General features: G+C 70.3%; 112 protein-coding genes, 1 tRNA gene and 3 pseudogenes (1 of these 116 cut by a window edge). 51 read left to right on the top strand and 65 right to left on the bottom strand.

All coding sequences use genetic code 11. From position 1 onward, the window contains the following. The 6 genes from H4N64_RS18780 to H4N64_RS18755 form a co-directional block, all read left to right on the top strand. Positions 1–1622, top strand: partial view of a polyamine aminopropyltransferase gene (locus H4N64_RS18780; protein WP_186283505.1) — the 3' portion only. The gene continues 16 nt to the left of window position 1, outside the view; the window shows 1622 of its 1638 coding nt (coding positions 17–1638); the start codon falls outside the window, past its left edge; the stop codon is at positions 1620–1622. Between the two features lie 51 nt (positions 1623–1673). Then, complete coding sequence (locus tag H4N64_RS18775; RefSeq protein WP_186283504.1) at positions 1674–2465, top strand: SRPBCC domain-containing protein; 792 nt, start codon at positions 1674–1676, stop codon at positions 2463–2465. A 49-nt stretch (positions 2466–2514) separates the two neighbouring features. Continuing rightward, positions 2515–3303 carry an aldose epimerase family protein gene (locus H4N64_RS18770; RefSeq protein WP_186283503.1) on the top strand — a complete coding sequence of 263 codons (789 nt, stop codon included), beginning with the start codon at positions 2515–2517 and terminating at the stop codon, positions 3301–3303. A 10-nt stretch (positions 3304–3313) separates the two neighbouring features. Further along, entirely contained in the window at positions 3314–3862 is a 549-nt protein-coding gene (pyrE, locus tag H4N64_RS18765; RefSeq protein WP_186283502.1) for an orotate phosphoribosyltransferase, read from the top strand. A gap of 139 nt (positions 3863–4001) precedes the next feature. Continuing rightward, the gene (gene fbaA / locus H4N64_RS18760; protein ID WP_186283501.1) at positions 4002–5024 is read left to right on the top strand and encodes a class II fructose-bisphosphate aldolase; all 1023 of its coding nucleotides are present in this window, start codon (positions 4002–4004) and stop codon (positions 5022–5024) included. 59 nt (positions 5025–5083) lie between these two features. After that, entirely contained in the window at positions 5084–6532 is a 1449-nt protein-coding gene (locus tag H4N64_RS18755) for an MFS transporter (protein ID WP_186283500.1), read from the top strand. A 6-nt stretch (positions 6533–6538) separates the two neighbouring features. Here the strand turns inward: H4N64_RS18755 and H4N64_RS18750 are convergent, their stop codons facing one another. From H4N64_RS18750 to H4N64_RS18725, 6 genes are all read right to left on the bottom strand, one after another. After that, positions 6539–6958, bottom strand: a complete 420-nt coding sequence (locus H4N64_RS18750) for a DUF3151 domain-containing protein (RefSeq protein WP_186283499.1) — start codon at positions 6956–6958, stop codon at positions 6539–6541. 40 nt (positions 6959–6998) lie between these two features. Continuing rightward, positions 6999–8597, bottom strand: a complete 1599-nt coding sequence (locus H4N64_RS18745; protein ID WP_186283498.1) for a glycosyltransferase — start codon at positions 8595–8597, stop codon at positions 6999–7001. A gap of 83 nt (positions 8598–8680) precedes the next feature. Next, complete coding sequence (locus H4N64_RS18740; RefSeq protein WP_186283497.1) at positions 8681–9544, bottom strand: hypothetical protein; 864 nt, start codon at positions 9542–9544, stop codon at positions 8681–8683. 11 nt (positions 9545–9555) lie between these two features. Continuing rightward, a complete protein-coding gene (locus H4N64_RS18735) occupies positions 9556–10524 on the bottom strand; it encodes a hypothetical protein (protein ID WP_186283496.1) in 969 nt (322 codons plus the stop codon). Further along, on the bottom strand, positions 10521–11276 hold the full coding sequence (locus H4N64_RS18730; RefSeq protein ID WP_186283495.1) for an ABC transporter ATP-binding protein: 756 nt from the start codon (positions 11274–11276) through the stop codon (positions 10521–10523). The genes H4N64_RS18735 and H4N64_RS18730 overlap by 4 nt, the downstream gene beginning before the upstream one ends. A 15-nt stretch (positions 11277–11291) precedes the next feature. After that, positions 11292–11714: a hypothetical protein gene (locus H4N64_RS18725; protein ID WP_186283494.1), complete on the bottom strand. Its 423-nt coding sequence runs from the start codon at positions 11712–11714 to the stop codon at positions 11292–11294. 267 nt (positions 11715–11981) lie between these two features. Here H4N64_RS18725 and H4N64_RS18720 point away from each other — a divergent pair, with 267 nt between their 5' ends. Next, entirely contained in the window at positions 11982–12821 is an 840-nt protein-coding gene (locus H4N64_RS18720; RefSeq protein WP_186283493.1) for a tryptophan 2,3-dioxygenase family protein, read from the top strand. After that, on the top strand, positions 12814–14004 hold the full coding sequence (gene kynU / locus H4N64_RS18715; RefSeq protein ID WP_186283492.1) for a kynureninase: 1191 nt from the start codon (positions 12814–12816) through the stop codon (positions 14002–14004). The genes H4N64_RS18720 and kynU overlap by 8 nt, the downstream gene beginning before the upstream one ends. 47 nt (positions 14005–14051) lie before the next feature. Here the strand turns inward: kynU and H4N64_RS18710 are convergent, their stop codons facing one another. The 4 genes from H4N64_RS18710 to H4N64_RS18695 form a co-directional block, all read right to left on the bottom strand. Beyond that, positions 14052–14354: a hypothetical protein gene (locus tag H4N64_RS18710; protein ID WP_186283542.1), complete on the bottom strand. Its 303-nt coding sequence runs from the start codon at positions 14352–14354 to the stop codon at positions 14052–14054. 674 nt (positions 14355–15028) lie between these two features. Continuing rightward, the gene (locus H4N64_RS18705; RefSeq protein WP_186283491.1) at positions 15029–15694 is read right to left on the bottom strand and encodes a response regulator; all 666 of its coding nucleotides are present in this window, start codon (positions 15692–15694) and stop codon (positions 15029–15031) included. After that, on the bottom strand, positions 15691–17007 hold the full coding sequence (locus H4N64_RS18700; protein WP_186283490.1) for a histidine kinase: 1317 nt from the start codon (positions 17005–17007) through the stop codon (positions 15691–15693). The genes H4N64_RS18705 and H4N64_RS18700 overlap by 4 nt, the downstream gene beginning before the upstream one ends. Positions 17008–17092: 85 nt before the next feature. After that, positions 17093–17944 carry an alpha/beta hydrolase gene (locus tag H4N64_RS18695; RefSeq protein ID WP_186283489.1) on the bottom strand — a complete coding sequence of 284 codons (852 nt, stop codon included), beginning with the start codon at positions 17942–17944 and terminating at the stop codon, positions 17093–17095. A 245-nt stretch (positions 17945–18189) separates the two neighbouring features. On the opposite strand from H4N64_RS18695, the gene H4N64_RS18690 reads away from it, so the two are divergent. Both H4N64_RS18690 and H4N64_RS18685 read left to right on the top strand, forming a co-directional pair. Continuing rightward, positions 18190–19395 (top strand): cytochrome P450, encoded by a 1206-nt coding sequence (locus H4N64_RS18690; protein WP_186283488.1) that lies wholly within the window; start codon positions 18190–18192, stop codon positions 19393–19395. Between the two features lie 88 nt (positions 19396–19483). Further along, positions 19484–20077 (top strand): Uma2 family endonuclease, encoded by a 594-nt coding sequence (locus tag H4N64_RS18685; protein WP_186283487.1) that lies wholly within the window; start codon positions 19484–19486, stop codon positions 20075–20077. 5 nt (positions 20078–20082) lie between these two features. Here H4N64_RS18685 and H4N64_RS18680 read toward each other — a convergent pair. Both H4N64_RS18680 and H4N64_RS18675 read right to left on the bottom strand, forming a co-directional pair. Continuing rightward, positions 20083–21662: pseudogene (locus H4N64_RS18680) on the bottom strand (ABC transporter permease). Next, complete coding sequence (locus H4N64_RS18675) at positions 21659–22549, bottom strand: ABC transporter ATP-binding protein (protein ID WP_186283486.1); 891 nt, start codon at positions 22547–22549, stop codon at positions 21659–21661. The pseudogene H4N64_RS18680 and the gene H4N64_RS18675 overlap by 4 nt, the downstream one beginning before the upstream one ends. 73 nt (positions 22550–22622) lie before the next feature. Between H4N64_RS18675 and H4N64_RS18670 the strand changes: the two genes are divergently transcribed. Then, entirely contained in the window at positions 22623–23123 is a 501-nt protein-coding gene (locus H4N64_RS18670) for a GbsR/MarR family transcriptional regulator (protein WP_186283485.1), read from the top strand. Between the two features lie 17 nt (positions 23124–23140). Here H4N64_RS18670 and H4N64_RS18665 read toward each other — a convergent pair whose 3' ends face one another. After that, positions 23141–23980 (bottom strand): diacylglycerol kinase family protein, encoded by an 840-nt coding sequence (locus H4N64_RS18665; protein ID WP_186283484.1) that lies wholly within the window; start codon positions 23978–23980, stop codon positions 23141–23143. Positions 23981–24155: 175 nt separating this feature from the next. Between H4N64_RS18665 and H4N64_RS18660 the strand changes: the two genes are divergently transcribed. Then, positions 24156–25439 (top strand): adenylosuccinate synthase, encoded by a 1284-nt coding sequence (locus H4N64_RS18660; protein ID WP_186283483.1) that lies wholly within the window; start codon positions 24156–24158, stop codon positions 25437–25439. A gap of 64 nt (positions 25440–25503) precedes the next feature. On the opposite strand, the gene H4N64_RS45135 is transcribed toward H4N64_RS18660, so the two are convergent. Together H4N64_RS45135 and H4N64_RS18650 are read right to left on the bottom strand one after the other, a co-directional pair. Beyond that, a complete protein-coding gene (locus H4N64_RS45135) occupies positions 25504–28263 on the bottom strand; it encodes an FtsX-like permease family protein (protein WP_336246728.1) in 2760 nt (919 codons plus the stop codon). Positions 28264–28301: 38 nt separating this feature from the next. Further along, positions 28302–28991 carry an ABC transporter ATP-binding protein gene (locus H4N64_RS18650; protein ID WP_186283482.1) on the bottom strand — a complete coding sequence of 230 codons (690 nt, stop codon included), beginning with the start codon at positions 28989–28991 and terminating at the stop codon, positions 28302–28304. A 203-nt stretch (positions 28992–29194) separates the two neighbouring features. Between H4N64_RS18650 and H4N64_RS18645 the strand changes: the two genes are divergently transcribed. From H4N64_RS18645 to H4N64_RS18635, 3 genes are all read left to right on the top strand, one after another. Continuing rightward, positions 29195–30469, top strand: a complete 1275-nt coding sequence (locus tag H4N64_RS18645) for a sensor histidine kinase (protein ID WP_186283481.1) — start codon at positions 29195–29197, stop codon at positions 30467–30469. Further along, positions 30466–31146 carry a response regulator gene (locus H4N64_RS18640; RefSeq protein WP_186283480.1) on the top strand — a complete coding sequence of 227 codons (681 nt, stop codon included), beginning with the start codon at positions 30466–30468 and terminating at the stop codon, positions 31144–31146. Before H4N64_RS18645 ends, H4N64_RS18640 begins: the two co-directional genes overlap by 4 nt. Positions 31147–31210: 64 nt before the next feature. Then, a complete protein-coding gene (locus H4N64_RS18635; protein ID WP_186283479.1) occupies positions 31211–31507 on the top strand; it encodes a DUF3303 family protein in 297 nt (98 codons plus the stop codon). Between the two features lie 14 nt (positions 31508–31521). Here the strand turns inward: H4N64_RS18635 and H4N64_RS18630 are convergent, their stop codons facing one another. The 3 genes from H4N64_RS18630 to H4N64_RS18620 form a co-directional block, all read right to left on the bottom strand. Further along, a complete protein-coding gene (locus tag H4N64_RS18630; RefSeq protein WP_186283478.1) occupies positions 31522–32172 on the bottom strand; it encodes a hypothetical protein in 651 nt (216 codons plus the stop codon). A 123-nt stretch (positions 32173–32295) separates the two neighbouring features. Further along, on the bottom strand, positions 32296–32994 hold the full coding sequence (locus H4N64_RS18625) for a GntR family transcriptional regulator (protein ID WP_186283477.1): 699 nt from the start codon (positions 32992–32994) through the stop codon (positions 32296–32298). A 126-nt stretch (positions 32995–33120) separates the two neighbouring features. Continuing rightward, positions 33121–34476 (bottom strand): aspartate aminotransferase family protein, encoded by a 1356-nt coding sequence (locus H4N64_RS18620; protein WP_186283476.1) that lies wholly within the window; start codon positions 34474–34476, stop codon positions 33121–33123. 165 nt (positions 34477–34641) lie between these two features. Between H4N64_RS18620 and H4N64_RS18615 the strand changes: the two genes are divergently transcribed. The 4 genes from H4N64_RS18615 (at position 34642) to H4N64_RS18600 (ending at position 39327) form a co-directional block, all read left to right on the top strand. Beyond that, positions 34642–35265, top strand: coding sequence for a type 1 glutamine amidotransferase family protein (locus H4N64_RS18615; protein WP_186283475.1), 624 nt, complete (start codon positions 34642–34644; stop codon positions 35263–35265). Next, a complete protein-coding gene (locus tag H4N64_RS18610) occupies positions 35262–35720 on the top strand; it encodes a MarR family transcriptional regulator (protein ID WP_186283474.1) in 459 nt (152 codons plus the stop codon). The genes H4N64_RS18615 and H4N64_RS18610 overlap by 4 nt, the downstream gene beginning before the upstream one ends. A gap of 78 nt (positions 35721–35798) precedes the next feature. Next, a complete protein-coding gene (locus H4N64_RS18605; protein WP_186283473.1) occupies positions 35799–37652 on the top strand; it encodes a serine/threonine-protein kinase in 1854 nt (617 codons plus the stop codon). Positions 37653–37779: 127 nt separating this feature from the next. Next, a complete protein-coding gene (locus H4N64_RS18600; RefSeq protein ID WP_186283537.1) occupies positions 37780–39327 on the top strand; it encodes a PstS family phosphate ABC transporter substrate-binding protein in 1548 nt (515 codons plus the stop codon). A 6-nt stretch (positions 39328–39333) separates the two neighbouring features. Here the strand turns inward: H4N64_RS18600 and H4N64_RS18595 are convergent, their stop codons facing one another. Further along, the gene (locus H4N64_RS18595) at positions 39334–40044 is read right to left on the bottom strand and encodes an SLATT domain-containing protein (protein WP_186283472.1); all 711 of its coding nucleotides are present in this window, start codon (positions 40042–40044) and stop codon (positions 39334–39336) included. A gap of 268 nt (positions 40045–40312) precedes the next feature. Between H4N64_RS18595 and H4N64_RS18590 the strand changes: the two genes are divergently transcribed. From H4N64_RS18590 to H4N64_RS18575, 4 genes are all read left to right on the top strand, one after another. Beyond that, positions 40313–40651: a YbaB/EbfC family nucleoid-associated protein gene (locus tag H4N64_RS18590; RefSeq protein ID WP_186283471.1), complete on the top strand. Its 339-nt coding sequence runs from the start codon at positions 40313–40315 to the stop codon at positions 40649–40651. A 60-nt stretch (positions 40652–40711) separates the two neighbouring features. Beyond that, the gene (gene recR, locus H4N64_RS18585; protein ID WP_186283470.1) at positions 40712–41311 is read left to right on the top strand and encodes a recombination mediator RecR; all 600 of its coding nucleotides are present in this window, start codon (positions 40712–40714) and stop codon (positions 41309–41311) included. Next, positions 41304–41963, top strand: a complete 660-nt coding sequence (locus H4N64_RS18580) for a DUF5063 domain-containing protein (RefSeq protein WP_186283469.1) — start codon at positions 41304–41306, stop codon at positions 41961–41963. The genes recR and H4N64_RS18580 overlap by 8 nt, the downstream gene beginning before the upstream one ends. Positions 41964–42077: 114 nt before the next feature. After that, on the top strand, positions 42078–42530 hold the full coding sequence (locus tag H4N64_RS18575) for a hypothetical protein (RefSeq protein WP_186283468.1): 453 nt from the start codon (positions 42078–42080) through the stop codon (positions 42528–42530). Here H4N64_RS18575 and H4N64_RS18570 read toward each other — a convergent pair. Then, the gene (locus H4N64_RS18570) at positions 42515–42922 is read right to left on the bottom strand and encodes a hypothetical protein (protein WP_186283467.1); all 408 of its coding nucleotides are present in this window, start codon (positions 42920–42922) and stop codon (positions 42515–42517) included. The genes H4N64_RS18575 and H4N64_RS18570 overlap by 16 nt on opposite strands. Before the next feature lie 114 nt (positions 42923–43036). Between H4N64_RS18570 and H4N64_RS18565 the strand changes: the two genes are divergently transcribed. The 4 genes from H4N64_RS18565 to H4N64_RS18550 all read left to right on the top strand — a co-directional run bounded on the left by H4N64_RS18565 (position 43037) and on the right by H4N64_RS18550 (position 45655). Then, entirely contained in the window at positions 43037–43816 is a 780-nt protein-coding gene (locus tag H4N64_RS18565; protein ID WP_186283536.1) for a DUF5753 domain-containing protein, read from the top strand. Beyond that, entirely contained in the window at positions 43813–43995 is a 183-nt protein-coding gene (locus H4N64_RS18560) for a DUF397 domain-containing protein (protein WP_186283466.1), read from the top strand. The genes H4N64_RS18565 and H4N64_RS18560 overlap by 4 nt, the downstream gene beginning before the upstream one ends. 246 nt (positions 43996–44241) lie before the next feature. Beyond that, on the top strand, positions 44242–45249 hold the full coding sequence (locus H4N64_RS18555) for a hypothetical protein (protein ID WP_336246727.1): 1008 nt from the start codon (positions 44242–44244) through the stop codon (positions 45247–45249). A gap of 103 nt (positions 45250–45352) precedes the next feature. Next, entirely contained in the window at positions 45353–45655 is a 303-nt protein-coding gene (locus tag H4N64_RS18550) for a Uma2 family endonuclease (RefSeq protein WP_260859788.1), read from the top strand. 3 nt (positions 45656–45658) lie between these two features. Here H4N64_RS18550 and H4N64_RS18545 read toward each other — a convergent pair whose 3' ends face one another. After that, a complete protein-coding gene (locus tag H4N64_RS18545) occupies positions 45659–46315 on the bottom strand; it encodes a TSUP family transporter (RefSeq protein WP_418896275.1) in 657 nt (218 codons plus the stop codon). A gap of 393 nt (positions 46316–46708) precedes the next feature. On the opposite strand from H4N64_RS18545, the gene H4N64_RS18540 reads away from it, so the two are divergent. Continuing rightward, positions 46709–47200, top strand: coding sequence for an SgcJ/EcaC family oxidoreductase (locus tag H4N64_RS18540; protein ID WP_186283464.1), 492 nt, complete (start codon positions 46709–46711; stop codon positions 47198–47200). Here H4N64_RS18540 and H4N64_RS18535 read toward each other — a convergent pair. Both H4N64_RS18535 and H4N64_RS18530 read right to left on the bottom strand, forming a co-directional pair. Then, positions 47166–48464 (bottom strand): HAMP domain-containing sensor histidine kinase, encoded by a 1299-nt coding sequence (locus tag H4N64_RS18535; protein WP_186283463.1) that lies wholly within the window; start codon positions 48462–48464, stop codon positions 47166–47168. The two genes, H4N64_RS18540 and H4N64_RS18535, sit on opposite strands and share 35 nt — an antisense overlap. Beyond that, the gene (locus H4N64_RS18530) at positions 48464–49135 is read right to left on the bottom strand and encodes a response regulator (RefSeq protein ID WP_186283462.1); all 672 of its coding nucleotides are present in this window, start codon (positions 49133–49135) and stop codon (positions 48464–48466) included. Before H4N64_RS18530 ends, H4N64_RS18535 begins: the two co-directional genes overlap by 1 nt. A 186-nt stretch (positions 49136–49321) precedes the next feature. On the opposite strand from H4N64_RS18530, the gene H4N64_RS18525 reads away from it, so the two are divergent. From H4N64_RS18525 to H4N64_RS18510, 4 genes are all read left to right on the top strand, one after another. Continuing rightward, positions 49322–50599, top strand: coding sequence for an aspartate kinase (locus H4N64_RS18525; protein WP_186283461.1), 1278 nt, complete (start codon positions 49322–49324; stop codon positions 50597–50599). Next, positions 50599–51657 (top strand): aspartate-semialdehyde dehydrogenase, encoded by a 1059-nt coding sequence (locus H4N64_RS18520; protein ID WP_186283460.1) that lies wholly within the window; start codon positions 50599–50601, stop codon positions 51655–51657. Before H4N64_RS18525 ends, H4N64_RS18520 begins: the two co-directional genes overlap by 1 nt. 370 nt (positions 51658–52027) lie before the next feature. After that, on the top strand, positions 52028–52699 hold the full coding sequence (locus tag H4N64_RS18515; protein ID WP_418896274.1) for a SigE family RNA polymerase sigma factor: 672 nt from the start codon (positions 52028–52030) through the stop codon (positions 52697–52699). 86 nt (positions 52700–52785) lie between these two features. Further along, positions 52786–53865 (top strand): hypothetical protein, encoded by a 1080-nt coding sequence (locus H4N64_RS18510; RefSeq protein ID WP_336246726.1) that lies wholly within the window; start codon positions 52786–52788, stop codon positions 53863–53865. 122 nt (positions 53866–53987) lie between these two features. Here H4N64_RS18510 and H4N64_RS18505 read toward each other — a convergent pair whose 3' ends face one another. After that, entirely contained in the window at positions 53988–54773 is a 786-nt protein-coding gene (locus H4N64_RS18505; protein ID WP_186283458.1) for an SURF1 family cytochrome oxidase biogenesis protein, read from the bottom strand. Between the two features lie 43 nt (positions 54774–54816). Further along, complete coding sequence (locus H4N64_RS18500) at positions 54817–55191, bottom strand: nuclear transport factor 2 family protein (RefSeq protein ID WP_186283457.1); 375 nt, start codon at positions 55189–55191, stop codon at positions 54817–54819. Between the two features lie 116 nt (positions 55192–55307). Here H4N64_RS18500 and H4N64_RS18495 point away from each other — a divergent pair, with 116 nt between their 5' ends. Further along, entirely contained in the window at positions 55308–57134 is a 1827-nt protein-coding gene (locus H4N64_RS18495) for a S9 family peptidase (RefSeq protein WP_186283456.1), read from the top strand. 512 nt (positions 57135–57646) lie between these two features. Here H4N64_RS18495 and H4N64_RS18490 read toward each other — a convergent pair. Next, the gene (locus H4N64_RS18490; protein ID WP_186283455.1) at positions 57647–59557 is read right to left on the bottom strand and encodes an NAD-binding protein; all 1911 of its coding nucleotides are present in this window, start codon (positions 59555–59557) and stop codon (positions 57647–57649) included. Positions 59558–59730: 173 nt separating this feature from the next. Here H4N64_RS18490 and H4N64_RS18485 point away from each other — a divergent pair, with 173 nt between their 5' ends. Then, positions 59731–60738: a permease gene (locus tag H4N64_RS18485; protein ID WP_186283454.1), complete on the top strand. Its 1008-nt coding sequence runs from the start codon at positions 59731–59733 to the stop codon at positions 60736–60738. Continuing rightward, positions 60735–61436 carry a TIGR03943 family putative permease subunit gene (locus tag H4N64_RS18480; protein WP_186283453.1) on the top strand — a complete coding sequence of 234 codons (702 nt, stop codon included), beginning with the start codon at positions 60735–60737 and terminating at the stop codon, positions 61434–61436. The genes H4N64_RS18485 and H4N64_RS18480 overlap by 4 nt, the downstream gene beginning before the upstream one ends. Positions 61437–61494: 58 nt before the next feature. On the opposite strand, the gene H4N64_RS18475 is transcribed toward H4N64_RS18480, so the two are convergent. The 4 genes from H4N64_RS18475 to H4N64_RS18460 all read right to left on the bottom strand — a co-directional run bounded on the left by H4N64_RS18475 (position 61495) and on the right by H4N64_RS18460 (position 64647). Beyond that, positions 61495–62388, bottom strand: a complete 894-nt coding sequence (locus H4N64_RS18475) for a phosphorothioated DNA-binding restriction endonuclease (RefSeq protein ID WP_186283452.1) — start codon at positions 62386–62388, stop codon at positions 61495–61497. 320 nt (positions 62389–62708) lie between these two features. Beyond that, a tRNA-Pro gene (locus H4N64_RS18470) sits at positions 62709–62782 on the bottom strand. A 33-nt stretch (positions 62783–62815) separates the two neighbouring features. Further along, entirely contained in the window at positions 62816–63601 is a 786-nt protein-coding gene (locus tag H4N64_RS18465; protein ID WP_186283451.1) for a Pr6Pr family membrane protein, read from the bottom strand. Positions 63602–63717: 116 nt separating this feature from the next. Next, the gene (locus tag H4N64_RS18460) at positions 63718–64647 is read right to left on the bottom strand and encodes a metallophosphoesterase (protein WP_186283450.1); all 930 of its coding nucleotides are present in this window, start codon (positions 64645–64647) and stop codon (positions 63718–63720) included. Between the two features lie 109 nt (positions 64648–64756). Here H4N64_RS18460 and H4N64_RS18455 point away from each other — a divergent pair, with 109 nt between their 5' ends. Beyond that, positions 64757–65221, top strand: a complete 465-nt coding sequence (locus H4N64_RS18455; RefSeq protein WP_186283449.1) for a GatB/YqeY domain-containing protein — start codon at positions 64757–64759, stop codon at positions 65219–65221. Positions 65222–65344: 123 nt separating this feature from the next. Here H4N64_RS18455 and H4N64_RS18450 read toward each other — a convergent pair whose 3' ends face one another. After that, positions 65345–67627, bottom strand: coding sequence for a transglycosylase domain-containing protein (locus tag H4N64_RS18450; protein WP_186283448.1), 2283 nt, complete (start codon positions 67625–67627; stop codon positions 65345–65347). Positions 67628–68034: 407 nt separating this feature from the next. On the opposite strand from H4N64_RS18450, the gene wblA reads away from it, so the two are divergent. Continuing rightward, on the top strand, positions 68035–68373 hold the full coding sequence (gene wblA / locus H4N64_RS18445) for a transcriptional regulator WblA (protein WP_067033339.1): 339 nt from the start codon (positions 68035–68037) through the stop codon (positions 68371–68373). 13 nt (positions 68374–68386) lie between these two features. Here wblA and bagB read toward each other — a convergent pair whose 3' ends face one another. Then, a complete protein-coding gene (bagB, locus tag H4N64_RS18440) occupies positions 68387–69778 on the bottom strand; it encodes an ATPase BagB (protein WP_186283447.1) in 1392 nt (463 codons plus the stop codon). Then, complete coding sequence (gene bagA, locus H4N64_RS18435) at positions 69775–70752, bottom strand: ATPase BagA (protein WP_186283446.1); 978 nt, start codon at positions 70750–70752, stop codon at positions 69775–69777. The genes bagB and bagA overlap by 4 nt, the downstream gene beginning before the upstream one ends. A 95-nt stretch (positions 70753–70847) precedes the next feature. Between bagA and H4N64_RS18430 the strand changes: the two genes are divergently transcribed. The 4 genes from H4N64_RS18430 to H4N64_RS18415 all read left to right on the top strand — a co-directional run bounded on the left by H4N64_RS18430 (position 70848) and on the right by H4N64_RS18415 (position 73282). Next, a complete protein-coding gene (locus H4N64_RS18430; protein ID WP_003975360.1) occupies positions 70848–71009 on the top strand; it encodes a DUF4177 domain-containing protein in 162 nt (53 codons plus the stop codon). Then, complete coding sequence (locus tag H4N64_RS18425) at positions 71006–71473, top strand: Atu1372/SO_1960 family protein (RefSeq protein WP_186283445.1); 468 nt, start codon at positions 71006–71008, stop codon at positions 71471–71473. Before H4N64_RS18430 ends, H4N64_RS18425 begins: the two co-directional genes overlap by 4 nt. A gap of 103 nt (positions 71474–71576) precedes the next feature. Further along, positions 71577–72455 (top strand): NUDIX hydrolase, encoded by an 879-nt coding sequence (locus H4N64_RS18420; RefSeq protein WP_186283444.1) that lies wholly within the window; start codon positions 71577–71579, stop codon positions 72453–72455. Beyond that, entirely contained in the window at positions 72452–73282 is an 831-nt protein-coding gene (locus H4N64_RS18415; protein WP_186283443.1) for an MBL fold metallo-hydrolase, read from the top strand. Before H4N64_RS18420 ends, H4N64_RS18415 begins: the two co-directional genes overlap by 4 nt. Here the strand turns inward: H4N64_RS18415 and H4N64_RS18410 are convergent. Beyond that, positions 73279–74097 (bottom strand): nucleotidyltransferase domain-containing protein, encoded by an 819-nt coding sequence (locus H4N64_RS18410; RefSeq protein WP_186283442.1) that lies wholly within the window; start codon positions 74095–74097, stop codon positions 73279–73281. The two genes, H4N64_RS18415 and H4N64_RS18410, sit on opposite strands and share 4 nt — an antisense overlap. A gap of 86 nt (positions 74098–74183) precedes the next feature. After that, positions 74184–74858 (bottom strand): Crp/Fnr family transcriptional regulator, encoded by a 675-nt coding sequence (locus tag H4N64_RS18405; RefSeq protein WP_015658871.1) that lies wholly within the window; start codon positions 74856–74858, stop codon positions 74184–74186. A 351-nt stretch (positions 74859–75209) separates the two neighbouring features. Here H4N64_RS18405 and nth point away from each other — a divergent pair, with 351 nt between their 5' ends. The 3 genes from nth to H4N64_RS18390 all read left to right on the top strand — a co-directional run bounded on the left by nth (position 75210) and on the right by H4N64_RS18390 (position 78128). After that, positions 75210–76043 (top strand): endonuclease III, encoded by an 834-nt coding sequence (gene nth, locus H4N64_RS18400; RefSeq protein ID WP_186283533.1) that lies wholly within the window; start codon positions 75210–75212, stop codon positions 76041–76043. A 127-nt stretch (positions 76044–76170) separates the two neighbouring features. Then, the gene (locus H4N64_RS18395; RefSeq protein ID WP_186283441.1) at positions 76171–76866 is read left to right on the top strand and encodes an NUDIX hydrolase; all 696 of its coding nucleotides are present in this window, start codon (positions 76171–76173) and stop codon (positions 76864–76866) included. A gap of 62 nt (positions 76867–76928) precedes the next feature. Next, positions 76929–78128: a MarP family serine protease gene (locus H4N64_RS18390; protein ID WP_186283440.1), complete on the top strand. Its 1200-nt coding sequence runs from the start codon at positions 76929–76931 to the stop codon at positions 78126–78128. 12 nt (positions 78129–78140) lie between these two features. Here the strand turns inward: H4N64_RS18390 and H4N64_RS45130 are convergent, their stop codons facing one another. The 6 genes from H4N64_RS45130 to H4N64_RS18365 form a co-directional block, all read right to left on the bottom strand. After that, a complete protein-coding gene (locus tag H4N64_RS45130; protein ID WP_260859787.1) occupies positions 78141–78323 on the bottom strand; it encodes a hypothetical protein in 183 nt (60 codons plus the stop codon). 127 nt (positions 78324–78450) lie between these two features. Then, positions 78451–79392, bottom strand: a complete 942-nt coding sequence (locus H4N64_RS18385) for an alpha/beta fold hydrolase (RefSeq protein WP_186283439.1) — start codon at positions 79390–79392, stop codon at positions 78451–78453. After that, entirely contained in the window at positions 79389–79880 is a 492-nt protein-coding gene (locus tag H4N64_RS18380) for a phage holin family protein (protein ID WP_186283438.1), read from the bottom strand. Before H4N64_RS18380 ends, H4N64_RS18385 begins: the two co-directional genes overlap by 4 nt. A gap of 60 nt (positions 79881–79940) precedes the next feature. Then, positions 79941–81371 carry a Na+/H+ antiporter NhaA gene (gene nhaA, locus H4N64_RS18375; protein WP_186283437.1) on the bottom strand — a complete coding sequence of 477 codons (1431 nt, stop codon included), beginning with the start codon at positions 81369–81371 and terminating at the stop codon, positions 79941–79943. Positions 81372–81548: 177 nt separating this feature from the next. Next, on the bottom strand, positions 81549–83504 hold the full coding sequence (gene acs / locus H4N64_RS18370) for an acetate--CoA ligase (RefSeq protein ID WP_186283436.1): 1956 nt from the start codon (positions 83502–83504) through the stop codon (positions 81549–81551). A 235-nt stretch (positions 83505–83739) separates the two neighbouring features. Further along, a complete protein-coding gene (locus H4N64_RS18365) occupies positions 83740–86190 on the bottom strand; it encodes a bifunctional SulP family inorganic anion transporter/carbonic anhydrase (RefSeq protein ID WP_186283435.1) in 2451 nt (816 codons plus the stop codon). Between the two features lie 343 nt (positions 86191–86533). On the opposite strand from H4N64_RS18365, the gene H4N64_RS18360 reads away from it, so the two are divergent. Beyond that, positions 86534–87808, top strand: coding sequence for a polysaccharide deacetylase family protein (locus H4N64_RS18360; protein WP_186283434.1), 1275 nt, complete (start codon positions 86534–86536; stop codon positions 87806–87808). Positions 87809–87815: 7 nt separating this feature from the next. On the opposite strand, the gene H4N64_RS18355 is transcribed toward H4N64_RS18360, so the two are convergent. Beyond that, positions 87816–88796 carry an ATP-binding protein gene (locus tag H4N64_RS18355; protein WP_186283433.1) on the bottom strand — a complete coding sequence of 327 codons (981 nt, stop codon included), beginning with the start codon at positions 88794–88796 and terminating at the stop codon, positions 87816–87818. A 98-nt stretch (positions 88797–88894) separates the two neighbouring features. Between H4N64_RS18355 and H4N64_RS18350 the strand changes: the two genes are divergently transcribed. Beyond that, positions 88895–89719, top strand: a complete 825-nt coding sequence (locus tag H4N64_RS18350; protein WP_186283432.1) for a Fic family protein — start codon at positions 88895–88897, stop codon at positions 89717–89719. Between the two features lie 369 nt (positions 89720–90088). Here the strand turns inward: H4N64_RS18350 and H4N64_RS18345 are convergent, their stop codons facing one another. Beyond that, complete coding sequence (locus H4N64_RS18345; RefSeq protein ID WP_186283431.1) at positions 90089–90922, bottom strand: HAD family hydrolase; 834 nt, start codon at positions 90920–90922, stop codon at positions 90089–90091. Between the two features lie 579 nt (positions 90923–91501). On the opposite strand from H4N64_RS18345, the gene ssd reads away from it, so the two are divergent. Both ssd and H4N64_RS18335 read left to right on the top strand, forming a co-directional pair. Then, a complete protein-coding gene (gene ssd, locus H4N64_RS18340; protein ID WP_186283430.1) occupies positions 91502–92605 on the top strand; it encodes a septum site-determining protein Ssd in 1104 nt (367 codons plus the stop codon). Beyond that, positions 92602–93237, top strand: a pseudogene (locus H4N64_RS18335) (ATPase, T2SS/T4P/T4SS family); the annotation flags it as partial. The gene ssd and the pseudogene H4N64_RS18335, both read left to right, overlap by 4 nt. A gap of 214 nt (positions 93238–93451) precedes the next feature. Here the strand turns inward: H4N64_RS18335 and H4N64_RS18330 are convergent. The 3 genes from H4N64_RS18330 to H4N64_RS18320 are packed head-to-tail and all read right to left on the bottom strand — an operon-like array spanning position 93452 to position 94277. Beyond that, positions 93452–93616 carry a hypothetical protein gene (locus H4N64_RS18330; protein WP_186283428.1) on the bottom strand — a complete coding sequence of 55 codons (165 nt, stop codon included), beginning with the start codon at positions 93614–93616 and terminating at the stop codon, positions 93452–93454. Then, positions 93613–93858 (bottom strand): hypothetical protein, encoded by a 246-nt coding sequence (locus H4N64_RS18325; RefSeq protein WP_186283427.1) that lies wholly within the window; start codon positions 93856–93858, stop codon positions 93613–93615. Before H4N64_RS18325 ends, H4N64_RS18330 begins: the two co-directional genes overlap by 4 nt. After that, complete coding sequence (locus tag H4N64_RS18320) at positions 93855–94277, bottom strand: hypothetical protein (protein ID WP_260859786.1); 423 nt, start codon at positions 94275–94277, stop codon at positions 93855–93857. The genes H4N64_RS18325 and H4N64_RS18320 overlap by 4 nt, the downstream gene beginning before the upstream one ends. Before the next feature lie 59 nt (positions 94278–94336). Here H4N64_RS18320 and H4N64_RS18315 point away from each other — a divergent pair, with 59 nt between their 5' ends. Then, positions 94337–95092 carry a GntR family transcriptional regulator gene (locus H4N64_RS18315; RefSeq protein ID WP_186283426.1) on the top strand — a complete coding sequence of 252 codons (756 nt, stop codon included), beginning with the start codon at positions 94337–94339 and terminating at the stop codon, positions 95090–95092. 77 nt (positions 95093–95169) lie between these two features. Here H4N64_RS18315 and H4N64_RS18310 read toward each other — a convergent pair whose 3' ends face one another. From H4N64_RS18310 to H4N64_RS18220, 19 genes and pseudogenes are all read right to left on the bottom strand, one after another. Further along, complete coding sequence (locus H4N64_RS18310) at positions 95170–95430, bottom strand: hypothetical protein (RefSeq protein WP_186283425.1); 261 nt, start codon at positions 95428–95430, stop codon at positions 95170–95172. Continuing rightward, positions 95430–95615 (bottom strand): hypothetical protein, encoded by a 186-nt coding sequence (locus tag H4N64_RS18305; RefSeq protein ID WP_186283424.1) that lies wholly within the window; start codon positions 95613–95615, stop codon positions 95430–95432. Before H4N64_RS18305 ends, H4N64_RS18310 begins: the two co-directional genes overlap by 1 nt. Next, a complete protein-coding gene (locus H4N64_RS18300; RefSeq protein WP_186283423.1) occupies positions 95612–96325 on the bottom strand; it encodes a peptidoglycan recognition protein family protein in 714 nt (237 codons plus the stop codon). The genes H4N64_RS18305 and H4N64_RS18300 overlap by 4 nt, the downstream gene beginning before the upstream one ends. 63 nt (positions 96326–96388) lie before the next feature. After that, positions 96389–96634 (bottom strand): hypothetical protein, encoded by a 246-nt coding sequence (locus H4N64_RS18295; protein WP_186283422.1) that lies wholly within the window; start codon positions 96632–96634, stop codon positions 96389–96391. A gap of 20 nt (positions 96635–96654) precedes the next feature. After that, the gene (locus tag H4N64_RS18290; protein WP_186283421.1) at positions 96655–97056 is read right to left on the bottom strand and encodes a hypothetical protein; all 402 of its coding nucleotides are present in this window, start codon (positions 97054–97056) and stop codon (positions 96655–96657) included. Positions 97057–97067: 11 nt separating this feature from the next. Next, complete coding sequence (locus H4N64_RS18285) at positions 97068–100892, bottom strand: carbohydrate binding domain-containing protein (RefSeq protein WP_186283420.1); 3825 nt, start codon at positions 100890–100892, stop codon at positions 97068–97070. 11 nt (positions 100893–100903) lie between these two features. Next, positions 100904–103834 carry a phage tail tape measure protein gene (locus tag H4N64_RS18280; protein WP_186283419.1) on the bottom strand — a complete coding sequence of 977 codons (2931 nt, stop codon included), beginning with the start codon at positions 103832–103834 and terminating at the stop codon, positions 100904–100906. A gap of 176 nt (positions 103835–104010) precedes the next feature. Next, positions 104011–104421, bottom strand: coding sequence for a hypothetical protein (locus tag H4N64_RS18275; protein WP_186283418.1), 411 nt, complete (start codon positions 104419–104421; stop codon positions 104011–104013). Positions 104422–104431: 10 nt separating this feature from the next. Next, positions 104432–104944 carry a hypothetical protein gene (locus H4N64_RS18270; RefSeq protein WP_260859785.1) on the bottom strand — a complete coding sequence of 171 codons (513 nt, stop codon included), beginning with the start codon at positions 104942–104944 and terminating at the stop codon, positions 104432–104434. Beyond that, positions 104944–105354, bottom strand: a complete 411-nt coding sequence (locus H4N64_RS18265; protein ID WP_186283417.1) for a phage tail tube protein — start codon at positions 105352–105354, stop codon at positions 104944–104946. The genes H4N64_RS18270 and H4N64_RS18265 overlap by 1 nt, the downstream gene beginning before the upstream one ends. Before the next feature lie 64 nt (positions 105355–105418). Beyond that, positions 105419–106156, bottom strand: coding sequence for a hypothetical protein (locus H4N64_RS18260; RefSeq protein WP_186283416.1), 738 nt, complete (start codon positions 106154–106156; stop codon positions 105419–105421). Position 106157: 1 nt separating this feature from the next. Next, positions 106158–106364: a hypothetical protein gene (locus H4N64_RS18255; RefSeq protein WP_186283415.1), complete on the bottom strand. Its 207-nt coding sequence runs from the start codon at positions 106362–106364 to the stop codon at positions 106158–106160. After that, on the bottom strand, positions 106364–106810 hold the full coding sequence (locus H4N64_RS18250; protein WP_186283414.1) for a hypothetical protein: 447 nt from the start codon (positions 106808–106810) through the stop codon (positions 106364–106366). The genes H4N64_RS18255 and H4N64_RS18250 overlap by 1 nt, the downstream gene beginning before the upstream one ends. Positions 106811–106820: 10 nt before the next feature. Beyond that, complete coding sequence (locus H4N64_RS18245) at positions 106821–107414, bottom strand: phage gp6-like head-tail connector protein (protein ID WP_186283413.1); 594 nt, start codon at positions 107412–107414, stop codon at positions 106821–106823. Position 107415: 1 nt separating this feature from the next. Next, positions 107416–107622, bottom strand: a complete 207-nt coding sequence (locus H4N64_RS18240; protein ID WP_186283412.1) for a hypothetical protein — start codon at positions 107620–107622, stop codon at positions 107416–107418. A gap of 9 nt (positions 107623–107631) precedes the next feature. Continuing rightward, positions 107632–108018, bottom strand: a complete 387-nt coding sequence (locus tag H4N64_RS18235) for a hypothetical protein (protein WP_186283411.1) — start codon at positions 108016–108018, stop codon at positions 107632–107634. A gap of 78 nt (positions 108019–108096) precedes the next feature. After that, the gene (locus tag H4N64_RS18230) at positions 108097–108708 is read right to left on the bottom strand and encodes a hypothetical protein (protein WP_186283410.1); all 612 of its coding nucleotides are present in this window, start codon (positions 108706–108708) and stop codon (positions 108097–108099) included. Further along, positions 108699–108962 (bottom strand): annotated as a pseudogene (locus H4N64_RS18225) (argininosuccinate synthase domain-containing protein); the annotation flags it as partial. The pseudogene H4N64_RS18225 and the gene H4N64_RS18230, both read right to left, overlap by 10 nt. Before the next feature lie 136 nt (positions 108963–109098). Then, entirely contained in the window at positions 109099–109449 is a 351-nt protein-coding gene (locus tag H4N64_RS18220) for a hypothetical protein (protein WP_336246724.1), read from the bottom strand. Positions 109450–109718: 269 nt separating this feature from the next. On the opposite strand from H4N64_RS18220, the gene H4N64_RS18215 reads away from it, so the two are divergent. Together H4N64_RS18215 and H4N64_RS18210 are read left to right on the top strand one after the other, a co-directional pair. Beyond that, on the top strand, positions 109719–110546 hold the full coding sequence (locus H4N64_RS18215) for an MHYT domain-containing protein (protein ID WP_186283409.1): 828 nt from the start codon (positions 109719–109721) through the stop codon (positions 110544–110546). 60 nt (positions 110547–110606) lie between these two features. Then, a partial coding sequence (locus H4N64_RS18210) for a metallophosphoesterase (protein WP_186283408.1) occupies positions 110607–111787 on the top strand: 1181 nt, incomplete at its 3' end.

Below are 111787 nucleotides of genomic sequence, written 5' to 3'. Positions count from 1 at the left end.
CGCCCGCCCCGCCAGGCCCCCCGGCAACCTGGGGCGGCCCGGCGCGGCTGCCCGTCCGGCCGGGGACAGGACGCTTTCTGGTCCTCGCGGGCGTCTTCGTCTGCGCCGCCTGCGGACTCGTGTACGAACTCGAACTGGTGGCCCTCGCCTCCTACTTGATCGGCGACTCGGTCACCCAGGCCTCCGTCGTGCTGTCCGTCATGGTCTTCGCGATGGGCCTCGGCTCGCTCGTCGCCAAACGCCTGCGCTGGCACGCCGCCGCCGGCTTCGGCGCGATCGAGACGGTCCTCGCCCTCGTCGGCGGCTGCAGCGCGCTCGCTCTGTACGGCGTGTTCGCCTGGACCGGCGACTGGGGCGGACTCTGGGCACAGGGGCCCCGGGTGCTGCTGGTCACCTTCTCCCTCGCCATCGGCCTGCTGATCGGCGCCGAAGTCCCGCTGCTGATGGAGCTGATCCAGCGCATCCGGCGTCAGGACGCGGGCGGCGCGGTGGCCGACCTGTTCGCCGCGGACTACGTCGGCGCGCTCGTCGGCGGCCTCGCCTTCCCCTTCCTTCTCCTGCCGCTGCTCGGCCAGTTGACCGGCGCGCTGATCACCGGCGCGGTCAACGCGCTGGCCGGCGGCGTCCTCGTCCTCGGACTGTTCCGCCGCGACCTGACCCGGCGCGCCCGGCTGCTGCTGCTCGCCGCCAACCTCACGGTCCTCGGCATCCTCGCCGCGGCCGCCGCCCACGTCGACGACTTCGAACGGGCCGCCCGGCACGCGGTGTACGGCGCAGACGTACGCGTGGCGCTCCAGACCGACGTCCAGGAGGTCGTCCTCACCGGAGGCACCGACGGCCACCCGGTCGACCTCTACCTCGACGGCCGGCTCCGCGTCAGCGGCCGCGACGAACACCGCTACCACGAGGCGCTGGTCCACCCGGCGATGAACGGCCCGCACGAGCGGGTGCTGATCCTGGGCGGCGGCGACGGGCTGGCGGCGCGGGAGGTGCTGCGGCACCCGGGGGTGCGGCGGGTGGACATCGTGGAACTGGACGCGGAGGTGGTCCGCCTGGCCCGCGAGGACCCGGCACTCGCCGGCCTCAACGGCCAGGTGTACGACGATCCGCGCGTCCATGTCACCACGGCGGACGCCTTCCGCCACCTGCGCCGTACACCCACGGCCCGCTACGACGTCGTCGTCTCCGACCTCCCGGACCCGGGCATCACGGCGAGCACGAAGCTGTACTCGCAGGAGTGCTACGGCCTGGCCCGGCGCATGCTGACCGACGACGGGCGCCTGGTGGTGCATGCGGGCCCGGTGGCGTCCCGCTCCCGCGTCTTCTGGACGGTCGAGTCGACGCTGCGGGCGGCGGGCCTGTGGACGGCGCCCTACTCCGTGGTGGGGAGGGATCCCGGCTTCGCGGCGGGCCCGGACCGCTCGTCCGGCCGGACGGACGCGCCGGACGACTGGGGCTTCATCCTGGCGACCCGCGGCAGCGGCCCCTCCCTGGGCCTGTCCCCGGGGGGCCCGCGCCTGCGGACGCTGACGGAGGGGCGGCTGCGGGAGGACGCGAGAGCGGCGGAGGAATTGCGGGTACGGGGGTTGGCGGCGTCGACGCTGGTGCATCCGCGGTACTGATTACGCCGATGGGGGGTGCGGCGGCGGTCGTCCTGGGTAGGCTCCGCTGACATGGAGCTTGAGGTGTTCGTTCCGGTGGCCGCGGCTCGGTTGAGGGAGGCGCTGTCCGATCCCGCGCGGATCGCCCGGGCGCTTCCCGGGCTCCAGCAGGACGCGGGTGCGGATACGCCGGTGAGCGGCCGCCTGAGGGTACGGGTGGGCGGTCACACGATCACGTACCGGGGCGCCCTGGCCGTCACACCGAGCGAGGACGGCTCGTACGAGGTGGAGGGCGAGGCGGCCGAGGCGAGGGGCACGGGCTCGGTGCAACTGTCCCTGAGGCTCCGGGTGACCGATTCGGAAGACGGCTCGACCCTGACCTTCGAGGCCAGGGCAAAGGCGGACGGCCGCATCACCCAACTCCCGCCGGAACAGGTGCAATCGGCGGTCACAAGGCTGCTGAACCGTTTCGCGGAGAACCTGGGGGCGATGGAGGCGGAGCCGGGGCCGACGCTTCCTGAGCCGGAGGAGACGGAGGCGCCGGAGCCCGCGGGCGCCGACGTCGAGGAAGCCCCACAGGGGCCACCCGCACCCGAAGACGAAAGCCGCACGGACAGTGCGGGTGGGAACCAGTCCGCCGAAGGCGAAGCCGGGGCGCCCCCCGAAGCCGCCCATGCGCGCCGCACCATGATCGGCCGCAGCGCCGAAGAGGTCGACCACGCCCCACCCCGCGGCCGCTACTCCCCCGTCCCAGCCCCCCAGCCCAACCAACCCGCCTCCACCCTCCGCTGGGCAGCCCCGGCGGCCGCTCTCGCCGTAGCCTCCGCGATCGTCGTGAGCCGAGTCCTCAGAAGACGCCGATAGGACAGCGGTGAGGCGGAGGCCCTCTTGATCACCCCAGTAGGGTCGTCCCGTGAGTAACGAAGACATCACGCTGACCGCGGGCGACGCGGAGGTGACCGTACAACCGGGCAACGGCGGCCGTATCGGAGGACTCCGCGTCGGCGGAACCGAACTCCTCCGCCAGGGCGACCGCTTCGGCTGCTTCCCGATGGTCCCGTGGTGCGGCCGCATCAGGGACGGCCGCTTCAGAGACGGCGCCACCGTCGTCCAGATGCCCCTGAACTCCCCACCCCACGCCATCCACGGCACTGCGAGGGACGGCGCCTGGCGCACCGCCCGCACCACCGCGGACGAGGCGGTGATCACGTACGACCTCGTCGACCCCTGGCCGCACACCGGACGCGTCACCCAGGTCGTCGGCCTCACCGAGAGCTCGCTGACGCTCACGATGTCGGTGGAGACGTACGCGGACTCCTTCCCGGCCCAGATCGGCTGGCACCCGTGGTTCAACCGCACCCTCGGCGGCGAGGACGTGACGCTCGACTTCACCCCCACCTGGCAGGAGGAGCGCGGCCCCGACCATCTGCCCACCGGCAACCGCGTCGACCCCGAGCCGGGCCCCTGGGACGACTGCTTCGGCATGACCGACGGCGTGGACGTCACCCTCACCTGGCCCGGGCAGCTCGTCCTGAAGGTCACCAGCCCCGAGGAGTGGGTCGTCGTCTACGACGAGCAGGAGGCCGCCGTGTGCGTGGAGCCGCAGACCGGCCCGCCGAACGGCCTGAACACGCTCCCCCGCCTGGTCACCCCGCTGGAGCCGCTGGAGGCCACGACCACCTGGAGCTGGACCCGCCTCTAAGCTGTTCGGCATGACGGACGTACGCGGCGAGCTGCTGCAGCAGATCAAGGACAAGGCCGTGGTGCACGGCAAGGTGACCCTCTCCTCGGGTCTGGAGGCCGACTACTACGTCGACCTGCGCCGCATCACCCTCGACGGAGAGGCCGCCCCCCTGGTCGGCCAGGTGCTCCTCGACCTCACCGCCGACCTGGACTTCGACGCGGTCGGCGGCCTCACCATGGGCGCCGACCCGGTCGCCGCGGCGATGCTGCACGCGGCCGCGGCCCGGGGCCGGAGGCTGGACGCCTTCGTCGTCCGCAAGGCCGCCAAGGCGCACGGGCTCCAGCGCCGGGTCGAGGGCCCGGACATCGCCGGCCGCCGCGTGCTCGTCGTCGAGGACACCTCCACCACCGGCGGCTCCCCGCTGGCCGCCGTGGAGGCCGTGCGCGAGGCCGGCGCCGAGGTCGTGGCCGTCGCGACGATCGTCGACCGGGCGACCGGGGCCGCCGAGAAGATCGAAGAGGGCGCGGGCGTGCCGTACCGCTACGCGTACGCCAAGGACGAGCTCGGACTGGACTGAGGTCCGGCCTGAGACAGCTCTCGGAGCATCCCGGTTCGTCTGGAAAGATGGGCCCGACGACGATGAAGTCGCCTCCCCAGGTCTAGGTCAGGGCCGTAAGTACGCAGAACGCAACCCGCACATCACAAGGAGCGGACAGATGCCCATCGCAACCCCCGAGGTCTACAACGAGATGCTCGACCGGGCGAAGGCAGGCAAGTTCGCCTACCCGGCCATCAACGTGACCTCCTCCCAGACCCTGCACGCTGCGCTGCGCGGCTTCGCGGAGGCCGAGAGCGACGGCATCGTCCAGATCTCCACCGGTGGTGCGGAGTTCCTCGGCGGCCAGCACAGCAAGGACATGGTCACCGGCGCCGTCGCCCTGGCCGAGTTCGCGCACATCGTCGCCGCCAAGTACGACGTCAACGTCGCGCTGCACACCGACCACTGCCCGAAGGACAAGCTGGACGGCTACGTCCGCCCGCTGATCGCGGTCTCCGAGGAGCGCGTGAAGGCCGGCCGCAACCCGCTGTTCCAGTCGCACATGTGGGACGGCTCCGCCGAGACCCTGGCCGACAACCTGGCCATCGCCCAGGAGCTGCTGCCCCGCGCCGCCGCCGCGAAGATCATTCTTGAGGTCGAGATCACCCCGACCGGCGGCGAGGAGGACGGTGTCAGCCACGAGATCAACGACGAGCTGTACACCACCGTCGACGACGCCCTGCGCACCGCCGAGGCCCTCGGCCTGGGCGAGAAGGGCCGCTACCTGCTGGCCGCCTCCTTCGGCAACGTCCACGGCGTCTACAAGCCGGGCAACGTGGTGCTCCGTCCCGAGCTGCTGAAGGACCTCCAGCAGGGCGTCGGCGAGAAGTACGGCAAGGCGAGCCCGTTCGACTTCGTCTTCCACGGAGGCTCCGGCTCCACCGCGGAGGAGATCGCCACCGCGCTGGAGAACGGCGTCGTGAAGATGAACCTCGACACCGACACCCAGTACGCCTTCACGCGTCCGGTCGCCGCCCACATGTTCCAGAACTACGACGGCGTCCTGAAGGTCGACGGCGAGGTCGGCAACAAGAAGACCTACGACCCGCGCACCTGGGGCAAGCTGGCCGAGGCGAGCATGGCCGCGCGCGTCGTCGAGGCCTGCGCGAACCTGCGCTCCACGGGTACGAAGATCAAGTAAGCGGAGTTTGTGCGACGAGCCCGGTGCTACGGCACCGGGCTCGCTGTATACCTGGGGTCATGCCCGACGTACGGCTCGCCTCCCCGCAGGGCCGCTGGATCCTGCTGACCACCATCCTCGGCTCCAGCATGGCCCTGCTGGACTCGACCGTCGTCAATGTGGCCCTGCCGCGCATCGGCCGCGATCTGGACGCCGATCTGGCGGCGTTGCAGTGGACGGTCAACGCGTACATGGTCACCCTGGCCGGACTGATTCTGCTGGGGGGCTCACTCGGCGACCGCTACGGCCGCCGCAAGATCTTCGTCATCGGCGTCATCTGGTTCGCGGCGGCCTCCCTGCTGTGCGGGCTCGCCCCGAACGCAGGGGTCCTCATCGCCGCCCGCGCCCTCCAGGGGATCGGCGGAGCGCTGCTCACGCCCGGTTCCCTCGCCCTCATCCAGGCCTCCTTCCACCCCGACGACCGGGGACGGGCGGTGGGCCTGTGGTCCGGGTTCGGCGGGATCGGGGCGGCCGTGGGGCCGTTCCTCGGCGGCTGGCTGGTGGACGGGCCCGGCTGGCGGTGGGTGTTCCTGCTGAACGTGCCGCTGGCGCTGCTGTGCGTCCCCATCGCCGTACGCCATGTCCCCGAATCCGGGGACGGCACCAAGCACGGCCGCTTCGACGTGCTCGGCGCGGCCCTCGGGGCGCTGGCGCTCGCCCTGGTGACGTATGCGCTGATCGAGGCGGACTGGATCACGGCGGCCCTGGGCGTGGCCCTCGGGGTCGCCTTCGGCTACGTCGAGAAGCGGCGCCCCGACCCGATGATGCCGCTCGACATCTTCGCGTCCCGCCAGTTCACCGCCGTCAACCTGGTCACCGTGTGCGTGTACGCGGCCCTCGGCGGGTTCTTCTTCCTCGCCGCGCTCCAGCTCCAGGTCGTCTCCGGCTACTCGGCCCTGGGCGCGGGTACGGCACTGCTGCCGACGACCGTGCTGATGCTGCTGCTCTCCGCCCGGTCCGGCGAGCTGGCCGACCGGATCGGGCCGCGGATCCCGCTCACCGTCGGACCGCTGGTGAGCGCGGTCGGCCTGCTGCTGATGCTGCGCGTCGGCCCGGACGCCTCCTACCTGGCCGACGTACTGCCCGCCGTCCTCGTCTTCGGGTTCGGCCTGGTCACCCTGGTCGCTCCGCTCACCGCCACCGTCCTCGCCTCCGTGGACGTCGCGCGGGCGGGTCTGGCCAGCGGCATCAACAACGCGGCCGCCCGCGCCGCCGGCCTCGTCGCCGTGGCCGCGCTGCCCTTGCTGACCGGGATGGGGGAGGACGCCTACCGCTCGCCGGACGCCTTCGACGACGCCTTCGGCCAGGCCATGCTCTGGTGCGCGGGCATCCTCGTGGCAGGCTCCGCCCTGGCCTTCGCGACGGTACGACGCCTGCCGCCGGACTGCCGACACCCCGAATGCCTCACCCACGGCTCGATCACCGCTCCGCCCTTGGAGGGGGACCGAGCCAAGGGGCGCATCGGATAGTGGCAACTACCGCTTCAGCTCGGTGTACGCCTCGGCGCTGCTGTCCTTGAGGAACTGCCAGCAACGCTCCGTCTCGTCCTTCTCGTCGATCTCGCCGGCGGCACGGGCGAGGGCGGCGAGGCAGCGCAGGAACCCGCGATTGGCCCGGTGGTCCCAAGGGATGGGGCCGTGCCCCTTCCAGCCGGCCCGGCGCAGCGAGTCCAGACCGCGGTGATAGCCGGTCCGCGCGTACGCGTACGACTCGACCACTCGCCCCGCCTCGAAGGCGTCGTCGGCGAGCATCGCCCACGCGAGCGAGAACGTGGGGTGCTTCGCCGCGACCTCGGCCGGGGGCTGGGATTCCTCGCCCAGCAGGCGGTACGCCTCTTCGTTCTCCGGGAGGTACGTCGGTTCCGGGCCGCCGAGCAGGTTCTTGTGCGTCGTCATGGAAGCAGTCTGCCACTTGAGGATGGGGCCATTCAGGTGGTCACCGTAGCGTGAGGACCGTGGCTGTCCCGAGCGAGCCCTGGGTCGGGATCCTGCGGATCAGGGGCTCCCGGTCACCGATCAGCCGCTTGAGGCCGGCGGGGCCGGGCTGCAGGCGCCCCCGTTCGAAGAGGAGCAGGCTGACCTCGGTGTCGGCGGGTACGCGCATCTTCTTGTACTGCGCATACGTGACGGCATCGCACCCGGAGTACCAGCCGACCTCGGGCTCGTAGCCCGTCACCACCAGGCACGGGCCGGGAGACGCGAGCTGCCGCGCTGCTGGAACGGTGGACGCGGCCAAGCGTGTCGGCCCCGGCATCGCGCCATGTGCCACGACTTGGGCAGTGCCCAGGACCGTGAGGGCAGCGAGCGTGGCGACGGCGGTGAGCACACGCACCGCCTGCCTGCCGGTCAGTTCGGCCACGGCGTCGACACCGAGAACGGTGAGGAGGACGACGGAGAGGTAGACGAAACGCGGTTCGCCGTCGGTGGCGAAGCCCAGGATCACGAAGACGAGCAGGGCGGTGGTGCCCAGGAACACCCGCCGTCGGTCGTCCGCCCGCAGTTCGTGCGCCCTCGCCCGGCGGACCCGGCGTACGGCGGCGATGGCGGCGATGACGCCCACGCCCATCACCACGGCACCCAGGTCGCCTGCCAGTCGATACGGGAAGATCGCCAGGTAGTAGACGAGGCCGTCGCCCACGTAGGCGCGGTTGGCCTGCGCCGTCGCCGAGAAGACCAGGCCGAGCGGCCAGCCGGCGACCTTCGTCGCGTACACGAAGTGCGGGAACAGCCCTGCGATCACGATGGCCACGGCCGCGAGGAGCCGGCGACCCTGGACGGCCCAGGCTCGCGGACCGTAGGCGAGGAGCGCGGCCAGACAGACCGCCGCAAGGTTCCCCACCACTCCGTAGCGCAGGTAGAAGGCGGCCAGGGCGACCAGGGGCACAGCCAGCAGCGCGCGCGAGCCCTTCTTCTCCTGCGCGCGTACGAGGAGGAAGACGACGAGGAGGAGCAGGCCCGTCGCCCCTATGTCATTGAGGAACTCCGGTATTCGGCGCAGGAAGCCCAGCCCGCTGAGCAGGAGGAGTACGACCACGACAGCCCGCCGGGGTGTCGTCCAGCGGGCAGCGACCAGGTACGTGGCCGTGAGCGTGAACAGGGCGAGGATCAGCGCCACCGCGCGCAGGGCGCCCACGTCGTTGTGCAGGGCCAGAGCGAGGGCGCCCAGCGCGGGGAGCCCGACGGGCCGGTACATGCCCCAGCCGGCGTCGGGCGTCCCGTTCAGCCAGGAACGGGCCTTGTTGGCGTACACCGCCTCTTCGTGGCCGATGTACGGCTCGTGGTCCTGCAACGCGGCCCACACCCCGGCGGCGAGAAGGAGCACCCCGAGCAGATAGGTCCATGCGGGCACGCGCCGGAGCCGGTCCGCCGGCGGCACCCGACCGACCGGCTCGTCCGTCAGGTCCTCCCACGGCCGGGCCAGCAGCCACAGCGGAGCGGCGGCCAACAGGTACGGCCAGGGCTGGTATCCGGGGAGCCAGCCCCCCAGCCCGGCGGCGAGCATGACCTGCTGCAAGCAGGCCAGAGCCGTCAGCACGACCGCAGCGGAACAGGCCTTTCGCTGGGTCGCCGCCGGCCTCAGAGGAACGGGCGCCGGGAGCTGCCTCAGTTGGATGTCTGTCATATGCGTGCCGAGAGTGACCTCTCCGCACGCAGCAGCAGCAAGGTCACCACCAGCAGGGCGCCGCTGGAGGTGCACAGCACGGCCAGTGCCGTGTCGGTGTCCGGCGCTCCGGGGGTCGAACTCCACCAGTACGCGTTCCACTGCGTGCTGTCAGGGAGTTCCATCCAGGCTGCGATCCAGTAGTGCGGCGTCCAGGTACGCCAGCCCGTGGTCACCAGAGGCAGGGTGGCTGCCAGGGGGCCCGCTCCCAGGACGGCAGCGGGGATGACGGCTCGTGCGGCGGCAGCCGCGCACAGAGTGAGTGTGGCGAAGAACGACAACACCAGCAGGGCCTTGGCACAGGCAGCCGACGCGTCGCCCCACCCGGGCAGATGGACATCCGGTGGCGCCGGGTCCGACGGGGCCGAGAGATGCCGTGGACCTCCCGGAGGTTCCACGACCTGGCAGATCCTGATGGCTGTCCACAGCACCGCCGCTGTCACGGCCATGCTGAGCACCCCGAGGAACAGCACGACCACGAGCTTGCGCACCATCAACAGCCATACGCGGGCCTGGTACAGCCGCACCAGCGGCCATGTTCCGCTTTCCAGCCCCTCGGCCAGCACCACACCGCCGAGCAGCGCGGCGAGCACCAGGCCGAGCAGGGAGGCGTGGTGCCATGCGGCTGCCTGGACAGCTCCGGCCGGAGTGGCGAGTGCCGCGAGTCCCTGGTCCGCTTCCGCCATTCCGCGCGTGGCGGCGTCGAGGTACCAGAACACCGCGCGCACCGCCGCGGCACCGGCGATCAGGACGGTCAGGACGGCGGCCGGTTGGGCCGCCAGCCGTACCTCTGCCCGCAGCGGAGTGATCATCCGTGTCATGCCCCCGCCCCTCAGACGAGGTCACGCGGACGGGTACGCCATGCCTGCCACAGCCCCAGGGAGAGCAACGCGATCCAGGGCAGGGCCCGTACGACAGCGGGAGCGGCCGAGTCCTTCACCGCGGTCCAGAGATGGTCGTAGACGTTCAGCCCGGACGAGAGGCCCAGTCCGTCCGCCACGACGGGACCGGGCAGCCACGGAGTGCCGGGCCACGTGGCGACAGCCAGGACCAGCACACCCACGAGGACCGTGCGCAACGGCATCCGTACCACTGCCGCGAGCGCGACCGCGGCCGCGCAGGCCACGGCGAGCACCAGCACGCCGGTGCCGCCGCGCTGCACGGCGAAGGACAGGACCTCGTCGGACGTCACCGGGCGGTACATCGGAAAGGCGCCCCGCGTGTGCGAGACGGCCAGCAGCCACACCCCCAGCGAGGTCGCCGCGGCGGCCAGCAGGGACCACAGCCAGAGCACGGCGGCCTTGGCAGTGAGAAGGCGCCACAGCCGCTGTTCCTGGAGGAGCAGGGGCACGGCCGTACCGCGTGACCATTCACCGGCCGTGAAGAACGCGGCGAGAAGCAGTACCGCGAGCAGACCGGGAGCGGTGGCGAGCCAGCCGAACGCCCAGCCGACAGCGCCGAGGGGATGCTGAGCGAGCCCCATGTGGTCCGCGGTCGCCGCGAAGCCGGCCTCGATGTCCGTGTATGCCGCGCGGGTGCGCTCCAGTCCGGCCAGGCAGTCGTTCAGGAACGGCTCGGCAGGGACGTCGGCCGGGAGGTTCCTGGCGTCCTCGGCACAGCCTTCCGGGGTCAGCTTCGCGAGCCCGATCCGCACGTTCTCCAGGTTGTTGTGCGAAACGCGCTGCACGTTGAGCGTCTGGAGGGTGATGCCGACCGCGAGCAGGAGGAGCAGCGTCACGGAGAGCAGGCGGGGAAGGGTTCGGCGCAGTTCACTGCCGAGCAGTCGCAGCCAGGACTTCATCGGTCCGTGCCCTCCACGGCGGAGGTGCCCGCCATCGGCCGCTGCTGGGCGAAGAACCAGTCCTCCAGGTTCTGCTGCCCGCCCGCCGCGCCCAGTCCGAGCTGGTCGACGGTCCCCGACGCGCTCACCACGCCCTGGGAGATCATGACGATGCTGTCGCAGAGCCGGGCTATCTCGTCCAGTTGATGGCTGGAGATGAGGATTCCCGCACCCCGTGCGGTCTCTTCGGCGATGATGCCGCGCACCAGGCGCACGCCGGCCGGGTCGAGGCCGTTGGTCGGCTCGTCGAGGATCAGCAGGTCCGGTTCCTTCATGAGGGCAGCGGCGATCGCCAGCCGCTGACGCATGCCCTGTGAGTACGTCCGGATCCGGCGGTCCGCGGCATCTGCCAGGCCGACGCGTTCCAGGACACGTGTGGTGCGGCCCTCGTCGGGCAGGCCGGCGGTGTCGAGGAGAACGCGGAGCATGCCCTGCCCGGTCATCCAACGGTAGAAGGCAGGGGCGTCCAGGGCGGCGCCGACGCGCGCCAGTACGGCGGGCCGGATGGGCAGCGCCTGTCCGAGGACACGCACATTGCCCGCGGTGGGGGCGACGAGACCGGTGGCGATGCGCATGAGAGTGGTCTTGCCTGCCCCGTTGAGGCCGAGGAGGCCGGTCACCTGACCGGCCTCCACGCTCAGGGACACGCCGTCCAGCACGGTGCGTTTACCGTACGTCTTGACCACACCGCGGCAGGAGAGAACGGGTGCCATGAAAGGGTTTCCTAGTCAGGAGGTGACGCGGTAGATCTTGAGGTTGAGCTCGTCGACCACACCGCCGGAGGGGGTCGAGGCGACCTTCGCGTAGTAGTAGCCGTTGCCCTTGCCGGCGTAGCTCTTGGTGTAGGGGTCGTTGTCGCAGGACCAGTCACGCCAGGCGACCCACTCGTCGAAGCCGGTGACCGACTTCTTGAAGTCGTAGGCGATGCGGCCGCCGTAGCGGGTCACGCACAGGTTCTGGGTGATGTACTGCGTGTTGGTGCCGACCGCGTACCAGTTGCTGGTCTCGTCGCCGGACACGGCGGATCTCAGGTAGCGGTTCGACGTGCTCCACGTCGCGGCGGACGCGGTGGAGGCGACCGCACCGACGGCCAGGGCGGCCAGCAGGGTGGTCACGCCGGCGCGGCGTATGCGGGCATGGTTGAGGCTCATGAGCGCTCCAGGAAATGGCCCTTGCCCCGATCGGGGAGGGCTGTGAACAAGATCAAAACTGCTACGCGATCATGAGGGGGCGGTAATGCGCACGTCAAGTGGGGTCAACCATAGATCACCAGGCCATCGGCGCCCCAGCACTCTGTGATGCAGTCGTGCCTTGCACTCTTCGGGGGAGACCCCTGAGGATTCGAGTGGGGACCGGGGCCCCCGTGTCGGTAACGGCAGGGGCGGACCGCTACCCGGAGTACACAACAGGAGACAGCGATGTCCCACGAGGCTCACGAAACGAACGAGCCCGAGACCCCGCATCTCGACTTCGCCGGCACGACGCCGTACGAGGACTACGTCAAGGCGGATGTGCTCACCCACCTCCAGCACACCCTCTCCGACGATCCCGGAGAGATGGTCTTCCTGGTCACCACCCAGGTGATGGAGCTGTGGTTCACCGTCGTCGTCCATGAGTGGGAGACCGCCGCGCACGCCCTGCGCGAGGACCGGGTGCCGGTCGCGATCGACGCGCTGAAGCGTTCGGTACTGGAGCTGGAGGCGCTGAACGCCTCCTGGAAGCCGCTCGGCCGGCTCACCCCGGCCCAGTTCAACTCGTACCGCTCCGCCCTCGGCGAGGGCTCCGGCTTTCAGTCGGCGATGTACCGCCGGATGGAGTTCCTGCTCGGCGAGAAGTCCGCGTCCATGCTCGTCCCGCACCGCGGCGCGCCCCGCGTCCACGCGGAACTGGAGAAGGCGCTGCACGAGCCGAGCCTGTACGACGAGGTGCTGCGGCTGCTGGCGCGGCGCGGGTACGCGATCCCGGCGTCCGTGCTGCAGCGGGACGTCTCGCAGCGCTACGAGCCCTCCGACGAGGTCGAGGCCGCCTGGACGGCCGTCTACTCCGGCGACCCGGGTGACGAGGTCGCCCGTCTTGGCGAAGCGCTGACGGATGTCGCGGAGCTGGTGTGGCGCTGGCGCAACGACCACCTGGTCGCCACCCGGCGCGCGATGGGCTCGAAGGCCGGTACGGGCGGTTCGGCCGGGGTGGCCTGGCTGGAGAAGCGGGCCCGGAAGAACGTCTTCCCCGAGCTGTGGACGGCGAGGTCCCATGTCTGAGCTGTCGGCCAAGGCGGAGAAGCTGGACGCGGCGGACGAACTCGCCGCCAAGCGCGGGGAGTTCGTGCTCGACGAGGTCGTCTACCTGGACGGGAACTCGCTGGGCGCACTGCCGGCGAACGTGCCCGGCCAGGTCTCGGACGTCGTTCTACGGCAGTGGGGTTCCCTTCGTATCCGGTCCTGGGAGGAGAGCGGCTGGTGGACCGCGCCCGAGCGGATCGGCGACCGGATCGCTCCGCTGGTCGGGGCGGCGGCGGGGCAGATCGTGGTCGGCGACTCCACAAGTGTCAATGTGTTCAAGGCACTTGTGGCGGCGGTGCGGATGGCGGGGGAGGGCCGCGACGAGATCGTCGTGGACGCGACGACCTTCCCCACGGACGGCTACATCGCCGAGTCGGCGGCCCGGATGACGGGCTGCACACTGCGCCCGGTACAGCCGTCGCAGGTCCCGGGGGTCCTCGGCCCCCGAACCGCGGCCGTCCTGCTCAACCACGTCGACTACCGCACCGGCCGCCTGCACGACCTGCCGTCCCTGACGGCCGCGGTGCACGCGGCGGGCGCGTACATCGTCTGGGACCTGTGCCACAGCGCGGGCGCGCTGCCGGTGGGCCTGGACGAGCACGGGGTCGACCTGGCGGTCGGCTGCACGTACAAGTACCTCAACGGCGGCCCGGGTTCACCGGCGTACCTGTATGTACGACGTGACCTGCAGCCCCGCTTCGACTCCCCCTTGCCGGGCTGGAACTCCCACGCGGAGCCCTTCGGCATGCGCGGCGACTACGAACCGGCCTCGGGCGCCCTGCGCGGCCGCGTCGGCACCCCGGACATCCTCTCCATGCTCGCGCTGGAGGCGGCGCTGGATGTCTGGGAGGACGTGTCGATCGAGTCGGTACGGGCCAAGTCGCTGGCGCTGACGGACTTCTTCCTGGAGTGCGTCGGGGAGTACGTCCCTCAGGGCAGGGTCGAGTCCCTGACCCCGGCCGCCCACGAGGAACGCGGCAGCCAGGTTGCCCTGCGCTGCGATGACGCGGGCACGGTGATGAAGCGGCTGATCGAGCGGGGAGTGGTGGGCGACTTCAGGGCCCCGGACGTCCTGCGCTTCGGCTTCACGCCGCTGTATGTCGGGTTCGCGGATGTGGAGAGGGCGGCGCGGGTGCTGGGGGAGGTAGTCGGTGGTTCGTAGTCGGCGGGACTCGATGTCAGTCGCGCGCACTGGTCGCCGAGACCAGTTCACGGACGCCGCTGACCCTCGGGTGACGGGCTGAGAGATCGCTGACGATCTGCCGGATCGCCGGCCTGAATCGCGGCCCCGGCATCCTCGTCGGCCCGGGCCGCCGTGTAGGCGGTGGTGGACAACATCTGCACGTAGGCCGCCGACTGTGCCGGGGTCGTCAGCCCCATGCGGATCCCGAACCGCCCGACTGTCCCCGCAGGTTGACGGACCTCACGGACGAAGAGGAGGGGCGAGGCCTGGGCCTCGTCATGAACGGCGGCCTGACCTTCACCGACATACCGTTGGCCGCCGTCGCCCAAGTGCGCAGTGCGGGGCGGGTGGTCGAGGTCGTGCTGGCGGCGCCGTACGGGGCCGCACCGGCCGTACACCGGGTCGAGGACGTCGGTGAGGCCGCCGGCGCGGCCTTCGCCGGGGCCGTCAACTCCGCTCTGCCCGGTCCCGTTTCCGGCCAGGTCGACGGGGCCTCTCTCGTCACCGTCCGGACCATCGACTCCGAGAGCGCGCGCAAGCGGCGGCGGTGGATCTGGGCCGGCTCACTCGCCTTCGTTCTGCTGCATGGCGTGCTGTGCGTGCTCGTCACCGCGGCCGGTATCCCCGAACTCTCCGTGCTGGTGGTGATGGGGGGCTTCTGCAGCGGCGCCCTGGGCGTTACGGCGATTCGCGTGGCGCCGTACGGCAAGCCGCGGTGGCGGTTGTCCAAGGACGGCATCACGGTGATCGCGCCGTTCAAGGACTACGTCGACGGGATGTACCTGTACGACTTCACCGACCTCGCCGGGCGGCCGTACGCCTACGCCCCCCACGACTACCGCGGCGAACAGGTCGAGCTCGTCTACGACCCCAGCGACCCCTTCAACGGCGTCGAGAGGGAGTTCGTGCTCGGGCGAGGGCCCTGCTGCTCCCGATGTACCTCTTCGGCATCCCCGCCCTCTTCTTTTTCCTCCTCACCCTGTCCCTCCTGCTCGCGGCCTGATCAGCCCGGCGTCACCAGCCGCGCCTCGTACGCGAACACCGCGGCCTGGGTGCGGTCGCGGAGCCCCAGTTTCACCAGGATCCGGCTGACGTGGGTCTTGATCGTCGACTCGGCCACGACCAGGCGCGCGGCGATCTCCGCGTTGGACAGGCCCTGGGCGATGAGGACCAGGACCTCCGTCTCGCGCTCCGTCAGTTCGCCGTACGCCGCCTGTGCCCCGGCGAACGCCCGTGGCGCCTCGGACAGTTTCGAGAACTCGGTGATCAGACGGCGGGTGACCGAGGGGGCGAGCAGGGCCTCGCCGGAGGCCACCACCCGTACCCCGTCGGCCAGTTGGCGCGCCGAGGCGTCCTTCAGGAGGAAGCCGGACGCGCCCGCGCGCAGCGCCTGGTACACGTACTCGTCCAGGTCGAACGTGGTCAGCACCAGCACCTTCGCCGCGCCGTCCGCCGCCACGATCTCCCGCGTCGCCTCGATGCCGTTCAGCTCGGGCATGCGGATGTCCATCAGGACGACGTCCGGGGCGAGTTCGCGGACCTTCGCCACGGCCTCCCGGCCGTTCACCGCCTCGCCGACGACCTCGATGTCCGGCATCGCGTTCAGCAGGACCGAGAAGCCCTCGCGCACCATCATCTGGTCGTCCGCGATCAGCACGCGGATGGTCATGCCTCGTCACCCGTGAGCTGCACCGGGAGGAACACCGTCACCTCGTAGCCGCCTTCGTCCGTCGTGCCCGCCGTCATCTCGCCGTTCAGCATCGTCACCCGCTCCCGCATACCCGTGACACCGTGCCCGGCGCCGGGTGAGGGCTTGACCAGGGCGGGCGCCGGTGGCGGGGTGTTGACGACCCGCAGGCCCAGGCCGCCGAGGACGTAACCGATCTCCACCTTGGCGCTCGCGCCGGGCGCGTGCCGCAGGGTGTTGCTCAGCGCCTCCTGGACTATTCGGTACGCCGACAGCTCGACGCCCTGCGGCAGTTCACGCACCGCGCCGGTCACTGTCTTCTCCACGCTCAGACCCGCGTCCCGCACATTGGCCAGCAGCGCGTCCAGGTCGCCGAGGGTGGGCTGCGGGGCGTCGGGCGCCTCGTAGTCCTCGGCGCGTACGACGCCCAGGACGCGGCGCAGTTCGGTCAGGGCCGCCACCGCGTTCTCCCGGATGGTGGCGAAGGCGCGCTCCAGCTCCGGCGGCGGGTTCTCCACCCGGTAGGGGGCGGCCTCCGCCTGGATGGCGACGACCGACATGTGGTGCGCGACCACGTCGTGCAGCTCGCGGGCGATCGTCGTCCGCTCCTCCAGCAGGGTCCGCTTGGAACGCTCCTGCGCGGTCTCCGTCTGCTGGGCGGTGACCTCCTGCTTCGCCTCGCGGCGGATGTGCCGGACGGCGACGACGAGCAGCACCAGCGCGGAGATGACCAGCATGGGGCCGGTGTTGGTGCCGTAGTAGTAGCTCGGCCCGAAACCGGCCTCCGCGACCAGGCCGTACGCCGCCGTCAGCGCCCACATCCACGCCGCCGTACGCGGCCTGGTGCGCACGGCCACGACCGTCAGCACCGTCAGATGACAGGCGAAGGCGCCGGGCATCCACGGCCACTCACCCCAGTTGCCGCCGATCGCGCCGGTGACCGGGGTGGCGGCCATGGAGAGCCAGAACGCGCCGACGGGCCGCACCATGGTCAGCAGCACGGGGAGCACGCAGAGCGGACCGAGCAGCAGGGGCGGCCCATCGGTGTCGATGCTCGCAATGGCCAGGGTGAGCAGGGCCGCCGCGGCTATCACGGCGTGCGGCGTCCAGCTCGCGTTCTCCCGCAGTCGGCCGGGCAGCCGACGGGTCAGCGGGCCGTCCACGTTCATCCGGGGCAGCGGGCGGTAGGCGAAGACGTCGTGGAACAGGTCCTGCCGCAGCCCGCGCAGGGCGTCCGCGGCCAGCCGGAACTCCGGGCTGTGCGATTTGCTGGTCGTCTCGGTCACGTACAGCACGGTAGGGGGAGGCCCGGGGCGCCGTCGTCACCTGCGAGAAGGGTCCTTCCGGGTCCGTCTCAAGTACTACCTCGGCAACTACGGCTCACCAGGCGAGCTGTGCGATCTCCTCCGCCACCACCGCGCACGCGTCCGCCGCCGGGTCGATCAGCGGGAAGTGGCCCACGTCCTCCAGCAGCGTCAGCCCGACCACCTCGCCCGCCTTCGCCGCCGCCTCCGCGTACGCCTCGGCGACCGCCTGCGGCACGTCCACGTCCGTACGGCCCTGGACGAGGGTGGTGGCGATGCCGGTGGGCAGCAGCAGCGCTGGGTCGGCGTACGGCCGGCGCTCGGCGAACCCCTCGTCGCCGCCGAGGAATTGGCGGGCCGCTCCGCCGCAGACGTCCAGCTTGTCGGCGACCGCGAAGTCGGCGATCGGGGCGAGCGCGACGACACCGCGCAGCAGGGCGGGACGGTCGGTGCGCCAGGGGGCGTCGGCGGGTAGCAGGTGCCGGGCGGCCACCCACAGGGCCAGGTGGCCGCCGGCGGAGTGGCCGGTGACGACCGTGCGGCGCGGGTCGGCCTGCGGGAGCGCCTCGCGGACGAGCGCCGGGAGGGCGTCCAGGGCCGCGGCCACGTCGTCGAAGGTGTCCGGCCAGCGCCCTGCCGTGGTGCCCTCACCGCGCCGGTACTCCACATTGGCCACGGCGAATCCGCGCCGGGCCAGGAAGTCTGCGAACGGGGTGATGTGGCGGCGGTCGTACGGGGCCCGCCAGGCGCCGCCGTGCAGGACGACCACGAGGGGGGCGATGGCCTCCTCGCCGCGCGGGGCGTAGAAGTCGATCACCTGGTCGGGGTGGTCGCCGTACGCGGCGGTGGCGTCGGGGTCGACGGGCGGGTGCGAGAAGGCCGACTCCTCTTCGGCGGCGGACCGGGCTGCGGCGGCGTCGTCCGGCATGCTCCAACCTCTCAGCGGCGATGGGGGTACCTCCCAGGCTTTCGGCACTGGGGGAGGAATTGGCGGACCAGGAGAATCATTCGGCCGTTGGCGGGGACGGTATCAGGGCCCGTGACGTGCGCGGACACGGGGATGTCACGCTCGGTGAGGGGTAAACGGTTCTGTCGCCCGCCGAGGTGTACGTCGTCGCCCACCCGCAGAGTCACCCCTGGTCAGACCGGGGGATCCCGGGCTAGCGTCCGTTCATGACAGCCTTCCACCCCTGGGACCCGGCGTTCCTCGCCGACCCGTACCCCGCCTACGCCGAGCTGCGTGCCCAGGGCCGTGTGCACTACTACGAGCCCACGAACCAGTGGCTGGTCCCGCACCACGCCGACGTCTCGGCGCTGCTGCGCGACCGGCGGCTCGGGCGGACGTATCAGCACCGGTTCACGCACGAGGACTTCGGGCGGGCCGCGCCCCCGGCGGAGCACGAGCCGTTCCACACGCTCAACGACCACGGGATGCTCGATCTGGAGCCGCCGGACCACACCCGCATCCGGCGCCTGGTGTCGAAGGCGTTCACCCCGAGAACGGTGGAGCAGCTCAAGCCGTACGTGAACCGGCTCGCCGGTGAGCTGGTGGACCGGCTGGTCGAGGCGGGCGGCGGGGATCTGCTCGCCGATGTCGCCGAGCCGCTGCCGGTCGCGGTGATCGCCGAGATGCTGGGCGTTCCGGAGGCGGACCGGGCGCCGCTGCGGCCCTGGTCGGCGGACATCTGCGGGATGTACGAGCTGAACCCGTCCGAGGACACGGCCACGAAGGCGGTCCGGGCCTCCGTCGAGTTCTCCGCGTATCTGCGGGAACTGATCGCCGAGCGGCGCAAGGAGCCGGGGGACGATCTGATCTCCGGGCTGATCGCGGCCCATGACGAGGGGGACCGGCTCACCGAGCAGGAGATGATCTCGACCTGTGTGCTGCTGCTGAACGCGGGGCACGAGGCGACGGTGAACTCCACGGTCAACGGCTGGTACGCGCTGTTCCGCAACCCGGAGCAGTTGGCCGCCCTGCGCGCCGACCACTCCCTGGTCCCCTCCGCGGTGGAGGAGCTGATGCGCTACGACACCCCGCTCCAGCTCTTCGAGCGCTGGGTCCTGGACGAGATCGAGATCGACGGCACGACGATCCCGAGGGGCGCGGAGATCGCGATGCTCTTCGGCTCCGCGAACCATGACCCCGAGGTGTTCGAGAACCCCGAGCGACTGGACCTCACCCGCAAGGAGAACCCGCACATCTCCTTCAGCGCAGGCATCCACTACTGCATCGGCGCGCCGCTGGCCCGTATCGAATTGTCGGCGTCGATGACGGCTCTGCTGGAGAAGGCGCCGACGCTGCGGCTGGCGGCGGAACCGGAGCGGAAGCCGAACTTCGTGATCCGGGGGTTGGAGGGGCTGAGCGTCGAGGTGGGGTGATCACTCGTTCGGATGATCGCTGAGCGAATCCCGATCGGTGGTCGTCGGTGGCTCGTCAAGCTGGTGCCTGCCTGCGAAGGGAGGCACCATGACGGTTATGGCAGAACGTACGTCGTCTCAGTTGTCGGTGGACATCTTCGAGCGGATCGCCGAGTTCGCCGAGAGGGAGGACGAGACCGTCAGGTTCGAGTTCATCGACGGACGGATCGGGCTCAAGAAAGTGACGAACGGCAACCACAACACGATCACCATGTGGCTGATCCGTCAGTGCATGCGTGCTCGGCCCGAGTTGGACCTCAACCCTCTGCAAGGGCTCAAGGTGGAGGCCTACCGCAAGGGCCGGGCCCGGCCTGACGGGGTGCTCGCCCCTGTCGATCACTTCGCGGGCAAAGGGGAGTGGGCCGATCCTCGCGGCGTGCTGATGGCAGTCGAGATCACGTCGTACGACTCGGACACCCACAAGCGTGACCGGGTCGAGAAGCCTCGGGCGTACGCCGAGGCGGGCATCCCGGTCTATCTGCTGATCGACCGGGACAACCTCTCGGTTCTTGTGCACAGCAACCCGAACCCGGAGTTCGGCTACCAGGACATCCACGTGGCCAGGCTCGGCGACAGGTTTGCTCTCCCTGATCCGGTCGGCATCGAACTCGACACCGAGGAATTGAAGCAGTACGTCGACTGAACCGGTCAGGTCGTCATGTCCCGGCGGCGCAGGCCCGCCAGGCCGACGCCGACCAGGGTCGCCGCCAGTGCCGACAGCACCAGCACCGGCCCCCATTCCATCCCCCCGCCCGGCAGCTTCGGCAGATGGCCGAACGGGGACAGGTCCAGCACCGCCTGCGGAGCGTCCAGCGCCGGGCCCACCCAGCCGATCAGCAGGACCGCTCCGGCCACCGCCCAGGCCGCCATCGCCGCCCTCGGCAAAGCGCCGTACAACAGGACCGCCATACCGCCGATGACCCAGATCGCCGGGAGCTGGACCAGGCAGGCGCCGAGGACGGGGCCGACCTCCTTGCCGTAGCCCACCGCGAAGCCCAGGCCCGCCAGGAGCATGATCAGGGCGGCGCCCGCAAAGGCGATCAGGAGGTGGCCCGCCGCCCAGCGGAGACGGCCGACCGCGTTCGCCAGGACCGGTTCCGCCCGCATCGAGGTCTCCTCGCCGTGCAGACGCAGGGTCGACGCGACGATGTACAGCGCGGCGATCAGTCCCAGCATCCCGACCATCGAGGCCAGGAACGCGTCCGTGATCCCGGACTGGCCGCCCATGCGCTGGAAGACCTCCCGGGCGTTCTCGTTGTCGCCGACCAGGTCCGCCACCCCGTCTGTCAGCCCGCCGTAGACGACCCCGGCGAGGAAGAAGCCGATCGACCAGCCCACCACGGACCCCCGCTGCAACCGCCAGGCCAGCGCACCCGCCGTGCCGAGGCGACCGAGCGCCGGTCCCGGACGGGCGGGCAGGAAGCTCATCCCCACATCCCGGCGCCCGGCCAGCACGTACGCCACCGCGCCCTGCACAACCGCCGCCCCCGCGAACAGCAGCAGCACCCACCACCGCTCGTCCGCGAACGACCGCAGATTCTCCAGCCACCCCAGCGGCGACACCCAGGTCAGCACCGACGAGCCGTCGTCCGACGCGGAGTCCCCCGCCGCGCGCAGCACGAAGGCCGCGCCCAGCAGCGCCGCCGTCAGCCCCCGCGCCAGCCGTGCGCTCTCCGTGAACTGCGCGACGATCGCCGCCAGCGTCGCTAACACCATGCCGACCCCGGCAAGCCCGAGCCCGAAGGCCAGGGCCCCCGCCGCCCCCTGCCCCGCGAGCCCTACCGCCACCAGCACGGCCGGCACGGCGTTCGCGACACCGGCCGTCAGCAGCGCCGCCGTCAGGGACGCCCTGCGCCCCACCATCCCGGACGCCACCAGCTCCTGACGCCCGCTCTCCTCCTCGTCGCGCGTATGTCGTACGACGACCAGCAGGCTGACCACGGCCGCGAGCGCACCCGCGTACACCCCGACCCGCCAGGCCGTCAGGGCGCCGATGGAGTCGTCGAAGACCGGGCCGATCAGGGCCCGGAAGGAGGCGTTGGTCGCCGTGTCCTCGACGAGGTTCGCGCGGTCCGCCGGGGTCCGTAGAGGTTCTCCAGCGTGCTCGGCATCGACAGGATCATCAGCGCGTTCACCGCGACCCACACCGGGATCATCAGCCGGTCCCGGCGCAGAGCGAACCGCAACAGCGTTCCGGTGCCCGCCAGTTCGGCGGCGGCCGTGGTCATCGGGCCGCCTCCTGGTAGTGGCGGAGGAACAGCTCCTCCAGCGTCGGCGGGGTCGAGGTCAGCGACCGTACGCCGGACTCGGCGAGCGACTTCAGTACGGCGTCCAGCTTGTCGGTGTCCACCTGGAGGCGGACCCGGTGGCCCTGTACGTCCAGGTCGTGCACGCCCGGCAGCTGCGCCAACCCGTTGGGGGCGGCGAGGAGTTCGGCCGTGACGCTGGTCCTCGTCAGATGCCGCAGGTCCGCCAGCGACCCCGTCTCCACGGTCCGCCCCTTGCGGATGATGCTCACCCGGTCGCAGAGCTCCTCGACCTCGCTGAGGATGTGCGAGGACAGCAGGATCGTCCGCCCGCGCTCCCGCTCCTCCGCCACGCACCGCTGGAAGACCTCCTCCATCAGCGGGTCGAGGCCCGACGTCGGCTCGTCGAGGATCAGCAGATCCACGTCCGAGGCGAACGCGGCGACCAGGGCGACCTTCTGGCGGTTGCCCTTGGAGTAGGTGCGGCCCTTCTTGGTGGGGTCCAGCTCGAAGCGTTCGATCAGCTCCGCGCGTCGGCCCTTGTCGAGTCCTCCGCGCAGTCGGCCGTACAGGTCGATCACCTCGCCGCCCGACAGGTTCCGCCAGAGCGTGACGTCGCCGGGGACGTAGGCGATCCGGCGGTGCACCTCCACGGCGTCCGCCCACGGGTCGCGGCCGAGGATCTGCGCGGCGCCGGAGTCGGGGCGCAGCAGGCCGAGCAGGACGCGGATGGTGGTGGACTTCCCGGCGCCGTTCGGGCCGAGGAAGCCGTGCACCTCGCCTGCCGCCACCTCCAGGTCGAGGCCGTCGAGCGCGTGCGTCTTGCCGAACGCCTTGTGGAGCCCGGAGATGGTGATTGCCCTGGTCATGGTTCAGAACGTACGCTTCTTTCAGAAATTTGTGAAGTTAAGGAAGGGAGTGAAGCCCCGTTAGGATGTGCGCATGACGGAAGCAGCCGAGGCGGGGCGGGACACGGAGGCCGTGTCGAGGTTTGTCGAGTCGTTCGCGGCGCAGCTGGTCGAGGCCGGGATGCAGCGCATGGCGGCCCGCGTCTTCGCCGCGCTCCTCGCCTCCGAGGAGGGCGTGATGACCTCGGCCGAACTGGGCGAACAGCTGCAGATCAGCCCGGCGGCGGTCTCCGGCGCGGTCCGCTACCTCGCCCAGACCCACATGGTCTCCCGGGAACGCGAGCCGGGCTCCCGCCGAGAGCGCTACCGGGTCCACGGCGACCAGTGGTACGAGGCCCTGACCAACCGCGAGGCCGTCATCAAGCGCTGGGAGGTCGCCCTGAGGGAGGGCGTGGCAAGCCTGGGCCCGAACACGAAGGCCGGCCGCCGTATGGCGGAAACCCTGGCGTTCTTCGAGTTCATCGACGCGGAGGTGGCGGCGATGATGGAGCGCTGGAAGCGGCACCGGGAGGAGAGGTTCGGGGGCTCGGAGTAGGCGGCCTGAGGAGGCACTCAGGCCGGGACCACCAGCCCCAGCGCCCCCTCCCACACCGTCCAGGTCCGCCTGCGTACCGGGCCCGCCTCCGTCGCGTCCGCCCGGTACCTGAAGTCCGCCCCGGACACCGTCACCCTGCGGCCCCTCGCCAGTAGCGGTGCCGCTTCCGCGCCCACCGAGGCCGGGCGGACCTCCACCGATGCCGTGCCCGAGCCGTGAGGGGTCACCGAGATGCCCTCCACCGGCTGGTCCAGGTCCACCAGGGTCACCCCGTCCACCTCCACCCGGAGCCGCGCGGGTCCCGGGCCCGAGGGCGCCGGAGCCGGGCGGGCCGGGACCAGTGTCCTCACGAGGGACTGGTACGTCCGCACCCAGGGGCGGCCGTCCACGCACTCGGTGCTCCCCGTCGGCGACACCGGGGGAATCCGCAGCGCCCCCAGCACCACCCCGTCGCTGTCGTCGACCAGCAGGTCCAGGCGCCGCTCCACCCCGTCCAGCACCGCCCGGGCCGCCGCCACGGCGCCCGTGGGGACCCCCAGGGCGCCGGCCAGGTTCAGCACGGCGCCGACCGGGACCACCGACAGCACACATCCGGCCAGCTCCCGCTGCCGGTGCAGCAGGGACACCGCGCGCACCAGGGCCCGGTCGTCGCCCACCACGACGGGCCGACGGGTCCCGCGACGCGCCAGGGCCCGGGCGAATTCCTCGGGGCCCTCCGGAAGGCACACCTTTGTCGCGGCACCCGCGCTGAGCACGTCTTTCGCGATCCGTACGGACTCCCCGTCCGTATGCCGGGCGACCGGGTCGATGACCACCAGCAGCTGATCGGACGTCGCGAAAGTCGCCACCTCGGCCATGCCTCGCTTCCTCGGGTAGCATCTTTGTGCAAGAGCCCCTTGCGCTATTGCGCCAGGGGCTTCGTCTATTCCGGGGCATCCGGTCCGACGGGTTGCGGCCGACGAAGGCCGCCGGTGTACGTACGTCGTACGCCCCTGACCCTGGACATGCCCCGCCCGGAAGGGGTGTACGCGCGTGCCCGCACTTGTGCTGCTCGGTGCTCAGTGGGGTGACGAAGGCAAGGGAAAGGCCACCGACCTGCTCGGCGGTTCGGTTGATTATGTGGTGCGCTACCAGGGCGGCAACAATGCCGGCCACACGGTGGTCGTGGGCGATCAGAAGTACGCCCTGCACCTTCTCCCTTCCGGAATCCTGTCCCCGGGGTGCACCCCGGTCATCGGCAACGGCGTCGTCGTCGACCCGTCGGTCCTGCTCTCCGAGCTGAGCGGGCTGAACGAGCGAGGCGTCGATACGTCCAAGCTCCTCATCAGCGGAAACGCGCACATCATCACGCCGTACAACGTCACCGTCGACAAGGTGACGGAGCGCTTCCTCGGTAAGCGGAAGATCGGCACGACCGGGCGCGGCATCGGGCCCACCTACGCGGACAAGATCAACCGTGTGGGTATCCGGGTGCAGGACCTGTACGACGAGTCGATCCTCCTGCAGAAGGTGGAGGCGGCGCTCGACGTCAAGAACCAGCTGCTGACCAAGCTCTACAACCGGCGCGCCATCGCCGTGGAGCAGGTGGTCGAGGAGCTGCTGGGCTACGCCGAGCAGATCAAGCCGTACGTCGCCGACACGGTGCTGATCCTGAACCAGGCCCTGGAGGACGACAAGGTCGTGCTCTTCGAGGGCGGCCAGGGCACACTGCTGGACATCGACCACGGCACGTATCCGTTCGTGACGTCGTCCAACCCCACCGCCGGTGGCGCCTGCACCGGTGCCGGTGTCGGTCCGACGAAGATCAGCCGGGTCATCGGCATCCTGAAGGCGTACACGACCCGTGTCGGCGCCGGCCCGTTCCCGACCGAGCTGTTCGACGAGGACGGCGAGGCGCTGCGCCGCATCGGCGGCGAGCGGGGTGTCACCACCGGCCGTGACCGGCGCTGCGGCTGGTTCGACGCGGTGATCGCCCGGTACGCGACCCGGGTCAACGGCCTGACGGACTTCTTCCTGACCAAGCTCGACGTGCTCACCGGCTGGGAGCAGATCCCGGTCTGTGTGGCGTACGAGATCGACGGCAAGCGGGTCGAGGAGCTGCCGTACTCGCAGTCCGACTTCCACCACGCGAAGCCGGTCTACGAGACGCTGCCGGGCTGGTCCGAGGACATCACCAAGGCGAAGTCGTTCTCCGACCTGCCGAAGAACGCCCAGAACTACGTCAAGGCGCTGGAGGAGATGTCCGGCGCCCCGATCTCCGCGATCGGCGTGGGTCCGGGCCGGGACGAGACGATCGAGATCAACTCGTTCATCTGAGCGGCAGCGGCTGTGTGAGCTGTGTTGAAAGGGGCGTCCCGGCCGGGACGCCCCTTTCGCGTGCTCACTCCGTCCGTAGTGCCTTCGCCGTGTCCGTCCGTGCCGCCCAGCCCGCCGGGAGCAGGGCGCCGCCGACCGCGATCGACACTCCGCCGAGGGCGAGCAGGGCCAGCGGGAGCGGGTCGTAGACGGTGAGGAACGCGTCGGGCAGGTCCATGCCGACGGCGTTGCCCATGAGCGGGGTGACGTAGTGGTGCAGGGTGATGCCCAGCGGAACCCCGGCGGCCGCGGCGAGCAGGCCGATGCCGGTGACCGAGGTGAGGACCATGCTGACGGTCTGCCGGGGCGTCATGCCGAGGGCCTTGAGGATGCCGAGGTCATGGATGCGGTCCCGGGTGTCGAGGACGACCGTGTTGAGCACGCCCAGGCCCGCGACCGCGACCAGCATCAGGGTGAGCATGGCGATCAGGGCGTCCATGGCCGCGATCACGCCGGACGCGTTGTCGACATTGGTGTGGGCGACGGCGCCGGTGTCGGCCAGGGCCTCGTTCAGCGCGGTCAGGTAGGCCGACGTAGCCGTGCCGGATACCGGCTGGGCGTGGAAGCGGTGCGCGTCGGCGTCGAGGCCCAGGGCGGTGAGGGTCGTGGCCCGGGTCAGCAGGACCATGCCGTCGTCCTCGGTGAAGAACGCCTCGCCGACGATGCGTACGGTCTTGCTGCGGCCCTTCTCGGTCAGCGTGACGGAGTCTCCGACCCGGACCCCGGCGGCGTCGAGAAACCGCTGTGTGACCACGGCCTGGCCGGGCCCGCCGAGCCAGGACCCCTCGACCAGCTCCGGGGCGCCCCAGGACGCGTCGCCGTCATACCCGACCACGGCGGTCCGCCCTGTGATCCCGGACACCTGCACCTCGCCCTGGACGGTGCTGTAGAAGCGGCGGGTCCGCTGCTCGGCCTTCAGCGCGGCGGCCACGTCGGCCGGGTCGGCCTGCGGCCCGGGCTGCTGCCCGGGAGCGGGGACCACGGCGGCACCGGCAGGGCCGCCCTGCCCCCGGCCGGTCTCCACGACGACCGGTGCGGAGGAGTCGAGCATGCGCTGCGTCTGCACAGCACCGAGCGTCAGAGCCAGCCCGACCGCGAAGGTCACGGTGACGGTGGCGAGGGCAACGGCGGCGGCGGTCGTCGCCGAACGGGCGGGGCGGGCGAAGGACTGGGCCAGGCCGAGGGCGACGGGTTGGGGGAGCCGGGCAGTCGGACGGCGGGGCGGGCGGCCGTGGGGGGTGTGCGGTGGGGGTCCGGGTGGCTGGTGGGTCGTCGGCGCCTGTGCGGTGTTGGGCGTATGTCCGGCCTGTCCGGGCAGCGGCAGTCGTTCCGTGAGCTGCCTGGGCGGGTGCGGTGTGGGTTCGGGCGGCTGGTGGGTCGTCGGCGCCTGTGCGGGGTTGGGCGTATGTCCGGCCTGTCCGGGCAGCGGCAGTCGTTCCGTGAGCTGCCTGGGCGGGTGCGGTGTGGGTTCGGGCGGCTGGTGGGTCGTCGGCGCCTGTGCGGGGTTGGGCGTACGTCCGGCCTGTCCGGGCAGCGGCAGTCGGCCCGTCAGCCGCCTGCCCGGGCGCCCCGGTGTGCGCCCCCTCGGCAGCCGCGTCGACCGTCGCCCCCGCCCCGTCTCCGCCGTACGGCCCACCGTGAGCGCCTCGACCGTACGCAGGCGGCCCGCTCGCAGGGCGGGGGCGAGGGCCGCGGCGGCGACCAGGGCCAGGGCTACGGCGGGAGCCGTTACGTCGACCCACCAGGGGATCGTTGCCGGGGCGCCGCGGTAGACGTCCTCGACGCTGCCGAGGACCGGGCCGGCGAGCAGGTTGCCGAGGGCCACTCCTAGGGCGCAGCCGATGGCGGCCGGGAGCAGGGCCTGGGCGACGTAGGCCCGTACGACCTGGGCCGGGGTGAAGCCGAGGGACTTCAGGATGCCGATGCGCCGGGTGGCGGCGCCCACCGCGCCGCTGACGACGATGCCGATGATCAGCACCGACATGGCCAGCGCGAGCACCCCGAACGCGGCCACGAAGGGCACGAAGGCGAGCGCGTTGGCGAGCTGTTCCTGCCGGACGGCGAGGTGGGAGCGGGTGCCGGTCAGGGCGCCCTCCGGCGCGGCGGCGGTGATCGCGGCCCGGCCGGCAGCTACCTCGGCGTCGGTGCCGGCACTGCTGAGGCGGTACAGCATCGCGTACCCGGACGTGCCGTTCGGCGTGGTGAGCGCCTCGGCCTGGGCGGGCGTCACCCAGGCGTCGGCGGTGCCGGTGACCGAACGGGCGATGCCGACGACGGTGAGTGTCGGTGGGCCCGGCAGGCCGGGGAAGTCCAGCCGTGTTCCGGTCGGCAGCGCGCTGTCACCCTCGGCCAGCACGATCTCGCCGGGGCGGGTGGCCCACCTGCCGGAGACCAGGTCAAGCCGGTCGACCGGCCCGACGGCGTCGGCCCGTCCGGTGACGGTCAGCTCGGGCAGGTTCGTACCGGACGGCATCTCACCGGAGGCCGAGGCCGTACGCGGACTCAGTGACACGGTCCGGAAGGGACCGGCCGCGCCGGTGACCCCGGAGGCCCGCGCGGTGGCCGCCAGTTGGGCCTCCGTGGCCTTCCGGGCGTCGAACCACGCGGTCAGATGTGCGCCGCGCTGCTCGGCCATGGCGTGGTCAAAGGGCGCCCGGGACGCGACGAGCACCCCGACGGCCACCACGGACGAGGTGACCGCGATGAACGTGGTCAGGACCATCACCGCGGTCTGCACCCGCCGCCGCCCAACCCCGGCCCGCACCACCGCCCCCAGCGCACCCACGGCCCGCGGCCGACGCCGCCCGAATCCACCCCCCGCCCTCACCGCAGCACCCCCGCCGTGTCCCGGGCGATCCGGCCGTCGACCAGTTCGATCGTGCGGGTCGTGCAGGATTCGGCGAGGGTCGGGTCGTGGGTGACCAGCAGGATCGTCTGGCCGTCCGCGTTGAGCGCGGTCAGCAGTTCCCGTACGTCCTCGCCTGACGCGGAGTCCAGGGCGCCGGTCGGCTCGTCGGCCAGCAGCAGGGCCGGACGGTTCATCAGGGCGCGGGCTACCGCCACTCGTTGGCGTTCGCCGCCGGACAGGGTGCCGGGGCGGGCGTCGGCGTGGCGGTTGATGCCGAGGTGTGTCAGTAGGTCCGCGGCGCGTCGGCGGGCCTCGGCTCGGGGTGTTCCGGCGAGGCGGGCGGGCAGCAGTACGTTCTCGGTGACCGTCAGATCGTCCAGCAGGTGGAAGAACTGGAAGACCATGCCGATCCGCGCCCGCCGGTACTTCGCCGAGGCGGTCTCGCTCAGCCGGTCCACGCGCAGCCCGTCGACGGTGACGCTGCCGGCGGACGGCCGGTCAAGACCCGCGATCAGGTTGAGCAGCGTGGACTTGCCGCTGCCGGAAGGACCGAGCACGGCCACCGCCTCCCCGGCCCGCACGGTCAGGCTGACGCCCGCGAGCGCCGGCGGCCCCTCCCCGTACGTACGGCTCACGTCGCTGATGTCGATGACGGGTGTGTCCATCGCTGCCTCCCCGGTTCTGACGGACGGTTCGGCGCGACGCTAGGCGCGGTGCCGACTCCGGGGCGTCGCCCGCGGCGGCGAGTGCGGCTGCCGTACCGGGAGGACCCGGCGGGCACGTCATCCCTGAGATGTACGCGGCGGATGTACGGCCCCTCCCCGGCGAGAGGGATGTGACCGCACCGGGCGCTTGTCAGACTGGGCCCATGAGCGGGGCGGGCGCGGAGCGGTGGAAGTCGGGCGTGGCGGCACTGCTGCACTCCGGACCGCTGCCGCGCCCCTCGCGGTGGAGCCGGACGGCCGACGCCGTCCTGGCCCTGGTGCTGGCCGCCTGCACGGTGGGTGCCGTGGGGCGGCCGCAGCAGGACCAGGTGGCGCCGGCTCCGCAGTTCGGTGAGCCGCCGCCGCCCCTGCCCGTGCCCCCGGACACCGCGCTGGACCCGGGGGAGCTGGTCCTGGCCGCGCTGACCGCGCTGCCGCTGATCGTGCGGCGGCGGTATCCGTTGGCCGCGTTCTGGGCCGTGCTCGTCCTGACGCTGCTGTTCGGTCAGCGTTCCGGCGAGAGCGGGGCCGGCGTCTATCCGTTCCTGTCGTGCGTGGTTGCCGCGTACAGCGCCGCCGTGCACAGTCCGCACCGGCTGTACGCGCTGGCCAGCCTGCTGGTCGGGGCCGTGCTGATGACGGTGCTGCACGAGGAGTACTTCCCGTACTTCACCACCAGTGTCGTGCCGTTCCTGGCCCTGGTCGGGGTGGGGCTCGGGGCGAACGCGATCCATGTCTGGCAGCAGCGCGTGCGCGACCTCCAGGAACGGCAGGAGGCCGCCACCCGTCTCGCCGTCGAGCACGAACGGGCCCGGATCGCCCGGGAGTTGCACGACATCGTCACCCACAATGTGAGCGTGATGGTGATCCAGGCGGGCGCGGCCCGCAAGGTGATGGACGCCGCCCCCGACCGGGCCCGCGAGGCACTGCTGGCCGTCGAGGCGGGCGGACGTACCGCAATGGCCGAACTACGGCATGTGATGGGCCTGTTGACGATGGACGGCGAGGCCGGGGACCGCGCGGAGGGTTCGGACCCCGGCCTGGCTCCCCAGCCGGGCCTCGCCCAGGTGCCCGCCCTCGTCGACCGGGTCCGCGCGACCGGCGTCCCCGTCGAACTGACCGTGACAGGGACTCCGGCCGCCCTCCCGGCCGGCGCCGACCTGGCCGCGTACCGCGTGGTGCAGGAGGCACTGACCAACGTCGTCCGGCATGCCTCGGGCGCGCGGGTACGGGTGACGGTCGAGCACACCGGGGACGGGGTGCGCGTGGAGGTGTCCGACAGCGGGGGTACGGCAGCGGGCGTGGGCGTTCCCGAGGGCGGCCGGGGCCTGATCGGACTCCGTGAACGGCTCGCCGTCTACGGCGGGACGCTGGACGCGGGGACGCGGCCCACCGGCGGTTTCCGGGTGCGTGCCATGGTTCCGGCGGTGGCGCCGTGACGGCCGCGCCGCGGGTGGTGATCGCCGACGACCAGGCGCTGGTCCGCACCGGCTTCACCATGATCCTCACCGCCGACGGCATCGACGTGGTCGCGGAGGCGGCGGACGGCGAGCAGGCGCTGGAGGCGGTCCGGCGCACCCGCCCCGACCTTGTGCTGATGGACGTACGGATGCCGGGCCTGGACGGCCTGGAGGCCACCCGCCGCATCCTGTCCGGCACCGTCGTCCCCGACCCGCCCCGGGTGCTGATCCTCACGACGTACGATCTGGACCGTTACGTCTACGCGGCCCTCACGGCCGGTGCCAGCGGCTTCCTGCTGAAGGACGTCACCCCCGAACACCTGGTCGCCGCCGTCCGCATGGCCCGCTCCGGTGACGCGCTGCTCGCCCCGGCGATCACCCGGCGCATCGTCGAGCGCTTCGTCTCGCAGGACACGCGGACCGCCGTGCTGCACCGGGACCTGTCCGTCCTCACCCCGCGCGAGGTGGAGGTCCTCCAGGCCCTCGGCACCGGGCTGAGCAACGCCGAACTCGCCGAGCGGTTCGTCCTGAGCGAGGCGACCGTGAAGACGCACGTGGCCCGGATCCTGGCCAAACTCCGCCTGCGGGACCGCGCCCAGGCCGTTGTCGTGGCCTATGAGACGGGGCTGATCACTCCGGGAGCAAGCGGCCGTTGAGAACTGCGAACCCTGACATATAGGGCATATCCTGAAGCGGGTAGACGGCGAAAAGGAGACTGCGATGCGAGTCATGCTCAAGGCGACGCTGGACACGGAGAAGGGCAACGAGGCCATCCGCAGCGGCCGGATGCCCGAGGTGATCAAGACCGCATTGGAGAAGCTCAGGCCGGAAGCCGCGTACTTCGGTCCGGAGGGCGGGCGCCGTACCTGCTGGCTGGTCCTGGACCTCCAGGACAGCTCCCAACTCCCGCCGACGGCCGAACCGTTCTTCACCGAGCTCAACGCCGAGATCACGTTCACCCCGATCATGAACGCCGAGGACCTCCAGAAGGGGCTCTCCCAACTGGGCGGCGACTGACCTGGCGTCACCCTTCAGCTGAAGATGATCATCGAGCCCTGTGCCAGGCTGCGCGTCGCCGCCGCGTGGAGGCCCAGCCAGACATGGCGTTCGCGGGCGAAGGGGCTGGGGTCGTACGGCGCGGGGACGGCCGGTTCCTCCAACTCCGTGGGGGCCAGAGGCGGTCGGGGTGCCGCCGGAGGGTTCGCGGGGTCGATGCCGATCGACGGGGCGACGAACTCCAGTTCCCGGAGCAGAGTCTGGGAGGAGCCCAAAGGGCCGCCCCCGGCGAGGAGTTCATCGCTCGACAGGGGGTGCGGGAAGTCCACCGGGACATACGCCCCCGCGTGGTCGTAGTGCCAGACCAGGTGCGACTGCTGGGCCGTCGTCTCGAACATCTCCAGGAGCTGTTCGTAGTCGCCGCCGAGTTCGTCCACCGGCGTCATCGGCAGACCGCACACCTGGAGGAGATACGCGCGGCGCAGGAAGTGCAGGGCGTCGTAGTCGAATCCGGCCACCGGGGCGACCTCGCCGGACAGGCCCGGCATGTACTGGTACACCGGCACCGGCGGGAGCCCGGCCTCGGCGAGCACCTTGTTGTATTGCGCGAGTTCCTCGGCGAACGGGTTGTCGGGGGTGTGGCACAACACATCGACGAGCGGTACCAGCCACAGGTCACAGGCCAAAAGAGGACTCCTCGCGTAGCGCGGCGTAGTGCGATGGTCAGGGAAGGGTAATCGGTACGGCCCGGGGTGAAACCCCCTAGTACCGGTCGTGGGTACGGGTGGTGCAGGTCCCATACCCATCCCTCAGGTCGCGAGTCGCTCGATCAGGGAGAGGGAGTGGGTGTGGTACGCGTCGATGATCGAGCGCGCGGCGGCGATGTCGCGGCGGGAGAGCGCGTCGACGAGTTCGGTGTGGCCGGACCAGAGCTCGCCGCGCAGGTCGGCCAGCCGGCGCAGCGGCTGCACGGCGCACACCCAGGACTGGACGCGCAGGCGGTGCAGGAAGTCGGCGAGGTAGGGGTTGCCGAAGAGGGCGGCGAGCTCGCGCCAGAAGCGCAGGTCGTAGCCGATGAGGACGGTGAGGTCACCGGCGCTTGCGGCCCGCTGGGCCTCCTCGCCGCGACGGCGCACACCGGCGAGGGCGGCGGCGGTGCGGGGGTCGCCGGGCTCCCGGTATCCCTTGCGGCTGTCGTCGAGGGCCTGGAACATGCCGTCGATGATGAGGCTGCGGGCCTCGATGATCCCGCGGTAGTCGTCCACGGAGTACTCGTGGACGCGGAAGCCGCGGTGCTGGTCTGCTTCCAGCAGCCCCTGCGCGGACAGATCGACGAGCGCCTCACGCACCGGGGTGGCGGAGACGCCGTACTGCTCGGCTATCTCCTTGACCGTGAACTCCTGCCCCGGCTGAAGCCGCCCGGCCAGCACCTCGTCCCGCAAGGCATCCGCGATCTGCTGCCGCAGGGTGCTACGGGTCACGGCAGCGTTGCCGCTGGAGCCGGGCATGGTCGGGAGGTCTCCTCGTTCGCGCGGGGTGGCATGCACGCATATGTCTGCGAGCACGCCACCTTACGCGTTCGAGCTACGGGGTCGCTCATGGGTGACCCCGGCCACTGCAGCGGTCCTTGAAGGCTACTCCGTGTACTCGTCCGCCACCGACAGCGCCGCGTCCAGCGCCGCGAGCCCCTCCTTCAGCTCCGCCTCGGAGACATTGCACGGCGGTACGACATGGGTCCGGTTCATGTTCACGAAGGGCCAGATGCCGTGCTTCTTCGCGGCCGCCCCGAAGGCCGCCATCGGCGCGTTCGCCTCGCCGGCCGCGTTGTACGGCACCAGCGGCTCCCGCGTCTCCCGGTCCTTCACCAGGTCCAGCGCCCAGAACATCCCGACACCGCGCACCTCGCCCACCGACGGATGCCGCTCGGCCAGTTCCCGAAGCGCCGGCTCGACGACGGTCGCGCCGAGCCTCGCCGCGTTCTCGACGACACCCTCCTCCGCCATCACGTCGATCGTCGCGACGGCGGCGGCACAGGCCAGCGGATGCCCGGAGTACGTCAGACCACCCGGGTACGGGCGCTTCCCGAAGGTCTCGGCGATCGCGCCCGAGATCGCGACACCGCCCAGCGGCACATACCCGGAGTTCACGCCCTTGGCGAAGGTCATCAGATCCGGCACGACGCCGAACAGATCCGCCGCGAACCACTCACCGGTCCGCCCGAACCCGGCCATGACCTCGTCGAGGACGAAGACGATCCCGTACTTGTCGCATATCTCACGTACCCCGGCGAGATAGCCCGGCGGCGGCACCATGATCCCCGCCGTACCCGGAATGGTCTCCAGGATGATCGCGGCGATGGTGGACGGCCCCTCGAAGGCGATCGTCGTCTCCAGGTGCTCCAGCGCCCGCGCGCACTCCTGCTCCTCGGTCTCGGCGTAGAAGCGGGAGCGGTACAGGTAGGGCGCCCAGAAGTGCACGACACCGGCGGTCGCGCTGTCGGAGGCCCAGCGCCGCGGGTCCCCGGTGATGTTCACGGCCTGCTGAGTGCCACCGTGGTACGACCGGTAGGCCGACAGCACCTTCGGGCGGCCGGTGTGCAGCCGGGCCATGCGCACCGCATGCTCGACGGCGTCGGCGCCGCCGTTGGTGAAGAAGATCTTGTCCAGGTCGCCCGGCGTCCGCTCGGCGATCAGCCGGGCCGCCTCCGACCGCGCCTCGATCGCGAACGCGGGCGCGAACGTCGTCATCCGCGCGGCCTGTTCCTGGATCGCGGCGACGACCTTCGGGTGCTGGTAGCCGATGTTCGTGTAGACGAGCCCGCTGGTGAAGTCGAGGTAGCGGTTGCCGTCGTAGTCCCAGAAGTACGACCCCTCCGCGCCGGCGACGGCGAGCGGGTCGATGAGCTCCTGCGCGGACCAGGAGTGGAACACATGAGCACGGTCCGCGGCCTTCACGGCGGCGCCGACCTCGGGGTTTGGCTGAGGGGTCATGCGGCCGAGGGTAAATGTCCGCGATGCGGAAGCGATATCGGCGTCCTGTCTGTGGGACGGGGGTTTCCGCGACAGGTTGTCGAACGGCCCCTGTCGGGGTCAATTGACAGCATCCTGTCTAAGTGACAGCATGCTGTCATAAACCTGAGAGTCGAGGAGGCAGTCATGAGCCGCAAGCCCGTACACCTCGCCGTCTACGACACCTACGCCGACTGGGAGACGGGGTACGCCACCGCCTACCTCGCCCGCGCCGGGTACGACATCCGCACCCTCGGCCCCACCACCGCCCCCGTCCGCAGCATCGGCGGACTGCGCGTCCAGCCCGACCTCGCCCTGGACGACGTCGACCCCGAGGACAGCGCGCTGCTGATCCTCCCGGGCGCTGACCTCTGGACTGAGACATCAGCCGCTACCGCGGCGGGCTCCGACGACCTGGCGCCCTTCGCCCGCAAGGCGCGGGAGTTCCTGGCAGCGGGGGTGCCCGTCGCCGCGATCTGCGGGGCCACCGCCGGTCTTGCCCGGGAGGGGCTGCTCGACGACCGGGCGCACACCAGCGCCGTCTCCTTCTATCTCGCCGCGACGGGGTACGGCGGCGGCGAGCGCTACGTCGACACTGATGCCGTCACCGACGGCGGGCTGATCACCGCCGGGCCCACCGAACCCGTCGCCTTCGCCCGGGAGATCTTCCGGCTTCTCGGGGTGTACGAGGGCGAGGTGCTGGACGCCTGGTACCGGCTGTTCCACGACTCCGACGCCGAGGCCTACGCCGTACTGGAGGCGGCTCAGTGAGCCGTGAGCGGCAGGATCTGCTGAGCCGCGGTGCGCTCGGGGTCTTCCGGCTCAACGGCCAATTCCTCGCGGTGGCCGAGGAGTTGGCCAAACCGGCCGGGATCACCGCGGCGTGGTGGCAGGTGCTCGGCGCGGTGCTGCGGGAACCGCTGCCCGTCGCCGGGATCGCCCGGACGATGGGCATCACGCGGCAGAGCGTGCAGCGGATCGCCGATCTGCTGGTGGAGCGGGGGCTCGCGGAGTACCGGCCCAACCCGGCCCACCGGCGCGCCAAACTGCTCGCGCCGACCGAGGAGGGCCTCGCCGCCGTCCGCCGGATCGACCCGGGGCACGCCGCGTTCGCCGACCGGCTCGCGGAGGCCTTCGGCGAGGCCGAACTCGCGGACGCCGTACGGCTGCTGGAACGGCTGTCGAAGGTCCTGGAGGAGACGGCCCCGGCTGTTACGGAACCGTAGACACCGGCCCGCTCACCTCCCCGTATGCCCGCACTATCGTGGATTCGTCGTGGGGGGCGTTTCGGGGGAGGGGCCTGAATGGACCAGCTGGGGCCGGGGGATCCACTGGGGGTCCCCCCAGGCATTAAGCACTGGGGGAAGATCGGCGCGTACCGGCTGATCGCGCGGCTCGGGGCCGGTGGGATGGGGCGCGTCTATCTCGCCCGGTCCGAGCGCGGGCGTACGGTCGCGGTCAAGCTGGTGCGCGAGGAGCTCGCCGCGCAGGAGGAGTTCCGGGCGCGGTTCCGGCAGGAGGTGGAGGCCGCGCGGCAGGTCGGCGGCTACTGGACGGCGCCCGTCCTCGACGCCGACACCGAGGCCCCCGTCCCTTGGGTGGCCACCGGGTATGTCGCCGGGCCCAGCCTCCAGCAGGTCGTCGGGCACGACCACGGCGCGCTGCCCGAGCGTTCGGTACGGATCCTCGCCGCCGGACTCGCCCACGCGCTGACCGACATCCATGCCGCCGGAATCGTCCATCGCGACCTCAAGCCCTCCAACGTCCTCGTCACCATCGACGGACCCCGCGTCATCGACTTCGGCATCGCCCGAGCCCTGGAGACGGTCGCCGAATCCGGCCTCACCCGCACCGGCGCGCTCGTCGGCTCGCCCGGCTTCATGGCCCCCGAGCAGGTGCGCGGCGACCGCATCACGCCCGCGTGCGACGTCTTCTGCCTGGGGTCGGTCCTGGCCTACGCCGCGACCGGCCGCCTTCCCTTCGGCGCGGGCGGAAGCGGCGCCCACGCGCAGATGTTCCGTATCGCGCAGGAGGAGCCCGACCTGGAGGGCGTGCCGGAGGGCATCGCCGACCTGGTCCGGGACTGTCTGCGCAAGGATCCGGGGGCGCGGCCCACGCTGGCGCGGATTCTGGAGCGTACGGGGGTGGAGGACACCGTCTCCGACGGCCGTTCCCGGGATCCCTGGCTGCCGAGCGCGCTGGTGGCCCAACTCGGGCGGCACGCGGTGGGGTTGCTGGAGGCGGAGGAACCGGCGTCCCCGGAACACGCCCCGGCCGCCGACGAGTCGGAGAGCCCCGCTCCGGGTCCGGCCGCCGTCCAGGGCCCGCCCGTGCCGGGGCAGCCCGGGGTGGGCGGACCGATGGGGCACCTTCCCACGGTGACCGCACCTCTGACGCCTCCTGCCGCTCCGCCCCCGGGCGCCTTCGGGGCGGCCCCGGCCCATCCGGCGGGACCACAGCCGGCGCAAGGGCATCCGGCTCCCGCGCATCCCGCTCCCGCGCATCCGGCGTACGGCTACCCCCACCCCGCCTACCAGCCCCCGCCGCCCGCCTACTCCACCCCGCCGTACGGCCCGGCCGTACCCCCGCCGCAGCCGCCCCGCCGCAGCGGCCGTTCCACCGCGCTGCTCCTCGCGGTCGCGCTGGTGGTGGCGGTGGCCGCGGGCGGTTCGGTGTACGCCCTCATGAACGGCTCCGAGGACGACGGGAGCGAGGGCACGGACGGCAAGCCCACGTCGACCCCCCAGGTCAGTGCGCCCGTCACACCCGGCCCGACGACCGAGGACCCGTCCCCGACGGCCTCGGAGACATCGGGCGGACCGATCCCGGCCGACTACCTCGGCACCTGGTCCACCACCCTCGACAACGACGCCGGTCTCCACACCCGCCACCTCACCCTCCAGCAGGGCGAGGTGGGCGACACCGTGCTCTCGCTCGTCGCGGACGGCGCGGACTACCACTGCGTCTTCCAGGCGAAGCTGGCCGAAGAGCCCACGGGGGACGGCCCCTTGGAGATCGGCCCCTCCACCGTCTCCGTCGGTGAACCGGCCTCCTCCTGCACCCCGGGCGCTGCCACGGAGCTCACCCTCCTCGGGGACGGCAGTCTTGAGCGGGTCAACACGAGCACCGGCGAGAGGCTGACTTACACGAGGGAGTGACCAACGGGCCCTCTCCCGACCCTAGTTGAATGCTGAGCGAACATCTGCGGACGAGCCCGGAATACCCCCTCCGCCGAACATAAAGTGTCGGCACTTGTCCGGCTCCGGGGAGTTGCGGGGGCACCCGATGGAGTTGCTGAGCGCAGAGAACGTCGTGGCCGTGGCGACGGCCGTGGCCGGCATCGTGGCCTCGGCCGTCATGGTGTGGTACGAGCGCCGGGTGCCGCGCCGTAAGCGGATCGGCTACCGCGTCCAGATGGACAACCCCATCGGCGACGATGTGACGTCCGGCCGGGCCAACGTCCGCCTGGGCCTCTTCGACGAGGCGCCGGGCATGCACCAGGCGACCCTGGTGCTGCTGCGCATCGAGAACGACGGCTCGCAGGGCATCGGCCACGACGACTACACGAGCCGTGAACTCCACGGTCTGACAGCGGTGTTCACGGACCGCAACATCCGCGGTGTGTCGGTCACCCAGCCGCCCGGCACCGACCACCTGATGAGCCACTTCACCCCGCACGCCGGCTTCGGCTACGACAACGGCGGCAACACCCTGCGCATCCCGCGCGTCCCGCTCAACCGGGGCGAGCACTTCAAGCTGCTCGTGCTGCTGTCGGGCGGTGACGTGGGCCGCGACATCCGCCTCATCGGCGGCATCCGGGACGGGGAGGTGCACCCCAACCGCAGCGCCACACCGGACGACAAGCCGCCGCTGTTCAGCCGGGCGGCCCGGCTGATCACCATCATGCTCACGGTCTCGGTCCTCACCCTCTCGACGATCGTCGTGGTCCGCGACGACAGCCCACCGCCGCTCGGCTGTGAAAGGGGCAGCCTGACGATCACCGGCTCGACGGCCTTCGCGCCGGTGGTACGGGATCTGGCGAAGGAGTACGAGAAGGACTGCGAGGGCTCGGAGATCACGGTGGAGGCGAGGGGAAGTTCGGCGGGCGTGGGCGAACTGGCGGCGCTGGAAGGCGAGTCGAGGAGCAGGCGGGCGTCGATGATCGCGTTCCACGACGGGGCGAGCAAGCGGGCGGACGACTCGCTGACCCGCCTGCCGATAGCCCTCTCCGTCTTCGCGCTGGTGGCGAACGACGGCCTGAAGCTTCCGAACGGCCTGTCCCTGGCCGACGTGCGGCGCATCTACGTGGGCGACATCACCCACTGGGACGAGCTGGACCCGAAGCTGCCGCACTGGCGGGTCGTCCTGGTGAGCCGGGACGCGGACTCCGGCACCCGCCAGGTCTTCCAGGACCAGGTACTGGACGGCACCTGGGAGGGCGTACCGAGCACGTCCCTGGACTGCGACATCCAGACGGACCGCTCGGCGCCCGTGCGCTGCGAACTGGACTCCACGGAGGAGGTCCTGAAGAAGGTGGCGGAGATCCGCGGCGCGATCGGCTACAGCGAGCTGAACCTCGCGACGGCCCAGCAGCACATCACGAGGGTCCCCCTGGGCGGCGCCACGGCCTCGGTGGCGGCGATAGAGCGGGCGGCCCCGTACCCGTACTTCGGAGTGGAGTACGCCTACACCTACGGCGACCCACCGGGCGGCTCCCTGGCGGGCAGCTTCCTCGACTACATCCGGAACAACGGCGAGACCTTGATCCGAACCCACGACCACGTCCCGTGCTCGACGCCGGAGGGGGAACGGCTGTGCAGGGAGTCCGAGTAGGCGGGCTCACCTGGGCTCCGGCGGCCGCTGACGTGGCATGTTCGGTCGCGCTGAACCCCCCGGCGACGTCGGGAACCGCCCATGCACCACCGTCCCGTCCTGCCGGCCGCCCCCCGCCACGGCCCCCTGGATCCCCATCGGCGCGGACCCCGTCCGGAACTCCACCATCCAGTCCGCCGTCTCCGTGCGCACCAGCTCCGTCACATCCTCCGAGAACCGCCGCAGCACCCCGAGACACCGCTCAGCCGCCTCGCTCGCCGTCCCCTCCGCCGGCCCCAGCACCTCCCGCACGCTCTCCGACGCCCAGTCGAACTGGAGCACCTGCAGCCGCCGCTGCACCGCCTGCGCCGTGGCCACGTCCCTTATCCACCCGGACGTCACCCCGAAGTACCGGTCCACCGCCACGCAGGCCACCGCGAGCAGCAGCGCGAGATACCCCCACGGCGCCGCCCCGCCCATCGCCCCCGTCATGTCCAGCAACGGCAGCGCGGCCCCCGACACCGCCCCCACCGCCGCGCCCCCACGCAGCACCCGCGCCCCCCGCCGCTTCCACACCCGGTCCGCGAGATACCAGGCCGCCGTGTCCAGCGCCCCGCGCTCCACCCACTGGTACAGCTCGTCCAGCCGCACCGCGGGCTCACCCCAGTCGCCCGGCGGAAACACCCGCCCCGTCAGATCGCCCGGCGGATACTCGGGCTGCATCTCCGGCTGACCCACCCGGCACTCCCTACCTGGTCCCTACCTGGTCTACGTGGTACCTACCCGGCCCTCGCCGATCACAGTGTGTGACGGCCGACCACTCATGCGCAGATTCTTCCTACCGCCCAATGGGTGGCGAAGGAGCGGCTTTCGCCGCTTTTCCGCTCGGAAGTGGCCCTTGATCAGGTATAGGCCACACATTCGCCTCACTCGAAAGAGTGCCGGGGCGATGGCTGCGCGGACCACGTAGGCTCGGTTCCAGAAGCCGTACGACAAGGAGCTGATCGTGATTCCCGGTGGTGGCCAGCCCAACATGCAGCAGCTGCTCCAGCAGGCTCAGAAGATGCAGCAGGACCTGGCGAACGCCCAGGAGGAACTGGCGAGGACCGAGGTCGACGGTCAGGCGGGCGGCGGCCTGGTGAAGGCGACCGTGACCGGCGCCGGCGAACTCCGCGCCCTCAAGATCGACCCCAAGGCGGTGGACCCGGACGACACCGAGACCCTCGCCGACCTGATCGTCGCGGCCGTACACGCGGCCAACGAGAACGCCCAGGCGCTCCAGCAGCAGAAGCTCGGTCCGCTGGCGCAGGGCCTCGGCGGCGGCATCCCCGGCCTGCCTTTCTAAGACGGCCGTGGGCCCTCTACCGTACGTAGTGAAGGAACCCCCAGGAAGGGCGGCAGTCCGTTGTACGAAGGCGTGGTCCAGGACCTGATCGACGAGCTGGGTCGGCTGCCCGGCGTCGGTCCCAAGAGCGCGCAGCGGATCGCCTTCCACATCCTGCAGGCGGAACCCACGGACGTACGGCGCCTCGCCCAGGCCCTCATGGAGGTCAAGGCGAAGGTCCGCTTCTGCGCGACGTGCGGAAACATCGCGCAGGAAGAGCTCTGCAACATCTGCCGCGACGCCCGCCGCGACCCCGCGGTCATCTGTGTGGTGGAGGAGCCGAAGGACGTGGTCGCCATCGAGCGCACCCGCGAGTTCCGCGGCCGCTACCACGTCCTGGGCGGGGCGATCAGCCCCATCGAAGGTGTGGGCCCCGACGACCTGCGTATACGAGAACTTCTCGCGCGGTTGGCCGACGGTACGGTCACGGAGCTGATCCTGGCCACGGACCCGAATCTGGAAGGCGAGGCCACGGCCACGTACCTCGCCCGCATGATCAAGCCCATGGGCCTCAAGGTCACCCGCCTGGCCAGCGGCCTCCCGGTGGGTGGCGACCTGGAATACGCGGACGAGGTCACACTCGGCCGCGCCTTCGAGGGGAGACGACTCCTAGATGTCTGACGCCACGCTGCACGCGACGAACCAGGACCCGGACGACTTCGTGGTCCAGATCGCGGACCAGGTCGAGAGCTTCCTCGTAGCGGTCACCGAGGTGGCGAAGGGCGACGAGCCGGAATCGGCGATCCCCTTCCTGCTGCTGGAGGTCTCCCAGCTGCTGCTCGCCGGCGGTCGGCTCGGCGCGCACGAGGACATCGTCCCCGAGGAGCGCTACGAGCCCGACCTGGGCCCGGAGCCGGACGTGGACGAGCTGCGCGAGAACCTGGCCCGGCTGCTCGACCCCGTGGATGTCTACTCGGAGGTCTTCGACCCGTACGAGCCCCGCAAGGCGCCTGTCCCGGCCCGTATCTCGGACGACCTCGCGGACGTCATCACCGACCTGCGCCACGGCATGGCCCACTACCGTGCGGGCCGCACCACGGAGGCCCTGTGGTGGTGGCAGTTCTCCTACTTCTCCAACTGGGGCTCCACCGCCTCGGCTTCCCTGCGCGCCCTGCAGTCGGTCCTGGCCCACGTCCGCCTGAACCAGCCCCTGGAGGAACTGGACGGCCTGGACACCGACCAGTCCATGGGCGACGACACCCTGGAGTTCGAGGCGGGCAAGGTCATGGCGGAGGAGATCGCGGGGCCCCTGGGAATGCGGACGGTGAAGTAGCGCCCCGCCGACCCTGCAACTATCCAGGTTCCTCACGCGCTCGCCATGCGTGAGCATTCCTCGTGCACCGCCACGAGAACGCCAACTCGATTGGCAAAGCGGAGAGGTAGAGGAATGTCTCGATTTGTACGCAAGGCGGCTGTCGGCGTCCTGGCGGCCGTCGGCGCTCTCGCTGTCGCGGCCGCCCCTGCGGCAGCGGCGGAGTACCCGACGGATGAGTTCAGCCTCTGTGGTGTCTCCTGCACCGAAGACAACGTGGATGGCTACACGTCGGGCGTGATCACCTGGTACAACCGCACCGCGAACATCCAGGGCTCCGTGACGGACATCGAAGCCGGCCCCGTTCCGACCACGGTCTACTTCGAGGCCTACGCGGGGTCGACGAAGATCGATTCCGAGTCCAGGACCGCCAACGACGCCAGTGACCTCGGTCAGATCCGCGACTTCAACTTCACGATCGGCGACACGGATCTCGTAGGCGGAATCGATCGGATCAAGATCACCCTCTGTCAGCAGCGCCCCTCCGGAATCGCCTGCACGCCTCCCGAGAACTACTCCAAGGCCTGACACGCGGCGAGCAACGCCCCCGCGACGACGTACGGCGCCGTCGGGGTCGGCTCGCTGTACCAGCGCAGGGGCCAGGTGTTGCCGTCCAGCGCCGGGATCCCGATGTACGCCACGGTCCGCGAGCCTCTGCCACCGAACCGCTGCACGCCCAGGGGCCAGTGGTGCTTCCGCGCTACCCCTGGCGCCAGCAGTAAGTACATCCACCGGAACCCTGTGGCCTCGCACACGATTGGCCCCGCGTCACCCTTGGCCGCCTCGATGAGTTCCTCCGCGACCAGCTCTCCGCGTACCCCCTCGATCCGTACGGCGTCGAAGTGCACGCCGACCATGTGGAGTTGGTGGCCCGAGGCGGGGACCCACTCAAGCGGGTCGATTACTTTCGTCATGGTCACACGGTGACGCCCGCGAGGCTACGCTCGGTAGTGACTGAGGTGATACACGCCGGGGTGTATCGGTCGGAGGTGGGTGCTGTGTCGGGCCAGTACAACTCCAACTCCCAGGCCCCTATGGCCTGGCGCTACACCGGAAACCAGATGAAGTGCTGGCGCATCAAGGCGAACGTCACCCACGAGGAGCTGGCCGCCGCGGCCAACTACTCCCCGGACACGAGCAAGTCCATGGAACAGGGCGTACGAATGCCGACGCCGCGGGCGCTCGATGCGGCGGATGTGCTGTGCAAGGCGGACGGGTTGCTGAGCGCGGGCAAGGACTACTTGCAGCGGGAGAAGTTCCCGGCGCGGGCGCAGGACTTCATGGAGCGCGAGCGGGAGGCGATCAGTCTCTGGTGGTACGAGGTCACCCTCATCCCGGGGCTGTTGCAAACGAGGGGATATGCACGGGCGCTGATCGAGAACCGCTACCCGCCTCTGGACGAGGAGACGGTGGAGGAGCGCATCGCGGCGCGGATGGAACGGCAGGCCATTCTCACCGAGCGAAAGCCGCCCGTGGCCCTTGGCTTCGTGCTCTACGAGGCGGTGCTGCGCAGCCCTCATGCAGACGTCGAACAGCTGCGCCGCCTGCTGGAGGTGTCCCGTCTGCGGAACGTCGAGTTGCAGGTGCTCCCGTTCGAGCGGGCCATCACAGCAGCACTCATGGGGCCCATGGTTCTGCTGGAGGCGCGCGAACACGAGCAATCCGTGTTCACGGAAGGGCCGTTCGCCAGCGAGCTGTCGACCGAACCGGAGGTTGTCAGCCGGGTGGCAGGGCGCCTTAGCATGATCCGCGCGCAGGCCCTCAGCCCCGCTGAGTCGGCCCGCTTCATCGAGCGGATGGTGGATGCGACATGAATGACCGGCTGAAGTGGTTCAAGTCGAGCTACAGCGACGACGAGGGCGGCGCCTGCGTCGAAGTCGCGTTCGCCAGCCGCGTCCACATCCGTGACTCGAAACAGCCCACCGGCCCCGAACTCCACCTCACCGGCCCCGCCTGGGCGGCCTTCATTTCCGCAGTTCAGCCCGGAGCTTGAGCCTCGGGCTTCGAGCTCTTCCCATGGGTTTCCGGGCGCTTGGTTTGGTTGAAATCCCACCCAACTAACCAAGTCTGTACGTGAGTTGAGGCGTTCGCACCTCGAACGGGTGACGTTCCGTGATCGGCTTGCGTCGGAACGTAAAGCCGCTCTAGGTTCGCGGCAAACGAGCAAATAGTTCGGCCCCGGTCGGTGCGCCAACACCGGCTCCGGGGCCTGGACCTACGGATCGAACAGGACTCGATCGTGGCTTACTTGCAGCTTAGCCCTGCCCTGCCGTCCCCGTCCCACCCCATGGCCAAAACGGGTTACGGCAAACGCTCCGGCGGTGACGAAGACCCGCACGCCGACCCGGACTTCGCACACCTGAGCCCCCGTGAGCGCGAGATCGCCGTCTTCGTCGACCATCTCGAAGAGGGCCACGCGATGGGCTACAAGGCAATCGCGGCGGCGCACCCCCACTACGGCCAGCAGGCCGTGCGCTCGGCGCTGGGATGGATCACGACGGCCGGCCACCTGCGCTGGATCAGGGAGCACATCACCGTCGAGGACAACTCGATGCGATGGGTGACGCGTACGTATTGGCAGCGTACGCGCAGGTCACCGGAGTGGTGGGCGAAGTTCGCGGAGGAGCGGCACGGCAGGGACGTGACCGATGACTACATGTCCGGGCTGGTCCGCGCCGAGGAGGCCGAAGAGGCGGCTCCGGAGACGGAGGAGCAGGCCGCGGAGGAGCAGGTCGCGGAGGAGTCCAGTACGGCGTACCGGACCCTCGCAGAACTCCGTACCGCGGACGCCCGTATGCCGCTGTCCGACCGCGACTGCCGTTCTCTCGAATCCCTCGCAGCCCAGTGGCTGTCCCGTGGCGCGACGCCCCATGACATCACCAAGGCCCTGATCGACGGGCTCCCGCCCACTGTGACCAACCCGGGCGGATTCGCCCGCAGCCGATTGGAGAACAAGATGCCCCCGAAGAAGGCGAAGATCCGGCAGAAGGCCGCCCGTCGTGCTCGGGTGACCCGCGTGATCATGGTCTGTCCTCTGTGCGACGCGGACGAGCGGACGACGGAGATCGTGAACGGTCTGTGCCGCGAATGCCTGGCGGAGATCGAGGCGGCGGGGCCCGGGGACGGGTACATCCCGGACACGTTCCTCCCCGCCCCACGCGAGGACGGCACCCCGCCCGGCGCCGACGAGCCCATCGACGTCACCGAGCGCGTCGACGCGCTGCGTCGCGCGGCGGGCCTGCTGTGAGCGTGCCATGCCTCCCAGGATCGAACACCGGCCGCAGCTGTCCGTTGAGGAGTTCGAGGAGCTGGACCACACAGTCTCCGGGGCATGACAGGAAGCCGACCGCATGGGGCGGGTGCGCCCCGACGGTGTGCTTGCTCCGGCGCGGCACTTCGTCGGGCACGGTGAATGGAGCGACGCCGCGGGGGTGCTCATGGCCGTCGAGGTCACCGCGGGTGATCGGGACACGGACTGGCACACGCGTGTGGAGAAGCACCGTGGCTACGCCGCCGCAGGCATCCCCGTCCACCTCCTCATCGACCGCGACGACTGCTCGGTCGTCGTGTTCAACCAGCCGGAAGACGGCCGCTACCGACACGAGGAGAAGCTCCCCTTCGGCGCGCCACCGTCAAGCTTCCGGAACCGGTGAACATCACAGCCCCCACACCCCCTTCCCCAAAGTCGTCACGCCGCCCGTCAGGGCCAGCAGCAGCACGAGCAGGCGGGCCCGCTTCTCGGGTATCCGGGAGGCGAGCCCCTTGCCGATCACCCCGCCCGCCGCCATGGCCGCGAGCACCGAGACCCACTTCGTTCCGCTCAGCCCCGGAACCCCGTTCGCCGTCACCGAGAAGACGTTGACGACGACGCCGTAGAACAGCGCGTCCGGTACGAACTCCCGTACCGTCCACCCCGCATTGACCGCGTACAACGACACCGGCGGCCCACCCACCCCCGCCGCCGAGTTCATGAAGCCGCCCGCCGCGCCGGCCGCGACCGCGCCCCAGCGCCCGGACAGGGCGGACACCCGGGCGCCCCGCATCACCAGCAGTACCGCCACGGTCACCAAACCGCCCATCACCAACAGCAGGACGGGCTCGGGAAGTTGCCGCGTCATCCACGTCCCCGCCGGTACCGTGCACGCCGCCGCCACGCACAGCGGGACCATCGCGCCCGCCCTCACCTGCCGCCAGCCGCCCCCTGCCAGCCCTACGACGCAGATGGCCCCGGCGGCGCAGTTGGCGAGGGCCACGCCGTCGGTCGGGCCGAGCAGCAGAATCAGCGCCGGTACGGCGACCAGGGCGAACCCCATGCCGGTCAGCCACTGCACGGAGGAGCCGAGCAGCACGATCGCCGTCAGAAGCGCGTTGTCGCCTGTCACAGCTCGGTATCCTCCGGTCGCCGACAGCGCACGATCAATTTGACCAGCCGCCGTGCGCTTGTCACTTTCCTCTGGAAGGCAGCCGGCGACCTACCCCGCGCCCGAGACCTGGCCGCATCCCTCATCACCGACTGCCAACGCCTCCTCTGCGACGGCCCGCACGTCCGCCAACTCCGCGAGGAATACGCCCCTTTCCTCACCCCACCCCAGATTTGACCGACCCCTGTCTCCCCCCTGTATCTCCCCTGCACACCCCCTAACCAGTGCAAAGAGAGCCTGGAGTCACTTCACAGAGACCCCACCTCTCACCGCACTGGAGTTGCGATGACCCGCAAGACCCGCATACGCGCAGCCGTCGTCACCGCCACCGCCCTCGCCGCTGTGGGCACCGTCACCGTCGGGATCGGCGCCGCCGGTACCGAGGAGAGGCCCTCCAAGAAGCAGATCGCCGCCCTCTTCGACGGCTGGAACGCCGCTCTGAAGACCGGCGACCCCGAGAAGGTCGCGGACCGGTACGCCAAGGACGCCGTCCTTCTCCCCACCGTCTCGAACAAGGTCCGTACCGACCGCGCCGGAATCGTCGACTACTTCGAGCACTTCCTGGAGAACAAGCCGGTCGGCACGAAGGTCGAGACGCGCATCAACATCCTCGACGGGAACTCGGCGATCGACACCGGGGTCTACCAGTTCGCGCTCACCGACCACGACACCGGCGAGAAGAGCACCGTCACGGCCCGCTACACCTACGAGTACGAGAAGCGCGGCGGCGAGTGGAAGATCGTCAACCACCACTCCTCTGCGATGCCCGAAGGCTGATCAGCACCGTCAGCCCGCCGCCCGGCGCGTCCTCCAGCATCACCTTCCCGCCGTCGTCCGTCACCAACTGCTTGACGACGGAGAGGCCGAGGCCGGAACCGGAGCGCCCGGTCAGGCCCTGGCCGCGCCAGAAGCGGTCGAATGCACGGGACTTCTCCGCGTCGGACATGCCCGGGCCCTCGTCCAGCACGGCGAGCGTCACCGTGTCGCCGCGGGACTCGATCCGCACGGTGATCGTGGAGCCGTCCGGCGACACCTCCAGGGCGTTGGAGAGCACGTTGTCCAGCACCTGGTCGAGGTGACCGGGGCTGGTCAGCACCAGTGGCCGTTCGTCGGCGTCCAGGCGCAGGGCGATGGCCACTCCGCGCTCGTCGGCGGCGGGGCGCCACACCGCGAGCCGTTCGGACACGATCTCCGGCAGCGCCAGCGGCTCGGCGGCCGTGACCTTCGCTTCCGCTCGCGCCAGTACCAGCAGTCCGTTGACCAGCCGGCTCATCCGGACGACCTCGGCGGTCGCCTGTTCCACGTCCTCCCGTACGAACTCGTCGTCGACGCCGTCCGCGATGTTGTCCAGGGACAGCCGCAACGCCGTGAGGGGGGTGCGGAGTTGGTGCGAGGCGTCCGCCACGAAGATGCGCTGCGAGGCGACCAGCGTGTCGAGGCGTTCGCCGGCCTGGTTCAGGGTGCGGGCCAGGGTCTGGGTCTCCTGCGGCCCGGTCACGGGGGCGCGGGCGGTCAGATCGCCGTCGCTGAGCTTGCTCGCCATGTCGTTGAGCTGGCGCAGGGGGCGGGTCAGCCTGCGCGCCACCAGGGCGCCGATGCCGACGGCCACCGCGAGCACGGCGACGGCGAGGATCGCCCGGAAGCCCCAGATCGTCCACAGGCGGTCGGTGAGTTCCTTCGTCGGATAGGTGATGCGCACGGCGCCCACGAGATCGCCGTCGCGCCCTTGCGCCGGGACCGTGACCTGGAGAGTGTCGTCGCCCCAGTGCTCCTCGGTGCCCGTGGGCGCCTCCGATGCGGGGAGCACCTCGATCCGGCCCAGTCCCTGTTCCGCGTATGCCTCGACATTACGGTTCAGCAGCTCGCGCGCCGAGGGGTCGCCGTCGGCCAGCAGCACCGCCATGGTCTGCGCCTCACGACGTACCGTCTGCTCGGTGTCCCCGCGCAGTTGCGCGGTCAGTGTGAAGGCGACCGGCACGGTGAAGGCGGCCAGCGCCACGCCGACCAGCAGGACGTAACTGACGATGAGCTGGCGGATCATCAGGAGTCGATCTCCAGCCGGAAGCCGACGCCCCGGACGGCCTCGATGGTGATCACCCCGGCCAGCTTGCGGCGCAGCGCCGCCACATGGACGTCCAGCGTCTTCGTCGGCCCGAACCAGTTCGCGTCCCAGACCGCCTCCATGATCTGCTCGCGCGACATCAGCGCGCCCGGCTCCTCGGTGAGGAAGGCCAGCAGGTCGTACTCCTTGGGCGCGAGCGCCACCTCCTCGCCGTCCAGCCGGACCCGGGCCGCCTTGCGGTCGACGGTCAGGCGGGTGCCGTAGCGGTCGGGGCCGTTGTCCGAAGCGGCGGTACGGGGCTGCACACGGCGCATGACCGCTCGTATTCGCGCGATGACCTCGCGCACCCCGAACGGCTTGGAGACGTAGTCGTCCGCCCCCAGCTCCAGGCCGACCACCCGGTCCGTCTCGTCGCTGCGGGCGCTGATCACGATGATCGGCACCTCGCCGCGCTCCCGCAGCGCCCTGCAGACGTCCAGGCCGTCGGTGTCGGGCAGGCCGAGATCGAGGAGTACGACGTCGTAGGGGCCCTCGTGGGCCAAGGCCGCACCGCCGGTGGTGACCCACTCGACCTCGAAGCCGTAGCGGATCAGGCCGCGTCTGAGGGACTCGGCGACCGGCTCATCGTCTTCCACCAGGAGTACGCGCACAGCCGCACCTTAGTGCTTGAAACTTAATCCACAGGGGTCACTTGTGACGCGAGGCACTTTTCCCGGAGTGATTCTCTGGGCATGCGCTGACCTGGGCGCCGAAATCTCACCATGCGATACCGCGAAGGTGAGATTCGGGCGCTCGTTAAACTGAGCCGACACACACGGACTGAGCGAGGAGCGCACGTGGGCCTTGTCGTGCAGAAGTACGGAGGCTCCTCCGTAGCCGATGCCGAGGGCATCAAGCGCGTCGCCAAGAGGATCGTGGAAGCGAAGAAGAACGGCCACCAGGTGGTCGTCGTCGTTTCCGCGATGGGCGACACGACGGACGAGCTGATCGATCTCGCCGAGCAGGTATCCCCGATGCCTGCCGGGCGTGAGTTCGACATGCTGCTGACCGCCGGAGAGCGGATCTCCATGGCCCTGCTGGCCATGGCGATCAAAAACCTGGGTCACGAGGCCCAGTCCTTCACCGGCAGCCAGGCAGGCGTCATCACCGACTCGGTCCACAACAAAGCCCGGATCATCGACGTCACGCCGGGCCGGATCCGTGACTCGGTGGACGAGGGCAACATCGCCATCGTCGCCGGCTTCCAGGGCGTCAGCCAGGACAAGAAGGACATCACCACGCTCGGGCGGGGTGGTTCCGACACCACGGCCGTCGCGCTGGCCGCCGCGCTCGACGCCGAGGTCTGCGAGATCTACACCGACGTCGACGGCGTGTTCACCGCCGACCCGCGTGTGGTGAAGAAGGCGAAGAAGATCGACTGGATCTCCTTCGAGGACATGCTGGAGCTGGCCAGCTCCGGGTCGAAGGTGCTGCTCCACCGCTGTGTGGAGTACGCCCGCCGGTACAACATCCCGATCCACGTCCGGTCCAGCTTCAGCGGGCTGCAGGGCACCTGGGTCAGCAGCGAGCCGATCGAGCAAGGGGACAAGAAGGTGGAGCAGGCCATCATCTCCGGTGTCGCGCACGACACCTCCGAGGCCAAGATCACGGTCGTCGGCGTGCCGGACAAGCCGGGCGAGGCCGCCGCGATCTTCCGCACGATCTCGGACGCCGAGATCAACATCGACATGATCGTGCAGAACGTGTCCGCCGCCTCCACCGGGCTCACGGACATCTCCTTCACGCTCCCCAAGGCCGAGGGCCGCAAGGCCATCGACGCCCTGGAGAAGAACAAGCACGGCATCGGCTTCGACTCGCTGCGCTACGACGACCAGATCGGCAAGATCTCCCTGGTCGGCGCGGGTATGAAGACCAACCCCGGGGTCACCGCCGACTTCTTCACCGCCCTGTCCGACGCGGGCGTGAACATCGAGCTGATCTCGACCTCCGAGATCCGTATCTCGGTGGTCACCCGCGCCGACGACGTCAACGAGGCCGTACGCGCCGTGCACACCGCCTTCGGGCTCGACTCCGACAGCGACGAGGCCGTCGTCTACGGAGGCACAGGGCGCTGATGGCCCTCAAGGGACGGCCGACGCTCGCGGTCGTGGGAGCGACCGGAGCCGTCGGCACGGTCATGCTCCAGATCCTGTCCCAGCACGCGGACATCTGGGGCGAGATCCGTCTGATCGCCTCGCCGCGCTCGGCCGGCCGCAAGCTGGCCGTGCGCGGCGAGGAGGTCGAGGTGGTGGCCCTGTCGGAGGAGGCCTTCGACGGGGTCGACGTCGCCATGTTCGACGTACCGGACGAGGTGGCCGAGCGCTGGGCGCCGATCGCCGCCGCGCGCGGTGCCGTGGTCGTCGACAACTCGGGCGCCTTCCGGATGGACCCGGAGGTGCCCCTCGTCGTCCCCGAGGTCAATGCGCACACGGCCCGGATGCGGCCGCGCGGCATCATCGCCAACCCGAACTGCACGACCCTCTCGATGATCGTCGCCCTGGGCGCGCTGCACGCCGAGTTCGGCCTGCGCGAGCTGGTGGTCTCGTCGTACCAGGCGGTGAGCGGGGCGGGCCGCGCGGGCGTGCAGACGCTACGGCAGCAACTGGCGCTGGTAGCCGGTACGGAACTCGGCACCAGCCCCGGTGACGTACGGCGGGCCGTGGGCGAGAACACCGGTCCCTTCCCGGAGCCGGTCGCGCTGAATGTCGTCCCCTGGGCCGGGTCGCCGCGCGAGGACGGCTGGTCGTCGGAGGAGATGAAGGTGCGGGACGAGTCCCGCAAGATCCTCGGACTGCCTCAGCTCCCGGTGGCGGTCACCTGTGTCCGTGTCCCCGTGATCACCACGCACTCCCTGACCGTGCACGCCCGCTTCGAGGGCGAGGTCACGGTCGCCCGGGCCCGCGAGATCCTCGCCACCGCACCCGGGGTCGTCCTCTTCGACAATCCGGAGGCGGGGGAGTTCCCCACACCGGCCGATGTCGTCGGCACCGACCCCACCTGGGTCGGGCGGGTGCGACGGGCGCTGGACGACCCGACGGCGCTCGAACTCTTTGTGTGCGGAGACAATCTGCGCAAGGGAGCGGCCCTGAACACCGCGCAGATCGCCGAGCTGGTGGCGGCAGAGTTTTCGTGACGGGAGCCGTTGGCCGGAAAACTCCGGGGGCCCGCCGTAAAACGTTTGTAGGATCTGCGTGAGAGATGTGAGCCGGATGATGGTCCGTACCACTTGAACAGGACCTCTTCGGCGTTCGAAGATTTCCTCCCCGCCCTCCGCAACCGCGCGGAGGGCGGGGAGCGTCTTTGCGGTCGCCCTTCGGCGGGTGTGTGGACGCGTTTTAGGCGTGGGGACGCCATGAGCCGGGCGTGGGGACGCCCGTTCATATGGGACATAGGGGAAGAGCGGGACGCATGAGTGCATGTGAGGCACCGTCAGCCGTGCTGCCTGACGCAAAAGTGACGTCCGGCACGTACAACCCTCTCGGGGGGAAGCGTGTCCAACTGGCGTGGCTGAGGTACTCGACTTCCCTGCGGCGACGCGCGGCACGGCCCTACGGCCGCCGCGCCCTTCCCGCCGAACCCGCATGCCCGGCGCGCCCGGCGGCATGCCGGTGATCGCGCCCATGCCCGCAGCGCGGCCCGCCCGCATCCCCAGCCCGCGTGAAGGTGCGGACGACGTCGTGGCGGGTACCACCGTCGACCACCTCACCGAGACCTACCGCGCCCACTACCGGTCGCTGCTGGGTCTCGCCGCGCTCCTCCTCGACGACACCGCCTCCTGCGAGGACGTCGTCCAGGAGGCGTTCATCCGCGTCCACTCGGCGCGCAAGAGAGTCAGAGACCCGGAGAAGACGCTGGCGTACCTGCGCCAGACGGTCGTGAACCTCTCCCGCTCGGCCCTGCGCCGCCGCATCCTCGGCCTGAAGCTGCTGTCCAAGCCGATGCCGGACATGGCGAGCGCGGAGGAGGGGGCCTACGACCAGCTGGAGCGCGACTCCCTGATCAAGGCGATGAAGGGCCTCCAGCGCCGGCAGCGCGAGGTCCTCGTCCTGCGTTACTTCGCGGACATGACCGAGGCGCAGGTCGCCGAGACGCTCGGCCTGTCGCTGGGCTCGGTCAAGGCGTACGGCTCGCGCGGCATCGCGGCGCTGCGGGTCGCGATGGAGGCGCCGGCATGAGCGAGGGCCACGAGGAACGGCGGCGCCACCGAGACGTCCCCGAGGGGGACCGGACGCCGAAGCAATCGCACGCTGGGAACGGAACTGTGAACCACGGCCCCGACGGCCAGCAGCCGGATGCGCTGAGGGCGCAGGTCCAGGGTCAGGCCGGTCCCGGCTCGGACGAGTTGGACCTGCGCAGGCTGCTGCACGACGCGGTGCAGGAGATCGAGCCGCGCGACGGCACGCTGGAGCACCTGCGGCGGGCGGTGCCCGCCCGTCGGGCGCGCAAGCGGCAGGCCCTCGTCGGCATGGCCGCGGCGGCCCTCTTCGTCGGTACGGCGGTCCCGGCGCTGGTGCACGTCTCGCAGACGACCGGCCCGGACGCGAACCCCTCCGTGGCGGGGCACGGCACCCAGGCACAGGGCGGCGCCAGCCAGGGCGCGGACCCGGACACCGGCGAGAGCTCCTCCAGCGGTGCCTCGGACAAGACCGAGGACCAGGGCAAGGAGAGCGAGCAGAAGGAGAACGAGGGCAAGGGCGACGGCGGCGGCGCCGGCTCGGGCGGCTCGGCCGACCCGGCGGTGACCACCGGCACGGGCGCGGCCGTCTGTACGGCGGAGCAGTTGGCGGTCGCCGCGGCGGGCGCGGACGCGCCGGACACGGCGGGCACGGTCTACGGCACGTTCCGCTTCACCAACTCCTCCCTCGTGCCCTGCACGGTCACCAGCCCCGGCACGCTGAGCACGGTGCCCGGCGGCGCGGCGGACGCGACGAAGATCTCGACGGCCCGTCATATCTCCGGCGACCCGGCCACGGCCCTGCCCGACCCGTCCCTGGAACTGACGTCCCTGCTGCTCCAGCCGGGCGCGTCGTACGAGGTCAAGTTCGCCTGGGTCGCATCAGAAGCCTGCTCTTCCACGGGCGGCGACTCGGGCGGCACAGTAGGCGGCGGCGGCGACCCCACCCCCGACCCCAGCCCTTCCGCCGGCACAGGCACAACAGGGGGCACCTCAACAGGCACCGACGACGGCATGTCCACCCAGCTGGTCACGGAAGACGGCACGACGGACGGCACGGTAACGGTGACGAACACGGCGGAGCCGGGTGCCCCGACAGCCCAGACGACGATCTCGGGGGCATGCGCGGGGACGGTTTACTGGACCGGGGTGCTGGCGGGGGCGTAGGGCTTGGGCGGTGCGGCAGAACCCGCGTGGCTGCGGACAGCCGTACCGCTGTACCCGCCGCTGCGGACAGCCGTACCGCCGTACCCGCTGCTGGCGTCACACCAGCACGGGCCGGCAGAACGTCACACAGCCACCCGCTCGTCGTCCTCCCGCGGCACCAACCCCAGCTCCGCGTCCCGCGCGAACTCCACCTCACGCCGCAACAACCGGAACCACATGAAAACCACAAACGCCGCGAAGACAAACCATTCCCCGGTATACCCAAGGTTCTGGAACGCCTTCAGATCCAACCCGGAATCCCGCGCCGCACTCACCGGCACGGCCTTCATCCCCCCGTCCCCCTCGTTCAGGGTCACCCACGCGTCATACACGTCGTAAGAAACGAGGTTCACCAAAGACGCCGCACTGATCGCCCCGGTCTGCCCCGCAGGCAACCCCCCCTGCCCAGGCACCCCGTTCTCCCCAGGCTGCTCGGACGCCTGCAAGGCCCCGGTCACGGTGACCTTCCCCGAAGGCGCGGTCGGCACCTTGGAAGCATCAGCATCGCCAGGCACCCACCCCCGCACCACCGGCAACGCCGACCCGTCATCGGTCCGCAGCAGCGTCAGGACGTAGAACCCCCGCCGATCGTCCAGCTCCCGATCCGGCACGAGCAACTGCTTTCCGTACCGCCCGGTCGCCGTGACCTGCTTCCCCACCGTCGTCTTGTCCACAGGGAGCATCTCGGCAACCGGCCGAGCCGCCTCCCGTTTGTCGGACGCGGCCCGCGCCTCGGCCCCTTGGTGGTCCGCCACCCGCTCCTCGAACCGGCCCAGCTGCCAGGACCCCATGAAGATGCAGAAGGGAATGGCGAGCAGCACGAAGACGTTGATCCCCCACCAACGGGGCGTCAGCAGAAACCGGTACACGCCACCACGGTACGGGCACCGCCCGAACCCCGATCCCGCGGGGTCAGTACCGCTCGGTGAGATGGGCCCGGTTCGCCGGCGGCTCGTACGGATCGGGCCAGAAGTCCGTGACCCCGGTGATCAGCCCCCGCTCGTCCCCGGTGAAGAAGGAGATCCCGACATTCACCTCGGACCCGAGCGTGAACCGTATCCAGGACACGGCCTGCCCCGGCTCGGCGACCACCCGCTCGACCCGTACATGCCAGTCCCCGGGAAACTCGCGATTGAACCGCACATACGCCTCCCGCCCCCGCACCCGCTCCCGGCTCAGCGGCGCCTCGTACACCACATCCTCCGCGAGCGTCCCCGCGAACGCGTCCCAGTCCCGGGCCTCCGCGGCGGCCCAGAACACCTCGACGGTCTTCCGCAAATCGGTCATGCCCCGCAGTGTGCACCCCGCCACTGACAACGGGCAGCGGCCGCCGGTGACGGGAGTTATCCACAGGCTGAGGACCGAGCCAGCGCATTGTCGGTTCGGGCAGGCACTATGGGGCCATGACTGAGAGCAACGGGTCCGCCGCGCCGGATCAGCAGGAGCAGAACCGGGACATGCCGGACTGGGAGAAGCGCTTCAGGGCGCCGCGGGTGTCACTGCCGGACTGGGCGCAGGACGCCCCGGACCGCTCCCTGTTCGTGTCGAACGCGACGGGGACGTACGAGCTGTACGCCTGGGACCGAGCCACGGGCGAGCAGCGCCAGGTGACGAACCGCCCGAACGGCACGACGGACGGCGTGCTCTCCCCGGACGGCGCCTGGATCTGGTGGTTCGACGACAAGGACGGCGACGAGTTCGGCGTCTGGCGCCGCCAGCCCTTCGACGGCGCCGAAGACGAGCTGGCGACCCCGGGCCTCGACCCCTCCTACCCGGCGGGCCTGGCCCTCGGCCGCGACGGCCGTACGGCGATCGTGGGCCGCTCGACGGACGACGAGGGCACCACGATCCATCTCGCCCGCCTCGGCGAGCCCCCGGCGGAGATCTACCGCCACCGCGAGTCCGCGGGCGTCGGCGACCTCTCCCACGACGGTTCGCTGATCGCCGTCGAGCACACCGAGCACGGCGACGCGATGCACTCCGCCCTGCGCGTCCTGCGCCCGGACGGCACGGCGGTCGCCGAGCTGGACGACACCAAGGGCGGCACCGTCGAGCTGGGCCTGGAGGTGCTGGGCTTCGCCCCGGTCGACGGCGACACCCGTCTCCTCGTCGGCCATCAGCGTCGCGGCCGCTGGGAACCGCTGGTGTGGGACGTGGCGACGGGCGAGGAGACGGACCTGTCCCTGGACCTCCCGGGCGATGTGAGCGCCGAGTGGTACCCGGACGGCTCGGGCCTGCTGGTGGCGCACAGCTACGAGGCCCGTAGCGAACTCTTCCGCTATGACCTCACCACCCATGACCTGACCAAGATCCCCACCCCTGAGGGCACGGTCTCGGGCGCGACGGCCCGCCCCGACGGCACGGTCGAGTTCCTCTGGTCCTCGGCCGCCGAACCGTCGACGGTCCGATCGACGACGGGCAAGGTGGTCCTTGACCCACCGGGAATGAAGTCCCCGGGCTCGGTTCCGGTGGAGGACGTATGGGTGGAGGGTCCAGGAGGCCGCATCCACGCCTTGATCCAGAAGCCGGCGAACGCGACCACCCCGCTCCCCACGGTCTTCGACATCCACGGCGGCCCCACCTGGCACGACAGCGACGCCTTCGCCGCGGGCCCGGCGGCCTGGGTGGACCACGGCTACGCGGTCATCCGAGTCAACTACCGAGGCTCGACGGGCTACGGCCGAGCCTGGACGGACGCCCTGAAGCACCGGGTCGGCCTGATCGAACTGGAAGACATCGAGGCGGTCCGAGAATGGGCGGTCTCGTCGGGCCTGGCCGACCCCACCCGCCTGATCCTGACGGGCGGCTCCTGGGGCGGCTACCTCACCCTCCTGGGCCTGGGCACCCAGCCGGACGCCTGGACCCTGGGCATCGCGGCGGTTCCGGTAGCGGACTACGTAACGGCCTACCACGACGAAATGGAAGCCCTGAAGGCCATGGACCGCACCCTCCTGGGCGGCACCCCGGAGGAGGTTCCGGAACGCTTCGAGGCATCCTCCCCCCTCACCTACGTGGACGAGGTAAAAGCCCCGGTCTACATCTCGGCAGGCGTGAACGACCCCCGCTGCCCCATCCGCCAGATCGACAACTACGTGAAACGCCTGGAATCCCGAGCAGCGATCCACGAGGTCTACCGCTACGACGCGGGCCACGGCTCCCTGGTAGTAGACGAACGAATCAAACAGGTACGCCTGGAACTGGACTTCGCAAACCGCCACCTGAACCCCTGACGAGAGCGGCGCCGGCCAGCCCCCTGCCGCAGAGCCGGCGCCCACCCACGCTGCGGTGCGTAGATCCTGCGTAGCTGTGGGCAGTTGTGCCGCTGGGGCGGCGCCCACCCAAGCGACGGTGCCCATCTTCTGCGCCGTCCGCCGCACCGGCGCCCACGCGTGCTGCGGTGCGTAGATCCTGCGTAGTTGCGGGCAGTTGTGCCGCTGGGGCGGCGCCCACCCAAGCGACGGTGCCCATCTTCTGCGCCGTCCGCCGCACCGGCGCCCACGCGTGCTGCGGTGCCGCAGAACTTGCGTAGCTGCGGGCAGTCGTGCCGCTGGGGCGGCACGGGTGGGCGCTGCGGCACCCCGTAGCGCCGGGCCGCGTGTCCCGCCCGGTGGTCGCCTGCACGCTGCGGCGCCCCGTCAGCGCCGGGCCGCGTGTCCCGCCCGGCGGTCACCCCCACGCAGCGGCGCCCCACAAGCGCGGGCAAGCGAAGCGCACCCGACGGGCACCTCAGCCCAGGCCCAGCTCACGCCCCCGCGGGCTCCCGCCGCCTCCGCCCCAACAACTCCGCCAGCCCCCTCCGCGTAGCAGCCAACACAACCCGGTCCTCAGCCCTCAAGACATACGTGTCAGGCAGATCCCACACCAGCCCAGACCCCCGCACACCCGAATCCCCGCCCCCACCCTCAAAACCGGAACCGGAACCGGAACCCGAGCCAGAACCAGCCGCCGCATCCCCCGCCGCCGTATCCAACGCCAACACCCGCCAGGCCCCCGCCCGAAACGCCTCCCTCACAGTCCGCCCCTCCAACTGCGAATGCCCACCCACCTCCACAGCCGCGAACAACAACACCCGCCGCTCGACCGGAATCGCCCCCAGAATCTGCCGCCCCAACATCGCCCCGGCAAACGCGGGCGCCGCCAAATGCGTAACGCTCCGACTCCGAGTGGAGGCAAACGGATGCGCGGCCCGCAGCGTTCGATACACGGCCGTCGCAAAGTCGTCGTCGTAGAGCCGAAGCACCACCCGCAAGTCGGGCCGAACCGACCGAGCCGCCAGCACAGCCTCAAGGTTCGTCGTATCCGCACTGGTCACCGCCAGCAACGCATTCGCCCGATGAACCTTCGCGGCCTCCAACACCCCCTCCTGCGTGACATCCCCCAACACCACAGGCACCCGCAACCGCCGAGCCGTGGCCATCCCACGGGCCTCAGGATCGGCCTCGACGCACACCACCGGAATATGCAGCTCCCGCAACCGGGTCAGCACCCGAGTCCCGATCTTCCCCAGCCCGAGCAGCACCACATGCCCACCCAGCCCCCGAGGCGGCTTCCGCAGAGCGGAGGCACTCCGAAAGGTCCCCAACGCCTCAAGCACCGCCGCCAACAACACCGGCAACAACAGCAACCCCAGCAGCCCGGAAAGGAGTTGAAGCACTTGCCGACTCGTGGATTCATGCAGCGCCGGCTCATTGATGGCGAAGAGATCGAGAAGCGTCTCGTAAGTCGCGTGCAGCGGATGATCCCCGGTAGCCACGGTCAACGCCACGGCCAGCCCGAAGACACACCCCACAAGCCCCGCCAACGACCACCGAAGCCGCCGCGAGAACAAGGACGCGAACGCCGGCACAACCCCCCGCCCACCCGACATGGAAGGCCCCGAGTACGACACCTGCTCCAGCACGACGGCCCCCCGCCCCCGCGCCTCCCGCACCGCGGTCTCGTCGGGCAGCAACTGCGGCCCCTGCTCCCCGCTCTCGGACCCACCGGAATCGTTCCCGGAGGCGGAGAGCAACGCCAAGGTGACCAGCCCGGAAGCCGCCACCCGCCCGTCCCCACCCGGCTGCCGCTCCACCGCCCGCAGCAGTAACCCATCGGTCTGTACGACCTTGCTGGTACCGACAAGCGCGGTGGCGACCAGCGCGGGAGCGGCGGTGTCGGCGTCGGACAGTACGACTGTGGAGGCGTCGGAGGCATCGGAGACACCGTTTCCCATGGCCAACGCGGCGGCCTGATCGAGGAGTTCCTCGATGTGCTGCCCCAACCGCCGGTTGTAGAGCCGTAGGACGAGCCGCAGCCGGGGATTGAGCCGGCGTGCGGTGAGGGCCGCGCGGATATTGGTCTCGTCGTCGTCATAGACGAGGGCGAGCGCGGCGGCCCGCTCGACGCCGACGTCAGCCAGCACGGCCTCCGTGACCTCGGCGGCCTCGACGACCCGCTCGCTGTCGACCGGCGCCCCGTTCCCCGCGGCCCGGCCCACGGCGGCGTTGACCACCCGGTCGAGCAGGGCAGCCGAAGCGGCACGCGCCCGCCCGACCACCGGCGGGCGTACCCTCCGTTCGGAGGGCGGTACGACGAGCGTGACCTGTTCGCCGTAGACCCCCCGCAGTTCGGCGACGAGCCGATGCGCGAGCCCGTCGTCGCCGCACACCACCATGTGCGCGGATGGCACACCACCCGGCTGAGCCTGACTCGGAACGCTCCCCACGAGGGAAAAGACTGCCTCACCGGGACGAGTGGTTCCAGCAGGCACCTGAACAAGGAACGCCAACTCCCCGTAAGAGAGGGGAGGAAGACGAGCAAGATCCCACCGGAGGGACGCGACCGCCCGTGGCGACCACCACCCGAACCCGACCCCCCGACCCCGACCCCGACCCCGACCAGGACGAAGGCCGCCAAGCGGGCCCCCTCCTCTTCATCACACTGCTCCTGCTCGCCGTACTTCTGCAGAACCCCCTGCGCGGAGCCCTGTCCGCCCCCGTGATGCAGAGCTGGACGACGGTCTTCGTGGCGGTGATGATCCAGGCGCTGCCCTTCCTGGTGCTGGGCGTTCTACTGTCGGCGGCGATCGCGGTGTTCGTCCCCCCGACGTTCTTCGCCCGAGCCCTCCCCACCCGCCCCGCTCTAGCGGTCCCGGTGGCGGGCGCGGCGGGAGCGGTACTGCCGGGCTGCGAATGCGCGTCGGTCCCCGTGGCAGGAGCACTGGTCCGCCGAGGAGTAACCCCGGCCGCGGCGCTGGCCTTTCTCCTCTCGGCTCCGGCGATCAACCCGATCGTGCTGACGTCGACGGCGGTGGCGTTCCCGGGCGCCCCGGAGATGGTCCTGGCCCGCCTGGTGGCCAGCCTCCTGACGGCCTGCGCGATGGGCTGGCTGTGGCTACGCCTGGGCCGCACGGACTGGCTGCGCCCACCGACCCGCTCGTCCCACGAGTGCCAGACCAGGGGAGCCGCCTTCTGGGGCTCGGTCCGCCATGACGTGATGCACGCCGGCGGCTTCCTGGTGGTGGGCGCGATGGCCGCGGCGACGTTGAAGGCGGCGGCACCGGAAACATGGCTGCAGCAACTGGCATCCAGCCCACCGCTGGCGATCCTCGCCCTCGCAGTCCTGGCCGTACTGCTCTCACTCTGCTCGGAGGCGGACGCATTCGTGGCGGCGTCCCTGACCCACTTCTCCCTGACGGCGAGGCTCACCTTCCTCGTCGTGGGCCCCATGATCGACCTGAAGCTCTTCGCGATGCAGGCAGGCACCTTCGGCCGGGCCTTCGCCCTGCGCTTCGCGCCGACGACCTTCGTGGTGGCGGTAGCGATCTCGACGGCGACCGGAACGGTGCTCCTGTGAAGCGCCAGGCCCAGGCGGCGATCCTGTTCCTGCTGGGCGCGTCACTGCTGCACGCGGCCACGACGGACCTGTACCTGCGGTACGTCAAGTCAGGCCTACGCCCCCTGCTACTGCTCTCAGCGGCAATCCTGATCACAGCCTCCCTGGCAACGGCCTGGTACGAACGAAAGACCCCCACCCCCGCCACCCACCCGGAACCACGAATCAGCTGGCTCCTGACCCTCCCCGTACTGGCCCTGATCCTGGTGGCCCCACCAGCCCTGGGCTCATACAGCGCGCTACGCACCGGAACGGCCCTGCAAGAGCCGTACGGCTACGAGAATCTGCCGCCCGCCGACCCGCTCCCCCTACCCCTGACGGACTACGCGGCGAGAGCGGCATACGACAAGGGCCGCACCTTGAGGAACCGCAGCGTAGAGATCACAGGCTTCGTAGCCCTGTCCCCATCAGGCACCCCCTACCTGGTCCGAATGACCCTGAACTGCTGCGCAGCAGACGCCCAACCGATCAAAGTCGCCCTGACAGGCCGGGTCCCCCCGGTCCTACGCCCGGACACCTGGCTACGAGTAACAGGCACCTACACCCCCCGAACCACAAAGGACCCGGTAAACGGCGCCCCCATCCCGTACCTGAAGGTGACAGAGGCAACCCCCACGAGGGCCCCACAGGACCCGTACGACGAAACCTGGAACAACTAGCCGGCTGGAGAGGATGCACAGCGCAAAGTGGAGGAGAAGCGGGCCGGGCACAACGAAGTCAGGCGGCGCTGGGGCGTGGGGAGCCCTTGAAGACCTGGCTGGTGTGCCAGGTGCGGTGGGTCGCCGCGACAGGCCGGATGCCGGGCTGGGGGCCGATGAGGGGGCGGCCGGCGAGAGCGGTGACGTGGTCGCGGGCGGCGGGACTGCGGCCGACGAAGCGCTGGGAGACCAGGATGCGGTGGCCGTCGCCTATGCCGAGAACGCCCATGTCGAAGAGCTTGTGGTGCAGGGAGCACAGGCACAGTCCGTTGTCGACGTCGTCCGGACCGTCGTACGCCCACCAGCGCACGTGCGCGGCCTCCAGCGCGACGGGTACGGTGCCGATCATGCCGTCATAGCCACAGAAGGCGCACTGGTACTCGTAGGCGGTCAGGACCAACTCCCGCATACGGCGGTCGCGTTGGCGTCGCTCCGGGGCGGCGAGGGCGTCGGTTTCCGCCAGCTCCAGTTCCAGGCCGACTGCCTCGCACAGGTCCGGATGGAGCGAGGGCGGGAAATGCAGGTCCAGCAGAACCCTTGCCATGCGGCCGAGGAGGGAGGGCTCGCGGCGCAGTGCCGCGCGCAGGTCGGGGGCCAGCTGTCCGGTGGCGCCGCTGGACCGCAGTTCGCGAACTCCGGTGCCGGGGCTGCCGGCGCCGCGGTCGGTGCGTACCTCCCACACCTCGTCGTTGGCCAGGTGGTGGAAGGGGTAGGCGGGGGTGGTTGCGCGCGCGGGGCCGTACTCCGCCAGCAGCTGCTTCAGATCGGCCTCCACCGAGCTGTAACGCAACTCGCCCTCGGCGTCGGCCTGGAAACGGCCCAGCGCGTACAGCAGCAGCAACGGCTTGTGCGGTGCCCGTATCCCGTCCCGGCTCCACTGCCTCAGACTCGCGGCGCGCTCCAGCCAATCCATGACCCATGATCGTAGCGACGTGCTGCCGGACGACCTCCCCCTGGCGCACCGCACCGCCCAACACCTTCGGCGTGCCCGATAGGGCAAGCACCCCGGGCCAGGGGGCTCGATCTCCATGGGGACACGCGCAAGACCATGATCATAGGCGCCCGGTCACCGACCTCAAGCGGTGCTCCCGCGCCAGCGGTACGGGTACCCGCCGACGTCCACAACCTGATGCTCGAAGCGGGAACTCCCCTCGCTGGGAGCCGCCGCACCCACACAACAATTCAGACCCGGCGCTGATCCCTCAGCACCGGGCCTGACCTGGTATTTCCCTGTCGGGGTGGCGGGATTTGAACCCACGACCTCTTCGTCCCGAACGAAGCGCGCTGCCAAGCTGCGCTACACCCCGATGTCCCCGCTTGTCGCGGTGACGTCGTTTACTTTAGCCCACCGGTGGCTGGAGGCGAAATCCGGTTTTGGCGCGGTGGCGGACGGGGTTGGGGCGGGCGTGGTCCAGGGCGACCAGGAGGATGGCCAGGGCGTAGATGGAGAGGCCGAGGAGGAGGGCGTTGCCGAGGACGCTCTTGTAGCCGTGCAGGTCCACGTCAAGGAACGGGTAGAGGTAGCGGGCCGGGGTGCCGGTCGACAGTAGTTCGGCTCGGGCGAGGGAGAAGGCCAGGTATGTCAGGGGGTACAGCAGCCACGTCGCCGCCTGGCGTACGTGCAGGCTGCCCGGTGCCGTCAGCAGCAGCCAGTCCAGGGTCGCCGCGATCGGGGTGATCGTGTGCAGGACGTGGTTCGCGACCGCGTGCCAGCCTGTCGGCGGTGCCGCCTCTCCCGTCATCGAGAACGGGCTCGACGCGTTCGCCAGGAGTAGGTGGTAGACGAGGCCCGTTGTCGCCACGTAGAGCAACGTTGCGCCTGTGATGGCCGAGGGGAGTGGGCGGCGGGCCGTCCATGCTCGGCGGGCCGCCGGCAGCATGACCAGCGCCAGCATGATGTTGCTCTGGATCGTGAAGTAGCCGAGCATCCGCAGGGGGCTGCTGAGGACGAGTTCGATCGTCACCGCCCCGGCCGCCGCCAGGGCGACCAGCAGGCGGAACACGGCGGCCAGACGGCGGCGCCCGGGCGCCACCACGGCCGTGGCCGGGACGTGTGAGGGTATCAGCGCGGGTATGCCCGGTACGGCGGGCAGATCCGGGATGTCCCTGGGTATGGGGGCGGTCATGCCCCTCACGCTAAGCAGATGGGGCAAAACAGGCTATATGGGCGGGCCGTGCGGGTTACCTTCCCATGGCCCCCATGGCCCCCATGGCCCCCATGGCCCCCATGGCCCGCACACCCCTATCCCGCCGCCTCCACCAGCGTCAGCAGCGTCGCCTCCGGCGGGCACGCGAACCGGAACGGCGTGTAGCGGTTCGTCCCGCAGCCCGCCGAGACGTGCAGGTACGCCGTACGGCCGTCCGCCCTGTGCGTCGAGAGCCCCTTCACCCGCTCCGTGTCCAGGTCGCAGTTGGTGACGAGGGCCCCGTAGAAGGGGACGCACAGCTGGCCCCCGTGCGTGTGGCCGGCCAGGACCAGGGGGTAGTCGTCCGCCGTGAAGGCGTCCAGGACGCGGAGATACGGCGCGTGCACCACGCCCATCGAGAAGTCCGCCGTACCGGACGGGCCGCCCGCGACCTCGTCGTACCGGTCCCTCCTGATGTGCGGGTCGTCCAGGCCCGTCAGCTCCACCGACACGCCGTCGACCTTCAGGGTGCCGCGCGTGTTGGTGAGGTTCACCCAGCCCGCCGTGTCGAAGCCGTCCCGCAGGTTCTCCCACGGGTTGTGGATCGCGCCGACCGCCGGCGGGTTGCCGTTCAGACCGTGCCGGCCCTGCGCCTTCTCCAGGAGGTAGAGGGCGGGGTTACGGAGCTTGGGGCCGTAGTAGTCGTTGGAGCCGAAGACGTACGCCCCGGGGAACTCCATCAGCGGGCCCAGCGCGTCCAGGACCTCCGGCACGCCCTCGGGGTCCGAGAGGTTGTCGCCCGTGTTGATCACGAAGTCGGGGCGCAGGCCCGCCAGCGAGCGCAGCCAGCGCTGCTTCTTGCGCTGACCGCTCACCATGTGGATGTCGGAGACCTGGAGCACGCGCAGCGGGCGCATACCCGCGGGGAGGACGGGGACCGTCACCCGTCGCAGGCGGAAGGAGCGGGCCTCGAAACCCGCCGAATACAACACACCGGCGGCGCCAGCCGCCGCGATCCCCAGAGGTACTCCGTATCGCGCGCGCATGCCTCCATCGTGTCAGACCGCGCCCAACTCCCGTGCCCGACCGCCCCTCAAGGGCCCCATGGGGAAATCAACGGGCGTTCTGTCACCCGTACCTGCGACAATCGACCGCATGACCACGCTCAAGTCGAAGCTTCAGGAAGACCTCAACGCCGCGATCAAGGAGCGCGACGAGCTGCGCTCCTCGACGCTCCGGCTGACGCTCGCCGCGATCACCAAGGAGGAGGTCGCGGGCAAGGAGAAGCGCGTGCTCTCCGACGACGAGGTTCTCAAGGTGATCACCAAGGAGGCGAAGAAGCGTCGCGAGGCCGCGGACGCCTTCGCGCAGGGTGGTCGTGCCGAGTCGGCCGAGAGGGAGAAGGCGGAGGGCGAGGTGCTTGCCGCGTACCTGCCCAAGCAGCTCGGCGACGAGGAGCTGGAGCGGATCGTCGCCCAGGCCGTCGAGGAGGCCAAGGCGGCCGGAGCCGAGGGCCCGCGGGCCATGGGTGCGGTCATGAAGATCGTGAACCCGAAGGTGGCGGGTCAGGCGGAGGGCGGCCGCGTCGCCGCCGCCGTGAAGAAGCTCCTCGCGGGCTGACCGGCGGCCACAAAGGCACGCCCATAAAGGCCTACGGCCCGTTCAAGGCCTACGGCCCCTTCCCCTCCGTAAAGGGAAAGGGGCCGCAGTCGTCCCAGCCGATCTCAGTCGCCCCAGCTGGCCTCAGTCCCGCCCGCCATTGCCGTTCCCGCTGTTCGTCTGCCCCTGGAAGAAGTCCTCCGGGATGGAGTACGACGGGGTCGGGGTCGTACCCCCGTCGGTTCCGGTGCTCGTACCGCCGTCGACCAGACCGCCGATCAGACCACCGTTGCCGTTGCCGTTGTTGCCGTTCTCGTCGCCATTGCCGTTGTCATCGTCGCCGCGGTCCCGGTCGCCCTTGTCGCTGCTCGGGATGTTGACGAGGCTGAACTCGGGCGCCTCCTTGCCCTCCAGCGCGCCGGTCATCATGTCGCGCCAGATCGGGCCGGGCACCTGGCCACCGAAGACCTTGTCGTGCCAGACGCCGCCGATCGTGATGTCCTGCATCTTCCGCTTGTGCGCGGGGTCGCCGACCCAGACGGCACCGGCCATGTTCGGGGTGTAGCCCACGAACCAGGCGGCGTACCGCTCGTCCGTCGTACCGGTCTTACCGGCGCTCGGGCGGCCGCTGAGGCCCGCCTGCTGGCCCGTACCGTCCTCGACCACGCCCCGCAGCAGGGTGTTGATGGTGTCGGCGGTCTTCTCGGACATCGCCCGCGAGCAGGTCGACTTCGGGACCTCAAGGGAATTGGTCTTGCCACCGACGCGCTGGGTGATCGACTCGATGGCGATCGGTGTGCAGTACATGCCGCGCGAGGCGAAGGTGGCGTAGCCGTTCGCCATGGTCAGCGGGGACATCTCCTGGGTGCCGAGGGCGATGGAGGGGGCCTGCTGCATCTTGCCGCCGTCCGCGCGCTCGACGCCCATCTTCTCGGCCATCTCGGTCACCGGGCAGATGCCGATGTCGCTGATCATCTCGACGTAGTAGGTGTTGACCGACTTCGCGGTCGCTTCCTTCATGTCGTACGGGCCGACCTCGGACTCGTTCTCGTTGGTGAGCGAGACGCCCTGTTCGTTCCAGGTCTTGCCGTCACAGGCCGAGACCGGGCTCGGGTAGTCCATCTTGTACGGCGACGCGTACACCTTGTTCGCCGGCATGCCGCCCTCGATGGCCGCCGCGGCCACGATCGGCTTGAAGGTCGAACCGGGCTGGTAGCCCGCGCCGCCGCCCATGGCCGCGTCGACGGAGAGGTTGATCTGCGTCTCGTTCTTGCCGAAGCCGTACGGGCGGGACTGGCCCATGGCGAGGATCTTGCCGGTGCCGGGTTCGACGATGGTCGCCGCGGTCGCCACGTCGTCGCTCTGGTTGACGTGGTCCTTGACCGACTGCTGGACCGACTCCTGGGCCTGCGGGTCGAGGGTGGTCTGGATGGTCAGACCGCCCTGGTTCCAGATCTTGGCCCGGGCCTCCTTGGACTTGGCGAAGACCGGGTCGCTCAGAAAGGCCGCCCGGACGTAGTCGCAGAAGAAGCCCGCGCCCTTCACGGCGGTGATGCAGCCGTTCTTGGGCTTGCTGACCTTCAGGCCCAGCGGCTTCTCGGCGGCCTTGTCGGCCTCCGCCTGGGAGACGTCGCCGACTTCGGCCATGCGCTGGAGCACGGTGTTGCGCCGCTTGATGGCCTCGGTCTCGTCGTTGACCGGGTCGTAGCGCGACGGCGACTGGACGATGCCGGCGAGCAGCGCGGCCTCCTGGAGCTGGAGGTCCTTCGCCGACTTGGAGAAGTAACGCTGGGCCGCGGCCTCGACACCGTAGGCCTGCTGGCCGAAGAACGTGATGTTCAGGTAGTTCTCAAGGATCTTCTTCTTGCCCAGCTCCTCCTCGACCTGGATCGCGTACTTCAGTTCGCGGATCTTGCGGCCAAGGGTCTGCTGGGTGGCCTGCGCGACCTTCGTCGGGTCGTCGCCGGCCTCCTCCACGAAGACGTTCTTCACGTACTGCTGGGTGAGCGTGGAGGCGCCCTCGGCGACCCCGCCGCTCTGCGCGTTGCGGTTCAGTGCGCGCAGGACGCCCTTCAGGTCGACCGCGCCGTGCTCGTAGAAGCGGGCGTCCTCGATCGCGACGATCGCCTTCTGCATGTACGGCGAGACGTCCTTGAGGTCGACCACCGTGCGGTCGCGCGAGTAGACCGTGGCGATCGTGCCGCCCTTGGCGTCGAGGATCGTGGTGCGTTGACTCAGCGGCGGCGTCTTGAGGTTGGCCGGGAGCTCGTCGAAACTCTCCACCGAACCCTTGGCCGCCAGCCCCAGCGCGCCGACCGCGGGCAGGGCGATCCCTGCCAGGACGGCTCCCGCGAGCACACTGACACCGAGGAACTTGGCGGCCTGCTGCGTTGGCGACAGACCACCGCCCGAGCGCTTCTTTGGCATGAGGGCAGCCTACGTTCTCATTCGCCGGACACGCGTATATCCCTTGGCCTAAGCTGCTCTCAACTGTCACAGCAGTAGGACCACGTATCAATACGTCCGGCGACCCCGAATCGTTCCGGTCGACCATCAACTTTTTGATGGGAACGTGTCCGAATCCGCCTTGAGTGTCACCCGGCGTCCGTTGTGACTCAACAGAACTGTCCCGGTTTGCCGGGATGATCACGCATGTCACCAGCTCACTCCCCCGGGTGATCTGCCGCTTACCCATAGTCCGTTCGGGCCATTCAAGATTGGGCCCGCTGGGGGTGTTGCGCTGTGCCCACCTTCCGTAACGTCCTCAACTGGCGGCGGTGAATATGCCGCTGCCGCCGTGGGGGAGCCTCGATTCGGGAGAGGACGGCGCCGGTATGGGCTGGGTAACCGACTGGAGTGCGCAGGCGGCCTGCCGCACTACCGATCCGGATGAACTGTTCGTTCAGGGAGCAGCGCAGAACAGGGCCAAGGCGGTGTGCACCGGATGTCCGGTACGCACGGAATGCCTGGCTGATGCGCTCGACAACCGCGTCGAGTTCGGCGTATGGGGAGGCATGACGGAGCGGGAGCGCCGCGCACTGCTGCGCAGGCGGCCCACCGTCACCTCATGGCGCCGGCTGCTGGAGACGGCTCGTACGGAGTACGAGCGAGGGGCGGGAATCCTGCCCCTCGATGATGACGAGGTGTACGAGAACTACGCGGCTGTGAGCTGACGGCTCAGGTCGGTCAGGCCCCGGAGTTGGGCAGCTCCGGTCGGCCGGCCGCCAGCCGCTTTCCGATGTCCCGTAGTCCCGCGAGGTCATGCACATCGCCGGGCAGTGCGGCCACTTCGGCCACCGCCACCTCGGGGTGAAGCGCGGTGAAGCGATCCCGCGTGCGCTGCTCGCGGGAGAGCAGTTGCATACGGTCCGCGTGCAGCCTCAACAGGCCTGCGGTGAGCTGGTCGGTGGAGTGTGCACCCTGGTCCGACGGGGCCGTGTCCATGGCGGCGGGGGAGCCTTCCTCGGCGGCCTCGGATGCGTGCTCGGGCACGGGCTCGGGTGCGGTCGTGGATGCGGTCTCGGATGAGGGAGATTCTGAACTGCCGTACGTGTCGGGAGAGTTACGAAGTCCAGCTTTCCCGCCCTCCTGATCGACAATGCGGAACTCCTCAAGATTTTCCGCGGCGGCGAGCGCCCGCTCGGCCGACAGCCGGTCGGCGGCGCTGCCGTGGACACGGTTGAGCACCAGACCCGCGAGCGGCATGTCCTCGGCGGCCAGCCGCTCCACGAAGTACGCGGCCTCCCGCAGCGCGTCCCGCTCCGGCGCCGCGACCACCAGGAACGCCGTCCCGGGCGCCTGGAGCAGCTTGTACGTCGCGTCCGCGCGCGTACGGAACCCGCCGAACATCGAGTCCATCGCGGCCACGAACGTCTGGACGTCCTTGAGCAGTTGACCCCCGAGCAGCTTGCCGAGCGCGCCGGTCATCATCGACATACCGACGTTCAGGAACTTCATCCCCGCGCGGCCACCGACCTTGGCGGGGGCGAGGAGGACGCGGATCAGCTTGCCGTCGAGGAAGGAGCCGAGCCGCTTGGGGGCGTCCAGGAAGTCCAGCGCGGAGCGGGACGGGGGTGTGTCGACGACGATGAGATCCCACTCGTCCTTCGCCCGCAGCTGGCCGAGCTTCTCCATCGCCATGTACTCCTGCGTGCCCGCGAAGCCCGCCGAGAGCGACTGGTAGAAGGGGTTGCCCAGGATCGCGGCCGCCCGCTCGGGGTCCGCGTGCGCCTCGACGATCTCGTCGAAGGTGCGCTTCATGTCGAGCATCATGGCGTGCAGTTCGCCGTCTCCCTCGACGCCCTTCACCCGGCGCGGGGTGTTGTCGAGCGAGTCGATGCCCATCGACTGGGCGAGCCTGCGCGCGGGGTCGATGGTGAGCACCACGACCTTCCGGCCGCGCTCGGCGGCCCGCAGCCCGAGCGCGGCCGCGGTGGTCGTCTTGCCGACGCCGCCGGAGCCGCAGCACACGATGATCCGGGTCTTCGGATCGTCCAGCAGCGGATCGACGTCAAGCCCGCGCGCGGGGGAGAGGTGATGGTGGGCCTGGGTGTGGGAGCGGTCGGCTTCCGGGCTCATGTCATCCCCTGCTCTCGCAGCTCGGTGGCCAGTTCGTACAGCCCTGCCAGGTCCATGCCCTCGGTGAGCAGCGGCAGTTCGTGCAGCGGCAGGCCCAGTTCACCGAGGACGGCCCGCTGTTCGTGCTCCAGCGTGTACCGCTCGGCGTACTCATCGGCCTGCCGCAGCAGCGGGTCCACCAGCCGCTCCGCGTGCCCGCCGCGCCGCGCCCCGCCGAGGCCGGCCGCCGACAGGGACTGCGCGATGGCCGCACGGGGTGTGCCGCGTACGAGTTCCAGCTCGGCGTCGTCCAACACCTGGGGCTGCACCATGTTCACGATGACCCGGCCCACCGGCAGCCGTGCTGCGTGCAGTTCGGCGATGCCGTCCGCGGTCTCCTGGACCGGCATCTCCTCCAGCAGCGTCACCAGGTGCACGGCGGTCTCGGACGACTTCAGCACCCGCATCACGGCCTGTGCCTGATTGTGTATCGGGCCGATCTTGGCGAGGCCCGCGACCTCGTCGTTGACGTTCAGGAAGCGGGTGACGCGGCCGGTGGGCGGGGCGTCCATGACGACGTAGTCGTACACGAACCGCCCGCTCTTGTCCTTTCGCCGTACGGCCTCACAGGCCTTGCCCGTCAGCAGGACGTCCCGCAGGCCCGGGGCGACGGTGGTGGCGAAGTCGATGGCGCCGAGCTTCTTGAGCGCTCTGCCCGCGCTGCCCATCTTGTAGAACATCTGGAGGTAGTCCAGAAGGGCCAGTTCGGGGTCGATGGCGAGGGCGTACACCTCCCCGCCCCCTGGAGCGACGGCGATCTTCCGCTCCTCATAGGGCAGCGCCTCTGTCTCGAAGAGCTGTGCGATGCCCTGCCTGCCCTCGACCTCGACGAGAAGTGTGCGCTTCCCCTCGGTGGCGAGGGCGAGCGCTAGCGCGGCGGCGACCGTGGTCTTTCCGGTCCCGCCCTTGCCGCTGACGACCTGGAGCCTGCTCACGTCTTCGAGCCTAACCAGTCGGCCGCCGGATCACGCCGGAGGCTGTGGACAACGTGTGCGCGAGGGCTTGTACGGCAGCGGCTAGAGTCGGCCACATGACCAAGTGGGAATACGCAACCGTGCCGCTGCTCGTCCACGCCACGAAGCAGATTCTGGACACCTGGGGCGAGGACGGCTGGGAGCTCGTCCAGGTCGTGCCCGGGCCGAACAACCCCGAGCAGTTGGTGGCCTACCTGAAGCGGGAGAAGCAGGCGTGAGCGCGGTCGAGGCTCGGTTGGCCGAGCTGGGCCTGACGCTGCCGGAGGTCGTGCCGCCGCTGGCCGCGTACCAGCCTGCCGTGCAGTCGGGCGTGTACGTCTACACCTCCGGCCAGCTGCCCATGGTGGAGGGCAAGCTTCCGGTCACCGGCAAGGTGGGCGGGGAGGTCACGCCGGAGGAGGCCAAGGACCTGGCGCGTATCTGTGCCCTGAACGCCCTCGCCGCGGTCAAGTCGGTCGCCGGCGACCTGGACCGCATCGCCCGCGTGGTGAAGGTCGTGGGCTTCGTCGCCTCGGCCGCCGACTTCACGGGCCAGCCGGCCGTCCTCAACGGCGCGAGCGAACTCCTGGGCGAGGTCCTGGGCGACAAGGGCGTCCACGCACGCAGCGCGGTGGGGGTCGCGGTACTGCCCCTGGACGCGCCGGTGGAGGTCGAGGTGCAGGTGGAGCTGCTGCCGGCGTAGCCGCGGGCAGTCGTGCAGCTGGGGCGGCACGGGTGGGCTCACCCTGCCGCCCCGACCCCAGGCACCTCTCGAACATCCGCGCGCCCCGAGATAGCCTCCGGACATGGTGAACGGTCAGTGGTACCCCCCGGAGTGGCCCGACCGCATCCGCGCGCTCGCGGAAGGGACGCTCACGCCGGTGTCCCCCAAGCGCGCGGCCACGGTCATGCTCCTGAAGGACACCGAGGCCGCTCCGGCCGTTCACATGCTGCGCAGGCGGGCGTCCATGGCCTTCGCCGGAGGCGCCTACGTGTACCCCGGCGGCGGCGTCGACCCCCGCGACGACGACCACCACGTCCGCTGGGCGGGCCCCACGCGCGCGTGGTGGGCACAGCGGCTCGGCGTCGACGAGAGCGGCGCCCAGGCGATCGTCTGTGCCGCCGTACGCGAGACGTACGAGGAAGCGGGCGTCCTGCTCGCGGGCCCGACCCCCGACTCCGTCGTCGGCGACACCACAGGCGCCGACTGGGAGGCCGACCGCACCGCCCTCGTCGCCCGGGACCTGTCCTTCGCCGAGTTCCTCGATCGCCGAGGTCTGGTCCTGCGTTCCGACCTGCTCGGCGCCTGGACCCGCTGGATCACCCCGGAGTTCGAGTCCCGCCGCTACGACACGTGGTTCTTCGTCGCCGCCCTCCCGGAGGGTCAGCGCACCCGCAACGCCTCCACGGAAGCCGACCGCACGGTGTGGATCCGGCCCCGGGAGGCGGCACAGTCGTACGACAAGGGCGAGCTGCTGATGATGCCGCCCACCATCGCCACCCTGCGCCAGCTGGCCCCCTACTCCACCGCCGCCAAGGCGCTCGCCGCCGCCCCCGCGCGGGACATGACGCCCGTCCTCGCGCGGGCGCGCCTGGAGGGCGACGAGCTCGTGCTGTCCTGGCCGGGCCACGACGAGTTCACCAAGCACATCCCGACCGAGCCGACCGGTGGAGCCCCCGCATGACGGACGCAAGCACCCTTCCCGGCCAGCCGCGGGGCGGGGTTCTCTCGGGCCCCGCCACCCCGCGCGCGGTGAACGTCCTCGCGCCCAACGCCTCCGCGATGACCCTGGACGGCACGAACACCTGGATCCTGTCCGAGCCCGACTCCGACCTCGCCGTCGTGGTCGACCCCGGCCCGCTCGACGAGGGCCATCTGCGGCACGTCGTCGATACCGCCGAGCAGGCCGGCAAGCGCATCGCCCTCACCCTGCTGACGCACGGTCACCCCGACCACGCCGAGGGCGCCGCCCGCTTCGCCGACCTGACCGGTACCAAGGTGCGCGCCCTGGACCCGGCGCTCAGGCTCGGCGACGAGGGGCTCGGAGCCGGGGACGTGGTCCGGGTCGGCGGTCTGGAGCTCGGGGTCGTACCGACGCCCGGCCACACCGCCGACTCCCTGTGCTTCCATCTCCCGGCCGACCGTGCGGTCCTGACCGGCGACACCATCCTGGGCCGTGGCACGACGGTCGTGGCGCACCCCGACGGCCGTCTCGGCGACTACCTGGACTCCCTGCGCCGCCTGCGCTCGCTCACGGTCGACGACGGCGTTCATACGGTGCTCCCCGGCCACGGCCCGGTCCTGGAGGACGCCCAGGGCGCCGTCGAGTTCTACCTGGCCCACCGCGCCCACCGACTCGCCCAGGTAGAGACCGCGGTCGAGAACGGCTACCGCGCGCCCCAGGCGGTCGTGGAGCACGTCTACGCGGACGTGGACCGCTCCCTGTGGCCGGCGGCGGAGCTGTCGGTGCGGGCGCAGCTGGACTACCTCAGCGAGCACGGGCTGATCTAGTCGGGGCGCGGACCCTTCACGCCGTGCACGCGCGCGTACTCCTCGGCGAGCCAGGGGCCCAGGTCGTCGACGTACGACCGTAGAACGGCCGTATCGCCGGTCGGCTCGTACCCGCGGACGGCCGCCGCGCGCATCTGGTCCGCGCGCTCCGGGTAGTACGACCCGAACGCCTCCGCCATCTCCGCCAGATCGCTGGTCCAGCCGTTCCAGCGGGGCATGACCAGCGTGAATCCGGTACGGACTAGATGGCGGGACATGAACCGTACGAGGGGCCTGCGGGCCTCGTCCGAGTCGGCGCCCTCGACCCGCTCGCGCCAGCGGGGCAGCAGGAGGGCGAGGTCGCCGTTGGTCTCACGGGCGAGCAGGGAGTCGGGGCGGTAGCGGGGCAGGTACTCGGCGAGGTCGTCGCCGAGCAGCGGGGTGCACAGGCAGGCGAGGAACCACCCCAGGTCGTACCGCTCCAGCTCGCTCAGCACGCGTACCCTGCCGTACAGCAGCGTGCCGACCCCGTCGATCCGCCGGAACTCCTTGTCCAGCGCCTCACCGAGCATCCGCGCGTCCTCGCGGTCCCCGTCGGTCGGCTCGGCGTGCAGGACGACCAGCAGATCGAGATCACTGCGCCCCACGCGCGCGGTGCCGCGCGGAATCGACCCGTAGAGGTACGCGCTGTGCATCCGCCCCCCGAACACATCGAGCAGCCGGTCACGCGCGGCGGCGACGATGGGACGGAAGTCGTGGGACACGCGCGCGAGCGAGCCCTCGCGCTCGATGCAGCCCTGGGGGTCGAGACCTTTGCGGGGAGCCGTTTCAGCCATGGGGCCACTGTGCCAACTTCAGCCCGTCCGGCGCTTGAGGACGGGGCCCGCCACGTAAGGAGACGGGCCCTCGAACAGCCGTATGGTCAGCGCGAGCGCTTGGCGAGGCGCTCGACGTCCAGCAGGATCACCGCGCGGGCCTCCAGGCGGAGCCAGCCACGCTGGGCGAAGTCGGCGAGGGCCTTGTTGACCGTCTCGCGGGACGCGCCGACCAGCTGGGCCAGCTCCTCCTGCGTGAGGTCGTGGACGACGTGGATGCCTTCCTCGGACTGCACGCCGAAGCGACGGGACAGGTCCAGCAGGGCCCGGGCCACACGGCCGGGGACGTCCGAGAAGACCAGGTCGGACATCGCGTCGTTGGTGCGGCGCAGTCGGCGGGCGACGGCGCGCAGCAGCGCGGTGGCCACCTCGGGGCGGGCGTTCAGCCAGGGCTGGAGGTCGCCGTGGCCGAGGCCCAGCAGCTTGACCTCGGTCAGCGCGGTGGCGGTCGCCGTACGCGGGCCCGGGTCGAACAGCGACAGCTCGCCGATGAGCTCACCGGGGCCGACGACGGCGAGCATGTTCTCGCGGCCGTCGGGGGAGGTGCGGTGGAGCTTGACCTTGCCCTCGGTGACGACGTAGAGCCGGTCACCGGGGTCGCCCTCGTGGAACAGCGAGTCACCGCGCGCGAGGGTCACCTCACTCATGGAGGCGCGGAGCTCCGCGGACTGCTCGTCATCGAGCGCCGCGAAGAGCGGGTTGCGCCGCAGAACGTCGTCCACGAGTTCTCTCCTTGTCGACCTGCTCAGGGGATCTTGCTCCCCCTTGGTACCAGGGGACCGTGCTCCCCATTTTGCCGGACGGTCCAAACAGTGTGATCTGTCACAAGGATGCCGTACAGGTGTCCCGAGGTAAGCGGCAGGGGTCCAATTGGGCGCTGATCTTCAGGGCTCGGGGCGGATGTCAGTGTCGGGCTTTAGGCTGGCCGGGTGTCCAAATCGCCGGTGAGAGCACAGGCCAAGGGGGCTGGGCGGGTGGTTGTACGTCGTGATTCCGCTGTGGGCGAACAGGACCCCGGCGGTGGAAAGAAACCGGCAAAAGCGGCAAAGCGCTCCTCGGCCGCGGCGAAGAAGGTGGCCGCCACGGCCAAGAAGGCGGCGCCCGTGAAGCAGGCCGCGGTGAAGCCCTGGAAGGCCGAGTCCCGCACCGCCCTCGTCCGCAGAGCCCGCCGTATCAACCGCGAGCTCGCCGAGGTCTACCCGTACGCCCACCCCGAACTGGACTTCGAGAACCCCTTCCAGCTCCTGATCGCCACCGTCCTGTCCGCCCAGACCACCGACCTGCGCGTCAATCAGACGACCCCGGCCCTGTTCGCCAAGTACCCGACGCCCGAGGACCTGGCCGCGGCCAACCCCGAGGAGGTCGAGGAGATCCTGCGCCCGTGCGGGTTCTTCCGGGCCAAGACCAGGTCGGTCATAGGGCTGTCCAAGGCCCTGTCCGAGGACTTCGGCGGCGAGGTGCCGGGGCGGCTCGAAGACCTCGTCAAGCTGCCCGGTGTCGGCCGCAAGACCGCCTTCGTGGTGCTCGGCAACGCCTTCGGGCGGCCCGGCATCACTGTGGACACGCACTTCCAGCGGCTCGTACGGCGCTGGCGGTGGACCGAGCAGGCCGACGCCGACAAGATCGAGGCCGAGATCGGCGCGCTGTTCCCCAAGAGCGAGTGGACCGACCTCTCGCATCACGTGATCTGGCATGGCCGCCGCATCTGCCACGCCCGTAAACCGGCCTGCGGCGCCTGCCCCATCGCACCGCTCTGCCCCGCGTACGGCGAGGGCGAGACGGACCCGGAGAAGGCGAAGAAGCTGCTCAAGTACGAGAAGGGCGGCTTCCCCGGCCAGCGTCTGAAGCCCCCGCAGGCTTATCTGGACGCGGGCGGGAAGGCGGCACCGCCGCTGGGGGCAGGATGAGGCGCCGGATGTGGCAGAGCCCATTCGCAGGCTGCCCTCAGGGTCGATATCAGGGCCGATCTCAGGGTCCGGCCCAGGAACGATCTCGGCGTGGCCCGGCGTTGGACACGGCAGGACGGGGGTGGCGATGACACGCGCGAGCAACACAAGGGGCGGGCCGGTGACGCTCAGCAAGGAGGGCCTGCCCATCTGGCTGGACCCGGTGGTGCATGCCGTGGAGACCGTCGAGCCGATACAGCTCAGCCGCTTCCTGCCACCGGAGAGCGGCGCCGGCAGGCAGTCCGCGGTGCTCGTCCTGTTCGGCGAGGGCGAGCGCGGCCCCGAGTTGCTGCTGATGGAGCGGGCGAGCTCCCTGCGCTCCCATGCCGGCCAGCCCTCCTTCCCCGGCGGTGCCCTCGACCCCGAGGACGGCGACCCGAAGGCCGACGGGCCGCTGCGGGCCGCTCTCCGCGAGGCCGAGGAGGAGACCGGGCTCGATCCGGCGGGCGTGCAGCTCTTCGGCGTCCTGCCCCGGCTGTACATCCCGGTCAGCGAGTTCGTCGTCACCCCGGTCCTCGGCTGGTGGCGCGAGCCGACGCCGGTCGGCGTCGTCGATCCGAACGAGACGGCCCGGGTCTTCACGGTCCCCGTGGCGGATCTCACGGACCCCGCCAACCGCGTCACCGCCGTCCATCCCAGAGGTCACCGAGGTCCGGCATTTCTGGTCGAATCGGCCCTCGTCTGGGGTTTCACCGCCGGGATCATCGACCGGCTGCTGCACTTCGCGGGCTGGGAGCGGCCCTGGGACCGGGACAACCAGGTCCCGCTGGACTGGCGGTCGTGACAGGGTGGGCGCGGTGTTGTGTAATCCGGGGGGCGTGAAGTGACGAGGCGAGGCTTGAAGCGGTGAACGTGCTGGACATCCTGCTGCTGGTCGCCGCGGTGTGGTTCGCGATCGTCGGCTACCGCCAGGGCTTCGTCGTCGGCATCCTGTCGGTGATCGGCTTCCTCGGCGGCGGACTCGTCGCCGTCTATCTGCTCCCGGTGATCTGGGACGCCCTGACGGACAACTCCGAGGTGAGCACGACCGCCGCCGTCGTCGCCGTGGTCGTCGTCATCGTCTGCGCCTCCGTCGGCCAGGCCCTGACCACCCACCTCGGCAACAAGCTGCGCCGGTACATCACCTGGTCCCCGGCCCGCGCCCTGGACGCGACGGGCGGCGCCCTGGTCAACGTTGTCGCGATGCTCCTGGTCGCCTGGCTGATCGGCTCGGCGCTGGCCGGCACCACGCTGCCGACGCTGGGCAAGGAGGTCCGTAACTCCAAGGTGTTGCTCGGGGTGTCCAGGGCGCTGCCCGCGCAGGCCGACACCTGGTTCGCGGACTTCTCCTCGGTCCTCGCGCAGAACGGCTTCCCGCAGGTCTTCAGCCCGTTCTCCAACGAGCCCATCACCGATGTCCAGCCCCCCGACCCGGCCCTCGCGAGCAGCGAGGTCGCCACACGCGCCAAGCGATCCATCGTCAAGGTCGTGGGCACCGCGGAGAGTTGCGGCAAGGTCCTGGAGGGCACCGGCTTCGTCTACTCCGACCGCCGTGTGATGACCAACGCGCATGTCGTGGGCGGCGTCGACGAACCCACCGTCCAGATAGGCGGAGAGGGCCGCAAGTACGACGCGCAGGTCGTCCTGTACGACTGGAAGCGGGACATCGCCGTGCTCGACGTACCGGATCTGGACGCGCCCGCGCTGGACTTCACCGCCACCGACGCCCGCAGCGGCGACGGCGCGATCATCGCCGGCTTCCCGGAGAACGGCGCGTACGACGTCCGCGCGGCCCGTGTCCGCGGCCGTATCCCGGCCAACGGCCCGGACATCTACCACCGCGGCACCGTGCACCGCGATGTCTACTCGCTGTACGCGATCGTCCGCCAGGGCAACTCCGGCGGCCCGCTGCTCACCCCTGAGGGCAAGGTGTACGGCGTGGTCTTCGCGAAGTCCCTCGACGACGCCGACACCGGTTACGCGCTCACCGCGGACGAGATCCAGGACGACATCGCCGCGGGCCGTACCGCGAACCAGCAGGTGGACAGCGACAGCTGCGCGCTGTGAGCCCTGGCGGGGTCAGCCGCGGGGGTGGCGCAGGCGTACCGAGACCCAGCGGGCCCGGCGGCGCAGAATGCGCGGAATGCCCACCCTGAGGTCGGTGCCCGCGATTTGCGGCGCGGTTCCGGCCCGGTGGGGGCTCAGGGCGTTGCCCGAGCGGCGATTGCGTGCTGCGTCACTGTAGTCGTGCGTCCAGCCCATACCCCGACGTCTGCCCCTGCCCCAAGGTCGATAACCGCCCCCAGGGCCCCCAATTGGCCTATGCGCCGGGCAATTGGCTGTTCATAGAACAGGCGTTCAGATCCGGATACCGGGCGCGTCGGAACGGTCACCGATCGGGTTCGGGATCCTTCAGCCAATTGACCAGCTCCGCGGAGAACGCGACCGGGTCCTCCTCGTGTGGGAAGTGTCCGAGGCCGTCGAACAGGCGCCAGCGGTACGGGGCTTCGACGTACTCCCCGGAACCGGCCGCGCTGCGGGTGCGCATCACCGGGTCGAGCGAGCCGTGCAGATGCAGGGTCGGCACCCGGACCGGTCGCTTCATGCGCCGGTTGAACTGGATGCCGTCCGGACGGGCCATCGAGCGGACCATCCAGCGGTACGGCTCGATCGAGCAGTGCGCGGTGGAGGGGATGCACATAGCGCGGCGGTACATGTCCACTGTGTCGTCCTCCGGCAGCCGCGGCCCGGACCAGTCCCGGACGAGCCGGCCCACCAGCGCTCCGTCGTCGGCGGTGAACTGACGCTCCGGGATCCAGGGGCGCTGGAAGCCCCAGATGTAGGAACCCGCGGTCGACTGCTTGACGTCGGAGAGCATCGCCGAGCGCCACCGCCGCGGATGCGGCATGGACGCGACCGCGAGCCGCCGCACCAGCTTGGGGCGCATCACGGCCGCCGTCCACGCCAGATAGCCGCCCAGGTCGTGGCCGACGAGGGCGGCGTCCGGCTCGCCGAGGGAGCGGATCACTCCGGTGATGTCGAGCGCAAGGTTGGCGGGGTCGTAACCGCGCGGGGTGCGGTCGCTGCCACCGACACCGCGCAGGTCCATGGCGACGGCCCGGAACCCGGCGTCGGCGAGCGCCGGCAGCTGGTGCCGCCAGGTCCACCAGAACTGCGGGAAGCCGTGCAGGAGCAGGACCAGCGGCCCGTCACCCATCTCGGCGATATGGAAGCGCGCACCATTGGCCGCGACGTCCCGATGGGTCCAGGGACCATCGAGACGTACGACCGAGGCGGGTTGCGCCGTAGGGGTGGGGGCCGGGTCCGTCATGACGTCGAGCGTGCCACAGCCTCGATGGCGGCGGGCGACCGGTCCTCCAGGGCCGGCGCCGGACGCGGGTGCGGCTTGGCCTTCTGCAGGACGCCCGCGGTCTCCTTCACCGACGCGGCGACCTTCTGCGGGCCCTTGCCCTTCTTGGCCTTCTTCGCGAAGGCGACGCCGACGAGCGCGAGGGCGACGGCGATGAGGACGTTCGCCGCGAAGGACAGCAGGAAACAGAGGGCGAGATTCCAGTCGCTCCAGGTCCGAATGCCGTACGCCAGCGCGAAGTTGAGCATCGGCAGGGAGAACACCAGCACGGCGCCCGCCACCATGAACGCGCCGCCGCTGGTCGCGCCGCGCTTGACGTCCTGCTTGAGCTGCGCCTTGGCCAGCGCGATCTCGTCGTGCACCAGCGCCGACATCTCGGTCGTCGCCGAGGCGAACAGCTGGCCGATGCTGCGTTCGGCGCCGACCGGGCTGCCGTCGGGTGCGCTCATCGCGTTCTCCCTCTTCTGACCATGTGGGTGAGGTCTCGACTTTTGTACCGTCCCGTCAGATCATGCCCGACGGTCGTTCTCCTCGCCTGCCCCGCCCGCCACTTCGGCAGGCCGCTCGCGCTCTGCGGACTTCAGTTCGGCGAGCCTGCGGTGCTCGGCGGCCTTGGCGTCATGGATGGCGGCCATTCGCAGGTGGTACTCCGGATCGTCCTCCTCGTAGATGTCCGGGACGCCGGAGAGGTCCTCGTCGCGCTCCTCCGCCTCGATCATCCGGCGGTAGCGACTGTTCCGTATCTTCAGCAGCACGGTCGCCAGGGTCGCCGCGATCAGGGAGCCCAGCAGGACGGCCGCCTTGACCTCGTCCGTCAGGGTGGCGTCGCCCTCGAAGGCGAGCTCGCCGATGAGCAGCGAGACGGTGAAGCCGATGCCGGCCAGGGTCGCCACCGCGAAGACATCCGCCCAGGCCAGATCATCGCTGAGAGCGGCCCTGGTGAAGCGGGCGGTGAGCCACGTACCGCCGAAGATGCCGAGCGCCTTGCCGATGACGAGTCCGAGGACGACGCCCAGGGTCTCCGGCCGGGTGAACACCTCGCCGATCGCTCCGCCGGAGACGGCGACACCGGCATTGAACAGGGCGAACAGCGGCACGGCCAGGCCCGCCGAGAACGGCCGGACCAGGTGCTCGATGTGCTCGCCGGGGGAGTGCTGCTCGCCTTCGTGCCGGGCGCAGCGCAGCATCAGGCCCATGGCGACACCGGCGATGGTGGCGTGGACGCCGCTGTTGTACATCAGCGCCCAGATGACGAGCGCGAGCGGGACGTAGACGTACCAGCCGCGTACGCCCTTGCGCAGCAGCAGCCAGAAGACGGCCAGGCCGAGGAAGGCGCCACCGAGCGCGGCGAAGTCGAGGTCGTCGGTGAAGAAGACCGCGATGATCAGGATGGCGAAGAGGTCGTCGACGACGGCGAGGGTGAGCAGGAAGGCGCGCAGCGCGCTCGGCAGGGAGGTGCCGATGACAGCGAGCACGGCGAGCGCGAAGGCGATGTCGGTGGCGGTGGGCACGGCCCAGCCGCTCAGGGAGCCATCGCCGGTGATGTTGGTGAGGGTGTAGACGAGCGCCGGTACGGCCATCCCGCACAGCGCGGCCACCACCGGCAGTACGGCGGCCTTGGGGTCCCGGAGATCACCGGCGACCAGCTCACGCTTGAGCTCGATCCCGGCGACGAAGAAGAAGATCGCGAGCAGCCCGTCGGCGGCCCAGTGCTCGATCGACAGGTCGAGGCCAAGGGCCTCGGGCCCGATGTGGAAGTGGCTGACGGTGTCGTAGCTGTCCCCCAGTGCGGGGGTGTTCGCCCAGATCAGCGCAGTGATGGCGGCGACGAGCAGCAGCACACCACCGACGGTCTCGGTGCGCAGCGCGTCCGCGACGAAGGTCCGCTCGGGCAGGGACAGCCGTCCGAAGACCTTGCGCGGGGTGTGGGGCGCGGACACGGTGACCTCCGGAGCGTGGGCAGCACGAATACTTGCCGACCAGACTTCCCGGCGCACCTTGAGGGGCATTGCGTTTTGTTTAGCTTACCTAAAGTGTGGCCGGGAGGCATACGGGGGCCCACGGTGAACGCGAAAGGAGCGCCCGGCGTCGGGCGCTCCTCTCGCGATCGGGGGAGGTCAGTCCTCGCTCGGTGCCGCCGGGAGCTTGGCCTGGATGAGGTCCATGACCGTGGAGTCCGTCAGCGTCGTGACGTCTCCCAGCTCGCGGTTCTCGGCGATGTCCCGCAGCAGTCGGCGCATGATCTTGCCGGAACGGGTCTTCGGCAGCTCCGCCACCGGCAGGATCCGCTTCGGTTTGGCGATCGGCCCGAGCGTGGCGCCCACGTGGTTGCGCAGCTCCGCCACCAGGCCCTCGGTCTCCGCCGCCGTACCGCGAAGGATCACGAAGGCCACGATCGCCTGCCCGGTGGTCTCGTCCGCCGCGCCGACGACGGCCGCCTCGGCGACCGACGGGTGCGACACGAGCGCCGACTCCACCTCGGTGGTGGAGATGTTGTGGCCGGACACCAGCATCACGTCGTCCACCCGGCCCAGCAGCCAGATGTCGCCGTCGTCGTCCTTCTTGGCGCCGTCCCCGGCGAAGTACTTGCCCTCGAAGCGCGACCAGTACGTGTCGATGAACCGCTGGTCGTCACCCCAGATGGTGCGCAGCATCGACGGCCACGGCTCGGTGAGGACCAGGTAGCCGCCACCGCCGTCGGGCACCTCGTTCGCCTCGTCGTCGACGACCGTCGCGGAGATACCGGGCAGCGGCGTCTGCGCCGAGCCGGGCTTGGTCTCGGTGACGCCGGGCAGCGGCGAGATCATCATCGCGCCGGTCTCGGTCTGCCACCAGGTGTCCACGATCGGGGTGCGGTCGCCGCCGATGTGCTTGCGGTACCAGATCCACGCCTCGGGGTTGATCGGCTCGCCCACCGAGCCGAGCACGCGCAGGCTGCCGAGGTCGAACTTCGCGGGGATGTCGTCGCCCCACTTCATGAACGTACGAATGGCTGTGGGTGCCGTGTAGAGGATCGTCACCCCGTACTTCTGCACGATCTCCCAGAACCGGCCCTGGTGCGGGGTGTCCGGCGTGCCCTCGTACATGACCTGGGTGGCGCCGTTGGCGAGCGGTCCGTAGACGATGTACGAGTGCCCGGTGACCCAGCCGACGTCGGCGGTGCACCAGTACACGTCGGTCTCCGGCTTGAGGTCGAAGACGGCGTGGTGGGTGTAGGACGCCTGGGTGAGGTAGCCGCCGGAGGTGTGCAGGATGCCCTTCGGCTTACCGGTGGTCCCCGAGGTGTAGAGGATGAACAGCGGGTGCTCGGCCTCGAAGGCCTCCGGTGTGTGCTCGGCGCTCTGCCGCCCGACGATGTCGTGCCACCACACGTCCCGGCCCTCGTCCCAGGCGACCTCCTGGCCGGTGCGCTGGACCACGAGCACATGCTCGACGTTGTCGACCTTGGCGATGGCCCCGTCCACGGCCGGCTTCAGCGCGGACGGCTTGCCCCGCCGGTAGCCGCCGTCGGAGGTGATCACCACCTTGGCGTCGGCGTCCTGGATACGGGTCGCGAGCGCGTCGGCGGAGAAACCGCCGAAGACGACCGAGTGCGCGGCGCCGATCCGGGCGCACGCGAGCATCGCCACGGCCGTCTCGGGGATCATCGGCATGTAGACGGCGACCCGGTCGCCCTTCCGCACTCCCAGCTCCAGCAGCGCGTTGGCCGCCCTGGAGACCTCGTCCTTGAGTTCGGCGTAGGTGATGGCGCGGCTGTCGCCGGGCTCCCCCTCGAAGTGGATGGCGACCCGGTCCCCGAGCCCGGCCTCCACATGCCGGTCCACGCAGTTGTAGGCGACATTGAGCTCGCCGTCCTTGAACCATTTCGCGAACGGCGGATTCGACCAGTCCAGCGTCTGAGTCGGCTCCTTGGCCCAGGTCAGCCGACGGGCCTGCTCGGCCCAGAAGCCGAGCCTGTCAGCCTTGGCCTGTTCATACGCCTCCGCGGTGACGTTGGCGTGCGCGGCCAGGTCGGCGGGGGGTGCGAACCTGCGCTCTTCCTTGAGCAGGTTGGCCAGGCTTTCGTTGCTCACGACATCTCCCTTTCCCAGGGTGTCCGTTGTGTCCCAGGCCACAGCTCATCAGACCCGAGGGCCCGATGACAAGGGCCGACGGGAAATTGGTTTAGACCTGTGTGCGGCTCTGTGTGTGGCTCTGTCCACGGCCGTTCTCCGGCAGTCGGCGTCATCCGTACCCACGGACGCTGACCAGGCAGAGTTCAGGCTCTGTAACGCCTTTCACACTCCGGGTCCCGGGCCGGGTCCGCCCTCAGGCCGACAGGTCCGCCGTCCCTACGTGATCGAACACCTGGTCCTCGTCGGCGCCGGTGAGCAGGTACGCCTGTGCCTCACCCACGTGGAAGTACATCCCGTGCAGCTCCAGCGCCCCCTTCCGCAGCGCCCGGGACACCGACTCATGGGCCCGCAGATGCTCCAACTGCTGGACCACATTGGTCAGACAGAGCTGCTCGACCGCGTCGGCCGGTGCCCGCCCCGCCAGTCGCGGCCACGGCCGGCTCTCGTCGGCCATGCGCTCCAGGCTCGGCATCCCGTGCCGCAGCCACCGCCTGAGCGGCGTCCGCGCGCCGCCCGGCTCGGAGTTGAGCAGCGCCTGCATGGCCCCGCATCCCGAGTGCCCGCACACCGTGATGGAGCGCACCTCCAGCACGTCCACCGCGTACTCGATCGCGGCCGCCACCGAGTCGTCCCCGCTCTCCTCACCGGGCTGGGGACACCTCTCCGCGTCGGCCGGGGGAGGAACGAGGTTGCCCACATTGCGCACCACGAACAGGTCGCCGGGACCACTCGAGGTGATCATCGAGGTGACCAGACGCGAGTCGGCACAGGTGAGGAACAGCTGCGAGGGCCGCTGTCCCTCCCGCGCCAGCCGGGCCAGCTCGCCGCGCACCAGCGGTGCGGTGTTGCGCTGGAACGTGCTGATGCCACGCGCCAGTTCATGCCCACTGGGACCGTGGGCGTGCCTGGGCGCACCGGCTGCGGTCTTTCCGCCGGAGCCGCCCGCACCCGACTGCGCGTCGGGCGTCGGCGCGAGGTGGGGCTCCTCGCACTGGTGGTTGCGCCAGGGCGTCCAGGGGCGGCACCGGCAGCCGGTGGGAGCGGCCGGTTCGGCGGATCCAGGTTCGGTGTGCGCGGTGGTGGGAGCCCCGGGTTCGGCGATCCGGAGTCCCGCGCGGCGGCCGGTCAGCTCGACGGAGCCGCCCCGCGCGGTGTGCGCGTTCTGCCAGTCCTGGAGCGTCTCGTACGCCGCGTGGTCCATGAAGGACCCGTCCAACTCCACGACGGCAGGCGTCCCTTGGGGTACGTGATGCAGGGCGCGGCTGAGCCGCGGGACCGCGAGGAATGTCAACTGGCCTCGGACATGGACGTGATGGACTCCTTCCTTCTCGTCGTGGGTGATACGGGTGCGGGTGAGGCGGTGCAGGGAGACGGCGACGGCGGTGGCGATCCCCAGCGTCACGCCCTCCAGGACGCCGAGGAAGACCACGCCGACGGTGGTGACGGCGTAGACCGGCACTTCTCGGTGGCGGGTCACCGTGCGGATGTGGTGCAGGGACACCATCTGGATGCCGACGGCCATCACCAGGGCGGCGAGCGAGGCGAGCGGGATGAGCTCCAGGATCGGGACCATCAGCAGCGCGGCGACTATTACGAGAACGCCTTGCAGCATTGTGGAGTTCCGGCTCACGGCACCGGATTTCACATTCGCCGCGCTGCGCACCGCGACTCCGGTGACCGGCAGTCCGCCGAGCGCCCCCGAGACGATGTTCGCCGCTCCCTGGCCGCGCAGCTCCCGGTCGAGGTCGGCGCGCGGCAGGGGTGGCGCCTCCTTACGGGCGGCGACCAGCTTGTCCACGGCCACCGCGGACAGCAGCGACTCGACGCCCGCGACCAGCGTGACGGTCAGCACGGCGGCGACGATCCCGGCCACGGGCCCCTCCGGCAACCCCGCCAGGGAGTGACTGCTCCAGGACGGAAGATCGACCTGGGGCAGGCGCAGCCCGGACAGGGCCACGACCGCGGTGGCGGCCACCACCGCCGCGAGGGCCGCCGGGACCAGCCGCGCAACTCGCCCGATCCGGCCCGGGATACGCGGCCATACGAGCAGTACGGCCAAGGTCAGGACGCTCATGGAGAGAGCGGCCGGATGCGGATCGGCCAGTTGGGCGGGCAGTTCGCGGACATTGTCGGGGACGGAGCTGTGGGGTGTGCCGCCGAGGACGATGTGCAGCTGGGCGACGGCGATGGTGACACCGATGCCGGCGAGCATGCCGTGCACGATGGCGGGGCTGACGGCGAGAGCGGTGCGCGCCACGCGCAGGCAGCCGAGGCCGAGTTGGGCGAGTCCGGCGAGGACGGTGATGGCGCAGGTCGTGCGCCAGCCGTAGCGCTGGATGAGGTCGGCGGTGACCACCGTGAGACCGGCGGCCGGGCCGCTGACCTGGAGCGGAGAGCCGCCGAACCGGCCGACTACGAGCCCGCCGACGGCGGCGGCGACGAGCCCGGACTGGAGGGGCGCGCCGGTGGCGAGGGCGATGCCGAGGGACAGCGGCAGGGCGATCAGGAAGACGGCGATCGACGCGGACACATCGGCGCCGGCCGGCCGGAAGCGGCGGGGACGGGTGGGTGGCGGACTGTGGAACTGGTGTTCGCGCTCGGTTCGAGTGGGGTCGGTGGCGCGGGCGGGGACGCAGGCTGGCATGGGGTTCCCGTCTCCTCCGGGGCAGCGCGGTCGCGGATCTGGTGGTCCCCCGTCCGGATGGCGGGGGCGGGTCGCGGCCGTGGGTCACGGCATGCAGTGGCGGGATGAATCAACGCTCAGTAAACGGATCGTAATGCAGAGTAAAGGGCGAGCATAGAGTTTCCGGGCAAATGGGCGAATAACTCACTCGGAGGGGTGAAGCGGCTCTTTGATCGGCTTGTCGTACTAATTCCTTCTCAGTCCCGTGCGACCTTTGGCGGCGCTGTCGGCGCTTATCCGGCAGATCACCAGAAAACGCCCCCGTTCAGCGTTGGCCTGAGAGAAGGAAGTAGGTGGGCGGAACATGGCCGCCACCCAGAGGATCGCCGCGGGCGCCGTGGTCGCCGCGGTCTGTGCCGCATCACTCGCCGGCTGCACGAGCGACAGCGGCGGTGCCAAGGCAGGGGCCCCCGGCCCGCAGAGGGCGAAGCCGGCCCAGGGTCCGCCCAAGAGCGCGGTCCGCCTGATCGGCGACGGCTCCACCTCATACACCGGAGCCCAGCCGCATCTGCCCAGGCCCGAGCGTCTGAAGCCGGGTCAGAAACCCCCGCAGTTCGTGGTGTTCTCCTGGGACGGGGCGGGCGAGGACGGGCAGAAGCTGTTCTCCCACTTCCGCGAGGTCGCCAAGGCCAACAACGCGACGATGACGTACTTCCTCAGCGGTGTGTACATGCTCCCCGAGCACAAGCGCGATCTGTACCGGCCGCCGCAGCACTCGCCGGGCCGCTCCGACATCGGCTTCAACGACGAGCAGGGCATCGCCGACACCGTCAAGCAGCTGCGCGGGGCGTGGCTGGAGGGCAACGAGATCGGCACCCATTTCAACGGCCACTTCTGCGGCAAGGGCGGCGGGGTCGGTGAATGGTCGATCCAGGAATGGAAGGACGAGATCGCCCAGGCGAAGCTGTTCGTGAAGTCCTGGAAGACCACCACCGGCATGAAGAACGCCTCACCGCTGCCCTTCGACTACGACAAGGAGCTCATCGGCGCCCGCACGCCCTGTCTTGAGGGCCAGAAGAACTTCATGCAGGCGGCCCGTGAGCTGGGTTTCCGCTACGACACCAGCGGCGTCAACGACCAGGTCTGGCCGAAGAAGAAGGAAGGCCTGTGGGACCTGTCGATGCAGCTCGTGCCGTTTCCAGGGCACACCTTCGAGCAGCTGGCCATGGACTACAACTTCATGGTCAACCAGTCCGGCACCACCAGCCAGGGTGACCCCGACAAGTACGACTTCTGGGGCGACCAGATGCGCGACGGCCTCCTCCAGGGCTTCCGCCGGGCCTACGACGGCAACCGCGCGCCCCTGATCATCGGCAACCACTTCGAGTCCTGGAACGGCGGCACCTATATGCGGGCCGTCGAGGAGGTCATCGAGAACGTGTGCACCAAGGCCGAGGTGCGCTGTGTCTCCTTCCGTCAGCTCGCGGACTGGCTGGACGCCCAGGACCCGAAGGTGCTGGCCAAGCTGACCACCCTGAAGGTCGGCGAGGCCCCGAAGCAGGGCTGGGCGTCCTTCCTGTCGGACCGCCCGGCCCCGGCTCCCAAGGGCGTCCCCGGGGCGCCGACGGCCAGGCGGTAGCGCCCCCTCACGCGGGAGCGGCGACGCTCTCGCCGAGCACGAAGGAGGGGTCGACCTGCGCGGCCAGGTCGACCCCGGTCCGCTCGTTCCCCCACGACTGCGCGTTCTTCAGGTGGAAGTGCACCATCTGGCGTGTGTAGCGCTCCCAGTCCCGGACCTCGTACGTGGCGTCCACGGCCTCCCGCAACCGGTGCAGGGCGCGGCGGTTGGCCTCCTCCAGGAGCTCGAACCGGGGCGGTCGGCCCTTCTCCATGGAGCGCACCCAGTCCGAGTGCCCGACCGTGACGAGCAGGTCGTCCCCCGCCTCCGCGCGCAGGAAGTCGAGGTCCTCCTGGCCGTGCACCTTGTTGCCGACGACCTTCAGCTCGACGCCGAAGTCGCGGGCGTACTCCTTGTACTGGCGATAGACGGAGATCCCCTTCCGGGTCGGCTCGGCGACGAGGAACGTCATGTCGAAGCGGGTGAACATGCCGGAGGCGAAGGAGTCCGAGCCGGCGGTCATGTCGACCACGACGTACTCGTCGCGCCCGTCCACCAGGTGGTTCAGGCACAGCTCCACCGCTCCCGTCTTGGAGTGGTAGCAGGCGACCCCCAGGTCGGCGTCGGTGAAGGGGCCGGTGACCATCAAACGGACGGCGCCGCCGTCGAGTTCCACCGGCCGGGCGCAGGCGTCGTAGACCGGATTCTCCTCGCACACCCGCAGCAGCCGGGAGCCCTCACCGGGCGGAGTCGTCTTGATCATCGTCTCGGCGGACGCGATCCGCGGGTTCGAGCCGCGCAGATAGTCCTTGATCAGCGGAAGCCGGTCGCCCATCGCGGGCAGCGCGGCCGCCTCGGGCTCGTCGAGGCCGAGCGCGGCCCCCAGATGCTGATTGATGTCGGCGTCGATCGCGACCACCGGCCTCCCGGCCGCCGCGAGATGCCGGATGAACAGGGAGGACAGGGTGGTCTTGCCGCTGCCGCCCTTCCCTACGAAAGCAATTTTCATGTTCAGTAAGGTAGGGCGCGTCCGGCGCGGGGGCGGATAAACGTGAAGAAGGCCACTCGATCGTGGGGTGGGGCCCTGGGATGCGTAATGTCGTACTCATGAGTACGACAGGCGCGACCGCCGATCCGCTCGCGGCCCTGGGCGCGCTGCCCGGTGTGGCCGAGTCCGTGGAGTCCGTGCGCAAGGCCGTGGACCGGGTCTACGGACACCGGATCATGCGCCGCCGCAGCACCGAGATCACCTCCGAGGCGGCGCTGCGCGGCGCCCGTGGCTCGGCGGCGCTGTCCGGCGCCGACTGGGCCCTGGAAGAGGTGCGCAGGCGCACCGACTTCAGCGGGGACGACGAGGCACGCACCATGGGCGCCGCTCTGCGGCTGACCGCGGAGGCGGGCCAACTGCTGTCCATCTGGCGGCAGTCGCCGCTGCGCGTGCTGGCCCGGCTGCACCTGGTGGCCGCGGCGACCAACGGCCCCGAAGTCGGGCGACCGCGTCAGGCGGGCGAGCCGGTCGACGAGCCGCTGATCGAGTTGCCGCTGCCGAGCGCCGACGAGGTCCACGGCCGGCTGGACGGCTTGTCCGAGCTGATCATCGCGGGCGGGTCCGCCCCGGCGCTGGTGACCGCCGCGGTGGTGCACGGCGAACTGCTGGCGCTGCGTCCGTTCACCTCCCACAACGGCCTGGTCGCGCGCGCGGCCGAGCGCATCGTGCTGGTGGGCAGCGGTCTCGACCCGAAGTCGGTCTGCCCGTCGGAGGTCGGCTACGGCGAACTCGGCCGCGCGGCCTACCTCGAGGCGCTCGACGGGTACGTCTCCGGCACTCCCGAGGGCATGGCCGCCTGGATCGCCCACTGCGGCAAGGCGGTCGAGCTGGGCGCGCGCGAATCGACGGCGGTGTGCGAGGCGCTCCAGCGCGGAGCGGCGTAGAAGCCCGCGGAAAAGGGTTGCGGCGGTACGAGAATTCGTACCGCCGCTGGCATGTTCACCGGGTTACCAAGCGTCCTCGATATGTTGCCCATCAGGTCGGGGACTTTGCCCGTCACCTGGTGTGGCTGGCCCGTAATCGACGGGTCGACGTCGCGTGGGTGCCCGGTGTTCATGCTCGGTCCGTGGGGCCAATTGCGTTTTGAAGGTGATCCTCTCGGATGTCCTTGGTCTCGCGGGCCGTTGACTCCTTTCTACTCCGGCTCCGGAGCAAGCGGAAGGCCTGGCCGCGGTTCTTTACTTTTGGGTTCAAACAGGAGTTAAACGGGCGGCGACCTGTCGAACTGCTCCCAGGGGCGGCGTCGGCGCAGGTCAGACGATCGCGGTACGGCGCCGACTGGCGTACCAGACGAGGCCCGCGGTGGCCGCGGCCGCCCCTATGGCGGCCGCCGCGACGAGCACCGGACGGGCCGGGACGGAGAGCGCGGGCAGCCGCTGCTTGAGCCGCACCGGGCGGTGGAAGTCGAGAATCGGCCACCCGCGCGCGAGGGCCTCGCGGCGCAGCGCGCGGTCCGGGTTCACGGCGTGCGGGTGGCCGACTGACTGGAGCATCGGCACATCGGTCGCCGAGTCGCTGTAGGCGTAGCAGCGGGAGAGGTCGTACCCCTCGGAGGCGGCGAGCTCCTTGATGGCCTCGGCCTTCGTCGGGCCGTACGCGTAGTACTCCACCTCGCCGGTGAAGCAGCCGTCGTCGCCCACGACCATGCGGGTGGCCACCACGCGGTCGGCGCCGAGCAGTTCGCCGATGGGCTCCACCACCTCCGCGCCCGACGTGGACACGATCACGACATCGCGGCCGGCGGTGTGGTGCTCCTCGATGAGGGAGGCAGCCTCGTCGTAGATGATCGGGTCGATCAGGTCGTGCAGGGTCTCGGCGACGATCTCCTTGACCTGCTGGACGTTCCAGCCACGGCACAGCGCGGAGAGGTACTGGCGCATGCGCTCCATCTGGTCGTGGTCGGCGCCGCCCGCGAGGAACACGAACTGGGCATAGGCGGTCCGCAAGACGGCCCGGCGGTTGATCAGTCCGCCTTGGTAGAACGACTTGCTGAAGGTGAGCGTGCTCGACTTCGCAATGACCGTCTTGTCCAGGTCAAAGAAGGCCGCTGTGCGGGGCAAGGAGTGGTTTTCCACGACCCCGAGCATAGGCGCAGCCCATTCGGCGTAAGGTGGGGCGCGTGGGTTTGCCTGAGAGGGCTCTCGGGTACACCATGGAAGTCACGGATCGTTCGCGACCGTGCTAACCCGGTCCGACTCCTCCCCCCCCGAGTCGGCCGTGGGGACGACCCCCGCTCTCCCCCCCGGCGGGGGTCGTCGCATGTCCGAACGGTTTTTCTCTCTTTTCCAGTGGCCGGGAGGCCTGAGTGAGGCGGCTCTGGCCGCCTCACTCGTCATGCCCATGATCCGTCACTGTGAGTAGTTGCAACGCTGCTCTGCGGAAGTCGTACGGGATCAGTACAGGCATCACCGGTATGGGTGACGGCGTTATTCACAACCGCCGAGTTGTCCACAGTTATCGACCAAGATCCACACGATTTCCGGCATCGCCGCACCGTGATTCCAACGCGTCCCGCCGGAGCCGACTTCATGGCCGGTTCCGGTTAGTCGGGCGTGTTTGGCCGGTTCGTATCGGCCGCTCATATGGAGACCGGTCGCCGGTTCTTCACACGTTTGGGAATCGCGGGGCCGCAGGGGCTGCGCGAGAGATGCAGCGATGGGGGAGACATGGCCGCAGCCGCCACACAGGAACCGCCGCCCGCCGCCTCGGGACGGCCCGGCGCACCGCTGATCGTCACCGAGGACGCCGACCTGCTGGACGACCTGCTGCGCCTGTGCGCGGCAGCGGGCGCCACACCAGAGGTCCATCACGGCATCCCGGAGCCGCGCGGCAACTGGGAGGCCGCACCGCTGGTCCTGGTCGGCGATGACGCCGCACGCCGGGTGCGCGGCGCCGCCCGCAGACGCGGAGTGGTGCTGGTCGGCCGGGACCAGGACGACTCCGGGGTCTGGCGGCGGGCCGTCGAGATCGGCGCCGACCATGTCCTGATGCTCCCGGACGGGGAGCAGTGGCTGGTCGACCGCATCGCCGACGTGGCCGAGGGCGTGGGCCGACCCGCCCTCACCGTCGGCGTGATCGGCGGACGAGGCGGCGCGGGGGCGTCCACGCTCGCGTGCGCCCTCGCCGTCACCTCCGCGCGGGAGGGACTGCGCACCCTGCTCGTGGACGCCGATCCACTGGGCGGCGGACTCGACGTACTCCTCGGCGGCGAGACGGCCGAGGGGCTGCGCTGGCCTGCTTTCGCCGCCTCACGCGGGCGGGTCGGCGGCGGCGCCCTGGAGGAGTCGCTGCCTCGGCTGCACTCGCTGCGGGTGCTCAGCTGGGACCGCGGGGACTGCGTCGCCGTCCCACCACAGGCCGTACGGGCCGTGCTGGCCGCCGCCCGACGCCGGAGCGGCACGGTCGTCGTAGACCTGCCACGCCGGATCGACGACGGCGTCGCCGAGGTGCTCGCCCAGCTCGACCTCGGCATCCTCGTCGTCCCCGCCGAACTGCGCGCCGTCGCGGCCGCCGGGCGCGTGGCCTCCGCGGTCCGGATGGTGCTCGGGGATCTGCGCGTGGCGGTACGCGGGCCGTACGCGCCCGGCCTCGACGACCGCGAGGTGGCCCGGCTGCTCGGACTGCCGCTGGCCGGAGAGGTACCGGTCGAATCCGGACTGCGCCGCCCGCACGAGAGCAAGGCCCCGCCCGCCGCGGCCGGACGCGGTCCGCTGGCGCGCTTCTGCCGGGAGTTCTGGGAGCGGGCGCTGCTGGAGGCGGGGACCGCATGAGCACATACCTGGGACAGGAGCCGCTCGCCACCGGAACCGACATGACACCGGCCCTCCTCGACGGCGTGCGACGCAGGCTCGCGGAGAGCGGGGCCGAGCCGACCCCCGCGCGCGTGGCGCAGGCGCTGCGCGAACAGGGACGGGTGCTCGGGGACGCCGAAGTCCTCGGTGCCGCGGAGCAGTTGCGGTCCGAACTCGTCGGCAGCGGACCACTGGAACCGCTGCTCGCCGACCCGTCGGTGACCGATGTGCTGGTCTCGGCGCCGGACCGGATCTGGGTGGACCGCGGCGGCGGACTTGAGCTGACCGGCGTCCGCTTCCCCGACGCGGCGGCCGTACGACGGCTCGCGCAGCGGCTGGCCGCGGTGGCCGGGCGACGCCTCGACGACGCGCGGCCCTGGGCCGACGCCCGGCTGCCCGACGGTACCCGGCTGCACGCCGTGCTGCCCCCGGTGGCCGTCGGCTGCGCCTGCCTGTCCCTGCGGGTCGTACGGCCGCGTGCGTTCACGCTCGACGAACTCGTGGCGGCGGGCACGGTGCCGCCGGGCGGGGACCGGGTGCTGCGGGCGCTGGTCGAGGCGCGGCTGTCCTTCCTCATCAGCGGCGGCACCGGCAGCGGCAACCCGAATCTATGACTGTGACTCCCCTAAATGGATCTTGCTCGACGGGGCTTCGGAGATAGCGAAAACCCGCCTTTGACCTGGGGGTTTGTAGGCAGATTCTGCGATTTCCGTGATCGCCTTCGAATCGAAGGTGAGGGCATGGAGCGGCCCCGGTCGGCGACGGGGGATGCCGGCCGGGGCCGCGGGGGACGCCTGCCCCCATCGGGGCGGGGGCGGGCGAGGCTCAGTGGCGCAGGGATACCTGCGTGGTCTGGACGGGGACCGGCCTGCACGGCTTGGTGTGCTGGTACAGGGTGGCTCCGGCGGCGGACGGCGACATCTTGTCGACCTCGGTGTACTGCTCGCCGTCCTTGATGGACCTGTCGCAGCAGATGCAGATCTTGATCACGGGGTGCCTTCCTGACTGTCCTTCTTCGGGGGGCGTCGCCTCGGGGGCCGTGGCCGCTTCGGGCAGCGAGGTCCGCACTCGTACACCTCGATGTCGAGGACGTGGACCCCGCTGCTTCCCCGCGAGATTCCGGCGCTGCGCGCGCCGCCCATCAGCGACTTGTTGCACCAGCAGCACCGCCAGCCGGAGTGCTGCGCGTAGTTCAGCTGGTCGACTGGCGGCGGCTTGGGCTTCCACGTCATCGCCGCGCCCCTAACTGCGCCCACAGCCCGCACTCGTCGGCGGTGAGCCCGACGAGGTTGGCGAGGCCGTTGACGATCTGCCAGCCGGGGCCGTGGCTGTGGATGAGGGGTAGCGGGTCGGATCCTTGTGCGGTGATGCGGATGCGGGAGCCGGCAGTCGAGAGGGTCATCTCGATGACGGGGGCACCTGAGCCGAGGACGGCGACGTACAGCTCGTTCGCGATGAGCGGGGCGTCGGGGTGCCTCACGCGGCCGGCCGTCCACAGTCGGACGTGGCGTGCCTCGATGGGCTCGGCCTTGAACGCCTTTTGCCACGTATGACCCGACTCGGGCATGACTGTCCCCCGGATTGCGACGGTTTCCGGATACGGGTAGTGCTTATCCGTATCCAGATTGTCGCGGTGATTGGCGCCGGTCAAGCGGGACGGGAGAGTATGTGTATCCGGATTGAGTGATCGGTCGAAATGGGGGTGTCTCGGTGGCACAGCCTGAGTACCTGCGGATCGCCGCCGACCTGCGGCGCCGCATCTCCTCCGGCGAGTTCGAACCCGGCGGCAAGATCCCGACAATCCCCGAACTGTGCACCGAGTACGGCGTATCCGAGGCCCCAGTCCGCAACGCGCTGCGCCTGCTCGCCAGCGAGGGCCTCACCGAAAGCCGGGCCCGCGCAGGCACGCGCGTGCGCCCGCGGCCGCCGATCCACCGCATGGCCGCCGACCGGTACCGGTCCACGCAGGGCGCCAAGTCGACGCCGTACACGAAGGATCAGGGCATTGGCTGGTCGGAGTACCGGCTCGACAAGCGATTCGTACAGGTGGAGGCGGACGCCGAGATGGCCGCGCTGTTCGAGTGCGAGGTGGGCGAGGAACTCCTCGCTCGGCACTTCGTGTTCTACGACAACGACCAGCCGACCCAGATGTCCACGAGCTACGTGCGCTGGTCGGACGTCGCGGGTACGCCGGTCGCCGACCCGATCAACGAGCCGTGGCCGGGCGGCACTCGGGCGCAGATGGCAAGCCTCGGCATCCGCGTCACCACCATCACGGAGTCGTTCACCGCGGGCATGCCCACCGAATTGGAGGCGGCGACCCTGCGCATCGGCTCCGGGGTGCCCGTGCTGCGGTACACGCGGCGGCACATCGCCGACACCGGACGTGTGGTCGAGGTCGCCCATCCGATCGTGCGGCGCGGGGACACCACCATCGTCGACTTCCGCATCGAGCTGGACGACTGATCGGGGTGTCCGCCGTCGTGGACACCCCTGGACACACAAAAGCGGCCCCGCCCTCCCGAAGGAGAGCGGGGCCGCGGTCAACGGGCGAAGAGGGCGACGGCGCCCGTGGCGGCGCCGGCGACACCGGCGAGGACGCCGATGGTGGGCATGGGCCAGCGGGCCCGTTCGAGGGTGCGGATCCTGAGCTCGTGGTCCTGGACGTCCTGCCGGATGTCCTTCGCCTCGTCGAGGAAGTTGTCCACCTTCGATTCGATGCGGCCGACCGTCTGAGCCAGGTCCCTCACCTCCTGGTACATCTGGGCGTTGCTGATGTAGACGCCCGCGTCCGGGGTCGTCATCAGCCGTCCTTTCTGGCCTGCCTGTTGGGCACAGCCCAGGTGCAGCCGAGCGCGGCGAGCACGGCGATCAGCGCCGCCCATCCCTCGGCGGCCGATACGGCGTCGTCGGTGACGGCGACGGACAGCGAGCCCGCGCCCGCGGCGACGGCGGACACGGCCGCCTTGGCGTACTTCGAGATCCTCATGCTCGGGACTCCTTCTCCAGCGCGGTGACGCGCTTCTCCAGTGCGGTCAGCCGCTCCTCGACGGTGGGCGGCTTGGGTGCGGGCGGCTTCGGGGCGGTCGGCGACCAGCTGGCCGGGTGCTTGAGCCGCTCGGCGATCCGGTCGCGCAGCTTTTCCATGTCCACCCCGGCCGGATCCGGCTTGCCCGGCTGCCACTCCTTGTGGCCGATGACCGACTCGGCATGCCAGCCGTGGGCGCGGCAGAGCGCGGCAGATACCCGGACCATGGCTTCGACCTGGGCTGCGGGCCAGTCCTGGCCACCGCCCGTGTTGATCGCTTCGAAGCCGTAGAAGTGCCGGTTGCCGTCGGTGTTCGCCTCGTTGTCGACGGGCAGGTTCGCGTCCTCGCGGACGACCGCGTCGAGGACGTCGTCGTCGCCCAGGCCCGCGTGGTTGGCGCGGCCGTAGCCGACCAAGTGGACAACGCCGGAGCGGTCGATGACGCCGTGGCACAGCGGGCCGGGCAGCCCGGAGTAGCCGGTGCGGCACAGCTCGACCATGCCCTTCTCCGTCGAGTAGGGGCCGGTGTGATGCTGCATGATGCCGTTGACCGGCCCCCACGGGCCCTTGCTGTTGCGGTTGTGCGTGCGCCAGTTGCCGACCTCGACGACCTTCACGCCCTCGGCGCGGAGCTTGGCCAGGAACGTGGCTGCGGACAGGGGAGTAGCCATGGTGCTCCAGAAGTGAAGACGCCCCCGGGGCTCATGGCGCGGGGGCAGGCGGTGGGCGGTTGGCTATGCGGTGGGCGTCATCTGCTCCGCGTAGGTGGACGTGCGGGCCGCAGAGCGCAGTACGAAGTCCGGGGATGCGTTGAGCAGGTCCACCATCTGCTGGACGACGCCCTGGACGGCCGGGTCGTCGATGTTGTCGGTGGACACTGTGGCGGTGAAGGTAACCGGGTAGTCGGCGACCCGGGCCACACTGTCCACACTGATCTTCCACTGGGATTGGGACGGGCCTACGGGCTCGCCGAGGGGCACGATTACCTCCTGGTGGTGGGTCAGCCGGTCTGGAAACTCGACCCGAACTTGACGGTGTTCGCGCCGATGCTGGATGTCGGGTAGAGGGTGGTGAGCAGGCACTGACCGTTGGTCATGAGGCGAACCGATCCGGCCGTGACGCCCGCCACCTCGTAGATCTCGTAGGTCTCGGCACCGGGCCAGCAGTCGCTGGGCAGCGTGCAGCACAGGGTGTCGCCGATGTTGCCGGTGCTGGACGCGGTGATGGTGGCGCCGCTGTAGCTGAGAACGACGGCCCACTCGGTCGTGCCTCCGGACTTGCGACCGCTGAACGAGGTCAGGGAGAAGCCGGCCGCCGCGGTGGGGGTGCTCGTCAGGGGGACGGGCGTGTAGTCGTTCAGGCGCACGTCGGTGATGCGCATGCCGGGCTGCCACAGGGTCACGGCCGGCCTCCTTACAGGGCGACGATGGCGGGCTGGGCGAGGCTCACCGGGGCGGCCACGGCCTGGGGTTTGACGATGGCGTTCGCGGAGCGGGCGACGGTGAAGTGCTGAGGGTTGATCACGTCGAGGTTGTCGTAGCGGATCTCGACGGCGGCCGTGTTGGTGTTGCCGGTGACCCGGATCGAGCGGGTGCCGATCTGGTTGGCGGCGGTGATGTCGCCATCCGTGGTCTCGATGTGCCAGGCCGACGGCTCGGGCGCGGTCACGGGCCAGGCTTTCGCGCGCAGCGTGGTGCCCTGGAGCTGGAAGCGGGTGCGGATGAACGCGCCGGCGACGTGGGTGACGGGGACGGTGTAGGTGGAGCCGAGCTGGGTCTGGACCCCGGCGATCATCTTGCGGATGTTCACCAGGATCGTGTTGGCCGTGGTGAACGCGATCCGCAGCATGTACATGTTGTTGGCGTCCTGCATGCGGGCGGTGACCGCGCTGTAGAGGCTGTCCCCGGTGGCGAGCGCCGAGGTGGTCATGTCGCAGTAGATGTCGGGGTCCGGGTGGATGGCGGTGATCGCGGTCCGCCGGGACAGGTCGACGGTGGACAGCGTCTGTGAGCCGTACCCGGAGCCCACGTTGTAGTCGGTGGCGGGGCCGCCGCCGACGGTGTTCCACACCAGGCCCGCATCCGAGGTCCCCCACCCGCTCGCGGCCGTGCGCCCGAACGCGTCGTAGCACCAGCTGGCCTTGGGGCGGGTGATGCGGACGGCCCACACGTAGTAGATGTCCGTGGCGGCCGGGGTGCCCGCGTGGTGGGCCCGGACGACCGCCCGGGAGGCGGAGGCCGGCGCGGTGACGGTCTGCTCCAGGTACGTCCACGTCCCGGCCGGGACGACCGACCCTGACCCGAAGCTGGAGGAGAGGAACGTACCCGCGCTGTCGTGCCAGTTGACGGCGGACCGCAGGTCGGACCAGCCGCCGGGGCTGTAGACCCACATTCCCACCACGTACTGGCCGCCCGGGGTGATGCTGCCCACCGCGGTCTGCGCGCACAGGGCGCCGCCGACCGCGCTGGACCCGTTGGGGGTGATCAGCAGGGAGGCGCGGGCCTTGGGGTGGGGCATGACGACGGCCGTGGACCGGGCGATGGTGCAGGACTGCGCGGACCAGCTGGCCGCGTCGGTGTTGAAGAAGGGGTTCGCGTTGATGAGCGAGCCTGGGGCGGTGACGGTGACGTGCTCGCCGGAGATCTTCCAGTCGTAGGGGGTGTCCGCGACGCCGCCCCACCACACCGGGCCGGTCGTGGTGATGACCGGTGCGACGCTGTCTGTGCTGTTCAGGGCGGCGGCCAGGGTCAGATAGTCCCCGTCGACCCAGTTGAACTCCCGGGAGTCCCGGGCGGTGGTCGCCGAGCCCACCCAGGCCACGTTCCACGGCGAGGCCGGGGTGCAGTTGAACGACAGGTCCCAGTCGATGGGGTGGCCGATGACCTCCGTGTAGCCCTGCGCGATCAGGTCGATCGGCCCCGGCGGCTGGTGCGCCGGCGGATTGGCGATGGTGAGCCGGTCGCCGGAGTCCAGCTGCGTGACCGCGTCGATCAGGCCCGGATTCGCGGCCAGGTCGACGTTGACGACCGGGTAGCGGGCCTCGTCGACCGTGCCCAGATGCAGCCGCCACCCGGCGTGCGAGGCGGGCTGGTCGTCGGTGAAGAGGTTGAGGGTCACGCTGTCGTCGTAGGGGCCGACGCCGTTGGGCGGGGCCTGCACGGACAGCGGGCCGGTCTCCAGGACCGCCCGGGCGCTGCTGCCTCCCTCCCGCTGCACGGTGCGGTCGTTGCGGATGGCCTGGTCGTCGTCGACCGGCTCCAGCGGGTGGGCGAGGCCGGGCGCGTTGTAGTCGAGCTGCAACGCGGGCGGCTGGTTGTACAGCGTGCCCCGGTCGCGGTAGGCGAGGGCGAGGATGTCGCGCCGCTCGTACAGCAGGCCTCCGTCGACGTCGGCGGCCTGCTCGACGAGGTCGAGGAAGGTGTTGGGCCGCTGGGCGCCCATGAGTTCCTCGGTGGTGGTGTCGCCGTGGACCAGGATGGGCTTGGCCTCCTCGCTGGCCAGGCGGCGCAGGCGCACGCCCGCGGTCTCCCCGGCGAATCCGTCGTCTGCGGCGGCGAAGGCGGCGGTGTTGACGGTGGAGAACACGGCGACGTGCCCGAGCCGGAGGTTGCCGGGTACGCCCATGACGGTGACGCTGGACGGCCGTCCCTCGGTGGCGGTGTAGGTGACGCTCTGGGCGACGCCGCTGGTGCCGACGCCGAGCCAGGCCACGTGCATTTCGACGTCCGAGCCCTGCTGTCGGGCCCACAGCTGGAAGCGGTTCCAGCGGCCGGTGAAGTCGGGCGCGGTGATGTTGATGAACGCCAGTTCGTTGCCCTCGCCGTCCAGGGCGCGGACGTTGACGTTGTTGGTCTGCACACGGACCGAGTACTTCTTCGCGGTGCCGGTCGTGTTCACCTCGAACATCGTGTTCAGGCCGGACGGCATGCTGTCCAGGCGGTACACGCATTCCAGGTGCCAGGCGCCGTCCGGGATGGCCGGGATCGCGCCGCGTCCCTCGGCGTCGTCGCCCCAGGCGGGCACGGTGGTTGCGCCGCCGAGGGTGTCGTCGGAGGCGAACGTCAGTGCCCCGCTGACCTTCATCGGCTGCACCCCGGTGATGGGGCTGTAGGCCTGGGTGGCGCCCTGTGCCTCCTCCAGCGGCCAGTACGCCGCCGGGGAGTACGCCGGGATCCGGCGGCGCAAGGTGCTGTCGAACTGTTTCTGCCCCTGCCCGTACCGGCGCAGGACGCCCGCAGCCTCGATGGGCACGCGGACGTCCTTGCCGGAGACGTCCCAGCGCGAGGGCCAGCTGGACACCTCGCCGACGAACCGCGTCCGGCGGTTGGTGATCTGCGTGCCGCCGTTCAGCGTCCACGTCCGCCCCGCCGCATCGGCGAACGATGTGGTGCCGATCGCCTGGTCGGCGAACACCGGGTTGGCAACGACCGTGCCGTTGATCCCGTTGCGGATCTCGACGGACATGCAGCGGCCCGCGCTCGCTGTCATCGACACGTCGGTGGCGTTACCCACCCGCAGGGCGGTGCTGCTGTTGAAGATGGACGTGACCCCGGACTGCACGACCGCCGCCCCGAGCTGGGTCCACGGCCCCGCGACACCGCTCGGCGCGGTGTAGAAGGTGACCGTCCGGCCCGAGGCGCCGTTGTCGACGTCCAGGGTGGCGCGCACGGCGAGGCGTCCCGAGGGCGGCACGACCAGTTCGGTGGTCGAGGATGCGCTGAGCGTGTTGGTGCCGTCCGCGCTCCATTCGAGGTAGAGCTTGTTGGAGCGCACGCCGAGGAACCAGCTCTTCCCGCCGGCGGCGAGGGTGAGTTTGCCGACCAGCTCGGTGGTGCGCAGGACGTCGGCGGCGTCCAGCCAGTTGACCAGCTGCGCGTCCATGCGCACGTCGAGGTCGCCGGTGATGTCCAGCGGCGCGGCGTCGGGCGTGGAGGCGTAGTCGGTGGACGCGCCGGGCAGCCGCAGGAACTGGCTGCCCGCCAGCACGGACACCCGGATCGGGGTGTTGCGGCCGATGGCCCCGTAGTACGGCGACAGCGGGTTCCTGGGCGAGTACTTCCCGGCGCGGTTGTTGAGGACCATCGCGCACTTGCCGGGGTCGGTGCGCTGCCCTTCGTCGGGACGGCCGCGCTCGATGGTGATCTTCTCGGCGGTGTAGACGTCCGTGGTGATGTCCGTCCAGACCCCGCCGATCTGGAGTTCGATCTGCACGCTGAGCGGGGTCTGGGGGAACACCACGACGGGCCTCCTTAGCCGGTGAGGATCTGCACCTGGCCGCGGCCGTCGACGCGGACCAGCTTGCGGAACATCCGCTTGAACTCGCTGTCGGCGCCAGCGAAGTCGAACCGCACCCGCACGGTGCCGCCACCCGCCTGCGCACCCATCAGGGGCGCCATGCCGGGCGCGGTCAGGGGCTGTTGAGGGGCGGCCAGTTCGGGGCGGACCAGGGAGCGCATCGCGGCGTCAAGCTGCGGTGCGGTGCGCTGCATGCCCTGGACTACGCCGGGCGGGATGAACTGGCCGACCTCGCGCGCCATCAGGGCCGACGGGCTCTTGATGCCGAGCGCCTGCTTGATCGCCCGCTTCATCGACTCTGCGATCTTCAGCATCTGCTTCTCGATCGCCTTCTGTTCCTTCTTCAGCCCCTTGACGATGCCCTGGCCGGCATTGATACCGGCCCCGTACATCGCGTTCCCGGCCACATTCCCGGCGGTGCCTGCCGCGGCGACGAGCTGGGACTGGGTGGAGTTGATCTGCGCGATGGTGCCCTTGTCGGCGTTGGCGAGTGCGGCGGCCGCCGCGGATCCGCCCTCGACGCCGGCCTGCGCGATCTGTGCGATCAGGTCGCCGCGCACGCCCTTGTCCCTGAGCTTGGCCAGGTTCGCGGCGAACGACTTGGCCTGGGCGAGCTTGTCGCTCAGGTTGGTCAGGATCGAGTCGGCGGACACCTGGCCGGTGCCGGTGATCTGGGTGATGTTCGCCGCGTCCAGGACGCCCTTCTTGACGTCCGCGGCGAGCTTGTCGCGTGCCTTGATCAGGTCGGCGACCTTCTTGTTGGCCTTCTTCAGCCGGTCCGCCAGGGCATCCTCTTGGGCGGCCAGTTTCATCAGCCTGTTGGTGCCGGTGCCGATGACGTCCAGCGCTTTGGAGCGCTTCTTGCCGGGGGCGAGCGCGTCCCGCACGATGTCGGCGAGCTTGTAGGACGCCGCCTTGATCTGCTTCGACGATCCGGTCAGACCGTCGATCAGGCCGCGGGCGATCCATTGGCCTTGCGCCTTGGTCACCTTGGACGGGCTGGAGATCCCGAGGGCCTTGGCGATCGGGCCCGGGATGACGTCCTTGGCCCAGCCGATGATCTGGTTCTTGATCCAGGTTCCCATCGAGCTGATGCCGGACCACAGGCCTTGCACGACGGCGATGCCCTTGTCGACCAGCAGGTCACGCATGGACCCGATGGACTTGGAGATCCGGCCCGGCAGTCCTGACATCCACGTCGCCAGGGCCAGCGCCCGCTCGACGGCCGCGTCCTTCATGCGGCCGAAGTAGCCGGCGACCCATCCCGGGATCTTGCCCAGCCCCTGCACGGCCGTCTGGATCCCGGCGGAGGCGCCCTGGATCTTCTTCCACACCCAGTCCCAGGCCGCCAGGGTGTGCTTCTTGACCGCGTCCCACTTGGCGACGATCAGCACGACCAGGCCGACGATGACCGCGATGACCCAGCCGACCGGGCCCATGGCGATCAGCCACTGTGCGGCCATGACCGCAGCCCAGGCGACCGCCTTCGCCGCCATGATCGCGAAATGGGCGGCGGAGACGAGCGCGGCCCGGATCACGGCCAGGACCCAGGTGCCGATGGACACGAGCGCGGACCCCGTCCACGCGGCGGCGGTCGTCAGGGCGGAGGCCACGGCGCCGGCGGCGATGCGCAGGTAGGCCATGATGCCGATGCCCATCATCCGCAGCCAGTTGCCGATGACGGTCCACGTGGAGGCGTTGATGATGGCGTTGGCCCCGGCGACGACCGAGGCGATCGCCGTGTACGTCATGATCGCGCCCTTGACGATCAGGACCGTGGTGGCCAGGCCCATCAGCGTGTACGCGAGGGGCTCGAACACCGCCCGGTTGTCCAGGGCGAACTTGATGAACGTGCCGGTGATCTCGGCAAGGTGGCCCATCGCCTTGCGCTTGAAGGACTCCAGCGTGGCGGCGGCGCTGCTGCCCGCGGTCTCGACGAGCTTGTCGGTCGACCCGGCCGCCTTGTCCATGCCGGACGATGCGGCCGCGCCAGCCGGGTCGAGGGCGAACAGGGCATCGCCCATCACGGTGCCCGGGTCGCCGAACAGGGCGGTTGCCGCGTTCAGGCGGATCGTCTCGTCCTTGGTGCCGCGCAGCGCGTCCAGGGTCATCTGGAGCGCCTCCTGGCCGGACTTGCCGCCCGCCTGGAGCTTGGCCTTCATCTCGTCGGCGTTCAGCCCGATCGACTGAAACGCGGTCTGCACGCCCGTGCTGCTGGCCAGGGCCAGCTCGCCGAACTGGCCGATGGCGTCCGCGACTTGATCGCTGTCGCGGGCACCGGCGTCGATGGCCTGGTCGATCAGGCCGATCGCCGTCTCACCGTCCAGGCCCACCCGCTTGAACTGCACCGAGTACTCGTTCAGCGTGTCCAGGAAGTCGTCGGCCTTGTTCGCCGACGTGCGGAATCCCGCACTGATCAGGTCGAACGCTTCCTCCGCGTCGGACGCAAGTCCGGTACGCATCAGCTGGCCGACGGCCGCCGTGGTCGGGCCGACCTCCTGGTCGAACGTCTCGGCCAGGGCGAGGGCCTTGGTGGTGACGCCCTCCAGGCCGCCCTCGGCCTGGGAGACGTCGCCGATGTTGTTGTAGACGCCGCGGATGGCGTCGTTGACGGTCTGCACCGAGTCGCCCCAGGCGTTGGCGTAGACGCTCGCCGATACCTTGGACAGCTCGGCGGCCTCTGCCGGGCCGACCCCGAGCTGAGCGGCCAGCTTGGCGTTGGCCGCCTCCATGTCGAGGTTGGCCGCGATCCCGACGCCGAGGGCGGCCGCAACGCCGGCGCCGATGCCGGCGGCCGCGGTGTCGAAGCGCTCGCGCGCGGACGACAGGCCCTGTTCGGTCTGGTCCCGGGCGACGAGGTTGAACACCAGCGACGTGTCGCTCATGACGCCCCCTTCACGAAGGGGGCGTCATCTGCCCCTGTCCAGTTGTTCGTTCGCCTTGCGCTGCGCTTCCTCGTAGGCGTCGAGCCAGTCGAGCAGCAGGTCGGTTTCCTCGACCGTGCACGCGTCCCAGTCGCGCGGCCGCATGCCGAGCAGGTGGGCGGCGTCGCCCAGGCGGCTCAGTCGGCGACGGGCAGCTGGGCTTTTCCCTCGTCCTCGGGGTCCTCGTAGGCCTCGGCGATCTCAGCGTCGAGCTTTTCCAGGACGGCCGCACGCTCGTCACCCGAGGCGGACTCGGCGACGGTGGCCCGCAGTTCGATCAGCTCGGCCTTGCTGTATTCCAGCTTCAGCTCGTCCCACGCGAAGTCGACGTCATCCCACTTGACGCTGGGGTGCTCGCGCTTGAGGAACGTGTAGAGCAGCGCCCGCCGGCACAGCGACGAACCCTGGACGACGTCCTTGGTGAACTCCGACCAGTTGCGGTCGGTGCGCCGCTCGATCCACTCCCGCTCCGCCGACATGATCTTCCGGGGGTTGTACTTCCACCGCTTGGGCTCTTCGCTGCCCTCGGGGCTGTAGACCAGGAACACAGGGTCTCCTCTACTCGGCGCGCGACGCGATGCGCCGGGCCATGTCTTCCATCGCTTGCTCGACCGCGGCCTTGTACAAGCCCTCGCGACCTTGGAATGCGCGGTCGAACCAGTCGACCTTGCCGTGCTGCTGCACCCAGACCTCGCGGTTGCCGTAGACCGGGTGGCGCCAGCCGCCCGCACGGTTGAGCCGCTTCGGGGCGTTGGGGAAGCCGCGGACGTTCTTCGTCTTGAACGCCTTCACTCGGGCGCCGGACCAGCGGCCGCCGAGCTTCACCTCGGGCCGGATCTTCTTGGCGACGGCCGACCGCAGGGCTGGTGCGGTCGACATGAGGCCCGAGGACGGCATGGCCATGATGCTGCTTTTGGCCTCGGCCGCCCCGGGCTTGAGGGCCTCGCGCATGTTCTTGGCGAGCTCCTTGCGGAGCTCCTTGCCGTCCTCCTCGGCGCGGATCGCCCGCGTGAGGGCGTGCAGGCCCTCGTGCGTCTCCACGCCGAGGGCGAACGGCGGGCCGCTGGCCATCAGGCCGTCGCCCGGGTCACGGCCCCCGACGTTGGGAAGCTCTGCGACACGGTGGCCTCGTCGCCGACCGACCCGGAGATCGGGCTCCACCCCTTGATCAAGATCGAGCCGGTGTACTTCGGGTTGTTGGTGCTGACTGCGGCCTGGTCGGCGCGCACCTCGAACGTGACGACCGTGCCGAGCAGCGGCCACATCGTGGCGTCGAGCTGCGACGCGGCGAAGTCCTGGAGGAACTCGCAGGACAGTTCAGCGGACTTGAGGCCGCCGAGGACTTCCTTCCACCCGTTCGAGGCGTAGTTGGTGACGTCCTTGTCCTCGACCTCGGCGGTGAGTTCCGCCTTCTTGGTGTAGGTGTTCAGGACGGTTCCGTTGATGGACAGGTATTCGGCGAGCAGGACCATTTTGGGCATGACGGGCCCCCCTTTCAGGGCATGATGACGGGCCCGACATGGCCGGGCTGCGGGGTGGGTGCGGCTACTGGATGCCGAGCGAGGCGACGAACAGGAAGCTGGGCGTGGTGCCGGAGATCGTCCAGGCGACGCGCCACCACGGGTCTGTGATCGCGGTCCCGTCGGTGCGCAGGATCTGCCCGCCGGCGGCCGCCGCGGCGTTGAAGGTAAGCCGCGTGGTCGGCGCGGCGAAGGTGTTGTCGACGCTGGACTCCACTCGGGCGGTCAGGCTCGGTGTCGTGCCCGAGGCGGACAGCACGTGCAGGGCCGCGTACAGCCGCTTGCCTGCGGCGACCGCGCCGAGGTTGAGGCCCGTACCGGTGCCGCTGGCGGTCCGGGCGGTGCCGGGCGGGTGGGCGAACTGCCCGCGGACCAGCGGCCAGCTGCTCTTTGCACTGCCGGTCCAGGGGGCGATCTCGCCGACCGCGTCGCCGAGCTTGTAGGCGGACCGCAGCGCGGACGTGAAGTACGCCAGGTCACCGACGGCCGCGCCGTTGTTGGCGCTGATCGACCACGGGCCGACCCCGCCGAGCTGGGACCAGGACGCATCGTCCACCTTGGTGGGGTCGCCTGCCTCCCACTGCCCCTCGGCGGAGATCTCCGCCGACCCGAGGCCGCCGAGGACCTCCTTCCAGCCGTTGGAGCCGTAGTTCGTCGAGTCCTTGTCCTCGACCTCGGCCGCCAGCTCGACCTTGTTCGATTGACTGGTGAGGTCGACGGCGACGGCGAAGGTGCGGACGTTGGTCAGGATGGTCTTGGACACGTCATCCTTCCCCTTCGTTCTCGGTCGCCTTACGGCGGCGGGCGCGCGGCTCGGGCGGGGCGTCCTCGGCGACTTCCTCAGCAACGGCGGAGGCGACCAGGTGCGCGGCCTCGACGGTGGGCAGTTCTACGTTTTCGCCCTTGGCCGGCCACGGCTCACCGTTGCGGGTGGCGCCCTCGGGCATGTCGACCGTCATACGGATCTTCATCAGCTTCCCTCTCCGATGACCTTGATCATCAGCTCGGCGCCGACGTAGGTCGCGCCGGCGTGCTCGTACCAGCGGTAGCCCTGCACACGCATCACATGCAGGTCGTGGGCCAGCCCGCCGAGCGCGTACTGGCCGGGCCCCCCGCGCGCTGCTTCGATCGCCTTCTTGAGGGAGGCCGTGCCGGAGCCGGACAGCATCGCGTCGAGGATCTGCTGAGCCGACCGATCATCGGCCCGTCCGACCAGGACACGGCTGGTGAACGTGAGCTCATCCAGGCCGCGCGCCATGACCTTGTCGAACTCCTGCTCGTACTCGGCTACGAAGAAGTGCGGCGCGGTCACCGCGTCGGGGACGAAGCCGGAGCACGTCAACTTGGGCAGCCCGGCCGGAAGGACGACCGCGCGGGCTGCCGCGGCCAGCGCCTCGCGCACGGCGGAGACTTGCATGAGGCGCTCCTCAGAACCCGGGGATGATGTACGGCTCGATCAGGTTCCACACGTCCGGGTCCCGGCGGCTGAGGTTGCGCACGCCCCACTCGGCCGAGCCGATGATGCCCTCGGGGGAGTCCTTGCGCTTGTACAGCCGGGAGGCCAGGATCAGGGCCGCCTCGTGGATGTCGTCCGGCACGGCCGGCCACCCGAAGCGGGCCGTCACCCGCAGCCGCGACGTGGACAGTCCCCATGTACCGAGCACCCGCCGCAGGCCGGTGATGGGCCGGGCGTCGGCGAGCGCGTTGTCGGGGCTGGTCTCGTACCCGGTGACCGCCGACCAGGACGATCCGGAGCCGGTCTCGACGACCAGGCCCGTGGTGCTGCCGATGTCGTCGACGAGGAACAGCTCCCCATCGTCGTCTCGGACGATCCGGCCGCGGGGCGTGAACGTCCGCTGCACCGGGGCGGGGTCGAGCCAGAAGCGGCGGCCGGTGGTCGTGTCGATGCTGCGCGAGGCAGACGCCCGGGCCCGGTTCAGGTCCGTGTCCCGGCTGGTGTCGGTCGGCTCGACGCCGAACTGGCTCTTCAGCTCGGCCAGGGTGACGTACTCGTTGGCCACGTCATGCCTGCTCGGTGGTGCGCGCCCGGCGCCCCTTTGGCGGCGTCGAACGAGACGTCGGCTCGGTGGGCTTGTCGTCGGCTGGCGGCTTCACGCCACGCAGGCGCAGCTGCTCGTCGACCTGGGCGACTCGGTCGTCCATGCCCCGGCCGACGTAGCCCTCACGCTCTCGCAGCAGTGCGGCGACCATCGGGTCATCGCTTGCCATGGTCACTCCTTAGAAGGCGTACAGGTCAGCGGTGTTGGTGACGTTGGTGTTCGCCGAGTACGTGATCCGCAGGTACCGCCACGGGTGGCCGGGGCGCAGGATCTTGTAGGCGGTCGTCGCTGTCGTGATCGCGAAGGTGGCCACGCTGACCGTCTCCGGTGTCGCCGAGTCGGCGTAGGCGACGGCGAACCAGTTGGTGCCATCTGCCGAACCCTCGATCGCGTAGGTGCATGTCGGGGTCGCACCCACCGTGGTCGTGACCTTCAGCAGGGCGGGGCGCTCCGTCACCGCACCGCGGTCAACGATGTTCGTCGAAGCGCCGTTGCCGGTCTGCGCGTTCGACAGCTGTGCCTGGTTCGGCAGGTTCCCGCCAGCCAGGGCCTGGATCGTCGGCATCCTGTGGACCTCCCGTCCGTCGTGCCGAGGTGGACCGCGAGGGCCCGCCGGAGTCGAGGCGGGCCCTCGCGGCGCGGATCAGACGCCGGTGAACGTCGGCGTGATCAGACCGGTGCCCGCGATCTTCCGGGCGTGCGGCTGGCGCTGGAAGGTGAAGGCGTAGTAGCCGTAGACGACCAGCAGGACGCCGAGGTTGGCGGCCTTGGGCTGCTCGGCGCGGATGTAGACGGGGGCGTCGGGGTCTTCCCAGAGGTGGCATTCCTGCCGGTCCACCAGGTAGATCTCGTCCTCGTTCGTGCCCGCACCGAGGTTGGTGGCGATGTTGTTGTCGACGATCACCGGGGTGCCGTTGGGCAGGATGCCGCGCACGCCGCGCCCGTAGGCCTCGGCGTAGTTCGCACCCAGCGTCTGGGCGACCACGCCGGGCTGGGTGATGAGCGGGTACGAGTTGCCCATGGCGTTCTGCATCCAGTACCAGCGCCGGGAGTGCATGACCGCGAGGTTGTCGCCGGACGCCTGGTCGAGCAGCGCGCCCTCCACCCCGGACAGACCCTCGATGACCTTCGGGTACAGCTCGGCCGTGGTCGGGGTGGCGTCGGTGTACGCCACCGCCGTGGCCACGTTCGTCAGGCCCACCGTGGCCACGTTCAGCATGGTGGTGTCCAGGCGGCTGCCATAGGCGCGGAACATAGTGCGGCAAGCCCCTCCTCGACCAGCGCCGCGCGGCAGTCGACCAGGCGCGCGATCTCGGCGCCGTAGGTCTTCGCGCGACCGGGCACCGACGCGATGTCGGGCTCGTCGTACTGGCCGATGTCGGCGGTGTACGTGCAGGGCACGGCACCCTTGTCGCGCATCCAGGCGACCGCTACCGAGGTGTCGAGGCCCCCGGAGAAGGCGATCCCGACGCGCGAGCCGACGGGGAGGGAGGTAAGCACTTTGGACATAGCAGAAGTATGCACGAGGACGCATGAACATGCAATGCCGACGTCCGGAGTCGCCGAGGGAGGCACAGGAGGGTGCCGCCCGGCCTCCCACCGGGACCCGTCGACGGCCGACGATGCGGCCCGCGCGCTCCGTCGATCAGGCCCGATTGAGTCGGGCGGCAATTCCATGGCCGAGGGCCAGATAAACGACCGCCGGAAGGCCGTAATTAAGGACTACTCGCAACCCTTCTGTGTCCATTGTGAAAATGTCCTGTGCCCATCCGGACAGCCAGTCCGCCGAGCCGTGGACGAACTCGACGAATGCGTTCCCCTGGTTCGCGTCGAGCAGGTAGAGCAAGATCCACAGGCCGAGCAGCCCTGCGGCGATGTCACCGATCGTGCTGATGGTCAGGGCCGTCCTGCGCATCGCGGCCTTGTTGCGCGCGGTGCGGTCCTGGCGGGTGGGCTGGTCGTACTGCTGGTATCCGGAAACCGGGTCGGTGTTCACGAGAAATCCGATCTGAGGGGTTGTTTTTGTCAGCGGAACGATCCGCTTCTGCCTGTTTCTGCGTCCGGTAAACGCAATTGCGTTACACCGCTGTCGGCAACCCCAAAATATGGCGGACTATTCGGGCACGTGGCCAAATGTTCGTGCACCGAGGCACATGTGGGTACGGGACATGCCGATTCCGACCACCCGTGAAGGCTTGCTTCACAGGGCTCTCACCCCGTAAACCTTGCACCACAACCAGCCATGGCTCTGGGGGGAGTTGGCTCATGGAAGGCACCGTTGACGGGTTCCGCTACGGCGCGGTGACCCCGGTGGCGGCCTATTTGATGGCCTGCCTGGGAGGGGCCCTGGGACTGCGCTGCATCGTCCGGTCCCTGATCAACGCACAGTCCTGGAAACCCGGCTGGCTGGCGCTGGGTGCCACGTCGATCGGCTGCGGCATCTGGACCATGCACTTCATCGCGATGATCGGCTTCCAGGTCGAGGAGACCCGGATCCGCTACGACACGGCACTCACCGTGCTGAGCCTGATCGTGGCGATCCTGGTGGTCGGCATCGGGGTGTTCATCGTGGGCTACCGCGGAGCCGGGGCGGCCTCGCTGACTCTCGCGGGAGTCATCACCGGGCTCGGGGTGGCCGCCATGCACTACCTCGGCATGGCGGCGATGCGGCTGACCGCCGAGGTCCACTACGACGGCTTCACCGTGGGCCTCTCCATACTCATCGCGGTCGCGGCCGCGACCGCGGCACTGTGGGCGGCGGTGTCGGTGCAGGGCTTCCTGATGAGCCTCGGGGCGAGCCTGGTGATGGGGGTGGCCGTGTCGGGGATGCACTACACCGCGATGGCGGCCGTCAACGTCCACCTGCACAGTTCCGCCGGGGACACGTGGTCGGGCGACTCGCCCACCTCGCTGTTGCTGCCGATGCTGCTGGGGCCGATCGTGTTCCTGCTGCTGGCAGGGGTGGTGGTGATGTTCGACCCGCTGCTGGTGCTGGGGGACGGTGAGTGGAACCGTCCGGTCAAGCAGGTACCGAAGTCGCCGGACTCGTTGAACGCCCGAGGCAACAGCGGCTCGCGCACCGGCAGTTGGTGAGGGCCGCTCCTCCCGGGAGTCCGCCGCAAACCGCCCGTAGATCATTGTTACGGTTCACCGGTGTCTGACTCTTCACGCAATACCGCCGAAGGCGCCGGCTGGGGAACCGCGGAACGCGGCGAATACCAACGGCTCATGCCCACCGAGGTCGAGAAGATCTCCTGGCTGGACCCGAGGATGCTGTGGGCGGCCCGCAATGGCGTGCTGGCCTCCTGGTTCGGGGACCCGACGGGCCGGACCCGCAGCCGCTGGGTGGCCCAGCGGGCCGCGGCCGGCGCACCGACCGACAAGGTGATCGAGAGAGCGGACCCGGACCGGTTCTCGTTCCTGGTCATCGGGGACACCGGTGAGGGCGACGACCCTCAATACGCCGTAGTACCAGGCCTTTTGAAGGCGGGCCAGGACACAAGCTTCGCGGTGCTGGCCAGTGACGTGATCTACCCGGTGGGCAGCGCGGACGACTACGGTTCGAAGTTCTTCCGCCCGTACCAGGACTACCGGGCGCCGATCTACGCGATACCCGGCAACCACGACTGGTACGAGGACCTGGGCGCCTTCATGCGCGTCTTCTGCGGCGACGCCCCGCCGCTCGCGCCCGAGCCGAAGCCACGCGCGCTGACCCGCCCCTGGCTGCGCTCGCTGCTGTGGCACCGCCCGCGCCCCACGGACGGCCAACACCTCGACGAGGCACGCAAGTTGCGCTCGGCCCCGGCCCAACAGGCAGTCCAGCCGGGCCCGTACTGGGCAGTCGACGCCGGACCGATACGGATCATAGGCATCGACACCGGGCTGCTGGGCACCCTCGACGCCGAACAGGGCGCCTGGCTGCGCGAGGTCTCCCGCGACCCACGCCCGAAGATCCTGATCACGGGTTCGCCGCTGTACGTGGACGGCGAGTACCACCCCTGCCAGATCGAGGGCGGCGGCACAGTGGACGACATCGTCCGCGACCCGGCGCACCGCTATGTGGCGGCGATAGGCGGCGACATCCACAACTACCAGCGCTATCCGGTGCAGGTGGAGGGGCGAACGATCCAGTACGTGGTCTCGGGCGGCGGAGGCGCCTTCATGCACGCCACGCACACCATCCCCCGGGTCGACGTGGCGAACGTGACCGAGCAGGACTTCCGCTGCTACCCCCTGCGCGGCGACTCCCTGGCCTTCTACAGCAAGCTCTACGGCCGTCGCCTGCGCCTGCGCCGCTTCTTCACGCTGACCGAGGCGGAGGCGGCGGCGGTGGT

Origin of the sequence: Streptomyces cupreus (assembly GCF_014257025.1) — a bacterium.
Lineage (GTDB): Bacteria > Actinomycetota > Actinomycetes > Streptomycetales > Streptomycetaceae > Streptomyces > Streptomyces cupreus.
This window is presented reverse-complemented; position numbering and strand designations above follow the sequence as displayed.

What these genes read in the sequence shown, in the direction of transcription:
- H4N64_RS18310 (WP_186283425.1), bottom strand. Translation starts at nt 95,430, where the DNA reads ATGACGACCCCGGACGCGGGCGTCTACATCAGCAACGCCCAGATGTAC.
- H4N64_RS18500 (WP_186283457.1), bottom strand. Translation starts at nt 55,191, where the DNA reads ATGACCGATTTGCGGAAGACCGTCGAGGTGTTCTGGGCCGCCGCGGAG.
- H4N64_RS18490 (WP_186283455.1), bottom strand. Translation starts at nt 59,557, where the DNA reads ATGGTGGTGTGCGGCGACGACGGGCTCGCGCATCGGCTCGTCGCCGAA.
- H4N64_RS18720 (WP_186283493.1), top strand. Translation starts at nt 11,982, where the DNA reads ATGTCCCACGAGGCTCACGAAACGAACGAGCCCGAGACCCCGCATCTC.
- H4N64_RS18305 (WP_186283424.1), bottom strand. Translation starts at nt 95,615, where the DNA reads ATGAGGATCTCGAAGTACGCCAAGGCGGCCGTGTCCGCCGTCGCCGCG.
- H4N64_RS18565 (WP_186283536.1), top strand. Translation starts at nt 43,037, where the DNA reads ATGGCCTGGCGCTACACCGGAAACCAGATGAAGTGCTGGCGCATCAAG.
- H4N64_RS18215 (WP_186283409.1), top strand. Translation starts at nt 109,719, where the DNA reads ATGGAAGGCACCGTTGACGGGTTCCGCTACGGCGCGGTGACCCCGGTG.
- H4N64_RS18365 (WP_186283435.1), bottom strand. Translation starts at nt 86,190, where the DNA reads ATGCCAGCCTGCGTCCCCGCCCGCGCCACCGACCCCACTCGAACCGAG.
- H4N64_RS18600 (WP_186283537.1), top strand. Translation starts at nt 37,780, where the DNA reads ATGGAGTTGCTGAGCGCAGAGAACGTCGTGGCCGTGGCGACGGCCGTG.
- H4N64_RS18670 (WP_186283485.1), top strand. Translation starts at nt 22,623, where the DNA reads ATGACGGAAGCAGCCGAGGCGGGGCGGGACACGGAGGCCGTGTCGAGG.
- H4N64_RS18250 (WP_186283414.1), bottom strand. Translation starts at nt 106,810, where the DNA reads ATGCAAGTCTCCGCCGTGCGCGAGGCGCTGGCCGCGGCAGCCCGCGCG.
- H4N64_RS18620 (WP_186283476.1), bottom strand. Translation starts at nt 34,476, where the DNA reads ATGACCCCTCAGCCAAACCCCGAGGTCGGCGCCGCCGTGAAGGCCGCG.
- H4N64_RS18475 (WP_186283452.1), bottom strand. Translation starts at nt 62,388, where the DNA reads ATGGATTGGCTGGAGCGCGCCGCGAGTCTGAGGCAGTGGAGCCGGGAC.
- H4N64_RS18455 (WP_186283449.1), top strand. Translation starts at nt 64,757, where the DNA reads ATGACCACGCTCAAGTCGAAGCTTCAGGAAGACCTCAACGCCGCGATC.
- H4N64_RS18735 (WP_186283496.1), bottom strand. Translation starts at nt 10,524, where the DNA reads ATGAAGTCCTGGCTGCGACTGCTCGGCAGTGAACTGCGCCGAACCCTT.
- H4N64_RS18230 (WP_186283410.1), bottom strand. Translation starts at nt 108,708, where the DNA reads ATGTTCCGCGCCTATGGCAGCCGCCTGGACACCACCATGCTGAACGTG.
- H4N64_RS18420 (WP_186283444.1), top strand. Translation starts at nt 71,577, where the DNA reads ATGGTGAACGGTCAGTGGTACCCCCCGGAGTGGCCCGACCGCATCCGC.
- H4N64_RS18395 (WP_186283441.1), top strand. Translation starts at nt 76,171, where the DNA reads ATGACACGCGCGAGCAACACAAGGGGCGGGCCGGTGACGCTCAGCAAG.
- H4N64_RS18695 (WP_186283489.1), bottom strand. Translation starts at nt 17,944, where the DNA reads ATGCCGGACGACGCCGCCGCAGCCCGGTCCGCCGCCGAAGAGGAGTCG.
- H4N64_RS18575 (WP_186283468.1), top strand. Translation starts at nt 42,078, where the DNA reads ATGTCTCGATTTGTACGCAAGGCGGCTGTCGGCGTCCTGGCGGCCGTC.
- bagB (WP_186283447.1), bottom strand. Translation starts at nt 69,778, where the DNA reads ATGAGCCCGGAAGCCGACCGCTCCCACACCCAGGCCCACCATCACCTC.
- H4N64_RS18255 (WP_186283415.1), bottom strand. Translation starts at nt 106,364, where the DNA reads ATGAAGATCCGTATGACGGTCGACATGCCCGAGGGCGCCACCCGCAAC.
- H4N64_RS18750 (WP_186283499.1), bottom strand. Translation starts at nt 6,958, where the DNA reads ATGACGACGCACAAGAACCTGCTCGGCGGCCCGGAACCGACGTACCTC.
- H4N64_RS18235 (WP_186283411.1), bottom strand. Translation starts at nt 108,018, where the DNA reads ATGCCGACGATCCAGGCCCTGGCTGGCGGGAACCTGCCGAACCAGGCA.
- H4N64_RS18740 (WP_186283497.1), bottom strand. Translation starts at nt 9,544, where the DNA reads ATGACACGGATGATCACTCCGCTGCGGGCAGAGGTACGGCTGGCGGCC.
- H4N64_RS18385 (WP_186283439.1), bottom strand. Translation starts at nt 79,392, where the DNA reads ATGACGGACCCGGCCCCCACCCCTACGGCGCAACCCGCCTCGGTCGTA.
- H4N64_RS18410 (WP_186283442.1), bottom strand. Translation starts at nt 74,097, where the DNA reads ATGGCTGAAACGGCTCCCCGCAAAGGTCTCGACCCCCAGGGCTGCATC.
- H4N64_RS18545 (WP_418896275.1), bottom strand. Translation starts at nt 46,315, where the DNA reads ATGGGGTTCGCCCTGGTCGCCGTACCGGCGCTGATTCTGCTGCTCGGC.
- kynU (WP_186283492.1), top strand. Translation starts at nt 12,814, where the DNA reads ATGTCTGAGCTGTCGGCCAAGGCGGAGAAGCTGGACGCGGCGGACGAA.
- H4N64_RS18615 (WP_186283475.1), top strand. Translation starts at nt 34,642, where the DNA reads ATGAGCCGCAAGCCCGTACACCTCGCCGTCTACGACACCTACGCCGAC.
- H4N64_RS18280 (WP_186283419.1), bottom strand. Translation starts at nt 103,834, where the DNA reads ATGAGCGACACGTCGCTGGTGTTCAACCTCGTCGCCCGGGACCAGACC.
- H4N64_RS18560 (WP_186283466.1), top strand. Translation starts at nt 43,813, where the DNA reads ATGAATGACCGGCTGAAGTGGTTCAAGTCGAGCTACAGCGACGACGAG.
- H4N64_RS18690 (WP_186283488.1), top strand. Translation starts at nt 18,190, where the DNA reads ATGACAGCCTTCCACCCCTGGGACCCGGCGTTCCTCGCCGACCCGTAC.
- H4N64_RS18345 (WP_186283431.1), bottom strand. Translation starts at nt 90,922, where the DNA reads ATGCTCGGGGTCGTGGAAAACCACTCCTTGCCCCGCACAGCGGCCTTC.
- H4N64_RS18550 (WP_260859788.1), top strand. Translation starts at nt 45,353, where the DNA reads ATGGGGCGGGTGCGCCCCGACGGTGTGCTTGCTCCGGCGCGGCACTTC.
- H4N64_RS18605 (WP_186283473.1), top strand. Translation starts at nt 35,799, where the DNA reads ATGGACCAGCTGGGGCCGGGGGATCCACTGGGGGTCCCCCCAGGCATT.
- H4N64_RS18350 (WP_186283432.1), top strand. Translation starts at nt 88,895, where the DNA reads ATGAGTACGACAGGCGCGACCGCCGATCCGCTCGCGGCCCTGGGCGCG.
- H4N64_RS18535 (WP_186283463.1), bottom strand. Translation starts at nt 48,464, where the DNA reads ATGATCCGCCAGCTCATCGTCAGTTACGTCCTGCTGGTCGGCGTGGCG.
- H4N64_RS18325 (WP_186283427.1), bottom strand. Translation starts at nt 93,858, where the DNA reads ATGACGTGGAAGCCCAAGCCGCCGCCAGTCGACCAGCTGAACTACGCG.
- H4N64_RS18270 (WP_260859785.1), bottom strand. Translation starts at nt 104,944, where the DNA reads ATGGCCAGCGGCCCGCCGTTCGCCCTCGGCGTGGAGACGCACGAGGGC.
- H4N64_RS18675 (WP_186283486.1), bottom strand. Translation starts at nt 22,549, where the DNA reads ATGACCAGGGCAATCACCATCTCCGGGCTCCACAAGGCGTTCGGCAAG.
- H4N64_RS45130 (WP_260859787.1), bottom strand. Translation starts at nt 78,323, where the DNA reads ATGGGCTGGACGCACGACTACAGTGACGCAGCACGCAATCGCCGCTCG.
- H4N64_RS18520 (WP_186283460.1), top strand. Translation starts at nt 50,599, where the DNA reads ATGGCCCTCAAGGGACGGCCGACGCTCGCGGTCGTGGGAGCGACCGGA.
- H4N64_RS18430 (WP_003975360.1), top strand. Translation starts at nt 70,848, where the DNA reads ATGACCAAGTGGGAATACGCAACCGTGCCGCTGCTCGTCCACGCCACG.
- H4N64_RS18360 (WP_186283434.1), top strand. Translation starts at nt 86,534, where the DNA reads ATGGCCGCCACCCAGAGGATCGCCGCGGGCGCCGTGGTCGCCGCGGTC.
- H4N64_RS18645 (WP_186283481.1), top strand. Translation starts at nt 29,195, where the DNA reads ATGAGCGGGGCGGGCGCGGAGCGGTGGAAGTCGGGCGTGGCGGCACTG.
- H4N64_RS18755 (WP_186283500.1), top strand. Translation starts at nt 5,084, where the DNA reads ATGCCCGACGTACGGCTCGCCTCCCCGCAGGGCCGCTGGATCCTGCTG.
- H4N64_RS18495 (WP_186283456.1), top strand. Translation starts at nt 55,308, where the DNA reads ATGACTGAGAGCAACGGGTCCGCCGCGCCGGATCAGCAGGAGCAGAAC.
- wblA (WP_067033339.1), top strand. Translation starts at nt 68,035, where the DNA reads ATGGGCTGGGTAACCGACTGGAGTGCGCAGGCGGCCTGCCGCACTACC.
- H4N64_RS18625 (WP_186283477.1), bottom strand. Translation starts at nt 32,994, where the DNA reads ATGCCCGGCTCCAGCGGCAACGCTGCCGTGACCCGTAGCACCCTGCGG.
- H4N64_RS18465 (WP_186283451.1), bottom strand. Translation starts at nt 63,601, where the DNA reads ATGACCGCCCCCATACCCAGGGACATCCCGGATCTGCCCGCCGTACCG.
- H4N64_RS18730 (WP_186283495.1), bottom strand. Translation starts at nt 11,276, where the DNA reads ATGGCACCCGTTCTCTCCTGCCGCGGTGTGGTCAAGACGTACGGTAAA.
- H4N64_RS18380 (WP_186283438.1), bottom strand. Translation starts at nt 79,880, where the DNA reads ATGAGCGCACCCGACGGCAGCCCGGTCGGCGCCGAACGCAGCATCGGC.
- H4N64_RS18450 (WP_186283448.1), bottom strand. Translation starts at nt 67,627, where the DNA reads ATGCCAAAGAAGCGCTCGGGCGGTGGTCTGTCGCCAACGCAGCAGGCC.
- H4N64_RS18650 (WP_186283482.1), bottom strand. Translation starts at nt 28,991, where the DNA reads ATGGACACACCCGTCATCGACATCAGCGACGTGAGCCGTACGTACGGG.
- H4N64_RS18415 (WP_186283443.1), top strand. Translation starts at nt 72,452, where the DNA reads ATGACGGACGCAAGCACCCTTCCCGGCCAGCCGCGGGGCGGGGTTCTC.
- H4N64_RS18355 (WP_186283433.1), bottom strand. Translation starts at nt 88,796, where the DNA reads ATGAAAATTGCTTTCGTAGGGAAGGGCGGCAGCGGCAAGACCACCCTG.
- H4N64_RS18665 (WP_186283484.1), bottom strand. Translation starts at nt 23,980, where the DNA reads ATGGCCGAGGTGGCGACTTTCGCGACGTCCGATCAGCTGCTGGTGGTC.
- H4N64_RS18540 (WP_186283464.1), top strand. Translation starts at nt 46,709, where the DNA reads ATGACCCGCAAGACCCGCATACGCGCAGCCGTCGTCACCGCCACCGCC.
- H4N64_RS18580 (WP_186283469.1), top strand. Translation starts at nt 41,304, where the DNA reads ATGTCTGACGCCACGCTGCACGCGACGAACCAGGACCCGGACGACTTC.
- H4N64_RS18265 (WP_186283417.1), bottom strand. Translation starts at nt 105,354, where the DNA reads ATGCCCAAAATGGTCCTGCTCGCCGAATACCTGTCCATCAACGGAACC.
- H4N64_RS18460 (WP_186283450.1), bottom strand. Translation starts at nt 64,647, where the DNA reads ATGCGCGCGCGATACGGAGTACCTCTGGGGATCGCGGCGGCTGGCGCC.
- ssd (WP_186283430.1), top strand. Translation starts at nt 91,502, where the DNA reads ATGGCCGCAGCCGCCACACAGGAACCGCCGCCCGCCGCCTCGGGACGG.
- H4N64_RS18635 (WP_186283479.1), top strand. Translation starts at nt 31,211, where the DNA reads ATGCGAGTCATGCTCAAGGCGACGCTGGACACGGAGAAGGGCAACGAG.
- H4N64_RS18300 (WP_186283423.1), bottom strand. Translation starts at nt 96,325, where the DNA reads ATGGCTACTCCCCTGTCCGCAGCCACGTTCCTGGCCAAGCTCCGCGCC.
- H4N64_RS18725 (WP_186283494.1), bottom strand. Translation starts at nt 11,714, where the DNA reads ATGAGCCTCAACCATGCCCGCATACGCCGCGCCGGCGTGACCACCCTG.
- H4N64_RS18705 (WP_186283491.1), bottom strand. Translation starts at nt 15,694, where the DNA reads ATGACCATCCGCGTGCTGATCGCGGACGACCAGATGATGGTGCGCGAG.
- H4N64_RS18240 (WP_186283412.1), bottom strand. Translation starts at nt 107,622, where the DNA reads ATGGCAAGCGATGACCCGATGGTCGCCGCACTGCTGCGAGAGCGTGAG.
- H4N64_RS18775 (WP_186283504.1), top strand. Translation starts at nt 1,674, where the DNA reads ATGGAGCTTGAGGTGTTCGTTCCGGTGGCCGCGGCTCGGTTGAGGGAG.
- H4N64_RS18685 (WP_186283487.1), top strand. Translation starts at nt 19,484, where the DNA reads ATGACGGTTATGGCAGAACGTACGTCGTCTCAGTTGTCGGTGGACATC.
- pyrE (WP_186283502.1), top strand. Translation starts at nt 3,314, where the DNA reads ATGACGGACGTACGCGGCGAGCTGCTGCAGCAGATCAAGGACAAGGCC.
- fbaA (WP_186283501.1), top strand. Translation starts at nt 4,002, where the DNA reads ATGCCCATCGCAACCCCCGAGGTCTACAACGAGATGCTCGACCGGGCG.